We start from the raw sequence: 88,454 nt of genomic DNA on the forward strand, positions 1-88,454 counted from the left end.
CAATTCAATATGTCTATGAACGTATTCTTCTTTTTTATTCTCGCTATCATTTCCGATTGCGGGTGCAAAAGTAAAACTTCTTTTTAAACCTGCAAAACTTTTTGAAACTTTTTTTTGAAAAAATTTTCATTCCGTTTTAACCGGTATTTCAAATGAACTTCCCTTATTTTGCGGGTTGCAAAAGTAGAACCTCTTTTTAAATCTCGCAAGCTTTTTTTGAAATTTTTTTTCGATTTATTTCTAAACCGTTTTTCAAAAATCACTGCTCAATATTTTTAAGAACTTCCCTTATTTTGCGGGCTGCAAAGATAGTTGCTTTATTCTTTACAATCCAAATCTTTTTCAACTTTTTTTTCAAAAATCTTTTTGACTCGGTTTGTTTCAAAATGTCAGATGAACTAGTACTTTAATGCGGGTGCAAAAGTAGCACTCTTTTCTCCACTTCCAAACTTTTATGCTTCTTTTTTGCGAAGTTTTTTTAAGGTTTTTTGTAACTTACTGATAACCATTTTGTAACCCTGGGAAGTTTTTTTTCAATTTTTAAAGGACTACGAAGTGAATTGAGGTTTGGGCTGACTTTGTCATACTATATATAGATAAGAAGCGGTTTTAACCATACTATATACAAGTTGAGATTTCTATTTTACTATACTATACATATAAGGAGTAGCTTAAAATCTTTCCAATAAACCAAAAAGCCACTCTCCTAGCCCCGATTGCAGCGGAAATCCCGAAGCAACGCGAAGGAATTGCAGCGGAAAGCGGGAATTGCGCTTCCAAAAATGCCCAGACCTTTCGCTCCTAATCGAAACGAATGGCTTTCACCGGGGAAATTTTGGTGATTATATAGGACGGAATAATTAAAACCAACAGGCAAACCAGCACGGTTCCTAAATTTAAAGCCAGAATATGAAATATGTTTAAGGTAACAGGTGCTTCGGTTACGTAATAGTTTTCCGGATTCAACTTGATTATACCAAAATATTTCTGGACAAGCAACAGCCCGATGCCGATAAGATTACCCCAAAACAAACCTCGAAGGATCAAATACGAAGCATTGTACAAAAATATTTTCCGGATGGTCCAGTTGTTCGCACCGATGGCTTTGAGAATTCCGATCATCTGGGTGCGCTCCAGAATTAAAACCAGCAAAGCCACCACCATATTAATCGTAGCCACCACGATCATAATAATAAGGATAACCAGAATGTTAAAATCGAAAAGTTTGAGCCATTCGAAAATGTTGAAGTATTTTTCCTCAATGGTCACACTGTTATAGGTGGACGGGATTTCGGCGTAGACTTCTTCGCCTTTTTCTTTGATTTGGGTAAAATCATCGATAAACACTTCAAAAGCCCCCACTTCATCTTTACTCCATTTGTTAATGCGCTGAATATGACGAATGTCTCCTATTATATAGGTGGCATCAAATTCCTGAAACCCGGAATTGTAAATCCCTACGATTTGAAAATTGCGAAGGTTGGGCAGTTTCCCGTCATCCTTCATAAAATAAGTATTGAATTTATCGCCAACTTTTAACCGCAGGCGATTGGCTAAATATTCCGAGATGATAACTTCCGGATTCAGATTGTCTTTCAGGTTCGGAATGCGGCCCTGAATAATGTATTCCTGAATGTTGTCCCACTGGTAGTCTTTCCCTACGCCTTTAAATACGATGCCTTCAAAAGCGGTTTCGGTGCGGATGATTCCGGCTTTGCTGGCCACGGCCTGAATATGACTGATGCCGTCTACGTTTTTAAACTCGGGATAAAAGTCCTGTTGCAGGGAAATCGGTTCGACGCTTACCTCGGATTGGTTGTCATCGTAATTAGAAATAATAATATGCCCGTTGAAAGCCGAAACTTTTTGGCGTATTTTTTGCTGCAAACCAACACCGGTAGCGACTGAGGCAATCATCATAATCATCCCGATGGCAATAGCCACAATCGCGATTTTTATAATTGGTGCAGATATACTACTTTTATGGTGTTTTGTTGTAGTGAGCCGTTTCGCTATAAAATATTCTAATTTCAAAAGATGATGATTTCAAATTCGATGTTCAAAAATACAGTTTTATTCTTGGTTTTGGCGATTGTTTCGTGCGGAAATTCGATTAAGACGCAAGAGAAAAGGGAAAAGGAAGAAGAAAAAAGCAGTACTTCCGAAAACAAAACCCCGCAAAACAATCAGGACTCTTTTTTCAAAACAGGAGCCCAAAACTCTGATGCCTATTTACCTTTGCTGAAAAACAAGAAAGTCGGAATTGTTACCAATCAGACGGGAATTCTGTCGAACAGTGTTCATCTGGTTGATTTTTTACTGCTGAAACAAGTCGCTCTGAAGAAAATATATGCGCCGGAACACGGTTTTCGAGGTACAGCCGACGCCGGAGAACTGATCAAAGACGGAAAAGACACCAAAACCGGTCTACCCATTATTTCCTTATACGGCAACAACAAAAAACCGAAACCGGAACAATTAGCCGGAATTGATATTATGGTTTTTGATTTGCAAGATGTGGGCGCGCGCTTTTACACTTATATTTCTTCCTTGCATTATGTGATGGAAGCCTGTGCTGAAAACAACATTCCTTTGATTGTTTTAGACCGACCTAACCCGAATGGCGGTATCGTAGACGGTCCGATTCTGGAAAAAGAATTCACCAGTTTTGTGGGCATGCATCAAATTCCGGTATTGCACGGGATGACGATTGGCGAATATGCTAAAATGATAAATGGAGAAAAATGGTTAAAAAATGGCGTACAGTGCCAACTAACGGTGATTCCGTGTTTGAACTACAAACGTGAGATGCCTTATAGCTTACCGGTTAAACCGTCACCGAATTTACCGAATGACCAGGCTATTAATTTGTACGCGAGTTTGTGTTTGTTTGAAGGCACCAACGTAAGCATGGGCCGCGGAACAGAAAAACAATTCCAGATTTACGGTTCTCCTTTTTTACCAAAAAGCGATTTCAGCTTTACACCAGGACCGAATGCTGGAGCAAAAGATCCGACACATAACGGCAAACTGTGTTACGGGGAAGATTTGTCAAAAATTGAAAAAGTAAATCGACTGGAAATCAAATGGCTGATCAAAGCGTATCAGACGACTTCCGATAAGACGAAATTCTTCAACGATTTCTTTACGAAATTGGCAGGAACTAAAAAATTACAGCAACAGATTGAATCCGGTGTTTCCGAAAAGGAAATCCGAAAAAGCTGGGAGAAAGGTTTGGCAGATTTTAAAGCGATGCGAAAAGCTTACCTGATTTACAACTAACAAAGGTGTTCTGCAACAGAAGCCAAATACCTTTCCATAAAACGCATTGATTTCACAACATGTGGTTGGATACTTGAATTTTCGGCAGGAGTTATAATTTCACTTCAATCGCCGGATTCCGTTTCAGCAGTTCTTTTACAAAATCCTCTTTTTCTTTGGGGGAAATGACTACTTTTTGGTCGTTTACGTACACAATTTCAATCCTGTCGGTAAGGGAACCGGCCGGAGCACTCCATAAACTGTCGGTTTGTTGTACCGAATGAATCGTGGCGATGTCAATTTTCTTATTCACTAAAAAACCGGAACGAACTCTTAAGCGGCCCGCGGTAATGGTGTAATCGGTGGTGTAAAAAAGATAGCCCGAAAAAAGCACCGTACCCAAAATGATCCCTAAGCCTATCCAATCCTGTTCGCTTACAAACATGACCAAAGGCGCTATCATTCCCGATAAAATCAAAACCGGCAAGGCAATATCAATTTTTGACTTGTATACTTTTCTCATAAAGGCAATTTCTTTTTCATTTCTTCCACAATGTTGTACGCGGCCGGGCAAATCGCAACATTTTTTAAAGTGAGATTTGAAATCTGCTGGAACTTTTTACGGTCAGTATGCGGAAATTCCCGGCAGGCTTTCGGACGCACATCGTAGATAAAACATTTGTTGTCGTGGTCTAAAAACGTACACGGCACACTTTGCAACACATAATCGTTGTCTTCGTCGATGCTAAGGTACTGTTCGATGAACTGTTGCGGTTTCAAGCGAAGATGTTTGGCGATGCGTTCAATATCGGCCGAAGTGAAAAGCGGACCGGTCGTTTTACAGCAATTGGCGCATTCCAGACAGTCCGTACGTCTGAATTCGGCCTCGTGCAATTCCTGCATTGCATAGTCCAGATTCTTGGGCGGCTTCTTTTTCAGCTTATCGAAATATTTTTTGGTTTCGTTATGCTTATCTTTGGCTAGTTTTTGAATTTCCTGTAAAGTCGGTTTCAGCATGCTTTTGTAAATATCTGCAAAAATACCAACTTTACGCATTCGACTTCCCAACTTTAAGCTAAAAAAAATGAAAGACCTTTTCGGAAAAGCCATTTTAGATTATCAGACGAACAACTCTCCGGAAGACCTGATTACGGAAACTTCGATTTCGGAACCGGATGAAATGAGTGTGGCGTATTTGTTTCGCGATTTTAAAGCGATGCCTAAACTGGAGCAAAAAGCCTTACAACTGGCAAAAGGAAAAATTTTAGATGTGGGCTGCGGTGCCGGAAGTCATGCGTTGTATCTGCAGGAAAAAGGATTGGATGTTACCGCCATAGATATTTCAGAAAATGCCATTAAAGCTTGTAAATTGCGAGGAGTACAAAACTGTAAGGTTTCTAATGTTTTAGATCTGGATGTTTCGGAAAAATTCGAAACGATTTTACTTTTGATGAACGGCACCGGAATTTTCGGAACCTTAAAAGAAATTTCCAGACACCTTCAGAAGCTGAAAGCGCTGCTTGCCGAAAACGGACAAATCCTAATCGATTCCTCCGACCTGATTTATATGTACGACCAGGACGAAGACGGCGCTTATGAAGTGCCCGCAACGGGTTATTACGGCGAGCTAACCTTTACCGTTCACTACAAAGGGGAAACCGAAGACACTTTTCCGTGGCTATACCTTGACTACAACACCTTACAAAATGCGGCCCATGCCAACGGTTTAAGCTGCGAACTGGTTTTGGAAGACGAACATTTTGATTATCTGGCAAAACTCACCCTTTTATAAAAACAAAAAATCCCAAACTAATGCTTGGGATTTTTTTATTGTCTACAGTTAATTACTGCATGTATTTCATCATCATGCCTTGTAAGCCCATCGCCCACTCCTGAGTTGCAGTCATATTTTTCTCTGCCAAAACACCTGCTTTTTCAGTCATTTTTTTACCTACCGGTGTTTCATAGAATTTTAAGATGGCTTTTACATCGTCGTGTGTGTACTCGGTCATCATCACGTCGGCCATTTTATCGTATAAAGCCGGCAAGGTGGATTCGAACTCTACCAAAAAGGCGGCGTGTTTTTCCTGAGGAATCATTTTCAGGATTTGGTCTTTGGCCATTTTCATCTGACCGGCCGATCCTGTTAATTGAATCATTTTTAATACATCGGCTTTAAAGGCATCTTTGTTTTGTGCCATGCCCAAATTCGCTACCAATAGGAACGCGAACGCTAAAATCAGTTTTTTCATGGTTTTGGTTGTTGTTAATAATTATTAATTTCTTTTACGTTTAAAAGTAAACGGTATTGTATAAGTCGTTGCAACAGGCTTTCCGTTACGGGTTGCCGGTTGCCATTTTGGGGAAAGCTGTAAAACCCTAATCATTTCGAACGCTGAAGCACTTCCCAAATCTTTTACAATTCTAATATTTTTAAGGCTTCCTTCCTCGTTCACGGTAAAACTGCAGAGTAACTGCCCTTCTTTTTCGATTTTGGTTTTGTTCAGATTTTTCATAACAAATTCGTAAAAGGTATTCAAATCGCCACCCTGAAACTTAGCTTCGATTTTATCCCCGTCCAAATACACTTCATCTTCACCCATAATTTGCGCATGGCTAAAACTAACCGCAAACAGGAACAGTAAAAGAAAAAAAGCATTCTTCATTTTTAAGGAATATTCAGATATTTGTGCGTTTGTAAAGATATGCGCCATTTTGGATTATTCATAACATAATCGATAATTAATGGTGTCATTTCTTCTTTTTTGCTCCATTCCGGCTGTAAAAAAAGAATGGCTTTGCCGTTTACTTTGGCAGCCTGTTCCTCAGCGAAGATAAAATCGTGTTTATTGTAGATGATGACTTTTAACTCATGCGCCATATCGTAGGCTTGCTGCACCGGTAATTTTGTCTTTTTAGGCGACAGACAAAACCAGTCCCAATGCCCTGTTACGGGATAAGCCCCAGAGGTTTCGATATGAACTCTTAAATCCGCAGCTTTGAGTTTTCCGGTTAAGGCGGTCATGTCCCAGGTTAAGGGCTCGCCTCCGGTGACCACAACGGTTTCTGCGTATTTTTTGGCGTTGTTTACAATAACATCGGTACTGGTTGGGGGATGCAGTTCGGCGTTCCAGCTTTCTTTTACATCACACCAGTGACAGCCGACATCGCAACCGCCGATTCGGATAAAATAGGCCGCCGTTCCGGTATGGTATCCTTCGCCCTGTATGGTATAAAACTCCTCCATTAAAGGCAGCATTTCGCCTTTTTCCACCGCTATTTGTATTTCTTTTTGTAACATTTTTATTTTGAAATAGTCTGCAAAGGTACAAATTTGTACCGATTTAAAATCCTAAAACCCTCCAAAGAAAATGACGCTTTTCCCTTAGCCCCGATTGGACCGGCAGCTTGGCCGTGGTACTTGCGCTGGCCGCCAACTTGAGGGGAAAGCGGGAACAGGGTTGCCAAATACTCCCGAACCTTTCGCTCCAAAAAAAAACCGACAACTTTCGTTATCGGCTTTTTTATCTTGTATTTTTTATGCTTTTAAGGCTTTAAGGGTTTTGGTGGCGTATTCGTTTGCAGGATCAACGGTTAAGAGTTTCTGCAAATTTTCAACCGCTTTGGCTTTATCGCCTGAATTTGCATAGTGTGCACCTACAAACGTTAAGGCTTCCACCAGACCTTTTTTGTTAGCCGGTTTTGCTTTTTCGGCTTCGTCTTTAGCTTCCAGCACTTTTACATACTGTTCGTAGCTGCTTAATGCCGCCATTTTGGATTCCGGTGTGGCCATTTGCTCGTTTACACGGGCTTTGAACAAATACGCTTCCTGAGAGGTCGGCCATGCTTCGATAACTTTTGAAAAAGCTTCATCGGCTTTTACCAATTGTTCTTTGGGCGATGTTTTCTCGTTATAATCGAAATACAAAGCATATCCCAAATAAAAATAGTCGTATACGTAGTTTTTCGATTTAGGATTTTTTACCGCTACTTCAAATAACCTGGCTGCATTTTTATACAGTTTTTCCTTGAACATTTTGGTTCCGATCGGATTTAACTCGGTGGCAATTACCGGGTCTTTTTCCACAGCTTTGTTCAGTTCTACCACGCCTTCGTTGAAGATTTTCTCGTCGTAGGTGCCGTCTGCTTTTTTCGCTTCGGCCATTTTGGTTAACCCTAAATACAGGTAATCACGGGCGATGATTCGTTTTGGCTCTACTTTGGCAAAAAACTCTGTCAATGCTTTGGAACTTTCGGCAAAGTTTCCGTTTTCGTATGCCGCATAGCCCAAATAACGGTAAATACGAGGGTTTACGTTATCGAGTTTTTTCATTTCATTGGCCTCTTTTTCCAATGCTTTGTAATCTTTGGCAAGGATTAGGAAGTCTGCATGACGCATACGGGATTCTATGGAATAATCAGTCAGGCTCATGTATTTTTCATAATTCGCAAGCGCTTTCTGGATGTATTCATTGTACTTAGCCGGTTCACTGGTTGCCCAGAAATAATAAGTTTCAGCCAGCTCTCTGTACACCGGACCGAATGACGGGTTCAACTTCACGATTTCATCAAAGGATTTAATCGCCACATCAAAAGCTTTCGCGTTTTTGGTGATTTTCGCCATGTTCATTTTAGCCAACAACAGGGAATTATCCGCATCATAGGCATTGCGATAAGCACTGTATGCCTCGTTAACATTGTTGTTTCCGTATTGCGCATCTCCTAAAAGAAGATAAGCCTGAGCATTTTTATCGTCTATCAACAAGGCCTTATTGATGGTTTCAATAGCTTTTTTATAGTTTGGATTTTCCGATTTGATGTAGGCTTTGGCAATCAGCAATAACTCGTCCACATCTTTTTTCTTGATGCCGGAAGCTGCTTTATCAAAATTAGCCGACGCTCCTACCGCATTCTTAGCATCCAGATCCAACTGTCCTAAACCAATGTAATTTAACGTTCCTTTATCTTTGGCCGTCAATCCTTTTTGGAAAAACATTTTGGCTGAATCTGCTTCATTTTGCGCTAAATAAACATCGCCCAAATAGAAAAAGTTTTTACCGTTATCCGGATTAGACTGCACTAACCCTTTGAGTATTTTTTTGGCTTTATCAAATTGTTCTGCCGCAATCGCTTTTTTAGCTTGATCTAAATCCTGCGCAAACACAGATGTTGACAATCCAAGCAACAACAGACTTAAAACTTTTGCATTCTTCATTTCTAAATCTTTTATAGGTTAAATTATTTTTCGACTTTGTTACGAACGGCTATTTCTCTTGAAGGAAAGCGCTTTGGCACCAAACCCGACTTCAGAATTATTCGTTGTCCTTTGTCTCCTGCAATATAGGAAGCAAATCCCATGCCTAAACCAGCCGAACCCTGAAAATTTATTAAAAATATTTTACGGGTTACCGGATAACTTCCATCTGCAATATTAGTTTGATTCGGTTTAATATACTTGTTTTTTTCCTTAATTTTAACGTTTTCAACCCCTAAAACCTTCACTTTACCGATATAAGGCAGTAAATCGTCTGAAGGTTGCAACAGCCAGTTCACTCCAATTACTCCAATAGCTCCTTCATTTTCGGTTACGTATTTTACCACTTCTTTATTGGAATTCATGGAGAAAACTCCTTGCTTTGGCAATTGCGTTACATTGGCCATTTTCTTTAGATCCCGCAAGTTACTCGAATTTGGATTATCAAAAACCAAAGTTTTTATTTTCCCGGTCGTTTTCCCCTGCAAAACCGCCACGATATCCTGTAGTTTCAAAACAGAATCCTGTACACTTTTATTAGCGATGAACGTAATGGCATCTACCGCAAATTCCGTTCTTCTGGGATACACCTGCCTTTCTGTATTGTAAAACGCAACTTCGGCGGTATCCAAATCTCGGGCTAAAATGGCAATTCGGGCTTCATCCTTATTGATCATGTTCAGGATTTCGGTTTCCGATTTGCCGATCAGTTTTATTTTGGCTCTTTTGTATTCACTTTCAAAGACCATGGCCAGATCTTCCACTACCGGAAAAACGGTTTCATCTACTAGAATGGTTGTAGCGCCAGCAACCGACGTTTCCTTTATTAATTCCGGATTAGTACTTTCCGCTTTTTTACAAGCTGACAAACCTACCAATACCAAGAATGTAAAAATACTTTTTTTCACCTATTGATTATCTGTTTGATTCTGCGTTTAATAATCTTGAAAAACGAAAAGCCGCATACACTAACAACAATACGCCCAATATAACACGTCGGTTATACGGGATTTCCACCGGCATCGATTTCCATACAAACAAAGTTAGGGCTAAAAACACATATAATCCTAAAAAGACCAGCCCTAAAACAAACAGAAATCGCTGTTGTGGCGATTTCTGTTTAAAATTATCAAATAAATTCATCCTTAGTTGGCAACTTGAATAGTAATTGGCAAAGTAAACTGAGAACGAACGGAACGTCCGTTTTGTACGGCAGGTTTCCATTTTGGCATACTGCGCAACACTTTTTCTGCAATTTTACCTACTCCATAACCCGGATCTCTCAACACCTTAATATCTGTTAAGCTACCGTCTTTTTCCACAACGAAACCTAACATTACTCGGATTTGAGTAACTCCTTCATCAACTTCAGGAATTTGAGATTGCAATTTACTCCCGAAAGCTTGTCTGAATTTTGTCATCCCTCCTTCAGGATCTGCCAACACTTCAACAGCTACATAAACCTTGTTGTCTTCTACAACCTGATTTCCTTTATCGCCGTCTCCAGGAGGAGCTACTTGCACGATTTCTCCGTCTTTGTCCCCTTTTTTGGTTTCCTGACCAGGATCGGCATCTTTCAAATCTTCCACTGTTGGCGGATCTTCGTCACGTACCTTTTCCTTCTCCACTACTTTGGGTGGCGGGAATTTCACCTGATCGTTTACCGATTTCGGAGCTTCAGGTGGTGGAGGTGGCGGTAAATCCTCTTTTGGTGGAGGTGGCAATAATGCTGTTTCAATTACCTTGTCCTTCGCTTCTTCTTTATTAATAGCTAATTTTTCGTTGATAATATTCTTCACAACCGGTCCTCCAATCGCAAGACCAAATAAAATAGCACCAATTAATAAAGCACGAGTTGTTGTTTTAGGGTTCTCGGAACGCAATTGATAAGCACCATAAGCCTTGTTACGACCTTCAAAGACGATATCAATCCAATCTTGCTTAAATATGTTTAACTTTGACATAATTTTAGTTTTTTACGGTTTAAAAGACGATTACTTGGTATATAATCCTTCTTTTTCCAACATTGCGTTTTCATCCGGAGTAATATCCACAATCGCATAGATTTTCACATCCGCGATAGCCATCTCATCCAATACGTCTACCAGGTTTCGATAAGTAGATTTTTTGCTTGCTTTAATTAAAACAATCAAATCCTGCTTTTTAGGATCCTGCCCTGCATATTTGGATTTAACCACTTGTTTCTTATCTAAGATAACTTTACGGATTCCGTTTTTACCATAGCCAATCTTCTCAGGCCCCTCTATCGGTTCTGTAGGCAATCCGTAATACCAAACCATTTGGTTTTTTTCACCTAAAAGCAGCGTCATTGTTCTGTCTTCAGACACATCCAATTGTTGCTGTTGATCTTTAGGCTTATCTTCTTTATCCGGCATCGCCAAGTTCATAGACTGCGGCTTAGACAATGAAGTCGTTAACATGAAGAATGTAATCAAAAGGAATGCCAAATCCACCATTGCGGTCAAATCGACACCTGCATTTTGCTTTTTACTCCTTACATGGCCTTTCTTTTTGCCACCGCCGTCGCCGGTATTTAATTCTGCCATTTTACAGTTTCTTTTTAATTAAAAATCTTCACTTCTTAAACCAGTAACCAAGAAAAACTTGTTTACTTTTTGTTTCTGCAGAATATCGATTACTTTTTTAACAGTAGGATATTCTTCTTTCGCATCTCCTTTGATTGCGATTTTAAGTTCCGCGCCGTGGATATCTCTTGCCGCATAACGCGCTGCCAAAACCCACTCGGACAACTGATTGTCTAACGAATCATAAGGAATACCTGGCTGAAGTCCCGGCTTGTTACGCTCTTCTCCTTTCAAGGCGATTAACTGTTTTAAATTCCCGACAGGAACCCCAAAACCGTCAATCAGGGAAAAACGCTGCACCTCTTCTTCCGTGAACTGAATACTGTATTTTTCAGCAATTTTGCCAATTGCGTCTCTTCTCAAGTCCTGTCCGGTCATTCCGAAGAACACTTTTTTATCTCCAATGGTGATAGTGGCCAAATCAGTATCCGGAAGTTTTGTTTCGCGGGTGGAAGCCGGCATATCAACAGGAAGTGGCTCAGGTACTTTCGCAGTAGACGTCATTACGAAGAACGACAGTAACAGGAACGCTACGTCACACATAGCCGTCATGTCAATCTTCGTGCTCTTTTTTGACATTTTTACTTTTGCCATTTTCTTTTCTGTTTAAATTACCATTGATCTGAACATCAGCCTGTGCCGATATCCGTCATCAGTAATATATTAATAAATTAACTCTTAATCGGTGCTAATTAAGCCGCACGACCTTTCATTCTTCTGTAGGCCTGCGTGATAGCAAAACCAGCCTCGTCGATAGAATAAGTCAATTTATCAATTTTAGAAGTAAACACGTTGTACATGATAATTGATAATGTAGAAGTACCAATACCTGTAGCCGTGTTAATAAGCGCTTCAGAGATACCTGTTGCCAATGCAGCCTGGTCTGGAGCACCTGCAGCAGCTAATCCGGAGAACGCTTTAATCATACCTGATACTGTTCCCAATAACCCCATTAACGTACCAATGGATACCAATGTAGCAATGATAGTCATGTTTTTCTCCAACATCGGCATCTCTAAAGAAGTAGCTTCTTCAATTTCTTTCTGAATAGTTTCCGTAGCTTTTTCGCTGTCAAAACCTTCTTTTCTTACTTCCTGATATTTAGTTAATCCGGCTCTAACTACGTTAGCCACTGAACCTTGTTGTGTATCACATTCTGCGATAGCCTCATCAATTTTACCTTGTCCGATCAGAACCTGAACGTTTTTAACGAAAGCTTCCACATTACCTTTACCGGCAGCTTTAGAAATAACGAAGAATCTCTCAAAAGAGAAAACAACCGCCATTAAAAATAACCCCATCAAAGCCGGTACGATAAATCCCCCTTTATAAACCATCCCTAAATAGTTTCCTGGTAGCGGGTGACCATCCGGATCTCCGTTTTCGAAGTTTGAAGGGTGACCCATAACGAATTTCCACACAAGGAATCCGATAACTAAACAGATTACAATTGTTAAACCTGCAAAAAAGTTTGAACCTTTAGAGCTAGCTCCATTTTCAACAGTCTCGTTAGATACGTTTGTCATTTTTTAAAAATTTTTAGTTTTTCGATTTTATTTAACTTAACCCTACACTTTATATTATAGGTGTAAGAGTCGCAAATTTATGTTTTTAGAATTAATAAAAAAACAAAATGAGCTTTTTTTGAAGGCTTTTTTAAAATTATTTAACGCCGAAAAGACCTTTTGTTTTAACACATAACACTAATATTAACACAACTTTAAATTTATAACGCCGTAATGTTAAATTTATTCTTATGCACTCCTACTGTTTTTCATAATTATTTAAAAAAACCCGATTTCTAGTAAAGTTAATACTATTATATTTGTAAATAAAAGCATTCTTACAAGAAAAACAGTCCATATTATGAGTGATTCCAGCTTTTCTGAACATATTAAAAACGGCTATGTCTGCAGCGGCGATTATATTATTTTAGGCGGCTGCAAGCTAAACGGAGAAGCTGTTCCGGACACCCTGATAAAAATTCCGCTTAAAACCATCAACCGTCACGGACTGATTGCCGGAGCCACCGGAACCGGTAAAACCAAAACCATTCAGGTATTATCGGAGCAGTTGTCACAAAACGGTATTCCGGTGCTGATGATGGACATTAAAGGTGATTTTTCGGGAATTGCCGCCAAGGGAGAAGAAAAGCCATTCATAACCGAGCGTCATGCCAAAATCGGTATCCCATACGAAGCAAAGGCTTTTCCCGTAGAACTAATGACTTTATCCGAACAAAACGGTGTTCGGTTGCGGGCCACTGTTTCGGAATTCGGTCCGGTACTTTTTTCCAGAATTCTGGATTTGAACGATACTCAAAGTGGTGTGGTTGCCGTAATTTTCAAATATTGCGACGACCACAAAATTCCGTTGCTCGATTTAAAAGATTTCAAAAAAGTACTGCACTACGCCACCGCTGAAGGCAAAAACGAGTTTGAAGCCGAATACGGCAGAATTTCAACCGCTTCCACAGGTTCCATTTTACGTAAAATCATCGAACTGGAACAGCAGGGCGCCAATCTGTTCTTCGGAGAATTATCGTTCGACATTGACGATTTGATGCGCATCGACGAAAACGGCTACGGCTATGTAAACATCATCCGCCTGACGGACATACAGGACAAACCGAAATTATTCTCCACTTTCATGCTGAGTTTATTGGCGGAAGTCTATCAGAAAATGCCTGAAATAGGCGACAGCGGAAGACCCGAATTGGTTATTTTTATTGACGAAGCCCATTTAATTTTCGACGAAGCCAGCAAAACGCTTTTGGATCAGATTGAAACCATCATTAAGTTGATCCGTTCCAAAGGAATCGGTATTTATTTTATTACCCAAAACCCAACAGATATACCGGCCGGCGTTTTGGCGCAATTGGGTCTGAAAATACAGCATGCCTTAAGAGCCTTTACCGCCAAAGACCGTAAAGCCATTAAAATGACCGCGGAAAATTATCCGTTATCCGACTTTTACAAAACGGAAGACATGATTACCCAATTGGGAATCGGAGAGGCTTTCGTAACCGCCCTGAACGAAAAAGGAATTCCGACACCACTGGCGGCCTGCATGATGCGCTCCCCGATGAGTCGGATGGACATTCTGACCGATGCGGAAATCAACGCGATTAACAGCCATTCGAAGTTGGTTAAAAAGTACAATCAGGCAATCGACAACGAAAGTGCTTACGAAATTTTATCCCAAAAAATCGAAAAAGCCAGTCAGCAGGCACAACAACAAAAAGAAACGAAAACAGTAACAAAACGAAAAAAAACAGAACCCAGCACCGTCGAAGTGATTGGAAAATCGGTCACTAAAGTAGTGACCAGCGCTTCTTTTATCCGCGGTGTTTTCGGGATTCTAACCAAAATATTTCAAAAATAATGAAGGGTTTTTTAACTATAGGACTTCTGATCCTTTCCAATATTTTCATGACTTTAGCCTGGTACGGGCATTTAAAGTTCAAGGAACTGAAATGGTTTGAAAATGCCGGACTGATTACCATTGTTTTAATCAGTTGGGGACTGGCCTTGTTTGAATACTGCTTTCAGGTGCCGGCCAACAAAATTGGCTTTTCGGGCAATGGCGGACCTTTTTCACTAATGCAGTTAAAAGTAATTCAGGAAGTGATCACTTTGGTGATTTTTGTGATTTTTTCGATGCTGTTCTTTAAAAACGAAACCTTCCGGTGGAATCATGCCGTGGGCTTCTGTTTTTTGGTTTTAGCCGTCTATTTCATCTTTAAAAAATAAATTTATGAAGAAACGCTTTCCAGCATTCTTAGTACTGATTGCTACCGTTTTAGTAAACTGCACGGCCAAAATTGAAACAAAAAGCAGCGAAAGCTACAAAGAAGAAATCCTGAACGCGGAAAAGGACTTTGAAAAAACGGTGGCCGAAAAAGGCATCGCGGAAGGTTTTTATCAGTTTGCCGACAGCAACGCCGTAATCAAAAGAGAAAACGACACGTTAATTATCGGAAAAGAAAACATCAAACACTATTACAGCAATCCGAAATACCAAAAAGCTGCCGTAACCTGGTCTCCTGATTTCATAAACGTTTCCGAATCCGGAGACATGGCCTATACCTACGGAAAATACAACTGGACCGTTACCGATTCGCTGGGCCAGAAACGCACGTTCAAAGGGATTTTTCACACGGTTTGGAAAAGACAGGCTAACGGAAACTGGAAATACGTTTGGGACTAAAACCATTCATCATGAAAAAATACTTTATTCAGACGAGCCCTTTTGTGGTACCGACCACCGACGGCAAAGTAATTGAAGAACATCACGGACTGGCAACCACCCAAAACAAAGCCATTTCGATTGCCCACATGATTGCGCCGCCCGGCTGGAGCGAACCGTTTCAAACGCCGGAATTTGACGAATACACCTATATCATCAAAGGAAAAAAGCAATTCATCATCGATGGGGAAACCGTAATTTTAGAAGCCGGTCAATCGATAAAAATCGAGAAAAACGTTCGGGTACAGTATTCCAACCCTTTCGACGAGCCCTGCGAATACCTTGCGGTTTGCACCCCGGCTTTCAGTATGGATTTGGCACATCGCGAAGCATAAAAAAAGTAAATGCCTCCTTATTTTTTCAGCAAACTCAAAATATGCTGTTCGACCACTTCGGTATCCCAGATTTGTTCAATGTTTTCAATGGCCAGAATTTCTTCCATAATCCGGTTTTGCTTATCGCCTTCGGCCAAAGCTTCCGAATAAGGCTGATGGCTGAAAGTTACTCTGCTGTATAAGGGCACCCATTTATCCGGATGCTTGTCGGAAAACCATTTCTCAATTTTTTTCTGAAGAAGAAATTTGACATCGGCTGTTTTGGAGCTCATTTCCATAAAATTGCGGTAGGACAGCTCAGCGATGGCATCAGCATTGGGCTTTCTTGATTGTTGGTACTCCTGAAAAATCGTTTTCCAGTCGTCGCCGTATTGCTGCATCAACTGGTTTAAAATGGTGATGTCTTCAAACCCGGCATTCATCCCGTGACCGTAAAAAGGCACAATCGCGTGCGCCGCATCACCGATTAATGCCACTTTATCTTCGTAGGTCCAGGGGTAACACTTCATCGTTACGAGATAACTGGTCGGGTTTTTAAAGAAATCTTCCACCAAATCGGGGATGACTTCTTTGGTATCCGGGAAATGCTGGGCAAAAAAAGCCACCAGAGCTTCTTTATCTTTCAGCGTTTCAAAGGAATTTTCGCCTTCGTGCGGCATAAACAGCGTACAGGTAAAACTGCCGTCCGGATTGGCTAGCCCCATCAGCATAAATTCGCCTCTGGGCCATATGTGCAACGAATTTTTGTCAATTTTATGGGTTCCGTCCGGATTCGCCGGAATGTGTAATTCCTTGTAACCCACACGGATAAAGTCCTGCGAATAATTAAACATGCTCTGACGCTGCATGCGGTGACGCACTCTGGAGAACGCTCCGTCGGCACCAAAAACAATATCGTAATCCAACTCTTCCCATTCCCCGCGTTCGGTTTCGCCTTCATGTAGTGTGGCAGTGGCTAAAGTAACATCCCAGACTTTTTTATTGAAGAAAAATTCGACTCCGGCAGCTTCGGCCAAATCGACCATCTTTCTGTTTAACAGCCCCCGGGATAACGAGAAAATTGCCTCCCCGTCTTTCCCGTAATGCTGATATACCAAATCCTGACCTAACGAATGAATAGCGCGCTTGTCTACCGGAATTCCGATTTTTTTGATTTCGTCATCCAATCCGACATCTTCGAGCGCCCGCCACCCCCGATCTGACATTACCAGATTGATGGAACGTCCTGAGAAAACCACATTGCGGATATCCGGACTTCTGTCATACACATGAACCGTATGTCCGGCTTTTTTAAGATAAATTGCCAATAGCGTTCCAACCAGTCCGGATCCGACCACGGCTATTTTTTGGGGAGTTTGCATTACCGATTTTATTTATACAAATTTATATTTTTTAAAACAATAAGCTGCTCTTTTTGCATTTATTTCTCTGTAGGTATATTCCTAAAAAACAAAAAGTGCGCCCTGGAAAAGGCGCACTTTCAGACCAAATTTATACTAAACAACTAACTACTTTTTCTTGCTCTCATCTATAATCGCTCCGGTACCGGCCCCCACACCGGCTCCTGCCAAACCTCCGATAATGGCTCCTTCAGCTTTTTTATCACTGACCGCAGCTCCGGTTACCGCCCCGACACCAGCGCCGATTAATGCTCCTTTTGCGGCTCCGCTCATTTTTTTGCGTTGCGGCGTTGCGGTTGCCTGAGGCGTGGTATTGTTTACCACCACCACCTCTTTTTTAGTGCTTTCAGCCATTTTCACGGAATCGATGATACGTTGTTTTTCCATGGCCAGCTTCATGGAATCAATAACCGATTCTTTGCTGGTTAATTCTTTATTTTCCTGCTGCATATCTTTACACGATACCATTGCCAAAAATGCTGTTCCTACAATCAATAACGTTCTCATAATCTCTTGCTTTAAAATTACTTTACAAAGTAAGCACCGATATGCAAAAGTTCTGTTACAGTATTTTAAGAAATCGTTACAGTATTTCAATGTTCAAAAAAAAAAAAAAAAGAGCAAACCCTTCAGCTCGCTCTTTATAAGTATTATCGGTTGAATTTGATCTTCCCGCCTACCTTCAGTTTCTGGGATTTAGCAAAGACCCCGCACATGTGGAACAGCATTCTCGCACCCACATTGCCGTCCCAGTCGTCATCGCCCGGAGCCACTTCCACCAAGTCGAAACCTATGATTTCTTTGTCGGTTTCAGCTAAACGGCTTAACAGATACGCAGCCTGTTCAAAAGAGAACCCGCCCGGTACCGGTGTTCCGGTGTTCGGACAGTACCACGGATACATGCCGTCAATATCGAAAGAAATGCAGACTTTTTCCGGCAAGGAAGCAATGATTTTATCGCATTGCTGCTGCCAGGTCACGCCTTCAAATGTTTCCTGTTTTAAATCCATATCGGTATGTACCAAAACGCGGTCTTTTAAAGCCACATCTACTTCCTGCTCACAGAAATCGCGGATGCCTACTTGAACGATTTTGGAAATCTGGGGAATCTGCAACGCATTGTACATGATGGACGCATGCGAATACGTAAATCCTTCGTAGGCAATGCGCAAATCCATGTGAGCATCTAAATGCAAGATTCCGAAATTGTTGTATTTGGTAGCCAACGCCTGATAATAGCCCAGCGGCGTACTGTGATCGCCTCCTAAAAGCGCTACTTTTTTTCCTTGGTTCATCCAGTGAAGAATACGCTCCTTCACTTCTTCATTCATGTCCTTACACGCTTTGTTGATTTTATCCAAATCGGATTGCAGAGCCGGAAATGTTGAGACATCTTCACCCGCCTCCAAAGCCTCGATAATTGGTTGTGCCAATCCTTTGAATTTATGAGAATTCTTCGCCCAATGTGCCGGCGCTTCGTCCATGTAAATTCCTAATTTCCACAATTCCGGAAATTCCTGATGGTTTAAATCGACCTGAAAAGAAGCGTCCATGATGGCTTCCGGTCCTTCTGATGCTCCTGCCCCGTAACTTACGGTTACTTCCCAAGGCACCGGAACTACTATAATTTCACTTTGTTCTGCTGAAAAGGGTAATCCGAAAACGGTAGCATCGGCCAAACCGGGTTGTGACGGATCGAACGTATCGATTATTTGCTGTTTTGTCATGTTTTAAAAAAACTTTTATCAAGACCACAAAGATAATCTAATTTCATAAAAAAAGCCGAACACTTGATTCGGCTTTTCTGTACTATATGCTTCACCTTATTGCTTCACGAACTTGTTAGATACTTTTGCATTTACAAAATACAACGTATAAACACCACTGGCAAGTTTTGAAACATCAATAGAAGATTCATTGGTAATCAGAGCTCTTTGCATCACTTTTTGCCCTAACATATTGTAGATTTCAACTTCTTCATTTTCAAAACCGTCACCTTTAATTGTAAGGGTTGAGGAAGCCGGATTCGGATATACCAAAAAGGAATTCTTAACAAAATCCTCCGTTCCCAAATTGGTATTCACAATTAAATTGAAAGTACAGTTCACGGAAGTTCCGCTGGTTGCAGTCATGGTTACCGTATGAGTTCCCACACCTACAATCGCTCCAACCGCCGGTGATTGCGTTACTACCGCATCACAATTTTGGCTAATTGCATTGGTTATTGACGCAAAACTTGGCACGGTATAATTTCCGCTTCCATCTGCCGTAACCGTTTGATCCCCGGGACAATTAATACGTAACGCAACGGCCGGCATTGTATAACCGGCTGCCGCAAACTTCTGTGTCATTGTTTTGATGTCCTCACAAGGATAGTTCATGTCGATAGCCGCCTGACGCACTGCTATTGCTGCATTTTGCTGATTTGTAGCACTATTGGTCATGGATAATCCTTCTAAAAAAGCCTTATCGGTTTTGGTTCTTCCGATAACATCCCAGATTTTCATCAGTACGGTTGCCCAAATTTGACCGTCCGAATGCACCTGATTTACCAAACCTCCGGGATAAACCGCCGCATAATTGGTAGTTCTTCCTCCCCAACAAGTATTATGCCCGTCCCAACTAAACATGTAATGATAGGCCGCATCTGTAGACTGCCATTGGTTTAAAGCCCTGCTGTGTGATTGAGCCCAATAATCTCCGGAACCTTCACTCAAGCCGTTTACCTGAGACAACGAACCGCCTGTAAGCCAATCGTGCAATCCATGACCTAATTCATGCCAGATTACATCGCCGTCTTCGCCATCGTCTACACATCCTTCTCCAAACACTAAAGTACCGTTGGAATAATGCGAATTATCCGCGCCATTTTCTCCCGAGGGATCAAACCACAAAACATTAGCATGGGAATTATCGACATTTTGAACGCAAGGTATACCTAAGGTTTCATTGATATAACGCAAGCTGTTGTCAGTATGATAAAACACATTGGCAGCCTCAAATCCATCCTGGTTTCGGGTAAACGCAAAATCTGGCGAAGCTTGTGTAAACAACCCTTTATTGGGATTCTCCAGATTTTTAATTTCCACATAGGAACTTTTCAGTTTGTAGGTTCCTGCAGTATTTTCAACTTGGGGTAATGTCACGTTTACACGCTGTGCATTCAATTGAGCGGTATCGGCATCGTTTCCGTCTGCATACCCTGTTGTTCCGTAAGCCACATGCGCCGCAGACAACGGATCAGACAGAAATACCATTGCGGATCCGGTTTCAAAAGCCAAAGCTTCGGCCTTTTCTACCGGCATGAAATATTTTTGATTCTTTGTTCCTCCTTCTTCTTTGGAATGTGCATGCCCATCGTGAGAGTCGCTTCCGCAATAAATGGCAATATCCTTAACACTAAGCACTTGTCCATTAGCTGCATCGATGATAACTTCCCATGAACCCGATTTCTCTTCAAAACTGGTCACGGTTCTGTATACTAATTTCGGAGTCCCTAACTTATTGTAAACAAAGAGTTTATTCTCCTGAAAGGTAACCATACCGGAAACACCGATTTCCTTGTCTGAAATTGCAACGGCTTTTTCCTTTGAGATTTGCGGAACCGTATTAATCGTTCCCAAGTCTTTAACTACATTAAAATCCGTGTGCGTAATTTCACCGTTGGGGGAAAAATGCACGACAAGTTCCGAATCAAAAACCGGAACACCATTTACCATCTGCTGAAAACGCAAGGTCTCTCCCGATAAACTCTTGCGGGAAAAACGCAGGTTCAGATCTGCATCGGAATTGATTTTTAATTCCCTTGCATTGGATTTAATCCACGCTCTCGCCTGTGCTTCCTTTGTGGTGTTTTGGGCTGTCAGCATAGCAGTAAACCCAAAAAGAAAAGCAGCAACCGTAAGTAGTTGTTTTTTCATTTTTAGTTGGTTTTTTAGTTAAGTTGTTACAAATAAAACAAATAATTTGTAAATAGACTAAAAAATACCAACTATTCTTTCAAAATACCTTTTTTCAGAATCTGACCGAATTCATACATATCTTCAAACGAACAGTAAAAAGGAGCCGGCGCCAAACGGATGACATTTGGTTCGCGCCAATCGGTAATTACTCCGTTTTTCATCAAATAGTCGAATAACGCTCTTCCCTGTCCGTGCAGAAATACGGATAACTGACAGGCGCGTTCTTCTTTATTGGAAGGCGTGATGATTTCAAATTCTGTTCCGTCGATTTCCTTGTCGATTTCATGAAGGATAAATTCCAGATATGCCGTGATTAAATCGCGTTTTTTGATCAACTTATCCATTCCTACTTCGGCAAACATTTCCACAGAGGCTAAATAAGGCGCCAGAGAAATTACGGGAAGATTGCTTACCTGCCAGCCTTCTGCCCCGCGAACCGGATCAAATTTCGGTTCCATCAGAAAACGTCGTTCTTTGTTGTGCCCCCACCAGCCGGCAAAACGCGATAAATCGGTATCGTTGTGGTGTGCTTCATGCACAAAGATTCCCGATACATTTCCGGGACCTGAATTCATGTATTTATAACTGCACCAGGCAGCAAAATCCACGCCCCAGTCGTGAAGTTCTAATTTGATATTCCCCGCAGCATGCGCTAAATCGAATCCAACGTAGGCTCCGTATTTATGTCCAGCTTCGGTAATGGTTTTCATGTCAAAAACCTGTCCCGTATAGTAGTTTACGCCCCCCATCAACACTAAAGCTAATTCATCGCCCACTTCGTCAATCTTGGCCAGAATATCCTCCAGCCTGATATTGTGTTCGCCTTCGCGACGTTTTACTTCTACTATGGCATCTTTGGCTTCAAAACCGTGAAAATGCACCTGGCTCTGCAACATATATTGATCGCTTGGGAAAGCTTTTTCTTCACAAATGATTTTATACTTTTTCGCGCTTGGTCTGTAAAACGAAACCATCAGCAAATGTAAGTTCACTGTTAATGTGTTCATAACAGTCACTTCGCTCGGTTTGGCTCCAACGATTCCGCTTAAAGGACCAGCAAAACGTTCCTGATAATCCCACCAGGGCTTGTCGGCATAAAAATGACCTTCCACAGCAAGTGTTGCCCAATCGTTCATGATTTCATCTACATAGGCCTTGGTGCGTTTTGGCTGTAATCCCAATGAATTTCCCGTAAAATAAATTACCTGCTTCCCGTTAACTTGCGGAAAAATGAATTCATCCCGGTACTTTCTCAACTCATCACTGGCATCTAATTGCTGTGCAAATGCTCTTGTATTTTCAAATGTCATTTTTGGTGGTTTTTGGAGGTGCAAAAATAGCAAAAATTAAGAATAACAATTTGTTATTTTCCGAAGACGCTCATATTTATAACACACCTTGTTTCATTCGTTAGAAACAATACGAAAAAACAAGGACGCAAGAATTGTTGCACGTACTTTTAATAGTTCAATCTTTTAAATCATATTTTTATATTTGACATCTCAACAAAACAGACTATGAAATACACTTGTGAAATTGAAATCAACCAACCGGTTGACAAAGTAATCGAATTGTTTGACAACCCCGACAACCTTACCAAATGGATGGAAGGCCTGGAAAGTTTTGAACATGTAAGCGGCGAACCCGGTCAGCCCGGTGCCAAATCGCTGCTAAAATTCAAAATGGGAAAACGCAAAATGGAAATGACGGAAACCGTTACGGTAAGAAACCTTCCGGAAGAATTTAGCGGTTATTATGAAATGGACGGCGTGACCAATCATATTAAGAATAAATTCTCCGCCATTTCCAATTCCAAAACCCTGTACAAAACCGAGAATGAATTTGTCATCAAAAACAATCTCGTCATGAAAATCTTTGCTTTGCTGATGCCGGGCTTGTTTAAAAAACAATCGATGAAATATCTGGAAAGTTTTAAGAAATTTGCAGAAAGCCAGCCATAAAAAAAGCGTCCCGTTTAAGTGGACGCTTTTTTATTCTCTTAAATTAAACGGCTGCTTATAAAATCAGCATTGCATCTCCGTAAGAATAGAATTTATACCCTTCTTTGATAGCTTCATCGTATGCTTTTCGCATCAAATCATGTCCACAAAATGCGGATATCATCATCAGTAACGTGGATTTTGGCGTATGGAAATTCGTTACCATACAATCCGCTACACTGAAATCATACGGCGGGTAAATAAATTTATTGGTCCAGCCTGTAAACGGATTAAGTGTTTTAGACGACGATACGGAACTTTCCATCGCTCTCATGGTAGTAGTACCGATGGCGCAAACACGTTTTTTGTTCAGTTTCGCCTTATTTACCACATCACAGGCTTCCTGGGAAATAATCATCTCTTCGGAATCCATTTTGTGTTTGGACAAGTCTTCCACTTCCACCGGATTAAAAGTTCCCAATCCGACATGCAGCGTAACTTCCGCAAATTCCACGCCTTTAATTTCCAGGCGTTTCATCAAATGTTTTGAAAAGTGTAATCCTGCCGTTGGTGCCGCTACCGCTCCTTCTTCTTTGGCGTAAATCGTCTGGTAACGCTCCGCATCTTCAGGAGTTACCTCACGGTTGATGTATTTAGGGATTGGTGTTTCACCCAACTCTAATAATTTGGCACGAAATTCTTCATACGAACCGTCATACAGGAAACGCAACGTTCTTCCTCTTGAAGTTGTGTTGTCGATTACCTCGGCCACCAACGAATCGTCATCTCCGAAATACAATTTATTCCCGATACGGATTTTACGCGCCGGATCTACCAAAACATCCCACAAACGCTGTTCCGCATTTAATTCTCTTAACAGGAAAACCTCAATTCTGGCTCCGGTTTTTTCTTTGTTTCCGTACAAACGCGCCGGGAATACTTTGGTATTGTTCAACACCATTACATCGCCTTCATCGAAATAATCCAAAATATCTTTAAACAATTTGTGTTCAATGGTTTGTGTTTTGCGGTTGACTACCATTAAACGGGCTTCATCTCTGTTTTCTGCAGGGAATTCGGCTAACAATTCTGCCGGAAGGTTAAAATTGAAATTTGATAACTTCATTTTTTATCTTTTAAATTGAGCGCAAATATACTATCGCAAAAGAGGCGTTGTCAAGTGTTTTAGGATTTATTTAGTCAGAAAGTTAAAAAATCGGATGAATTGCCTTGTCAGTAGGCTCTTTCAGCCTTCATTCCGTTGCTGAAATCTGAAAACCATTGTTTTTTAAGTCGTTCCAAAAGTCGGGATAGGATTTGGAAACCACTTCCGCATCTTCTATCGCTACCGGCACTTTTAACGCTAAAGGTGCAAAAGCCATGGCCATGCGATGGTCTTGGTACGTTTTCACGGTTTTGTTTTCATGAATGCTGCGTGAAGGTTTCAGATGCAGTGATTCATCGGTAACCGCAACTTCTGCTCCCAGTTTGGTCAACTCGTTTTTCAGGGCTTCCAGACGATCGGTTTCTTTGATTTTCAAGGTGTGCAAGCCGGACAAATCACAGCCGATTCCTAGTCCAAAACACGTTACTGCAATAGTTTGGGCTATATCGGGACAATTGTTTAGTTGAAGGTTCACTGTTGACCGTTCGCAGATTTTTACCTTAGAAAGGGTAATGGTACTGTTTTCGTTAAAAAGGGTTTCCACGCCAAAATCCCGATAAATTTCAACCAAAACCGCATCGCCCTGTAAACTGTTTTTCTTGTAACTCGACAAAGTAATTTGAGTTCCAATTTCAGATAAAGCCACAATCGAATACCAGTACGAAGCTGAACTCCAATCGCTTTCCACCGTTATCTGCTGCTTTCGGACCGAGATTTTGGGATTGACTTTAATACGATTGCCTTCAAAAGAAGTTTCAACACCGATCGTTTCAAGTAACGCCAAGGTCATTTTTATATAGGGAACAGAGGTGATTTTACCTTCCAAAGTTACTTCCAGACCGTTTGCTAATTTCGGGGCAATCAGCAGCAAGGCTGAAATATACTGACTGCTTACATGGGCCGGCAACGAAACACAGCTTTGCGTTAACTTTTTTCCTTTGATTTTAATCGGCGGAAAACCTTCAGTTTCCTCATATGAAATATCAGCGCCTAATTGTTGTAACGCTTCCACCAGAATTTGTATCGGACGTTCTTTCATGCGCGAAGAACCTGTCAACAACACTTCTTTCCCTTCCTGAAGGGCAAAAAAAGCCGTCAGAAAACGCATGGCGGTTCCGGCGTGATGCACGTTAACAGCTCTTGGGTTTTCCAACGGCGCTTCCAAAGCTTTTTGCATTACTGCCGAATCTTCAGAGTTTGAAAGATTGGCAATCGTTATAGTTGAATACAAAGCACGCAAAAGCAACAATCGGTTCGTCTCTGATTTACTTCCCGTTATTCGGACTTCCGACGGTTGACTTTTGACTGTTGACTTTTGGAGATGCAAATGCAAACTATTTCAGTTTTTCGTTGTTGTGATGACGGTCGTGATCGCGTTTGGTTTTCAAGTCCATCTTCTTGTCGAAAGCGGCTTGCAGATCGACACCGGTCTGGTTGGCCAAACACAACACCACGAAAACCACATCGGCCAGTTCTTCGCCTAAATCTTTATTTTTATCGCTCTCCTTTTCGGATTGTTCTCCGTAACGGCGCGCAATGATTCGGGCTACTTCGCCTACTTCTTCGGTAAGCTGCGCCATGTTGGTCAGTTCGTTAAAATAGCGGACGCCGTGGTTTTTGATCCAGTTGTCTACTTCTAATTGCGCATTTTTTAAATTCATCACTCTTTATTTTTCGTATCAATAATAATCGTCACAGGGCCGTCATTCACAAGTGCTACTTTCATGTCTGCTCCAAATTCACCGATTTGTACTTTTTTACCCAGTTCGGTTTCCATTTGCTTTACAAAACTTTCATACATCGGAATGGCAATATCCGGTTTTGATGCTTTGATATAGGAAGGCCGATTGCCCTTTTTCGTGGAAGCGTGCAGGGTAAACTGACTCACCACAATCACCTCGCCGTCGACCTCTTTAACAGAAAGATTCATCACTCCGTTTTCATCGCCAAAAATGCGGAGGTTGGCAATTTTTGCCGCTAACCAATTGCGATCTTCCTGCGAGGAAGCGTCTTCAATGCCCACCAAAATCAGGAGGCCTTTTTTAATTTCGGCGACTTTTTTTCCTTCAATGGTTACAGATGCTTCGGAAACTCTTTGTATTACAGCTTTCAAGGATTGAATTAAAATTTAGGATTGTCTTGTTTCGTCACTGGCTTTGCGGTCTGCCGCGTAATCGTCGCCGCGGTAATTTTCATCGTCGCCTTCTAAAATCTGCAGGTAACTTTTGTAACGCGACCAGGCGATTTCATCTTTTTCCAACGCGGCTTTCACGGCACAATGCGGCTCTTCTTTGTGCAGGCAGTTGTTGAATTTACACTGGTCTTTCAAGGCGAAAAATTCCGGAAAATAATCGCCTATTTCCTGTTTTTCCATGTCGACAATCCCGAAACCGCGAATTCCCGGGGTATCGATAATTTTGGCGCCGAACGACAAATCGAACATTTCGGCAAAAGTAGTCGTATGCTGTCCTTGCTGATGTTGCTCGGAGATCTCTTTTGTTTTGAGATTCAGTGTCGGTTCCAAAGCATTGACTAAAGTCGATTTTCCTACACCGGAATGGCCTGAAAACATCGAAACTTTACCTTTCATCATAGCTTTCAGCTCCTCCAATCCTTTGTTTTGCTGGGCCGAAACCCGCAAACATTTATACCCGATTTGCGAATAAATGTATTGCAGATAAAGCTGTTCGTCTAAGGTCGCTTCGTCGTAGGTGTCGATCTTGTTGAAAATCAAAACCGCTTCTATTCCGTAGGCTTCGGCAGTGACTAAAAAACGGTCGATGAAGCTCGTAGTGGTTGGCGGATTGTTAATCGTCACCAAAAGAAATACAACATCAATATTGGTGGCGATAATATGGGTTTGTTTCGACAGGTTCACCGATTTTCGGACGATGTAATTTTTACGGTCGTGAATGTTGGTGATTACTCCGGTAGTCACATCGGCCGTATCCTCCAGTTCATAATCGACTATATCGCCAACGGCAATCGGATTGGTGCTTTTGATCCCTTTCATGCGGAATTTCCCCTTGATGCGGCATTCTAAAAAATTGCCTGCTTCGGTTTTTACGGTATACCAGCTTCCGGTTGATTTATAAACTGTTCCTGTCATGAGTGCAAAGATATAATTTCTGAACAAAGCATTATTTCTCCCGAATCACTTTTTCCTGATGGCTGATACTCTCCTGATGCACCGCTTTAAACAGTTTCAGAATGAATTCCTCGCTCAGTCCTTTCTGTTCGCCTTCCTCAATCATTTTTTCCAGAATCTGATGCCAACGGGTGCTTTGCAAAACGGCCACGTTCTTTTCCTTTTTAAGCAAGCCGATCTGTTCGGCCACTTTCATGCGCTTGGCCAGTATATTGATGATTTTGCTGTCTATTTCGTCAATTTGGGCGCGCAATCCGGCTAATTTCTGATTGTAATCATCGGCATCATCGGTGGCTTTGCGGATTTTTAAATCGATGAAAATCTGCTTTAAAGCGTCCGGGGTAACCTGTTGTGCGGCATCGCTCCAAGCCTTATCGGGATTGCAATGGGTTTCAATCATCAAACCATCGTAATTCAGGTCTAAAGCTTGCTGCGACACTTCTAAAATCATATCCCGTCTGCCCGATATATGCGACGGATCGCAAATAAGCGGCAGATCCGGAAAACGGCTTTGTAATTCGATGGCCAACTGCCATTCGGGAATGTTGCGGTATTTCGTTTTCTCGTAGGTTGAAAATCCTCTGTGAATGACACCCAGTTTTTTAATTCCGGCATTGTACAAGCGCTCCAAACCGCCTAACCACAAGGAAAGGTCTGGATTGACCGGGTTTTTCAACAGGACAATTTTATCGGTATTTTTTAAAGCATCGGCAATTTCCTGCACCGCAAACGGATTCACCGTAGTACGGGCACCAATCCATAAAACGTCAATGTCGTGTTCCAATGCTAATTTTACGTGTTGCGCATTGGCCACTTCCACGGCAAGCAACAGCCCTGTTTCTGCTTTGGCTTTTTGCAGCCACTTCAGCCCGATTTCCCCAACGCCTTCAAATCCGCCCGGACGGGTTCTCGGTTTCCAGATTCCTGCTCTGAAAATAGATACATCCGAATCTTTCAGTTCGCGGGCAACGGCCAAAACCTGCTCCTCGGTTTCCGCACTGCAGGGGCCGGCAATTACTAACGGATGGGACAACTGAAAAGCCTCCAGCCAGTTACGCATTGATTTATTGTTTTCCATACGGCTACAAAATTAGGCTTTGCGGAGGAATTTCAAGCAAAAAAATCCCGATAAATGATTCCGATTGGCTATTCCGGAGTAGATTTAAGATTTCAGCATATCCCAACCAAATTACTTCAGGATTTTGAAGAGTCGTGTTTCGTTGTGACAATTGTAAAAATTATTGGTTTTATTTAAACATTTCGGTTTCCGAAACATTCATTTATTTTGTTACTTTTGCTTCAAATCGCGAATTATGTCTATTGAAGTTCAGAATATTTCCAAAAATTACGGCCAGCAGAAAGCACTGGACAGCGTATCATTTTCAGTAAAAAAAGGGGAAATCGTTGATTTTTTAGGTCCGAACGGCGCCGGAAAATCGACTCTGATGAAAATTTTAACCACCTATCTTACTGCCGATGAAGGAACGGCTTCCGTAAACGGACACAATGTGGCCGATTCGCAAAAAGATGTGCAAAAATCAGTAGGTTATCTGCCGGAGCACAACCCTTTGTATCTGGATTTGTACGTTAAAGAATATCTGGCTTTTAATGCCGATGTGTACAAAGTTGCCAAATCCCGTATTGACGAAGTGGTTGCTCTTACCGGACTAACTCCGGAAAGTCATAAAAAAATCGGAGAACTTTCGAAAGGTTACCGTCAGCGTGTAGGCTTGGCTACGGCCTTGCTGCACAATCCGGAAGTCCTTATTTTAGACGAACCCACAACGGGTCTGGACCCGAATCAGTTGGTGGAAATCCGTGATTTGATTAAGAATATCGGAAAAGACAAAACGGTTTTCCTTTCCACACACATCATGCAGGAAGTGGAAGCGATTTGCGACCGCGTGATCATCATCAACAATGGTAAAATTGTTACGGACAAAAACCTGGAAAAATTAGTTACCGAAGTGGAAGAACAGGTAATCGAAGTGGAATTTGACCAACCAATTACCGAAGAAATCCTAGCCGAACTTCCTCAGATTCACAGCTATAAAAACATTCAGAACAACATCTGGGAGCTGACTTTTAAAACCGAAGAAGACATGCGTCCGAACGTTTTCGACTTCGCACAAAACAAAAGTTTACGCACACTTCAGCTTACTTTGAAAAGCAAAAACCTGGAACAGATTTTCCGCGAAAAAACCAAAAAATAACCGATTAAGGGTAAACAATGTGGCCGGTGTAATGCTGTGTTACGTTTACCGTTTCCGGATGGTTTAACAGAACTAAATTTCCGTTGCTGTAAATATCCCCTTCAACCTTCAGAAGCGGTTTTAAAATCATATCGTTAGAGCTTCGTTGGAACACCTGTATGTTATTGGCTTCCAGATTTCCGCCTTCAAAACGCGGGTCGCCACCGTAAAAATTCACCACTACATTTTCAGCATTTCCCCGAATTCGGAAAATCGTGGTATTGTTGTTTTCCACCACTAACTGCTGGCAGTTTACTTCCATTGTAAAAATGTTCGACGCGGTCTTTCCATAAAGTCCCTGCTGAAGGGTTAATTCCGGGAAATTCAACACTCCGTTTGAAGAAACATTAAATTGGGACGCGGAATAGATTTTTTTTAAATCCGGAACCGTTACCGTGGCTTTTACCGGTTGCACCGTTCCCAAACTACATTCCAAATTGTTTTTTACATATAGTATGTTATCCGAAACCCGGGCTTCCATTTCGTCCATGACATTTTCGCCGGCGGAAAGCGTCACCGAAATTTCCGTTCCTTGCTGAACCACCAACTCCACACCTTCACTAATGTTAATTTGTTCAAAAAAGGGAACTTCCTGAACAACTGTAATGCTATTTCCGGCTTCGCGATAACAGGCCGGCATGAGTTCCGAACTGCAAGAACACAGCAAAAACAAAGTGACAACCGCAAAAAATAATTTTCTCATCATCTTTATAATCTTAACCCGACACCAAATTCAATCGCTTCCGCTCTGGAAATATGCGTTTTCAGGCTCACACCTGCCGAAATATTTTTGGTTATATAGTATTTCGCTCCCAAGCGCTGATACACTTTTCCAAACTTATTGGACGGATCGTACACATAATAGCCCATTTGCGTATCTATCGCTAATTTATTGATAAAAAGTTCATGTCCGGCAAAAACACCGACTCTTCGGTAATCCGCATTCGGGTCGTGATGCAGTTCAAAATAGGCAATCGCTTCATATCGGATAAATTCCCGCAGATACTCCATCCAGAAAACATCGGCACCGAACTGCAAGGCACTTTTCTGATTGATACGCTTGTCTACATACAACGAGGCCACGTAAAACGGATACTGCCCGCTGTTGATCACATCACTTTCATTCACACCGGTCCGGAATACGGCATTGTAACGGAGCGGTTCCGTAAATTTCTCTTTTTCATGCGGAATATACGCAACAGAATCTTTGGTAACCAACTCGTAATTCAGCCCTATGTTAAACGCAATGGTGTTGGTACTGGTGTTCGGCGCGTGCAAATTAGCGTTGGAATGGTGCACGAAATTCATTCCCGCCTGCACACCAAGCCCTTTCCAGATGTTCGGCTTGTGATAATTGAGCATAAAATAAGTCGAAGGCATATAATGCATCCCGTAGGCCTGATTTCGGTAGTTCGTTTCCCGGTCGTACGGATTGGTATTATACGCAATCCCTTGACCGACACGCAATTGCAACCTTCTGTTTAAAAAATAAAAATTAAAATGACCGTACAAGCCGTACAGATTCCCCAACTCGGGATTTTTATTGTCCTGATACTGAAAAGAAAGTCCGTAATCCGGATAATTGTACCAGGCTTCCCATTTTTGGGAACCAAAGGTTTTGCGGTTGAAACTGATGATGCCTCCTTCCGGATGACCTTTAATCAAATGCAGGATATTGGTGTGATGCGGCAGAATACTCCCGTAGAAATAGCTGGCATCTATCGAATATTGTTTCAGGTTTTTTTCCTGAGCCAACAACGAAAGTGAAAAAAAGACAAAAACGTAGGGTAAAAATCGCATTGTGTTTTTTGAAAATCAGGCAAATATAAGAGAATATTCTTCCTCTGAAAACAAAAAAAACCGATTTGAAATTTCAAATCGGTTTGTACATACTGTATAATTTTGTTATCGCATCAACTCTGCATATGCTCTTTGGTCAAACTGACGGTTTTTCAACAGATAAGCGCGATGCAACTCATGGTACTCCAACACCATCACCGCCTTTACGCTTACCATAAAGTCTTTTTTCAAAACCGCATTGGCCGTTAAATTTTCAATCGTTGCCCCGTAATTTTTTACCGCGGCTTTCACAAACTTAAGTGCACTGCGTTCGTCACCGGACTCAAAAAAACAATCCGAAATCTCATAACAAATTGCCTGAGCCGTTTCTTTCTCATTTTCTTTTTCCTTTAACGCTTTTAGATAATATTTTACTGCCATTTTATAGTCCGCTTCCTGTTTGAACTTGCGGGCCGTTTCTATATTTATGATGTATTCGTTAGCCAACATGTTGGCAGTGGCAGCGAAGAAGAAAACCAGCAGGAGTAGTATTTTTTTCATAATCGTAGCTTTTGGGGTTGTACAATTGTTGAATCCTTATAAAGATAGAAATTATTTTGAACAAAACAACATCTTTTATATAAAAAATAAACAAAATAACAAATTAAACCACGTTTTGTTACAAAATTAAAAAACCTGCGAAGCGATTTGACGAATATTCTCCGATTTCCCCATCGAATAATAATGCAGTACCGGAATTCCGGCTTTCTGCAGTTCCTTACTTTGGGCGATACACCATTCGATCCCTATTTGCGAAACCGCTTCGTTGTCTTTAGCTTTCACAACTTCCATGATTAAATCGTCCGGCAAATCCACTTTGAAACGGTGCGGAATAAGGTTGAGTTGTTTTTTGGTCGAAATCGGTTTCAGCCCCGGAATGATGGGCACCGTAATTCCCGCCGCCCGGCATTTGTCTACGAACTCAAAGAATTTTTTATTGTCGAAAAACATTTGCGTGATGATGTAATCCGCGCCGTTTTTGATTTTCTGCTTTAAGAAATAAATGTCACTGTCCAGACTCGGTGCTTCCATGTGCTTTTCAGGATAACCCGCCACACCGATACAGAAATTGGTTTTGTTGGTGTTCTGCAAATCAGCATCCAGATAAATTCCGTTGTTCAGGTTGTTGATTTGCGTAACCAGTTCCGAAGCATAGGAATGTCCTTCTTTTTCGGGTTTGAAATAGATTTCGCTTTTTACGGCATCGCCTCGTAAAGCCACTACGTTGTCAATCCCGAGAAAATCCATGTCGATTAAAAAATTCTCGGTATCTTCTTTGGTAAAACCACCACAGAGAATATGCGGAATGGCATCTACCTGATATTTATTCTGAATCGCCGAACAAATCCCAACCGTTCCCGGACGTTTTTTTACGATTTTCTTTTCCAGCAAACCGTTGGGCAATTCTTTGAATTCATACTCCTCACGATGATAGGTCACATCAATAAAGGGCGGCTTAAATTCCATTAACGGTTCGATGTTATCAAAAATACATTGAATATTCTGTCCTTTTAACGGTGGCAAAATCTCAAACGAGAATAGCGATTTTCCGTTGGCTTTTTCTATATGTTGGGTTACTTTCATTTTAAATCTTGAGTTATAAGGAATAAGAGATAAGAGACAAGTCGTGTTCTACTACATTTTACATATGCCTTGTCCCTTGTCCCTTTTCCCTCTTTACTATTAATCTGCTATATTCGGATTCAGCCATTTCGCGGCGTATTCATAAGTACAGTTTCTTCTTTGGGCGTAATCGCGTACCTGATCTTCCTTTATTTTTCCGAGTCCGAAGTATTTACTTTCCGGATGTCCGAAATAGTAACCGGATACTGATGAAGCCGGCCACATCGCCATACTTTCGGTTAACGTTACGCCTATTTTTTCTTCTACATTTAACAAACTCCAGATAGTCGGTTTCTCCAAATGATCGGGACAAGCCGGATAGCCCGGAGCTGGGCGAATTCCTTTATATGCTTCTTTGATTAATTCTTCATTCGACAAATGTTCTTCCGAAGCATAACCCCAGATTTCCTTACGGATTTTCTCGTGTAAATATTCCGCAAAAGCTTCTGCAAAACGATCGCCCAGAGTCTTTACCATAATGGAACTGTAATCGTCGTTGGCTTCTTCAAATTCTTTGGCTTTTTCATCCACGCCGAAACCTGTTGTGACACAGAATGCGCCCATGTAATCGGTTTTTTGCGTTTCTTTCGGCGCAATAAAATCGGCTAAGGCAATATTCGGAGCACCAACCGTTTTTTGCGATTGCTGCCGAAGTGTTAAGAACGTTTCCAACACGTTCCCGTTTTCGTCGTACAATTCAATATCATCGTCGTTCACCTGATTCGCAGGAAAAATGCCGTAGATTCCTTTGGCTTCCAACCAGTTTTCCTCTAAAAGTTGTTTCAACATTCGTTGGGCGTCTTCAAACAAAATTGTTGCTTGTTCTCCTACTATATTATCGGTTAAAATCGCTGGATATTTTCCGAACAATTGCCAGGATTGAAAAAACGGTGTCCAATCGATATAAGGCACCAAATCTTCCAATTTTACTTCAATGGTTTTTGTCCCGATGAAGTTTGGTTTTTTAGACTGAAATGCTTCCCAATCCAACTGCAGTTTATTGGCTCTGGCTTTTTCAATGGTATGATAACTCTTTTCGCGCTGACGGTTCAAAAACGTTTCACGGAAGGCTTCGTATTCTGCACGAATTGTACTTGCGTATATTTTTTTGTCTTTATTCAGAAGATTTCCCGCTACCGTTACCGCTCTCGACGCATCATTTACATGAACTACGGTTGACTGATATTCCGGAGCAATTTTCACGGCGGTATGAGCTCGCGAAGTCGTTGCGCCACCAATCATGATTGGGATTTTGATGTCGCGTTTGTCCATTTCTTTGGCCAAATACACCATTTCGTCCAACGAAGGCGTAATCAATCCGCTTAAACCGATGATATCTACCTTTTCCGTCACAGCCGTTTCGATAATTTTCTCCGGTGGCACCATCACCCCTAAATCAATGATTTCAAAATTGTTACAGGCCAACACAACGGAGACAATATTTTTGCCAATATCGTGCACGTCGCCTTTTACCGTTGCCATCAGGACTTTTCCGGCGGAAGTAGTGGTTCCGTCTTTTTCCGCTTCTATATAAGGGAGCAGATAGGCCACCGCTTTTTTCATCACCCGTGCGGATTTGACTACCTGAGGCAGGAACATCTTACCGGTTCCGAACAAATCGCCCACCACGTTCATCCCGGCCATCAGATTGATTTCGATGACTTCGATGGGTCGTGTGACCAATTGGCGTGCTTCTTCCACATCTGCTTCGATAAACTCGTCGATGCCTTTCACCAAAGCGTGTGTGATTCGGTCCTGCAACGAACCGTTTCGCCACTCCTGCACGGCTTTTTCATGGGATTTTGCATCGCTTTTATAACTTTCGGCTAATTCCAGAAGGCGTTCGGTCGCATCGTCGCGTCGGTCTAATAAAACGTCTTCGACATATTCCAATAAAACAGGATCGATTTCGTCGTACACTTCCAGCATTTCCGGATTCACAATTCCCATCGTCATTCCGTGTTGGATCGCATGATACAGGAACGCGGAATGCATCGCTTCACGTACTTTATCATTCCCTCGGAACGAGAACGAAACATTACTCACCCCGCCAGAAATATTGGCATACGGCAGGTTTTCACGAATCCATTTGGTGGCTAAGAAGAAATCCAGCGCATTACGACGGTGTTCTTCCATACCGGTAGCAACTGGAAAAATATTCGGGTCGAAAATGATGTCTTCTGCCGGGAAATTAATTTCGTTGACTAAGATGTCGTACGAACGCTTACAGATTTCGATACGGCGATCGTAAGTATCTGCCTGACCGACCTCATCGAAAGCCATCACGATAACGGCAGCTCCGTAGCGTTTTACCAATTTTGCATGATGCAAAAAGGCTTCTTTTCCTTCTTTTAAACTGATGGAATTCACCACACATTTCCCCTGTGCGACTTTCAAACCTGCCTCGATGATTTCCCATTTGGAACTGTCGATCATTACAGGCACGCGGGAAATATCAGGTTCGGAAGCAATCAGGTTTAGGAATTTGGTCATCGCATAAACGCCGTCCAACATTCCTTCGTCCATGTTGATGTCGATGATTTGCGCACCACCTTCCACCTGGGCGCGGGCAATATCCAATGCTTCTTCGTATTTCTCTTCTTTGATTAAACGCAGGAATTTTCGCGAACCGGTTACATTGGTGCGCTCGCCTACGTTTACGAAATTGGTTTCGGGCGTTACGATTAACGGTTCTAATCCCGATAGTTTTAAATATTTGTTACAAGCTCCTTCACTCATTATGCTTCCTCCAGTACTCTTGGTTTGTAATGGGCAGCTACTTCTGCAATCAATTTGATGTGCTCTGGTGTGGTACCGCAACAGCCGCCTATGATGTTGATTAAATTATCGTCCAGATATTCTTTGATTAACGCCTGCATTTCTTCCGCCGTTTGGTCGTATTGACCGAATGCGTTAGGCAATCCCGCATTTGGGTGTGCCGAAATATTAAATGAAGTGTTATGCGCCAAACGTTTCAGATACGGTTTTAACTGATCGGCTCCTAAAGCGCAATTGAACCCGACGCTTAACAACGGAATGTGCGAAATTGAAATTAAGAATGCTTCCACGGTTTGCCCGGATAAGGTTCTGCCGGAAGCATCCGTAATGGTTCCTGACACCATAATTGGGATGTCGATGTTGCGCTCTTCTTTTACTTCTTCGATAGCAAAAAGGGCCGCTTTGGCGTTTAAGGTGTCAAAAATCGTTTCCACCAATAAAATATCGCAACCGCCTTCGATTAAGGCTTCCGCCTGCTCTTTGTAGGCGATGCGTAACTCGTCGAAAGTCACCGCACGAAATCCCGGGTCGTTGACGTCGGGACTCATGCTGGCGGTCCGGTTGGTTGGACCGATGGAACCGGCTACAAAGCGCGGCTTATCGGTGAATTCGTTTGCTACTTCTCGGGCGATTTTGGCAGATTGGTAGTTTAACTCGTAGACCAAATCTTCCATGTGGTAATCCGCCATGCCGATGGTGGTTCCGGAAAACGTGTTGGTTTCCGCGATGTCGGCGCCGGCTTCGAAATAGGCGCGGTGTACGGCTTTCACGGCTTCGGGTTGGGTTAACGACAACAAATCGTTGTTTCCTTTTAACGGATACGCAAAATCTTTGAAACGCTCACCCCGGAAATCTTCCTCTTCGAATTTGTAGCGTTGCAGCATCGTTCCCATCGCTCCGTCGAGGATGAGGATTCTTTCTTTTATCGCTTCGTGTAGTTTTGACATATTTTTAAAGCTTTCAGCCGACAGCCCTTAACTGTTAGCCATTACAAAAATTCAATTCGTTTCATTGTTAGCCCCGATAGCAGCGGCATCCTTTTTGGTGGCTGAGGCTCTCGAAGTCACCAAAAAGATACAGCGGATAGCGGGAATACGGATCGCAAAAAAGCCCAAGCCCTTCGCTCCCAATCCTAAAAAATATGTTATCCTGAAAATCAGAGAGATACCTGAAAAGCATCCTGTTATCTGTCCTGCTAAAGCGAGGTAGAATGTAGCACCTTCTACAAGCGTAGGGTTGCTAAGGCTTCGTCGGGTCTAGTCCCTCTGCCTTTCGTGATAACGTCAGTTTGTATAAGAACGCTGCAAAGCTAAGAATTAATTTTAAATTCGGAAATATTTTCTAAATATTGATTTTAAAACCAACTATTTTAGATTTTTATTCTGATGTTTTAACATTAAGCCGATTATTATTCCAAAGCCTGTTGTAGATCCCTGATAATATCCTGAACGGTTTCCAAACCTACCGAAACGCGTACCAAACCATCGGTGATGCTTACGGCTAAACGCTCTTCCTCGGTTAATTTACTGTGTGTGGTGGAAGCCGGATGCGTTACAATAGTTCGAGTATCTCCTAAATTAGCAGACAACGAACACAATTGAATTTTGTCTAAAAATTTACGCCCTGCTTCTATTCCTCCTTTGATTTCAAAAGCTACAATGTTTCCGCCTAATTTCATTTGTTTTTTAGCGATTTCATATTGCGGATGTGACTTTAAGAACGGGTATTTCACTTGTTTCACCTTCGGATGGCTTTCCAGAAACTTGGCTACTTTTACAGCATTTTCGCAATGTTTTTCCACGCGAACCGGCAAAGTTTCCAGACTTTTGGATAAAACCCAGGCGTTAAATGGCGACAAAGCCGGACCCGTGTTACGAGAAAACAGATAAATCTCACGTATTAAATCCGCTCTCCCTACGGTGATTCCTCCTAAAACGCGTCCTTGACCATCAATTAGTTTCGTAGCGGAATGTACAACCAAATCAGCACCGTATTGAATCGGATTTTGCAGGAAAGGCGTAGCGAAACAGTTGTCAATGATTAAAATCAGGTTGTGTTTTTTGGCGATTTGTCCTAACAATTTCAGGTCGATAATATCCACGGCGGGATTGGTAGGGGATTCGGCAAAAAGGATTTTCGTGTTCGGCTGAATGTAACTTTCAATAGTTTCCGGCTTGTTAATGTCGAAATAACTTGTGGTGATGTTCCACTTCGGAAAATACTTGGTAAACAAGGTATGGGTTGAACCAAAAACACTTCCTACGGAAACGATATGATCGCCTGATTCCAATAGTGCAGCAAAAGTGGAATACACCGCTGCCATTCCGGTCGCAAAAGCAAAACCATCCTCAGCACCTTCCATTTTGCAGATTTTCTCCACAAATTCGCTGGTGTTTGGATTGGTGAAACGGCTGTAAATGTTGCGCTCTTTTTCTTCCGTAAACGACGCTCGCATATCTTCCGCATCTTCAAAAACGAAACTGGAAGTTAAATACAAAGGCACGGAATGTTCCAAAAACTGGGTACGCTCGGTTTGGGTTCGGATGGCTTGGGTTTCGAAGCCGAATGTTGAATTGTTCATTTTTAAATTGTTTTGTTGTTTAGTTAGCTTATTTACTTTTTTCTGCCAGACGAAGAATGTCTCCAAATACACCACGTGCGGTTACAGCGGCTCCAGCACCTGCTCCTTGAATTACGATTGGGTGTTCGCCGTACGATTCGGTATAGATTTCGAAAATGGAATCGGAGCCTTTTAGTTGTCCCAACGAACTTTCCTGTGGTACGGAAACCAAACTCACTTCCAGATTCGCGCCGTTTTCCACGGATAAGTCACCGGACAAATCGCCTACATAGCGTAATACATGATTTTCATTTTGGTTATTTTTAGTGTTTTGATAAATCGGATTTAGCTCTTCCAATCGGTTTAGGAATTCTTCCACGCTTCCTTCTCTTAAATTTTCAGGAATCAGGTTTTGGATTTTGATTTCGGAGAATTCGTTGCTTAAATCCAGTTCTCGGGCAAGGATTAACAATTTACGACCAACGTCGTTGCCGTTTAAGTCTTCGCGCGGATCGGGTTCGGTAAACCCTTTTTCAATCGCTTCATTCAGAACATCGCTGAAGTTTTTATCGGTGGCGGAAAACGTATTGAACAAATAACTCAAAGTTCCTGAGAACACGCCGCGGATTCTGGTTATGTTTTCACCCGAATGATGCAGCAGGCGAATGGTGTCAATCAGCGGCAAACCGGCACCTACGTTGGTTTCGTACAAATAATTCTTCTGGTAGAAATGCAGATTTTCGCGCAGGTTTTTGTAGAAACTGTATTCTTTGGTATTGGCAATTTTGTTGGCAGAAACCAAGTCGAAACCGTTTTTAATCAGTTCCACATAATTGGAAACAAAATCCTTGCTGGCGGTAGTATCAATCGCAATTAAATTCCCTAAATGCTGTTCTTTAACTGCGGATAAAATAGTTTCGATAGAAGACTTTTGGATAGACGTTTGCAATTCCGATTCCCATTGCTTCGAAACCCCTTTTGCATTGAAAATAAACTGACGGGAATTGGCAATCGCTACAATATTCAACTCAATTCCCTTACGTTGAATGATGTTTTCACGACTTTCCAACAACTGATTGATTAAGGTTTTCCCAACCGTTCCGTGACCGAAGATTACGAGGTTAATTTTTTTGGTAATCCCGAAAATTTCGCTGTGGATAACGTTCAGGGCTTTTTTAAGTTGTACGCGTTCCACCACCAAACTCACATTCTTTCCGGTAACGGTGTTGTTGAAAAGAATCGGCACAATCTGGTTGCGGATTAACGCATCGTACGGTTTGTTGAAGGTGGCCAATTCCTGTCCGATGATGGATATTACGGATACGTTTTCCGTTAAATAGACACTGCTGACATCATTCGTATAAAAATCCAATTCGAATTCGGCTTCGATGGCGGCTTTTGCTTTTTGGGCATCTACGGCATTTACGATAAAACCAATACCTCTTTCGGAGGAACCTTGAGAAATAATGCTTACACTGATGTTGTTCTGAGCCAATACACGGAAGATTCTTGCATCGATGCCCGGTTTTCCTAACAAACCGCGACCTTCCAAATTAACTAAGGTTACATTTTCCAAAACGGAAAGTGACTTAATGCCTTTTCTGGAATTTTCAGCATTGATTAAAGTACCGTTATGGGTGTGGTTGAAGGTGTTTAAAATGCGAAGCGGGATTTTCTTTTCAATCAGCGGGATGATGGTTTTGGCGTGAAGAATGGTGGCACCGAAAGTGGCTATTTCGTTGGCTTCCTCAAAAGAAAGCTGGTCGATTTTTTTGGCGTCCGGAACCAAATCTGGGTTGGCGGTGAAGATGCCGTCTACGTGGGTGAAGCTTTGCAGTTCTTCGGCATCTAAATAATTGGCGAGAAGTGAAGCGGTGAAATTGCTGCCGTTGCGGCCTAAAGTGGTGGTTTCCCCGTCGGTGCTGGAAGCGATAAATCCGGTTACAATGTTTACGGTCGTTCCGTTGTTGGTGGCAAAATGGTTTTGAACGTTCTTTCGGGAAATTACATCGACCGGTTGTGCGTTCCCGAACTTCGCATCGGTTTTGATTAATTGTCTGGTGTCTGAAAAATTCGCGTTGATGCCTTTTTCTTTCAAGGCTTGCGTTACGACCTTTCCGGAAATCACTTCGCCTTGGGCTAACACATTGTCTTTGATTTTTTTGCTGTAATCGCCTAACAGCGCTACACCTTCGAAGAGTTTTTCCAGTAATTCGAATTCCGGATTCAAATCGGCGGCAGAGTTCCTTTGCTGGTACTTCTTGAAATTCTCGAGTTGCACCTGATAAACTTCGTTCTTCTTGGCTTTTTCCAGAATTTCTTCCAGTTCATCCGTGGCATTTCCTATCGCGGAAACCACTACGGCAAATTTTTCCTGCTGGTGGACCTTCTCTAAAATGATGTTGATGGCCTTGTCGAATCCGCCGTCATAGGCTAAGGATTTCCCTCCGAATTTTAAAATTTTCATGGTTGTTCAGTTTTTAGTTTAGTTTTATTTTTTGTGTGGTAAAGGTATTTTTCAGTATGGCGTTGAGTTGTTCGAACTCTATTAAAAAAGCGTCATGTCCATGTAGCGATTGGATTTCGTGATAGCTTACATTTGAATTCACACGTTTCAGGATTTCGTAAGTTTCACGATTCTCGTCGGCAGTAAAGAAATAATCCGAATCAACCGCTATCAGGTGGATGTTCGCGGTGGTTTGTTTGGCAAAGCCGATGAACTGACCGCAATTTGTGCTTTCTCCGATGGTTTTCAACAAATGGTTCATCAGTTTGTACGATTCCAACGCAAAACGACTTTCCAGCTTTTCCCCGTGATGCAGCAACCAGCTTTCAATCTGATACAATTCCTGATTTTCGTTTTTACTTCGGTTGAATTTCGCTTTAAACGATTGTGGCGTCCGATAGAGCAACATCGCATGCAATCGGGCATCGTGAACCGGTTTTTCAGAATTGTTGAGGATTTTGTCCTGCACCAAAACATTGGCAATTAACCAATCCGAAGCTTTCCAATCCGAAGCGACCGGAATCAGATTTTCAATATGATTTGGTTTTAAAAAGCCCATTTCCCAAGCAATTCCTCCGCCCAGACTTCCGCCGATTACCGCAAAAAGCCGGTGAATCCCTAGAAATTGCAAGCCTTCCCAAAAAAGCAGTGCAATATCTTTTGTGGTGAAATCTTTGTAATTCTGAATCAGGTTTTCGGCCTGACCGCCAAAACCGTTGCCTGGAATGTTGAACGCGATAATCGTGTAAAAATCCGTATCGATGGTTTTTTCTGTGCCGATTAAGGCATTCCACCAGCCGTTTTCTCCGGTTACCTGCGAATTTCCGGTTAAGGCATGGTTGACCAAAACCACCGGCGCTGTTCCGATTGGCTGACCAAATGCCTGAAAATACAACGGCAACCAGCGTTTGTAGCTTCCGTTTTGCAGGGTGAAATCGAAAATATCTATCTTTTGTAAGCTCATCTTTTTCTTTTTAAAACCACCTCCGGACTTTGTTGGCAGACTTACCGGAGGCGGTTAACAAACAAAACAACGTATCGTTACGCAGCGTCGTGCTGCTTGTATTCTTTTAAAAGGGTCAGTAAAACCGGAGTGGAATTGATAAGGTTATCGCGCAACGGACATCTTTCTTTCACCTCATCAATCCATTGTTTCAAAAGGGCTAAGGGTGCTTCGGAGGTGGGTTTTACAACGACTTCGATTTTTCGGAAACCGGCTCTCGAACGCGTGGGGATGCCTTCTGCTTTTTTGGTTTCCAGTTCGCCGGTGATTTCTACCTGAACGGATTGGAGTTCGATGCCTAATTCTTCGGCAACGAGTAAGCCCACTGCGTTGATGCTTCCCGCAAATCCGGCCAGCAGATAATCCGTCGGACTCGGCACTTTCCCGGAACCGATGGAAATTGTATCGTTAATTGTCAGGTTTGAACCGTTTGCGCTTACGGAAAAAGTCCCGTTGTTTTCTGAAATTCCGGTTACTGAAACTGTTTTACTGCTCATGGTTACTGATTTTATGGTTTAAATGAAAAGGAATTCGTTTTCTTCGGAATTGATTTGCAACAACAACAATTCTGAAGTATCGGTTACTTCCTCGATTACTTGGTCGGTTTGGTTTTCTATGGTAACGTTCTGCGCGTTTTCGATTAGCGCAACGATTTCCTGAATTCTTCTGATTTTATTTTTTAAAGCTGTCATAACTTAAATTTTTAAATGATTTGAAATGGATAAAAAAAAGTCCTTTCGGATGGGTTACCAAAAGGACTTTTACAGTTTGAACTATAACTTGAGATTAACTCTTCCGCTTTCGGTAACAGCAATGGGGAATGTGACGCATATACTTGCACCACATAAGCTTCATAAAAATTGATGTTGTCACCTGCGTTTTCATTTCGTTCTAATTTTTGTTCTAAATAATTTAAGTTTCCGGTTTGGGTTTTCTGATTCAAAAAAAAAGCCCCTGCGGTATGCAGAGGCCTTAGCTGTTTATTTTAAACTGAATTTAAAAATTAAGCAACAGCGTCCTCTGCGGATATTTTCCACATAAAATGACACATATAACGCTTAATTGAATTCATTTTTTCTTTCTGTTTGATGGTGCAAAATTGAAAACTAAATTTGAATTGACCAAATGTAAAAGGCAAAATTTAACATTTTTATTTTTTCAGGGCGCTCTTAATACTACGTATTAAATTTTACAAAAAAACCTGCTCATTGGAGCAGGTTTCAAAATTTTTAATTTGCAATTCCTTAATTTTTCATAAACTTGGAAGTGGCTTTTCCTTCATTTGTGACAACTTCAACAAAATACATTCCGGCGTTCAAATCTGCCACATTTACCTGGGCATCGGTCATCCCGTTTACAGTTGTATTTTTCACCACACGTCCGTTCAAATCTAAAACCTGAACCGTTTCGATTGCAGTATTTGATTTTGAAGAAAGGTTCAACACATTGTTGGCTGGATTAGGATACAGCGTGAAATTCTTTGCAAAAAAATCTTGCGTGCTTAGCGTTCTGTCTACCGAGAAAGTATCAATACCAATAATGTCAGAATTTGCACCTGCAGGCCCTCCGTTAGTAACAAAATATCTAAATGCAAATTTTACATCGGTTGGTGTAGGAACTCCGGAAACCGTGTATGTATATTGTGTCCAGACTTTAGGATAAATAAAACCTCCAGCCAAAGTAGGATTAATTGTTAATGCTACAGTTGTGAAACTTCCCACATCAGAAGCGCCTGTTGAAGGTACAACGGTCGATGCGGCAGTACTCATCCTTAACTCTAATCGATCCGGATAATCTGTTGTTCCGCTTGTTCCTTTTCTGGACCAAAAAGTTACAACATCACCATCAACAACATTAATAGACGGGGTAATAAGCCAATTACTGATAGTTCCAGATCCAGTTGTTGATGAAGTTCCTGTACTGGTATAATTCACTAAGGCTAAAGAGTTAAATCCTCCTGATTGCCCAGCAGAAGAGGTTCCACCAAATGGAGTAGTGCTTGTAGCCGAAGCATACGAAGCAATTGACCAAGTTGGAGCTCCTGCGTAAATCGGCGTACTTTGATTGGTTACTTGCCAACCTGCAGCAAGCATGTTTGCAGTAGTTCCGTCAAATCCGAAACTAAACAAGTTCTGACCGTTAGCAACGGTAAAAGCAAATCCTAAGCTAAAAAAAAGTAGTTTTCTAATCATATCATATTTTTTTAAGATTACTTGCAAATGTACAAATTATCCAACGACAACACGATTAAATCGATTAAACGCGATATTTTACCGCCCAACTTCCTGTTTCTGTTGAGAATCCTCTATTTCAAAAGTTGTTTTCACTAAAAAACAATAAGTATGGTTTTGAAAATTAAATTTCTTTCATACATTTGCACCTGAAAATCAAGAGGAAAAATTTGAACTGATTGCAACCTCAATAAAAAATGCTAAAGCAGTAAACACTACTCCTTTAGGCAATCCCTGCAATATTTTTTCCTCACTTAAATTTTAAAACAATTTAACTATGGCTTATTTATTTACGTCAGAATCAGTGAGCGAAGGACATCCGGACAAAGTAGCGGACCAGATTTCAGATGCATTAATCGATAACTTTTTGGCCTTCGACGCCGATTCCAAAGTAGCTTGTGAAACGTTGGTAACAACCGGTCAGGTAATTTTGGCAGGGGAAGTAAAATCCAAAACTTATCTTGACGTGCAGCAGATTGCGCGTGATGTGATCAAAAAAATCGGTTATACGAAAAGTGAATACATGTTCGAGGCCAACTCTTGCGGGGTTTTATCGGCTATTCACGAACAATCTCAGGATATCAACCAGGGAGTGGACCGCGCCAGCAAAGAAGAACAAGGTGCCGGCGACCAGGGAATGATGTTCGGTTACGCCACCAACGAAACCGCAGATTATATGCCGTTAGCTTTGGATTTGTCGCACAAATTATTGCAGGAATTAGCAGCTTTACGCAGAGAAAATTCGGCAATTACGTATTTGCGTCCCGATGCAAAATCTCAAGTAACGTTAGAATACGACGACAACAACAAACCCGTTCGCATCGATGCTATTGTAATTTCTACACAACACGATGATTTCGCAGCTGAAGCAGAAATGTTGGCTAAAATCAAGAAAGACATCATTGAGATTTTAATTCCGAGAATTATCGCGAAATACCCTCAGTATGCGCACTTGTTCAACGATAAAATCCAGTACCACATCAACCCGACCGGGAAATTCGTAATCGGAGGACCTCACGGTGATACAGGATTAACCGGAAGAAAAATTATCGTGGATACGTACGGTGGTAAAGGCGCTCACGGTGGTGGTGCGTTTTCAGGAAAAGACCCTTCTAAAGTAGACCGTTCAGCGGCTTATGCAACCCGTCACATCGCTAAAAACTTAGTGGCTGCCGGTATTGCCGATGAAATCTTAGTACAGGTTTCCTATGCGATTGGTGTGGCAAAACCGATGGGAATCTACATCAACACCTACGGTACTTCAAAAGTGAATTTAACCGACGGGGAAATCGCGAAGAAAGTAGAAGCTATTTTTGACATGCGTCCTTACTTCATCGAACAACGTCTGAAACTGAGAAACCCAATCTACAGCGAAACGGCCGCTTACGGACACATGGGACGAAAACCGGAAACCGTAACCAAAACTTTCAAATCGCCAAGCGGAGAAGAAAAAACGGTTACCGTAGAATTGTTTACCTGGGAAAAATTGGATTATGTAGACCAAGTGAAAGCCGCTTTCGGATTATAATTTTCACAGAACGCAATAAAAAAAGCCTGACTTTAACGAGTCAGGCTTTTGTTTTATAAGGCGTATTTTAAACTCAAAATCAGATAACGAGGTTGTACGATATAGCTCGAAAAACTGCTGGTGCCGCCCAACTGACTGAAACTGCTGTTGTTTAATGAGCCGGTGTTCAGTAAATTGGTTCCGGAGAGTTTCCATTCCCATTTACTGTCTTTTTTCTGGTACATTAACGCGGCCGTTAAGAAATCGTATTCGTTGTTTATCGTTTTAGCTTTGTTTCGGTTGTGATAAAACGTGTATTCCGAAGTAAACGAAAATGCATCCAAAAAGTAATACTCCAACGTTACCGAAGGCGCGTCCACATAATAAGTATCACTGCTAAAATCGTTGATCGTAAAATTATACGCCAGTTCGATGTTAGGAATCTTTTTATAATTGGTCGAAAACTTCACATTATAGTTTTGCGTAAACGATTCCGTGCTTTGGATTTCGGTTGGATTGTTATTCGGATCGGCATCTCCGTCCGGATATACACGAAGGTTGTTGAATTTGCTCCAGTTTAAACTGGCTCCTACCGAACCTTTGTAATACCGCAAAAACGAACGCCCGTAATTTCCGCTTCCGGATAACGTTTCATCGGCAAATGCTGTATCCATGTTTACCGAAGTGGTTTGCTGATTGATTCCGGTTAACAAAGCCTTGCTCTTAATTGCATCCACTTGTTTCGTATAGGTTAGATTGGCAAAAATATTCTCAAAATTGAACATGTTGTACTTAAAATAACGTAGGGAATGCACCTGAGAAAGCGAATTTTCAAGAAAACGATTTCCGCTGAACAAGCTGTTATAATTGGAAAACACATAGCCTTCCGCCAATTTGTTAATATCTGTAAAGTTGTTGGCCATCGTAAAATTATACGTTAGGGTTTCCGACTTTTTCAACTGCCACAATGCATAAAAATCGGGAAGGAAACGGTTGAAGGAATTTTTGTTGGAATCTCCTAACTGCTCATCCTTCGTCTGATAATTGTGCACGGTAAAACCGGGATTAAACGTAAATTTTCCGGTGATGAATTTGTAGTGTAACCCTAAAAACACATCGTTGAAAGCGTAATTCACCTCATTGTTATTTTCAGGAGCACTCAGATCATTTTGGGTTCCGTTGTCCAGAATCTGGAAGATGTGAGAATTGAAATTTTGGTACGAATACGTGTTTCCCAACGTTAGATTAAGATTGCTTTTAGGCGTCAGCATATAGTAATAATCAAATTTCCCGTCCATCTTGTTGGTTTTTACAAAACGGTTTTGATTCACATCGTTTCGGGTCTGACCATTATCATATCCGGACAACAGAAACGGCTGAAACGCAAGGTTTGCATTGTAAAACGGATCTTCATCCTGATACAAGTGCTGCATTTCAAAGGCAAACACATGCTTGTCATTCAGCGTATAGTAATAATTTAAGTTCTGATTGAACGAAAACGGATTTTGTTTCTTTTGCGAATACACGTCGTTAAAAACCGATACGGTTCCCAAACCATTGGTTACCTGAGCATTCGACAATAAAGTTGTCAACTCGTCCTGTTTGGAGAATTTCGCCAAAGCATCATAATCAAAATGTACTTTTTCGGACGGCACATAACTGGAACTCAACTTAAAAAGTCCTAAGCGACTCTCCTGTCTGGTAGTGCTCGATTCGTCGTTCACGGTGGTGGAACCGTCTTTATCGATACGGGTGGATTGCGAATTGGTCTGCAAATCGGTCTGACTGCCCATCAGAATTCCAAAACCGCTGATACTCCAGGCTTTCGACGGATTGTAACTGAAATTGGCCGCCCCGAATTTGGTATCGATTTCCTTCGCCTGATTGTTGCGCAAGCCTAAAATTCCCAAGTCGTTCGACACCACGTTGAAACTGGTTCCGGCGCGACGCATCATGTTTTTAAAACCTCCGGTGAATTTGAAGTAATCCTGCATCGTTAACGGCAATTCCCCAATATTATTAAGGTTTCCGATAACATTCAGACTGTACTTCGGATTGTAATAAAACAATTTCGGATTGACAATGTGCCGGTCTTCCTTATGCCCTACGCCGATTCCTGCGGTCATGTCGCCAAACCAGAAGTTTTTCTTGCCTTCTTTTAATTTGATGTTCAGCGCGACGTTTTCTTCGTTGTTTTCCAAACCTTTCAGATTGGTCACTTCGTTGTAGTTGCGCAACACCTGGATTTTATCCAAAGCATCGGCGGGAATATTTTTGGTAGCAAGTTTGGTATCACCGTCAAAGAAATCTTTGCCTTCCACCATAACTTTCTGAACGGTTTTGCCTTCCACCTGAATTTCGCCGTCTTTGTTTACTTCAACGCCAGGCAGTTTTTTCAATACATCTTCAAGTTTCCGCTCCGTACCATTTCGGAAAGAATCCGAGTTGTAAATAATGGTATCGCCACTGATGGAAACCGGCATTTCTTTTACAATTTCGATTTCGCTCAGCATTGTGCCTTCTTTGAGGACGATGTTTTTAACGATTGGCTCGGTTCCGGTTTTGATGGTCGTTTCGTACGGTTGAAATCCGACGTAGCTCACCTTAATATCGTATGCCGTATTCGGGTTCAGCAAAATCTGAAAACGACCTTTATCATTAGTGATGGAATAACCGTCCATCGCTTTGGTGGTTTGATTTACCGCCATGATGTTGGCCATTTCCAACGCTAACCCGGTGGTATCTTTGATGGTTCCTTCAAATTTTACGTTTTGGGAAAAAGCTGTTGCCGTAAAGAAAAACAACAGGGCAAAAAGTTTATTTGTCATTTTTAAAAGGTGCTGCAATTGTCAATCGGTTATCTGCTCATTCGGATTTGCATTCCGCCGCGTCCGCCCTGCGATTGGAATTGCTCGCGCATCTCTTCCAGTTTTTTAGTCACAATTTCGTCGTATTCTTTCTGTTTAACCTGTTTGCCGTTTTTAGGCGCCTTGATTTCCACTTTGTCTTTGGTATTCATCACCAATTTCGAACACATGACAACCGTTTTGCCGTCGTTTACTTCCAAAATCAGTCCCGGTAAACCCCAATAGCCTTCAGGTCCTTGGTTAATTGGCACTTCTGGAGTATACCAAGCCGTAATGGTGATTTCTTTCGGCATTTCGTAATCGTCCATGAAATTGGTTGATGGTTTCTTTTCTTCGCCTTCTTTTTTCTTTTTCTCGCGGTAATTGCGCATGTCGGAAGCGTCTACCGGTTTTACCGCCGTAGCTTTAAAACAGGTGTAATCGCCAATTTTTTTGGTTTCGTTTTCCAGTTTCCAGTTTAATTTCGGCAGGGAATCCGCCACTAAAAACTCTTTCCCCATAAACTCTTTGTCTACGGTAAAGGTTTTTTCTTTTACATTTTTATAGTAGGTTCCGCCGCCGCCCATCATCGAACTCATCATGCGGAAACCGCCTCTGTCCTGGCCCGGAGCATCCAGTTTTTCTTCTTCTTTGTAAATGGAAGCCGTTTTGTCAAAATTCAAAATGAAGGTTTTCTCAAACATTTTTTTCATACGCTCTTCGATCATTTTTCGCATTTCGGGCGTAATGTCTTTGTTGCCGTCCATTCGGGTTTTAAAATCGGCTGTGCTGGTTTTGGATTCATAAACCGCCATCCCTTGGAAATCCTGAGCAAAAGTTGTAAGCGAGGCAAACAAAGCAAACAATGATATCGACAATTTCTTCATAATGTTTAAATTAATTTGAGCATATAAGACGATTAAGCATGGTATTTGTTACATAAATTTCCTGATTAGACTTACAAAATTGTAAAAGGTTTATTTGTAAATTGCCGTCTATGAAATTTTTAACCACGTTGTTTTTTTTATTCGCTGTTTTTGACGGATTCGGCCAATCGAAATCTGTTAAAGTGCAGTTGCTTTCAACCAAAAAAATCACCGCTGATACTTATGTTGGCAAAGATACTTTTGGCAATCATTATACCATAAAAGATCAGGCGTTTCGCAAAGAAACCGCGACTTCCGAAGTCAACTATAAAAACATTGCGCTGGGCAACATTGAAAGTATCGATTTACAGAATCCGTTACAGATCGTGCTTTTCTACAAACGAATGAACGCCGTGGTTTTGCTGGACAACCAACTGAACGAAACCATAAAAATCAATTTTTCGGAAACCAATCCGGAGCTTTTTCCGGTATCTGTGAGGCTGTCTTCGCAGAATAAACTTTGGCTGTACGACCAGAATTCACAGAAACTGGGTTTGTACGATTATCTGAAAAACCATTTTCAGCCGATTACCGTGAATCTCGAATCTCCCATCACCCAATGCCGGTCGGATTACAATTACTTTTACTGGACAAACAGTCAAAACCAGTTACTGGCTTCCAACATTTACGGAAAAATCAATCTTCTTGGAACTTTGCCGGAATTTGACCAATTTGAACTGCTGACTTCTAACGAAATTCTGTTAAAAAAAGGCAACATTTTAAGTCTTTACGACTTGACAACGAAAACTTCGCAAATTGTTCCGTTACCCGAAAAAAGCATCCAAAGTTTTTGCTACAAAGAGCAAATTTTAGCTATTTTTACGGGCGACGAAATCAGGAATTATAAAATCATTTTACCATAATGCACATAGCAGTAGCAGGAAATATAGGAGCAGGAAAAACTACGTTAACACGACTTTTAGCCAAACATTTTAAATGGGAACCGCACTTTGAAGACGTGGTGGACAATCCTTATTTAGATGATTTTTACCATTCGATGGACCGTTGGTCGTTTAATTTGCAGATTTACTTTTTAAACAGCCGTTTCCGTCAGGTATTGCAGATTCGCGAAAGCGGCAAGAAAATCATTCAGGACCGCACCATTTACGAAGATGCGCATATTTTCGCGCCCAACTTGCACGCTATGGGACTGATGAGCAATCGCGATTTTGAAAATTATGCGTCGCTGTTTGAATTGATGGAAAATCTGGTGAGTGCTCCCGATTTAATGATTTACTTACGAAGTTCCATTCCGAATCTGGTAGGACAGATTCACAAACGCGGACGTGAATACGAAAACACTATTTCCATTGATTATTTAAGCCGACTGAACGAACGCTACGAAGCCTGGATTCAAACCTACAACAAGGGAAAACTGCTGATTATCGACGTAGACAACATCGACTTTGTCAACAAACCGGAAGATTTAGGGAATGTCATTAACCGTATCGACGCCGAGATTAACGGTTTATTTTAATCTATACTCCCGATTTTGCATCGGGATTTTTTATATCTTTAATTTATGACTACTTTCAAAAAACACCTGTGGTTTTGTTACCTTTTGACAATAAGTGTATTGTTCGGAAGTTGTCACGTCTATCAAAAAGTTCCCGTAACCCTTGAAGAAGCTTCGGTATCCGGCAATCGGGTAAAAATCATTACGGCCGACAACCGGAAACACTACTATAAAAGCATCGAAAAAACCGACAGTCTTTTTTACGGACTGGAAGAATCCGGTTTGGACCTCATCCGGAAACCGATTCAGAAAGCGGAAATCAAAAAAATTCAGGTCATCGACAAATCCAAATCAAGATTGGTATCCATTGCGGGAGTTACCGTTTCGGTCGGACTTCTTGTGGGTTTAATCAGCTCAGGAGTTACTACCGGAGCCGGACCGGTTGGCAGTTTTTAATATCCGTAAAGGCTTTTAACCTCAACACCTCTAATCGTTCCTTCAAAACGAATTTCTTTTTTTTCACCCGGTAACAAATCGAAATAGTTATCACTGAATTTCACCTTATCAGCTTTAAGAAAAACATTCTTGGCCAGCACATTAGCAGTGACTTCAACGGTCGTATCGTCAATTTGACTCACGATGATTTTTGGTGCTTTCAGTTGCAGCTCTTTCGGTTTTGCAAAATAATGCAAGGCTCGTTTCTCTACAAAATCCGGCAATAACAATTGCACATACAGCACCATTTGCTTCAGATTGAAATTTTCGAAATCTTTTTTAGCTATTGAAAAATAAACCTCTGAAGAATTAGCCTCAACCTCAACCGATCTGGTATTCTCCCATAAAATATCGCCGCCAAAAGTCATCAGCTGCAGGTTCAGTCGTCCTTTTTTGGAAGTAAACGCGTCATTCACCACATAAATCTTATACTGTTCTTCTTCCTCAGTAACGGAAACCAAAACCGCGTCAAAACTTCGTTTCACCTGATAATGCAAGGCTTTCCGGTTTCCGAAATAATCCACAGAACTCCACGAAGTAACCGGCCAGCAATCGTTGAGTTGCCAATACAGCGTTCCCATGCAATACGGTTTTGCCTGGCGGTGGGCTTCGATGGCCGTTTTCATACCTTCCGCCTGTAACAATTGCGACACGTAAACATAATAATCAAATGCGGCCGGAATTTTATAGTCGCGTTCCATATAGGTTTGAATCGTCTGATAACCGGTTGGGTGCTTCTGATGGCTTTTAACCGCTTCAGAATTAAGGTCTAAATCGTTTTGGTCGGCAAAAGCTTCAAAAGTTTCCCGATTCGGCATGCCCTGAAAACCGTACTCACTCATAAAACGGCCGACTTTCTTTTTGTAAACTTCAAACGGCTCCATGCCCCACCAAACGCCCCAGTAATGCGAATCGCCCTGCAACAGACTTTCTTTTCGGCCCCAGCCAATCGACGGGGAAGACGGCCAATAGATGTTCTTTTCCTTCGGAAGCAAACTGTCTAAAGTTTTCGGAATGACTTCGTGAAACAACTTCTTGTAATCGTTCCAGATTTTGGTGGAATCTGCAGCAGAATACTTGTATTGCTTTTGCCAGCCCCAGTTGTGCCAGCCTTCGTCGCTTTCGTTGTTGCCGCACCAAAGCGCCAGACTCGGGTGGTTTTGCAGACGATTTACATTGTCGATGACTTCCTGTTTTACATTCTGCAGAAACGCTTCGTCGCCCGGATACATGGCACAGGCAAACATAAAATCCTGCCACACCAATATGCCGTTTTTATCGCACTCTTCGTAAAAAACATCGTCTCCGTATACGCCGCCGCCCCAAACCCGCAACATGTTCATGTTCGCTTCCACGGCATTTTGAACGATGTTTTTATAAACCGAATCTGTTGCTCTGGGCAGAAAACTGTCCGGTGGAATTACATTGGCGCCTTTCATAAAAACCGGAACTCCGTTTAATCTGAAGTAAAAACTTTTCCCGGATTGGTCTTTTTCCTGAACCAGTTCGAGCGTCCGTAAACCGATGTTCAACTTTTTACTATCAATAATTGCATTGTTTTTTTCAACAGTAATCTGAAACGGATACAAATGCGCCTCCCCTAAGCCATTAGTCCACCAGCGTTTCGGATTTTGGATTTCATAGGGAACACTCAGCTGATTTACGCCTTTTTTCAAGAAAACATTTTTCGTTTTATTGTTGATTTTCAGTATGTATTTCCCGGATTTTTGGCAATCGACAGTAGTGATAAAAACTAATTCTGCTTTGTTATCGGTTAGGGTTTTCTGTTCAAATTTCACCTGTTGAATTATCGCTGCATTTTGAAAATGCAATTGCACTTGTTTCCAGATTCCTGCGGTCACAAAGCGCGGCCCCCAATCCCAACCGTACTGGTATTGGGCTTTTCGGGTGAATATTTTTTCATCGCCCGGTAAAGTATATGCAAGTTTTTTGGCTTCTTCTTTTCCCTTTTTTACCGCCGGTTCAAAAACGATATACAATGTATTATTCCCCTTTTTCAGCAGTTTTTTAACGTCGATTTTCCAGGTTCGGAACATGTTGTCTGCTTTCAGGATGGATTTTCCGTTGAGAAAAACTTCCGCATAAGTATCCAAGCCGTCAAATTGCAGTACAATAGTTTCATTTTTTAACTCTTCGGCTAAAACTGTAAAATTTGTTTCGTACTCCCAGGTTTCGTTTTCAATCCACTGCAACTGCTTTTCGTTGGTGCCAAAAAAGGGATTTTCGATACTTTTGTGTTGCAGCAAATCGGTATGAACGGTTCCTGGGACAGAAGCTTTCAGCCATTTCGCATAGCCACGCTTTCTGAAATGCCAGGTTTCTTTTCCCAAATCGCGTAGAACGTTCTGTCCCGACACCACAACAGAAAAGCCACAAACCAGTACAAAGCACAGCCACTTTTTCATCCGTTCAAATTAGCTTTTAACGCTTTTACTTCTTCCGGATTTGCGGTTTCACTGCCATCGGTAATCGCCGAGGAATGATAAAATCCTGCGCGGGTTTGTTCTTTAACCAGCCTGATGTTCGAGGAACGCAAACCGCCGCCCGGCATAATCGTGATGCGGTTATCGGCTTTGGCCACCAATTGTTTTAAAACGGTAATCCCTTCGACCACATTAGGCATGGTTCCGGAAGTTAAAACCGTCGAAAAACCACACTGAATGACTTTTTCCAGTGATAAAAAAACGTCCTGCACCTGATCAAAAGCTCTGTGAAACGTGCAGGGTAACGGTTTGGCCAATTCGACCAACTCAGTATTCTGCTGCAGATTAATGCTTTTGTCGTGATTCAGAATTCCAAATACAAAACCATTCACACCGATTGTTTTAAACTCTCGGATTTCAGCTTTCATCTGCTGAAACTCTTCCTCTGAATACTCAAAATTGCCACCGCGCGGACGAATCATCACGTACAAATCGACACGGATTTCCGGAAGCAGTTTTTTAATGGTTTTAAAATCCGGTGTGGTGCCGCCTTCTTTCAGGTTCGCACAAAATTCGATCCGGTCTGCACCGCCTTGTTGGGCAATCAGGGCTGATTCGGAATTAAAACAGGCTATCTCCAGTTTTTTCATACTTTCAGATAATAAGCGGCATCAATTAATTTATTTCCGGTTTCGTCGTATTTGGCATAGTTGAAGCCGCCCTGCACGCAATAGGCGCCGTGCTCCCCTTTTTTGTTTAAGGCGATAAACCCAACCTGAATATCTTTCAGATTTTTGTTTCGGATCTGAGTTAATTTCACGATGCGCATCACGGCTTCCTCGCAGGCTTTTTGCGGGGATTTTCCCTGACGCATCAGTTCCACTACCAAATGACAGCCGGCAATCCGGATGACTTCTTCCCCGTGTCCGGTTGCTGTTGCGGCTCCGATTTCGTTATCCACATACAACCCGGCTCCGATAATTGGGGAATCGCCTACCCGACCGTGCATTTTATAAGCCAACCCGCTGGTAGTACAGGCTCCGGACAAATTTCCGTGTTCGTCTAAAGCAATCATACCAATCGTATCGTGATTTTCGATGTTAGCTTTCGGATGGTAATCACTGGTTTTCAGCCATTCTTTCCATTCCTTTTCGGATGTTTCCACCAGCAGATTTTCTTTCTTATGTCCTTGTGACAAGGCAAACTGGAACGCTCCTTCTCCCACCAGCATCACGTGCGGCGTTTTTTCCATTACGGCTCTGGCGACCGAAATCGGGTGTTTGATGTGTTCCAGACACGCTACGGAACCGATGTTTGAGAATTCGTCCATGATGCAGGCATCCAAAGTTACACGTCCGTCGCGGTCGGGTCTTCCACCGTAGCCTACGCTGCGTTCTTTCGGATCGGCCTCGGTAATGCGGACTCCGGTTTCCACGGCATCTAATGCGCGGCCTTTTTTCTTTAAAACGTCCCAGGCGGCTTCGTTGGCCGGAATGCCGAAATTCCAGGTAGAGAGCACGATCGGTTTTTTTACTTTTCCGGAAATGGAAGATACTTCTTCTATTTCATCGGTTTTATCTTTAAAAGCATTCAACGCTACTGCTACAGAAGCAATGGCGGTGGTTTTTATAAAATTTCTGCGGTTTGCCATATTCAGATATTTTTATTCAATCACGATTTCGTCTACGAACAACCAACAACTAGAACCAGCTCCCGGTTTTCCGTCCGGTATTTTTCCGGCGTTGGGTGCCATTACTTTTACGAATTTCGCTTTTTGTTTTTTAAATTCGACCGTTACGACACCTTTCATTTCTACAATTTCTTCGGAAGAAACTTTCTGCATTAACTTGAAGTCTTTGCCGTCGTTGGAAATCAGAACTTCCACGTATTTGGGATAATAAATCCAGCTTCCTTCACTGCGTAACACATCGACCGTCACTTTGGAAAAGGTTTGTTTTTTTCCTAAATCGATGGTCGCCTCCAAGTCTTTGCCCCAGAAACCGATCCAATCCCGACCGTATTTTTCCATGTTGCCGCGCATGCCGTCCACTAACGTAAAACTTCCGCCTATCGCATAATTTTCATGAGGCGGATGTGTTAAAACAATTTTCTTCCCAGTCGATTTACTAATGAAAAAAGGCTGTTCGATAACCGCACTTTTCTGCTTTCCGTTTTCAAAATAGGCGGCTTTTACGGTTTGTGATTTTGTGATTGCAATCGGGGTTTTGTATGATTTTGAACGGGCATCAGGCAACGTTCCGTCGGTAGTGTAACGGATTCCGTTATTGGCGGATTTTAAACTGAAAAGCACACCATTTCCTTTATCAGAAGGACTTACCTTGGATGTGACTTCAAAGATGGAACGACTGTAATTAATTCCTTTTTTATCGTATACCGAAAAATGCTGAATCAGACGGTTTTGAAAATCTTGGTAATTCGAAGGTTCCGATGTACCCCAAACGACCTCGGCTAGAGCGGCCATTCTTGGCATGAGCATGTATTCCGCGTGTTGCGGTGTGTTGATATATTCGGTCCAAAGGTTGCCTTGGGCACCTAAAATGTATTTGGCTTCTTCTTCAGACAATTCTTTTGGAGTTGGTTCTAACGAATAGACTTTTTCCACGGTAGTGTAACCTCCAATGGCAACCGGTTCGTTTTTCGGATCGCCCTGATAATGGTCGAAATAACAATGCGAACCCGGCGTCATCACAACATAATGTTTTTGTTTGGCTGCTGCAATGCCGCCTTCCGTACCGCGCCAGCTCATTACGGCTGCGTTGGGTGCCAGTCCGCCTTCCAGAATTTCGTCCCAACCGATGATTCTTCGGCCTTTGGAATTCAGGAATTTTTCGATGCGTTTGATGAAATAGCTTTGCAGTTCGTGTTCGTCTTTCAGTCCTTCTTTTTTGATTAACGCCTGACAATGCGAACAATTTTTCCAACGGATTTTCGGGCTTTCGTCGCCGCCAATATGAATGATTTCGGAAGGAAACAACGCCATCACTTCGGTTAAAACATTTTCCAAAAACGTAAAAGTGCTTTCCTTCGGGCAGAAAACATCGTCCAAAACACCCCATTGCAAGGCCACTTCAAACGGACCGCCGGTACACGACAATTCGGGATAAGACGCCAAAGCGGCAACGGCATGACCCGGCATTTCAATTTCCGGTACTACGGTAATGTGACGCACTTTGGCGTAGGCTACAATTTCTTTGATATCTTCCTGAGTGTAAAAACCTCCGTAAGGTTTGTCGTCAAATTTTTGTTCCGTGTAATGACCAATCATGGAGCCTTTTCGAAAAGCGCCGACTTCGGTAAGCTTCGGGTATTTTTTGATTTCGATGCGCCAACCCTGATCGTCGGTTAAATGCCAGTGGAACGTATTCATTTTGTACATCGCCAGATAATCAATGTATTTTTTGATGAACTCCTTTGGAAAAAAATGGCGGCAAACATCGAGGTGCATCCCGCGCCAAGTGTATTTTGGCTCGTCTTTGATGGTAAGACAAGGCAGTACAAATTCGGAAGATTTTGAAAGCGGCAACAATTGCTGTAACGTCTGAAAAGCATAAAACAAGCCTAAATTGCTTTGGGCCAAAATCCGGATGTGTTGTACTTCGATATCCAGCTGATAAGAACCCGAAGCATTACTTTTAGGTTGTTCTACCTGAATCTGAATCGTATTTATCGGGCTTTTGGAATTATTTGTTGTGACCAATTCAAAACCGTAATTTGACTCCAAGAACTGATTGAACAATTGAATTTCGGAATCGCTTTCGGAGTTTCCAATCAGGATAATTGTCCCTTGGTTTAAAGTAAAAATTCCCGAATGCTGTTTAAGATCTTTTGGCTGCGGAATTAACGGCAACGTATTTTGTGCCCATCCGATGCAGGCCAGTACCAAAAAAAGAAAGGCAACTAGTTTTTTCATTAACGTTGTGTTGTTGTTCGGTTAAAAATACTAAAATAAAAAAGCTCCACAAATTGCGGAGCTTTTTATTATTTCGGAATACCGTTATTTATTTCTGAATTCGTCAATTTTGGCCTGAACTTCTGCTTCAGTTCCTTCGAATACTTTTTCTTCGGTTGTGGCTTTTCCGTTTATTTCAGAAGTGATTTTAACGGTTGCTTTCATCTTCCCGTTAATTTCTTCTTTTTGGATTAAAACTTGTTTTGAAACTTCTTTGCTCATCATTGCTTTTCCGCCAATGAATTTTCCGTTTGCATCATAATGTGCCATACACATTGCTCTTTCTTCTTCGGAACAACCCATCTCGTCACACATTTTCGCGCATTCCTCTTTGGTCATGGTGGCCATTTTAGTCATATCGCATTTCATATGGTGTCCGGCATGCATTTCGGGTTTAGCGCAACAGGCGGATTTTTCTCCGTGCGAACCGTGTCCGCTGCCTAAAATCGGAGCAATAACCAAGCCTACCAAACAGGTTAACTTAATCAAAATGTTCATGGATGGCCCTGAAGTATCTTTAAACGGATCACCCACAGTATCACCGGTTACGGCGGCCTTGTGTGCATCGGAACCTTTGTACGTCATTTCCCCATTAATCATGACACCGGCTTCGAACGATTTTTTAGCATTGTCCCAAGCCCCTCCGGCGTTGTTCTGGAAAATTGCCCAAAGCACTCCTGATACGCAAACTCCCGCCATATAACCGCCAAGTGCTTCTGCTCCCATTAAAGCACCAACGATAATTGGCGTAATAATAGTGATGGCGCCCGGCAACATCATTTCGCGTAATGCGGCCTGCGTGGAAATATCTACACATTTTCCGTACTCCGGTTTTCCGGTGCCTTCCATAATACCCGGAATTTCACGGAACTGACGACGTACTTCGTTTACCATGTCCATCGCGGCTTTTCCAACCGACTGCATCGCTAAAGCGGAGAAGATTACAGGAATCATGCCTCCAATGAATAAAGCAGCCAATACATCGGCTTTAAAAATATTGATACCGTCGATACCTGTAAAGGTCACATACGCCGCAAACAACGCAAGTGCTGTTAACGCTGCCGAAGCAATCGCAAACCCTTTACCAACGGCTGCGGTAGTATTTCCAACCGAGTCTAAAACGTCGGTTCTTTGACGTACTTCTTTCGGCAATTCGCTCATTTCGGCAACTCCTCCTGCGTTATCGGCAATTGGTCCGAAAGCGTCAATCGCTAACTGCATGGCTGTGGTAGCCATCATTGCGGAAGCGGCAATTGCCACACCATAGAACCCTGCCAATTCATATGAACCCCAAATCGCAACGGCAAAAAGGATTACGGAAGAGAAAGTCGATTTCATACCCGTAGCCAAACCTGCGATAATATTGGTAGCTGCTCCGGTTGAGGAATTCTGAACGATATTTAAAACCGGTTTTTTTCCTAAAGCGGTATAGTATTCCGTAAACGCGGAAATCAACCAACCTACCGCCAAACCTACTAAAGTGGCATAGAAAATGTGACGGCTCGGAATTGCTTTTACGCCATCGCCAAAGAATTTCATATTAATCGTTTCCGGCAACATCAGGTCGATTAAGAACCAACAAGCCACTACCGTTAACCCTAAAGCTATGTAGTTCCCTAAGTTTAAAGCACTTTGTACCTGAGCTTCTTTAGCATCATTATTGCTGATCTTTACAAAGAACGTTCCGATGATGGACGACAAAATTCCCGTTCCCGCAATGACTAACGGTAACAAAATCGGTCCCATCCCGTTGAATGCATCGGTAAATTGGGCTCCGCCTGCTTCCGTCATGTCTTTGATGATGTAGTTTCCTAATACCATCGAAGCTAAAACGGTCGCTACATACGAACCGAATAAATCGGCTCCCATACCGGCTACGTCGCCTACGTTATCTCCTACGTTATCGGCGATGGTTGCAGGGTTACGAGGGTCGTCTTCCGGTATTCCGGCTTCTACTTTCCCTACTAAGTCGGCTCCTACGTCGGCCGCTTTGGTGTAAATTCCGCCTCCTACACGCGCAAACAAGGCAATCGATTCAGCTCCTAAGGAGAACCCGGCCAAACACTCTAAAGCAATGGTCATTTCGTCGTAGAAATTCCCGGCTCCGGTAACAAACATATTGGTGAATAAAATAAAGAAGATGCTTAGTCCTAAAACTGCCAAACCGGCTACGCCAAGCCCCATAACCGTTCCTCCTGAAAAGGAAACTTTTAAAGCCTGCGGTAAACTGGTTTTAGCCGCTTGTGTGGTACGCACGTTCGCCTGAGTAGCGATGCGCATCCCGATGTTTCCTGCCAACGCCGAAAAGAACGCTCCGAAAACAAAGGCTACAACAATAATCCAATGCGAAGTTTCCACAAAACGGGAAACGGTAAACAGTGCAATTGAGGCAATCACTACAAAGATTCCTAAAATTCGATATTCGGCTTTTAAGAATGCCAGAGCTCCTTCCTGAATACTTTTAGAAATGCCTTGCATTTTCTCGTCACCTGCGTCCTGGCTTTTTACCCACATGGCTTTTATTCCCATGAACGCAAGACCTAATACGGCCAATAGTATCGGCACGTAAACAATCATTTTCTCCATAAATTTGGTTTTGGTATTGGTTAATTTTCGTAAATATAACGAAACCCATACAAATAAAAAAGCAACATTCTTTTAAGAACATTGCTTTTTTTATAAAATTTTAGGAGAATCTCTTATTTAATACTAAATAAGCCTTCCGGTTTGTTTTCTAACGCGTTGAAACGGTCTACACATTCTTTTAAGATTCTTTTTGCTTCGTTCAGATCGCCCCAGCCTTCAACATCTACTTTTTTGTTTTCCAAATCTTTGTACACCTGGAAGAAGTGCTCGATTTCTTTCACCAAGTGTGGGTTCATATCGCTTAAATCGTTTAATTTATTCCAGATTGGGTCGGAAACCGGCACACAGATGATCTTCTCATCCGGCCCTTTATCATCCGCCATGTGGAAAACTCCGATTGGCTTTACTTCAATTACACATCCCGGGAAAGTGGGTTTGGTTACCAATACCAATACATCAAGCGGATCTCCGTCCAATGCCAAAGTTTCAGGAATAAACCCATAATCCGCAGGGTACATCATAGAGGAGAACAACATTCTGTCGAAACGCATTCTTTTTAAATCGAAATCGTATTCGTATTTGTTTCGGCTTCCGCGCGGAATCTCAACCAATACATCAAAAGTGGTTACTTTATCAGCTGTCATTTTATTTACTTGTTTAATTTGAGGGTGCAAAAGTAGCACAAAACAAGCTGATTTACAAGAAACATCGAGGCTAAAAAAACAAATTCAGCATTAAATTGATACAATCTTAATATGGATTCTTGCGTCCTCGTTTCTGGAGGTAATAATGCCAGAGAAAAAATGTGGCTACGGAACGGTAAGGCTTCCATTTTTGGGCATATTCCGCCATCGCTTCTTTATCGTGAATATCAAAGAGTTCTTTAATCGTATTCACCACTGCGATATCGCCCAAAGGAATAATATCGGGAGATTGTAGGCAAAACATCAGATAGACATCGATAGTCCAGTGTCCGATGCCTTTAATTTTTATCAGTTCTTCCCGAACCGCTTCCGGATCTTTAAAAGCAAGACTTTCCACATCCAGCTGCTTATCTAATATAGCCTGAGAAAGCGCTTTCAAATAGGTTGTTTTCTGTCGGCTTACGCCACAGGCACGAAACGCTTCATCGGAAAAGCAAACGATGTTATCCGGCAGAAAATCCGGTATCGCGGCTTTGATTTTTAAAAAAGTGGCTTTGGCTGAATCTATCGATACCTGTTGTTCCAATATCAGCAGGCACAGGGTTTCAAATCCGGAAGGTCTAGTCACAAAAACAGGTTTCCCGAATTGCTCGACAATGTGTTTGAACTTTTCTTCCTTTTCCAGCAGAAAATCAACCGCTTTATTCATTAGAAGTAGAATCCGAAAGAAGCTTTCACCCCGAATTTGTTAGCATCCGGTAAATTCAGGTAACTGCCACGCCATGCAAAATCGATGCGTAATACCTTGAAAATATTCCCAACTCCCGCATGATATTCCCAATAACCGTCTTCCGGCGCTAAATAGGTTAAGCCTGAAGCGTTGATGGCTTTGTTTTCATCGGAAACTGTTCCGTATACAGCCTTTACCCCAATGATTTCACGCCAGTTCAGTTTGCGCAACAGCGGAACACGCGAGAACAGCCTTCCGTTAAAATGGTGTTCCAGATGCAGGGAAGCGTATTCATCGGCCACAAATTCGTAATAATTCATCAGGTTGTAGGTATTCTCAATCTGGAAATACGACTGGTTCCCTGGGATAACCCCCATCAGCCCCAGCGGCACTTTTCCGAAAATCTTACCGGTTTCAAAAGTTGGGAACAAACGCCCGAAACCGCCGATTAAAATCGGATGTCGGTAATACAACTGCACCTTCTGATAATCGAAATCGCTGTCCAAAACACCTTTCATTCCCTGGCTGTAGTTTACAAAAACTCTCGGGAAGTTATAATCCACCAACTGACGTTCCACTCCGTGACCGATAGTTTTGCGTTTCGGCGTGTAATCCACCATGAAATTCACTTCCGATTGTTTTACCTGACTTTGGATGTTTCCATCTTCGTCAAAATAATCCAGACTGAATTTATCCCAGGCCGATTTTAACGTACGGTAGGTGAATCCTGTTGAGAAAGTCAGGTTTTTGATCGGTTCCATCTCTGCCGAAAGCATCGACAAATTTATCGAGGTCAGCTTGTCGTTATTCCCGCTGGAAAACAAGGAGTTGGAAGCAAAACTTCTTCCCAACACATCGTTGGTCGTGGTTAAACTCACCCCTATTTGCTCGATATCGCGTCGGTTTCCGCCCGATAAAACAAAGCGATTCTTGTTGTTCAGCAATATTTTTCCGGAAATTCCGTATTTGAACTGGTGGTCGTCAAAACCATAAGCGGTATAGGCCTGAATACGCCATTTGTCGTTCGGCCCAAAATAGGTTCTTCCGCCCGCGCGCAGACGCAGTCCTTCTACGTTGTTATAGCCGAAGGTGGAGAAAATCGGCCCGTAATCCATCTTCCACTTCGGAATTTCAATGTAACCGCTGGCCAAAATGGTGGCAATGTTATAAATCCTTTTAAACTTCGGAATGGTGTTCAGGGTATCGAGTAAGCCGTAAATGCCTTTTTCGTTTTTGTTCAGGTTTTCGAAACGGTTTTCTTCCCAGAATTCATCGGATTTGCTGTACACTTCCGGATCGAAATTATCGACTTCCTGCTTGTAGAATTTATCGTCTTTAGGAATATTGAATTTGTGGTTGCGGTACAACGACGTACGCTTTCCGTAAACCCCTTTCGACTTTTCTTTTTTGGACAAACTAAAATCCGACATCATGTGGTCGCGTTTCAACAGGAAAACCGAATCGTTCAGCACCTCAAATTCCTGCTCGATGTAAATTTCCTTCACCCAGTTAATGTTGGCGCTTTTACTGGCTTCAAGATTGATTTTTTTAATAGCAAACGTGGTATCGTTTACCCAAAAATCACCTTTAAACGTTAATTCGTTCTTTCGTCTCGGATAATAGATAATGTTATAGCACCATTTGTTGTCGATGAACGCACTGTCTGCCAGCACATAATTGTATACATTGATTCCGGTTCGTGACAACGGACTCACGAAATCTTTATCGAAAAACTTCAGGTAATTGTTGTAGATGTCGTAGTCTGCATACAAATCCTTGATAAACGTGCTCACGCCGTCACCTTGTCCTAAACCGGAATTTTTACTGGCTGTCACGATTTCCTTTTTTCGGTTGTTGACATTATCCCCGTATACTTCGCTCAGGTTTTCATTGATGAAAATCGGAAGAAAGGCTTTACCGGTTACGCGTGACGTATCGATACGGTCCCAGATGAATTCCATGCCTTTAAAGATTTTATTCGACATGAAAGCGCTGTCGATGGAATTCAGGTCAAACTCAATCTTTTCATACTTGTCATATTGGTACTGATTGAACATGTTCAACCCGTTCTTTCGCTTGCGCTCCCAGATTTTGCGAAGGATATCCAGGGCCGGATTGTTCTTTTTAGAGGTTTTCCCGGTATAAATTTTTACTTCCTGAATCTGGTTGTCCGGAACGATTTTGATTTTTAAATCCAGAGAAACTGCTTGCGTTAAAGTGACCTCTACCGCTTTGTATCCCACAAAAGAAGCCATCAACACTTTGTATGTTTTGTCGGACTGCAGATAAAAACGACCGTTTTCATCCGATACAATCCCTTCCGTAGAACCTTTGAAATACACATTGGCATACCCCATCGGCTGGTTGTTTTCGTCGTACACCACACCACCTACTTTGGTTTGCGCCATTAGGGTTACACTAGAAAACAAAACAACTATTAGCAGGATAATTTTTCTCATATTTTTTCAAAAAAAAACTTCACCAGCAATATGCTGATGAAGTTCCAAATATAAAGTATTTTTTCTTACTTGTACAGTACTTTTTTAACCGCCTTTATCACGTCGTTTGCATTCGGCAACCACTCTTTCAGTAAGGTTGGGGAGTACGGTGCCGGTGTGTCTGCCGTGGTGATTCTTTGCACCGGCGCATCCAGATAATCGAAGGCTCTTTCCTGAACCATGTAGGTAATTTCAGAAGCCACCGAAGCAAACGGCCAGGCCTCTTCCAACACTACCAATCGGTTGGTTTTCTTAACCGAAGTTAAAATCGTTTCGTAATCCATCGGGCGAACGGTTCTCAGGTCGATGATTTCACACGAGATGCCTTCTTTTGCCAATTCATCAGCTGCTACATAGGCTTCTTTGATGATTTTTCCGAAAGATACGATGGTTACATCGGTTCCTTCTCTTTTGATATCGGCAACGCCTAGAGGGATTGTATATTCGCCTTCCGGCACTTCGCCTTTATCGCCGTACATTTGTTCCGATTCCATGAAGATTACCGGATCGTTGTCACGGATGGCCGATTTCAGCAACCCTTTAGCATCGTAAGGATTGGACGGCACCACCACTTTTAATCCCGGTGTATTGGCAAACCAGTTTTCGAAAGCCTGCGAGTGCGTGGCAGCCAACTGACCTGCAGAAGCTGTAGGCCCGCGGAACACCATCGGCATCGGGAACTGTCCGGCCGACATCTGACGCATTTTCGCCGCGTTGTTGATAATCTGGTCGATCCCCACTAACGAGAAGTTGAAGGTCATGAATTCTACAATCGGACGGCAGCCGTTCATCGCGGAACCTACTGCAATCCCTGCGAAACCAAGCTCTGCGATTGGCGTATCGATTACTCTTTTCGGTCCGAATTCGTCCAACATTCCTTTGGATGCTTTGTAGGCACCGTTGTATTCGGCTACTTCTTCCCCCATTAAATATACCGATTCGTCGCGACGCATTTCTTCGCTCATCGCCTCACAAACCGCTTCTCTAAACTGTATCGTTCTCATGTATTTTTCTTTATCCAAAAATTATTGAAAGGCAAAAATAAAAATTTTATATCAGTTACCGCACATATATTATAGTATAACACAAATTATTTAGATTTTCAGATTAATTTCGACAGCTTTCCGACACAAATCCTCACTGAAAACCCTCGCCATATTTAATAAAATTCAGGCAACCGTCATTTTTTGACCCTTATTTTATAAAACTTCGAACAAAAACCAGTGTTTGTTGTCAAAATCATATTTATTATGCATGCATAGTATATTATTGAAATTAATTCCTTAAATTCGTAGCCCGAAAAGATAATCAACATTATAACTTTATAACAATGAAAATATTAGTTTGCATCAGCCACGTGCCTGATACTACTTCAAAAATTAATTTCATTAACGGTGATACGGAATTCGATACTAATGGGGTTCAGTACGTTATCAACCCTAATGACGAATTCGGTTTAACCAGAGCCATTTGGTTCAAAGAACAGCAAGGCGCTAACGTAACGGTTGTAAACGTTGGAGGTGCTGATGCAGAAGCTACTTTAAGAAAAGCTTTAGCCATCGGTGCTGATGAAGCAATCCGTGTAAACGCAAACCCAACTGACGGTTTCTTCGTAGCCAAACAATTAGCCGAAGTAGTAAAGCAAGGCGCTTATGATTTAGTAATTGCCGGGAAAGAATCCTTAGACTACAACGGCGGAATGGTTCCGGGAATGTTAGCCGCTTTAACCGGTGCTGATTTCGTAAACTCTTGTATCGGACTGGACATCAACGGTTCCTCAGCGAAAGCGGTTAGAGAAATTGACGGCGGTAAAGAAACCATTTCCGCAAACTTACCATTGGTAATCGGTGGTCAGAAAGGTTTAGTGGAAGAAAAAGACTTACGCATCCCGAACATGAGAGGCATCATGACGGCAAGAACCAAGGCCTTACAGGTTTTAGAACCGGTTGGAGCTGACAACAACACCAAAGCGGTAAAATTCGAGAAACCGGCTCCGAAATCGGCAGTGAAATTGGTTAGCCCGGACAATTTGGACGAATTAATCAACTTATTACACAACGAAGCAAAGGTTATCTAATTACGAAATCTTGAAATCTTTCAATTTTTAAATCTAAAATTTATGTCAATTTTAATATACGCGGAATCCGCAGAAGGAAAATTTAAAAAAGTAGCTTTCGAGTTGGCGTCTTATGCTAAGAAAGTAGCTGAAAAAATGGGAACTACCGTTACTGCCGTTACTGTAAACGCAGGCGATGTTTCCGGATTGTCAAAATACGGTGTAGACAAAGTATTAAAAGTAACCAACGATAAATTAGGAGCTTTCAACGCTAAAGCTTACGCTGATGTAATCAAACAGGCTGCGCAGAAAGAAGGAACAAAAGTGGTTATCTTATCTTCCACTACCGATTCATTATATCTGGCTCCGCTTGTGGCCGTAGGTTTAAATGCAGGTTATGCTTCTAACGTAGTAGCCTTACCGGAAAGCACTGCTCCTTTCACTGTAAAAAGAAACGCTTTCTCTAACAAAGCTTTTAACATTACAGAGGTTACTACTGATGTAAAAGTATTGGGAATTGCCAAAAACTCATTCGGATTAATCGAATCCGCCTCCTCTTTAACAGAAGAAGATTTCACACCATCCTTAAACGATGCAGATTTCTCAGTAAAAGTAGAATCCGTGGAAAAAGTTACCGGAAAAGTAACCATTGCTGATGCGGAAATCGTAGTTTCAGCAGGTCGTGGATTGAAAGGACCGGAAAACTGGGGCATGATCGAAGAATTAGCCGCTGTTTTAGGCGCTGCAACAGCTTGTTCCAAACCAGTTTCCGATTTAGGCTGGAGATCACACAGCGAACACGTGGGACAAACCGGAAAACCGGTTGCCGCTAACCTTTACATCGCCGTTGGTATTTCCGGAGCGATTCAGCACATTGCGGGAATCAACTCTTCCAAAGTAAAAGTAGCCATCAACACCGATCCGGAAGCACCTTTCTTCAAAGTGGCCGATTACGGAGTTGTAGGAGATGCTTTTCAAGTGGTTCCGGCCTTAATTGAAAAATTAAAAGCTTTCAAAGCGGCACAACATTAATATTTTTTACTTAATTTGTGCCTGTAAAAAGGCTGTCTGAATTGGAGATAGTTCGTATCTTTGTTTAGACAGCCTTTGTTTATTAATACAACTATGAGCTTAGTAAAACTTACGATAAAAGGAATCTCGTACAGCCAAACACAAAACGGTGCTTACGCTTTGATTCTGAATGAAGTAGACGGAGAACGAAAATTACCTATCGTGATTGGCGCCTTTGAAGCCCAGTCTATTGCCATCGCTTTGGAAAAGGAAATCCGTCCGCCAAGACCGTTAACGCACGATTTGTTTAAAAATTTTGCCGACCGTTTTGATATCGTGGTAAAACAGGTAATCATTCACAAATTAGTGGACGGCGTATTTTTTTCAAGCATCATCTGCGAAAGAGACCGCATCGAAGAAATTATCGATGCGCGGACTTCGGATGCTATTGCTTTGGCGTTACGTTTCAACGCTCCGATTTTCACCTACAAGAATATTTTAGACAAAGCCGGAATTTATTTAAAAGTGAACCCGGAAGAAAGCAAAAATCCGGAAGAAAGTGACGATCCGCTTACCAGTCCGGAAACGTTTGGCTTGGTTGGCGAAGAATCCGTAACCGGAGAAACCTACACCCAATATACGTTAGCCGAATTATACGAATTACTGGAAGTGGCCGTTCAGAATGAAGATTATGAAAAAGCCGCCAAAATCCGGGATGAAATTTCAAAAAGAGAAAGTTAATTTGCACTATAAAACGACTAAGCTGTTTCCAAAAGAAGCAGCTTTTTATTTTGTCAATAACTTTAGGAATAAATCCAAACTGAACACCCGAATTTTAATTGCATAATTTCCTAACTTGCAACAAGAATTCACTACCTGTTTTTTTCAAAAATTACACATCATGAAGCAGTATCTCGATTTAGTAAAGCACGTTTTAGACAATGGCAATCAAAAAGGCGACCGCACCGGAACCGGAACCAAAAGCGTGTTCGGCTACCAGATGCGCTTCGATTTAAGCGAAGGTTTCCCGATGGTGACCACCAAAAAACTGCATTTAAAATCGATTATTTACGAACTGCTCTGGTTTTTGAAAGGCGACACCAATATCGGATACTTAAAAGAAAACGGCGTAAGAATCTGGGACGAATGGGCCGATGAAAACGGAGATTTAGGACCAGTTTACGGCCATCAATGGAGAAATTGGAACAGTGAAGAAATCGATCAGATAACCGAACTCATTGAAACACTGAAAAGAAACCCGAACAGCCGCCGTATGCTGGTTTCCGCCTGGAACCCTTCGGTGTTGCCGGATGACAAAAAATCGTTTGCCGAAAATGTAGCCAACGGAAAAGCAGCTTTGCCTCCATGTCATGCGTTCTTCCAGTTTTATGTAGCCGACGGGAAATTATCATGTCAGTTGTACCAGAGAAGTGCGGACATTTTCTTAGGCGTTCCGTTCAACATCGCTTCGTATGCTTTGTTTACGATGATGATTGCTCAGGTTTGCGATTTGCAGCCAGGCGAATTTATTCACACCTTCGGGGATGCGCACATTTACAACAACCATATCGAACAGCTGGAACTGCAATTGACCCGCGAGCCAAGACCGCTTCCGAAAATGATGCTGAATCCGGATGTAAAAAACATTTTCGACTTCAAATTTGAGGATTTTACGTTGGTGGATTATGACCCGCATCCGCACATTAAAGGACAGGTTGCCGTATAATCTTAACGTTTTTTCTTATCTTTAATTCCGCAAAAAAGTTTTTTATGGAAAACAGTCAACACGAATTATACGAATATGCCAGACGTCGTTTGCGTCAGAAAAAGCATTTATACTTCCATTTCGTTTTGTTTTTTGTAGGCAGTATTTTCATGATCACCGCCAACAAACTCCTGAATGTAAAACCGGAAACCGACTGGTACAAATGGGGCATTGCTGTTTGGGGCTTTGTTTTCGTTCTGCATTTTATCCGCGTGTTTATTACCGACAGCTTCATGAACAAAAAATGGGAACGCGCCCAGATTGACAAACTGATTTTAAAACAGGAACGCAAACTCGAACAAATCGAAAAAGACTTCAATCAGAAACACAATTCCACCAATTAATGTTAACCCTTATAGTTGCTGCGGCAGAAAACAATGCCATCGGAAAAAACAACGGTTTGTTATGGCATTTACCGGATGATTTTAAGCATTTCAAGCAAACCACTACCGGTCATTATATCATCATGGGACGTAAAACTTTCGAGAGTTTCCCAAAACCGCTTCCCAACAGAACCCATGTGATAATTACCCGACAGTCCGACTATAAAGTTCCTGAAAATTGTATTGTTGTGAGCTCTTTACAAAAAGCCCTGAAAAGCTGTCCCGAAAACGAAGAGGTTTTTATAATTGGCGGTGGTGAAATTTACAAACAAGCCATGCCACTGGCAGACAAAATTGAACTGACCCGTGTTCACACCACTTTAGATGCCGATACTTTTTTTCCGGAAATTGGTTCTGCAGACTGGCAACTCGTTAGTGAACAATTCCATCCGAAAGACGAAAAACACGCTTTCAGCTTTACCTTTCTTACCTATCGGCGTAAATAAAAACATCCCGATAACAAAATGCCACCGGGATGTCTTACTAACAAACTAAAAATGTATCAAACTAACGGACTATTCAAGGGAAAGTACCTGAAAACATAAAATAAATATCACTATTGCCAATAACATTCCAGAAATGAATATTATAACATTAGCATATTTCTGAGAATACATCTCAAAAAAGCCTTTAATACCAAATACCACAAAAGTACTAAAGACAAAAAAAACTAAAATTTCCAAAAACAAATTTAACCCAAAGAACGTTTGCGGCACCCCTGAATCAGCAGTTTCAATCATGACGCTGCTGTTGACACTTTCCACAAGAACCAATGAGATTACCAGTGCCAGTAATACCCATTTCAATTCCGATATTAAAAGTTTGTACAACATATTCAGCATGTTTGTAACCTGATGTAAAGTTGCGGATAAAAACAACTCAAAACAATCGCTAAATTCTTGTATTTTTTGCCTCACTAAATTTAGTGAGGGCATCTCCTAATAATCTCCGTAAAAGTCTAAGAACATCTCAGATAGAGAATTAAAATTACAAACAATTTTATGATTACGATTCTACCATCTTTATATTATCTTTGTACAAATAAAATTAATCGATGAACGGTAACATCACCCCTTATAAAGACTCCAATCTTGGCAAAAAAGAGCAGGTAACCCAAATGTTTGATACCATTTCCGGCAATTACGACGATTTGAACCGCGTGATTTCTTTTGGTATTGACGTGAAGTGGCGTAAAAATGTTTTAAAGCTTGTAGCCGACCAAAAACCCGCCACTATTTTAGATATTGCCACCGGAACCGGAGACCTGGCAATTCTGATGGCCTCCACAACGGCTGAAAAAATCGTGGGTCTTGACATTTCTGCCGGAATGCTGGAAGTCGGGAAAAAGAAAGTTGCCGCCAAAAACCTCAACCATAAAATTGAAATGGTTTTGGGCGATTCGGAAAACATTCCGTTTGAAGACCATTATTTCGATGCGATTACCGTGGGGTTCGGAGTGCGCAATTTCGAGAATCTGGAATTGGGCTTTTCCGAAATTCTCCGCGTGTTAAAGCCGGGCGGGCGTTTTGTCATTCTGGAGACTTCCGTTCCGACCAAATTCCCTTTTAAACAAGGTTATCATCTGTATACCAAATACATTCTTCCTTTAATCGGCAAACTCTTTTCCAAAGACAAAGTAGCCTATTCCTACCTGTCGGAATCGGCTTCTCATTTCCCTTACGGAGAAGCCTTAAACAATATTTTGCGAAAAGTTGGGTTTATAGATGTGAAACACCAGCCTCAAACCTTTGGAGTAGCAACTATTTATTCGGCTTCAAAACAATAGTATGAAAAAATTATTTGTTGTATTTGCTTTTTTACTGACTGTGAGCAGTTTTGCACAGAAAGGGTTGGGCATGTTCGGAAAAGATCCGATTATCAATCTTGAAAATTTTGACAAACAACGGGTGCATTGGGGTTATTATCTGGGTTTTAACTCGTATGACTTCAAGTTTGACTATCTAAATGTAGACAAAGACATCGAGGTTCAGACCACCACCGGATTTAACGTCGGACTAATCGGAAATCTCCGGATTATGGAGCATCTCGATCTGCGTTTTGAGCCCGGTTTGTATTATACCCAACGCAATCTGATTTATCCCAACATTGAAGACGAATTTGACCGTAGGCGCGAAGTGCGTTCCACGTATATTAATTTCCCGCTGTTGCTTAAATTTTCCTCCAAACGCATCGGTAACATTCGCCCGTATCTGATTGGCGGTTTTTCGCAATCACTTAATTTAGGAAGTAACTCCAAAGCGAAAGACGACAATTACAACGAACGTTGGCGGATGAAGAGAATGACCGGAAATTATGAAGCAGGCTTCGGGATAGACCTATATTTTGAATATTTTAAGTTTTCACCGTCCATTCGTGGGGTTTTCGGAATAGAAGACGAATTAATCCGCGATAATACGCCGGACAGTCCCTGGACCGGAAATGTAGCTTCCATGAAAACCCGTGGGATTTTCATTAATTTTGCCTTCCACTAAGAAAGCGCTTTCCCTTCTTCTCTTCGGAATTCACTTAAGATGATGGCAGTTGCCGTAGCTACGTTCAGACTTTCAGTTTGCTGCAAATCGCCAAAACGCGGAATGGCAATTCGTTGGGTACACAACTTTTCTATTGCCGGAGAAATCCCGTTGGCTTCATTGCCCATGACGATGATTCCTTGGGCGGGCAAATCAGACCGGTAAAGGTTTTTCCCATCCATAAACGTTCCGTAAACGGGCTGAATGGCTTTGCCGAGAAAATCCCGTAAGTCGGTATACACTACATTTACGCGGCTTATCGAGCCCATGGTTGCCTGCACTACTTTTGGATTGAAGATGTCGACCGTTTCGTTGGAACACACAACTTCTTTTATTCCAAACCAGTCACACAATCGCAAAATTGTTCCTAAATTTCCCGGATCGCGAACATCGTCTAACGCAATCATTAATCCATCAGTTGTAATTTCCCGTTCCTGAGGAATTTTAAAAAGAGCCAGACAATTGTTTGGTGTATTGAGTGCCGTAATTTTTTTCAATTCCTGTTCTGTAATGTAATCAATCTTATCTTTGGCAACATTTTTGAAGAGGGCTTCGGTAACATATAAATGGTGCAGTTCAAAATTGGAATTGAGCAATTCCTGTATTACCTTTATACCTTCGGCCAAAAACAGTCCGTGTTGTTTCCGGTATTTTTTTTGCTGCAAACTCGTTATTACCTTGATTTGATTTTTACTAAGCATAAAAAAACGTATTTTTGACCTACTTTTAGTATCAGATTTGAAAAATAATTCCTCAAAAATAGCACTATTATTTGTATTCGGTGCAATTTTCTATTCCTGTTCCGTTGTCAAAAGGGTTCCGGAAGGCAAACACCTTTTAACCAAAGCTAATATTGTGGTGAATGATGAAAAACAGCAGGAAGAAGCCTTGCAGAATCAGCTTTACCAGAAACCGAACAGTACGCTTGCTCTGGGTTTTCCGCTGCGTTTACACCTTTACAACATGGCCAAACCCAATGCTGATTCCTCCTATCAGGCCTGGCTGGCACGCAAACCGAAACGTCATGAAAACATGGCAAAATTTCTCTCCGAAAAACAGGTACAGCGGCTGGGAAAATCGTTCATCGTTTCCGGCTTCAGTAACTTTTTAAAAAAAAACGGAGAAGCACCGGTAATTATTGACGAACTGAAAACCAAAAAAACCAAAAACCGCTTTTTGGCCTATTATTTCAACAAAGGATATTTCAACACTAAAGTTGACTACAAAATTGATACGTTAAAAAACAAAAGAGGCATTGTGCATTACAATATTGTAACCGGTGAACCTTACATATTAGACACCATAACCTCTACTATAGAAACTCCGGAATTGGATTCCCTATACCAAAACATTAAGCATGCATCATTGCTTCAGTCCGGACAGCAGTATGATTCCAAAAATTTTGCCAGCGAAAGAAAACGCATATCATCACATTTCCGGAACAACGGTGCCTTCCGCTTTCAGGAAACCTACATCACTTACGATGTTGACACCTTAAACCGCAATCACAAAGCTAATGTGGATGTGATTATTGAAAACCAAACCGTAAAAACCGGTGATTCTTTGATTAAAACACCTTTCAAACTGTACACCATCAGTGAAGTAAACATCTTCACAGACAACACCTCCAGCCGAAACAAAGAAAAGGTAGCCGACAGCGTTACGTATAAAAATTTCAATTTATACAGTTCCGACAAGTTAAACTACCGCCCGAAAGCCATAACCGATGCGGTTTTCATCACCAAAGGCAGTAAATTCAGCGATACGCGACGCCTGTTAACCTCGAGAGCCATCAGCAACTTAAGGGTTTTTAATTATCCGTCGATTGAATATGTGGAAGACAAACGCGATTCTACGGGACATTCCCTGATTACCAATATTTATCTGATTCCACGGAAAAAGTTCAACTTCAACATCACGGCCGATTTTATGCATTCCAACATTCAGGACTTTGGTATCGCCGGAAGCATGGGACTTTCCATCCGTAATATTTTCAGAGGAGCGGAAGTTTTGGAAATATCCACGCGCGGGAACATTGGCGCTTCAAAAGATTTGGCCAACCCTAACGATGTGTTTTTCAACATATCCGAATACGGAGCCGATGTCAAACTAACATTACCCCGCATCCTTTTTCCGATTAATACCGAACGTATAATCCCGAAAATCATGTTCCCGAGCACCTTGGTAAGTTTTGGTATTTCCAGACAGAAAAACATCGGTTTGGACAAAGAAAATTTCACCGGAATGTTAAGTTACAATTGGTTGCCCAAGAAAAATAATTCGGCCCGTTTGGATTTGTTCAACGTGCAATATGTGCGCAACCTGAATCCTAATAATTATTTCAGTGTTTACGAATCCTCATACACTTCCTTAAACAATCTCGCACAAACCTATAACACCAATCCTTCGAATGTAGACAGCAATGGAAACCTAACCATTACGGAAGGCGGTGCAAACAATTTCATCAGCGAGGTTCTTAATGGTGACACTGCTTTAAGTGAAGGCGACTCCGAATACAAAACCATCAAAAGTATAGAAGAGCGCCGAAGCCGGTTAACAGAAAACAATCTTATTTTCGCTTCCAGCTTCACCTATACAAAATCGACCAAAACCGACATACTCGACAACAGCTTTTCCATCTTCAAAACCAAGTTGGAATCCGCCGGAAATGTCCTTTCATTAATCTCCAGACTTAAAAACGAGTCACTTGACGCAAACGGCAAACGAACGTTTTTTGATGTCGAATATTCACAATACGTTAAAACAGAACTCGACTTCATCAAACACTGGGATTTCGGACGAAGAAGTGTTTTGGCCCTGCGCAGTTTCTTCGGAATTGCCATCCCTTACGGAAATTCAGACAACATTCCGTTCTCGCGAAGTTACTTTGGCGGGGGGTCTAACGATAACCGCGCCTGGCAATCGTACGATTTAGGTCCGGGGCGAAGCGGTGGTACCAATGACTTTAACGAGGCTAACATGAAAATTGCCTTTAGCACCGAATACCGCTTCAACATCACCGGAAAATGGAACGCAGCCTTCTTTGCCGACGCCGGAAATATCTGGAACGTACTGGATAACGTGGAAGATGAAAAATTCACTTTTAACGGACTGCAGTCTTTAAAAGACATTGCGCTTGGAACGGGACTTGGGATACGATACGATTTCAACTTTTTTATTTTCAGAACCGATTTGGGATTCAAGACCTACAATCCGGCTTATGAAGAAAGCAGGCGCTGGTTCAAAGACACCCGATTCGACAAGGCGGTCATAAATATTGGTATTAATTATCCGTTCTAAGTTTAGAAATTATTATTTTTGTCAACAGTAATAAAAACACAACACAATGGCGCACAACATTAAACCGGGCGTTGCTACCGGAGATCAGGTTCAGGAAATTTTTAACTATGCTAAGGAAAAAGGCTTTGCTTTACCGGCAGTTAACGTAACAGGTTCCAGCACTATTAATGGTGTCCTGGAAACTGCTGCTAAGTTAAAAGCCCCTGTAATCATTCAGTTTTCCAATGGCGGTGCTTCGTTTAATGCCGGAAAAGGACTGTCTAACGACGGGCAGAAATCCGCAATTTTAGGAGCGGTTGCCGGAGCAAAACACATTCACACCTTAGCCGAAGCTTACGGAGCTACCGTAATTTTACATACCGATCATTGTGCCAAGAATTTATTGCCTTGGATAGACGGGCTTCTCGATGCCAGTGAAGAGCACTTCAAACAAACCGGAAAACCGTTATACAGTTCACACATGATCGATTTATCGGAAGAACCGATTGCGGAGAACATCGAAATCTCGAAAAAATACTTAGAGCGTATGAGTAAAATGGGCATGACGCTGGAAATCGAGTTGGGCATTACCGGCGGAGAAGAAGACGGTGTGGACAATTCGGATGTAGACAGCTCAAAACTATACACCCAACCGGAAGAAGTAGCGTATGCCTACGAAGAGTTGATGAAAATCAGCCCGCGTTTTACCATTGCAGCTGCTTTCGGAAACGTACACGGGGTTTACAAACCAGGAAATGTGAAACTTACCCCTAAAATTCTGAAAAACTCTCAGGAATTTGTGCAGCAGAAATTTGGTACCGGGCACAATCCGGTCGATTTCGTTTTCCATGGCGGATCCGGTTCCACTTTAGAGGAAATCCGCGAGGCCATTTCATACGGTGTGGTTAAAATGAATATCGATACCGATTTGCAATTCGCTTTCACCGAAGGAGTCCGCGATTACATCACCTCAAAAATCGATTACCTGAGAACACAAATCGGAAGTCCGGAAGGACCGGATGCACCAAACAAAAAACATTACGATCCGAGAAAATGGGTTCGCGAGGGTGAACTAACCTTCAACAAACGCTTAGAACAGGCTTTTGCCGATTTAAATAACGTTAACACTTTATAACAATTTAGAAGTTAAAATTCAGAATTATACTTTTCTAATTTCTAACTTCTAACTTCTAACTTCAAGAATTATGGCTTGGTTTAAAAGAACAGAAAAAGGAATTCAAACCGCTACGGAAGATAAAAAAGACGTTCCGAAAGGGCTGTGGTACAAATCGCCTACAGGAAAAATTGTGGATGCAGAGGAACTGGCCAGAAACCTTTGGGTAAGTCCGGAGGACGGTTTTCACGTTCGCATCGGCAGTAAAGAATATTTTGAAATTTTATTCGACAACAACGAGTTTACAGAATTAGACGCCAACATCACCTCGAAAGACACCTTAAAGTTTGTCGATACCAAAAAATACAGCGACCGCTTAAAAGAAGCGATGGAAAAGACAAAACTAAAAGATGCCGTACGCACTGCTGTCGGAAAATCCAAAGGAAAAGACTTAGTGGTTTGCTGTATGGATTTTGCTTTTATCGGAGGTTCGATGGGAGCGGTTGTTGGGGAAAAAATTGTCCGCGGAATTGATTACTCCATCAAACATAAAATTCCTTTCCTGATGATTTCCAAATCCGGAGGAGCCCGTATGATGGAAGCTGCCATGTCGTTAATGCAGTTAGCCAAAACCTCTGCCAAATTAGCGCAATTGGCGGAAGCAAAAATTCCTTACATCTCTTTATGTACAGACCCAACAACCGGAGGAACAACCGCTTCTTACGCCATGTTAGGTGATATCAATATCGCCGAACCGGGTGCTTTAATCGGATTTGCCGGACCGCGCGTGGTGAAAGATACTACCGGAAAAGATTTGCCGGAAGGCTTCCAGACTTCAGAGTTCTTACTGGAGCACGGTTTCTTGGATTTCATCACACCCCGTAAAGAGCTGAAAGATAAGATCAATTTATATTTGGATTTGATTTTAAATCAACCGATTCGATAAACAAAAAACCGAGCAATGCTCGGTTTTTTGTTTATCGAATTTATTTGACTTTCTCTTTTTCGCAATACTATCCGGATGGTTTTTCTTTCCGGTTCTGGAATATTTCCCGCGGCTCTTTTTAAAAGCTTTTCTGCTTTCACCTCAGCCAATTTTTCAATAAGAGGGCGCGAAGTAATTCCTTCATTCCTAACGGCTTTAACTGTCTCGAATTCCTTATCCAGAAAAGCAGCTGTTTTGTTTCTGAAGTAAATCAGCACAAATCCCAAAATCGAAAAAATTGTGATTGTTTTCATGTTGCAAATTACATTCCGCTTCGAATAGCTTCTACCGGATCCAGCTTAGATGCCGCAATCGCCGGGATAATCCCGGAAATCAAACCGATAAAAGCCGCAAGGGAAGTTCCCAGCATAATGTTGGAAAAGCCCAATACGAATTCAAAGTCGAGGGCTTTGGTTAAAATCATGGCGATAATCCAGACCAGCAACATTCCCACAATTCCTCCGATTACGGAAAGTATGATGGCTTCAAACAAAAACTGGAACAAGATAAAACGGTTTTTAGCTCCTAACGCTTTCTGAATGCCGATCAGGTTGGTCCGCTCTTTTACGGATACAAACATAATGTTGGCAATACCGAAACCTCCAACCAAAAGTGAAAAACCGCTGATTGCCCAGCCGATTCCGTTCATTTGCCCTACAATATTATCCACAACATCGGTAAATCCGGACAGTACATTGATGAAGAAATTATCCGGTTCACTGATTTTCATACCCCGAAAACTGCGGATTTTTTGCGCCAATTCCCCTTTAAATTCCTCCATATCAACGCCTTTTTGGGGTTTCAGCGTAATTACCGGAGTCAGGAAATCGGTATTGTCGCCATACAAACGTCGCACGAAATTGCAGGGAAAATAGGCACGGGTGTCGTTGCTTCCAAAAACCGTCTCGCCTTGTTTCTCTAACACGCCGATTACCTGTAAACGCTGTCCGTACAAACGCACTTCCTTTCCTATGGGGTTTAAACTTCCAAACAGTGTTTGCGCAACATCATAACCGATTACAATTACTGCGGCTCCTGCGTTGGATTCCGCTTCACTGAAAAAACGGCCATCTGCAATTTTCAGGGCTTCAATCTGTTCGGATTCATCTGTACAGGGAACTACATTGATACCGCTAGCCGTTTCTTTTTCGTATTTGATGTTTTCGTTTTTGGTAAAATACATATAGGCGATATTTTCCAGATTGTTCATGTTCCGTTTCAGGTAGAGGAACTCGTCGTATTTCACGTTGGGAAACTGCCCTATTTTCCATTGTGGGATATCGGTAGGACCAAAAGAAAATTTCATGAGATACACCGTATTTTTATCCAGACCGCTCAAATCGCTTTTGATTTTACGGTCCATGGAATCTACGGCGGCCAAAACGGCTATAATGGAAAAAATACCAATCGTAACACCCAACAGCGAAAGCAGTGTACGCAATTTGTTGTTACGCAAAGCATTAAGCGCAAATCCTAAACTTTCTTTCAGAAGTCTTACATATAATAAAGGGGCATTATGTTGGCTCATAAAATTATTTTTTTCAGGCTGTCGTACAGCTCTGCCAAATAAGTGTGAAAAATACGCAATATGTTACAGAAATTCAAGACAAATATTCCCTTAGCCCCGATTGCAGCGACATCCTTTTAAACGGTGGCTGAGGCTCTCGAAGCCATCGTTTAAAAGATACAGCGGAAAGCGGGAAAATGGCGGCCAAAAATACCCAAACCCTTCGCTCCAAAAAAACTCTAAAAACTATGTTATAATCATTTGATTGTTAAGCCTACAATACCTACTTTTGCACCTTTAAAAACAACAACACAATGAATACTACAAAAACAATTCAATCAGCTTTAATTTCGGTATTTGACAAAACGGGCTTAGAACCGATTGTAAAAAAATTACACGCGCACAACGTAACCATTTATTCCACAGGCGGAACGGAAGAGTTTATCAAGAGTTTCGGCATTCCGGTTGTGGCGGTGGAAGATGTAACTTCCTATCCTTCAATACTAGGCGGCCGTGTAAAAACCCTGCATCCGAAAATTTTCGGCGGAATCTTAAACCGTCAGGACCACGCAGGCGATGTGGCGCAGATGGAAGAATACCAAATCCCACAGATTGATTTAGTGATTGTAGATTTATACCCTTTTGAAAAAACAGTGGCCTCCGGAGCGAGCGAAGCGGATATCATCGAGAAGATTGATATCGGCGGTATTTCCTTAATCCGTGCGGCGGCTAAGAATTTTAAAGATACGGTGATTGTGCCGTCCGTGAACGAGTACAAGCTTTTCCTTGACATGATTACCAACGGAAACGGTGCTACGACTTTGGAAGAGCGAAAACTTTTGGCGACCAAAGCGTTTCATGTTTCGTCGCATTATGACGGGGCGATTTTCAATTATTTCAACACCGACGAAACGGTTTACAAAGCGAGCATTGCCGACGGACAAGTGTTGCGTTACGGAGAAAATCCTCACCAAAAAGGTTTCTTCTTCGGGGAATTTGACAAAATGTTCACCAAATTACACGGCAAAGAACTGTCTTACAATAATTTACTTGATGTGGATGCCGCGGTAAACTTAATCAATGAGTTTAAAGGCGCAAATCCGACGTTCGCCATTTTAAAACACAACAACGCTTGTGGTTTTGCCACGAGAAATACCGTAAAAGAAGCGTATCTGGATGCTTTGGCAGGGGATCCGACTTCGGCATTCGGCGGGGTTTTGATTTCCAATGCTAAAATTGATGAAGCGGCTGCGGAAGAAATCAACAAATTATTCTGCGAAGTGGTTATTGCGCCTGCGTATGACGAAAAAGCCATTGCCATTTTGGAAGAAAAGAAAAACCGCATCATCCTGATTCAAAACGAGGTGGCATTACCTACAAAACAGGTCCGCACTTGTCTTAACGGATTGTTAATTCAGGAAAAAGACAACATCACAGACAATAAAGAGCATTTAAAAGTCGTTACCACTACAGCTCCGACCGCACAGGAAGTGGAAGACTTGTTGTTTGCCTCAAAAATCTGTAAACACACCAAATCCAACACCATCGTTTTTGCGAAAAACGGACAATTGTTAGCTTCCGGAACCGGACAGACTTCGAGAGTAGACGCTTTGCGTCAGGCGGTTGAAAAAGCCACTTCTTTCGGATTTGACCTCAACGGAGCGGTGATGGCAAGCGACGCTTTCTTCCCGTTCCCGGATTGTGTGGAGTTAGCCAAAAATGCCGGAATCACTGCGGTTATTCAGCCCGGAGGTTCCATTAAAGACGAATTGAGTATCAACTATTGCAACGAAAATAAAGTTTCGATGGTATTTACGGGAATTCGTCATTTTAAACATTAATTTTATTACTTTTGTAAGCTAAATATTTATAAACGAATAAACCCCTTTGTAAGGTATGGGATTTTTTGATTTCATGACCGAGGACATCGCGATTGACCTTGGTACCGCAAATACGCTAATCATCCACAACGATAAAGTAGTTATTGACAGCCCTTCGATAGTGGCTCGCGACCGCATTACCGGAAAAATCATTGCTGTTGGGAAGGAAGCGAACATGATGCAGGGAAAAACCCATGAGAACATCAAAACAATCCGTCCTTTGAAAGACGGGGTTATCGCTGATTTCGACGCTTCGGAAAAAATGATCAACATGTTCATCAAAAGTATTCCGGCGCTGAAGAAAAAAATGTTTACGCCTGCCCTTCGCATGGTGGTATGTATTCCGTCGGGAATTACCGAAGTGGAAATGCGTGCGGTAAAAGAATCCTGTGAACGCGTAAACGGTAAAGAAGTATACTTAATTCACGAACCGATGGCTGCGGCTATCGGTATCGGGGTTGACATCATGCAGCCGAAAGGAAACATGATTGTCGATATCGGTGGAGGAACCACGGAAATTGCGGTAATCGCGTTAGGCGGTATCGTGTGTGACAAATCGGTTAAAATTGCCGGAGACGTGTTCACCAACGACATCATCTACTACATGAGAACCCAGCACAACCTTTTCGTTGGGGAAACCACAGCGGAGAAAATCAAAATCGCCATCGGAGCCGCTACCGAAGATTTGGACACGCCACCGGACGAAATGGAAGTACAGGGACGTGACTTGTTAACCGGGAAACCAAAACAGGTAAACGTTTCTTACCGCGAGATTGCCAAAGCTTTGGACAAATCGATTCAACGTATTGAGGATGCCGTTATGGAAACCTTATCGCAAACCCCGCCGGAATTAGCAGCGGATATCTACAACACGGGTATCTATCTTGCCGGAGGAGGTTCGATGCTCCGAGGATTGGACAAACGAATATCCCAAAAAACAGACCTTCCGGTTTATATTGCAGAAGATCCCCTGAGAGCAGTAGTACGAGGCACCGGAATGGCATTGAAGAACCTACAAAAATTCAGAAGTATTCTTATCAAATAAAGAAATAATACATGCAGCAAATAATTAATTTTATATTTAAAAACAGCATCCGATTGCTGTTTTTGCTGCTTTTAACCATATCGTTAACGCTGACGATCCAGTCGCATTCGTACCACAGAAGCCGTTTTTTAAGTTCTGCCAATGTGATTACCGGAAATGTTTATCAAAGGGTGAACAACGTAAAAGAGTATTTCAATTTACGAACCCAAAACGACAACCTGGCCAAAGAAAATGCCTACTTAAAGCAATTGCTGTACAACAAACCCGACACCGTAATTGCCTCAACCGAACTGATTCCGGCCGGTTACGAAGACATTAAGGTGATTCAGTCTAAAGTCATCAACAACTCGTTTAACGTACACGAGAATTACCTGACCATCAACAGCGGTTCCAAAGACGGCGTAAAACCGGACATGGGTGTTGTAAACAGCTTAGGGATTGTAGGGATTGTTGAAAATACTTCTAAAAATTTCGCCACGGTGCAGAGCATCCTGAATGTGAAATCACAAATCAATGCGAAGATTAAAAAATCCAACCATTTCGGCTCTTTAATCTGGAACGGTAAAAATGTGGGCTATGCGCAATTAATCGACGTACCACGTCTGGCAACGGTTCGCAAAGGCGATACGATTGTAACCGGCGGCCGTTCGGTCATTTTCCCGGAGAACATTCCCATCGGTAAAATCGACAGAATTTTCATTGACAAAGCCACCAACTATTACACCATTAACGTGCGCCTGTTTAACGACATGACCAATTTAGGCCACGTATATGTAATTGAAAACGTAAAACGAAAAGAAGTAATTCAACTAGAAGAACAAACAAAAACGGATGAATAGTACACTGCTTTTAAATAGCTTCCGGTTTGTCATTTTGCTGGCCCTTCAGGTGGTGATTTTTAACAACATCAACTTTTTGGGGTACATCAATCCGTTGCCGTATATTTTGTTTATCCTTTTATACCCGGTTAACGCCAACAGAGCCGGTTTACTTGTGGCGAGTTTCTTCCTTGGTCTGGTTATGGATATGTTCTGTAATTCGGGGGGCGTGCACACAACCGCCTGTTTGGTTCTGGCTTATTTCCGTCCGGCGATTTTCCGTTTCTCTTTCGGGATTAGTTACGAATATCAGACGGTTAAAATTGCCGATAAACTTTCTCCGGAGCGTTTTTCATTCCTGCTCATTGCCATCGTGATTCACCATTTTGTATTATTTCTGCTAGAAATTTTCCGATTTAATTTCTTTTGGGAAATATTATTACGAACTTTACTTGCCACCCTATTCACCCTACTACTAAGCATTATAACCATCTATCTGATTAAGCCAAGCAAGCGATGAGAAAAATTCTTTTACCCGGTTTGATAATTGCTTCGACAGTACTGATTATAGCACGGCTTTTTTATTTGCAGATTCTAGACGATTCCTACATTAAGAAGTCCGACAACAATGCTATTAAGATTGTGTACGACTATCCGGAACGTGGCTACATTTACGACCGGAACGGGGAATTGCTGGTGGCCAATCAGCCTTCCTACGATATCATGGTGATTCCAAGAGAGATTAAAAACCTCGACACCTTGGAATTTTGCTCGATTCTGAATATTACGAAAGACGAATTCCTTAAAAAAATTGAGAAAGCAAAAGTGTACAGCACTCGTCTTCCGTCCGTTTTTCTTCCACAGCTTAACAAAATCGAGTATGCCGCCTTTCAGGAGAAAATCCGAAAATACAATGGTTTTTACATTCAGAAACGTTCCCTTCGGGACTATCAGGTGGATGTGGGCGCCAATATATTCGGGTATATCACTCAGGTAAACGATGCTATCATCCAGAAAAATCCGTATTACAAAAGCGGGGATTTGATTGGGATGCAGGGAGTGGAACAAACCTATGAAGAAGTCCTGCGCGGCGTTAAAGGCGTAAAATACCGACAGCGCGACCGTTTTAACAAAGACATTGGTTCCTATAAAGACGGGAAGTACGACACCATTTCCGTTCAGGGCAGTGACATCACTTTAACCATAGACATAGAACTTCAGAAATACGGAGAAGCGTTAATGAAAAACAAACGCGGCGGTATTGTGGCCATCGAACCCAAAACCGGCGAAATTTTAGCTTTGGTAACAGCTCCTTCCTACGATCCGGCACTTTTGGTTGGTCGCGAACGCTCTAAAAACTATACTGCGCTCTACAACGATTCCATCGCTATGCCTTTGTTTGACAGAGGTTTGTTAGCCGAATACCCTCCGGGCTCTCCTTTTAAAATCCTGACGGCTTTGGTAGGATTACAGGAAGGTGTTATCGATGAAAAGACCCAGTTTCTCTGTCATGGCGGTTTTTCGTATGGCCGCGGTGCGTTTATGCGCTGTCACTGCGGAAGCGGGGTTCGCGATTTAAATATAGGGATTTACAAATCCTGCAATGCCTACTTCGGAAACGTTTTCAAACTAACCATCGACAAATATAACAAACCACGTTTTGGCGTAAATGCCTGGAGCAACCACGTACAGAGTTTTGGTTTGGGCAATTTCATGGGATATGATTTACCGCCCGGAAGAAAAGGCCACATCCCTACTTCCAAATACTACGACCGTTGGTATCCGAACGGAGGCTGGAAAAGCTCCACCATTATTTCCAACTCAATCGGGCAAGGAGAAATTCTGATGACCCCGATGCAGTTAGCCAACATGATGGCCACTATTGCCAACGAAGGGTATTATTACACGCCTCACGTTATCAAAAAGATTAAAGGACACCAGATTGACAAAAAATTTACCACCAAACACGTTACCACCATCGACAAGCAATATTTCAAACCTGTCATTAACGGTTTGTTTGATGTGTATAACCATGGTACAGCAGCCGGTTTGCGTGTGGAAGGCATCGAAATTTGCGGAAAAACAGGTACTGCAGAAAACTTTACCAAAATTAACGGAAAACGGGTTCAATTAACCGACCACTCGGTTTTCGTGGCCTTTGCACCCAGAGAGAACCCTAAAATCGCCATTGCGGTATTGGTGGAAAACGGCTACTGGGGATCGCGTTGGGCAGGACCGATTGCCAGTCTGATGATTGAAAAGTACGTTAAAAAAGATACCATCACCCGTAAAGATCTGGAGCGCAGAATGCTGGAAGGCAGCCTTCAGTTTGAATACGATAAAGTTACCAGCGGACAACCGTTTAGCATTAACCGATAAGCCGGTATGAAGAATCAGAGCGTTATTAACAATATCGATTGGTTAACCGTTATCATCTACACCCTATTGGTTATAATGGGGTGGATGAATATTTATTCCGCATCGTTACCGGCAGAAGAAACTTCCATTTTTGACATGAGTCAGACCTACGGGCGCCAGATGCTGTTCATTTTCCTGACGATTCCGCTTATTTTTGTCATCCTCTCGATGGATGCCAAAATTTTTGAAAAGTATTCCACCGTCTTTTATATTTTGGGCATTATCTCCTTACTCGGATTGTTTGCTTTCGGAAAAACGATCAAAGGACAAACCAACTGGTACCAATTTGGCGGTTTTGGTTTTCAGCCGTCTGAGTTTGTGAAAACAGCCACCGCGCTGCTGCTCGCAAAAGTGGTGAGTGACACACAGGTAAATCTGAAAAAATTCAGCCATCAGCTTTTTGCTTTGGGAGTTTTCTGCTTTCCGGTAATGCTGATTTTATTACAGCCCGACGCAGGTAGTGCCATGATTTTCCTCTCCCTGATTTTTGTCCTGTACCGGGAAGGACTGCCAAGTTGGTATTTATGGACCGGATTTATCGGAGCGGCATTGTTTATCTTAGCCCTTATTGTAAAGCCCGTTTTTCTGATTGGTTTTGCCGCTTTGGTGATGATTGTCCATTACATTTTCAACACCAGAATTACGAGAAATCCTATTATCTATGGGCTGATTTTCCTGCTGATAACCGGCATGGTTTTTTCGGTGGATTATGTGTATGAGGAAGTTTTAGAACCGCACCAGAAAGACCGTATCAATGTGTTAATTGGTGAAGATGTCGACATGAAAAAAGAAGGCTACAACCTTAACCAATCGTTGATTGCCATCGGTTCGGGCGGCTGGACCGGAAAAGGCTACTTGGAAGGCACCCAAACCAAAGGAGGTTTCGTTCCGGAGCAGCATACCGATTATATTTTCACCACCGTTGGTGAGGAATGGGGATTTGTCGGAGCAACTGTAGTGATTACCTTGTTCGTACTCCTGTTCCTGCGGCTTATTAAGATGGCCGAAAACCAGAAAACGAAATTCAGCCGGGTGTACGGTTATTGCGTGGTATCCTATCTGTTTACACACTTTTTTGTAAACATCGCCATGCTGATTAAGATGTTCCCGACTATTGGTGTGCCGTTACCGTTCTTTTCATACGGTGGCTCCAGTTTGTGGGCCTTTACCATCCTTTTGTTCATCTTTATTAAAATGGACGCCAACAAGGTGAATGAGTGGTAATTAAAAACTCCAGCCTTTGTAATCGTTTGCTTTTTCGAGTTTTGCTTCTATCGCGTCAGGTAATTTGAAAAAGAAATCGATGCCGGTCATTTTCTCAATGGTATCCACATCCACCACAAACTCGTACAACGGAGCATCGGAGTCTTTATGAGGTACCAAAAAGCCAATCATGCGTTGACCGTCTCTGGTCATCAGTACTTTGTAAAAATAATTGGGAACCGAAACTTTTTCACGGCCGATCGTTTTCAGATTTTCGCTCAAAACGCCTCCCGTAACCACGTAAAGCCCGTCATATTTTTTAGCCCAATAGCGTACTTTCTGTTCTAAGCGATTCCAAACACCGTCGTTGAAATCGTGGCGCTGCGGTGCAATATTTGAGGTGTAAAACGTTTCTTTGTACGATTCGTAGTTTTTTTTGCGATCGCCGGCCGGGCACAAATGGCCTTTGTCATACCCCGAATTCTTATAGTTCCGCCAATCTGCCGAATGGGTCTTTACTTTCGGATCTTCAATGAAAAACGGGCGCTCGAAATCGCGGTTCGAAAAATCTTCGGCGGACAACTCATATGCCACCCACTCCGACTGCTCGTGTTCTTCGGAATATGAAAACGCATAATGGTTCCTTTTCACCACGACTCCTGTGGTGGAAGTCGGATAAAAATCAAAGTTCGGCGCAATCGCTTGAACCGCTTCAACTTTTTGGGATTCCTTGTTTACCGAAACAACAGGTTCCGCCTCAGCCGTTGCCTTTTCACGACAGGAAACCAATAAAAGTGCAAAAAACAGAAAAGAGATAATTTTTTGATCCGTAAGAAATCGCTGCGAAAAAACCATCTTGGTACATTATTTGTTAATTTTGTAAAGGTATTAAAATCATATTGTTTACTGTAAACCTGAAATTATGAAAATCAAAATTTTAGCCCTTTCCCTGCTTTTCGGAATGCAAACCGGTTTTTCACAGGAAGTTGTCAAAGACTCCATAGCTAAAACTATCAGCAATGCGAGTACCGTAACAGAAAAAACAGAAGCGGAAAAAATAGCCGAGGAAAAAGTAAAAGCCGAAGCCGAAAGAATCGAAAAAGAGCGTTTAAAAGTTCTCAAAGAAGCAGAAAAACAACGCAAAGAAGCGGAACGCGCCAGAGAGAAAGCGGAAAAAGAACAAAAAAAAATGGAGAAAGAGCTTAAAGCAGCGAAAAAGCAACAGGAAAAATTAGCCAAAGCTCAAAAAAACGTTACCAAAGCTCAGAATCGTCTGGAAGACAACAAAAAGGATCTGAAAAACGAACAGGAGAAATTCGACAAGAAAATGCGTAAGGGCAAAATGACTCCGGAAGAAGAAATCAAAGCCCGCGAAAAACTGCTAAAACTGAGCAACAAACAAAAAGAATTACAGCTTGATTTAGAAAAAGCACAAATGAAACTGCACAAATTAGATTAATAAAAAAAGCCATTCTGTTATGAATGGCGACACTATCCCAAAAAGTGTGTAAGTTTAAAAATAACAGGGTTTGACTTTTTACTTAAAGTTGAACCCTTTTTTCAAATATAGTTAAGAACTGATTGAGGATTAATCCCCAATTTTGGATTGGCATTGACCATTTTTTGGTTGCTTCTCTTAAAGCCAAATATACTGATTTTAAAACGGCTTCATCCGTTGGGAACGACAATTTGTTTTTGGTGTATTTTCTAATTTTTCCATTGAGATTTTCGATTAAATTTGTGGTATAAATGATTTTTCTGATTTCAATCGGGAAGTCAAAGAAAACAGTAAGTTCCTCCCAGTTTTCCTGCCATGATTTGACGGCATAAGGGTATTTATGATTCCATTTATTGGTAAAATCCTCTAATGCACCCCGAGCAGCTTGTTTTGTTGGAGCATCATAAATTTGCTTCATGTCTTTAGAAAATTCCTTTTTGTCTTTCCAAACCACATAACGAGCCGAGTTTCTAATTTGATGCACCACACAGATTTGTGTTTGAGATTCGGAGAATACGTTTTTAATGGTTTGAGTGAATCCGTTTAAATTGTCGGTAGCTGTAATGAGGATATCTTCAACGCCACGAGCTTTCAAATCAGTCAATACACCTAACCAAAAACTGGCACTCTCGTTTTTACCTAACCACATTCCCAAAACTTCCTTTTTACCATCTCTGTTCAGGCCTACAGCTAAATAGATAGTCTTATTAATAACCTTGGAACTTTCCCGAACTTTAAACACAATCCC

Annotated in this window: 82 protein-coding genes and 1 riboswitch; of the genes, 30 read left to right on the top strand and 52 right to left on the bottom strand. The window is 41.9% G+C overall.

The window, feature by feature from the left end:
* Positions 1-801 precede the first annotated feature (801 nt).
* Positions 802-2,034: an ABC transporter permease gene (locus G498_RS0108225; protein WP_026980739.1), complete on the bottom strand. Its 1,233-nt coding sequence runs from the start codon at positions 2,032-2,034 to the stop codon at positions 802-804.
* 6 nt (positions 2,035-2,040) lie between these two features.
* Here G498_RS0108225 and G498_RS0108230 point away from each other — a divergent pair, with 6 nt between their 5' ends.
* Entirely contained in the window at positions 2,041-3,282 is a 1,242-nt protein-coding gene (locus G498_RS0108230) for an exo-beta-N-acetylmuramidase NamZ family protein (RefSeq protein ID WP_026980740.1), read from the top strand.
* Positions 3,283-3,373: 91 nt separating this feature from the next.
* On the opposite strand, the gene G498_RS0108235 is transcribed toward G498_RS0108230, so the two are convergent.
* Positions 3,374-3,784 carry a PH domain-containing protein gene (locus G498_RS0108235; protein ID WP_035744760.1) on the bottom strand — a complete coding sequence of 137 codons (411 nt, stop codon included), beginning with the start codon at positions 3,782-3,784 and terminating at the stop codon, positions 3,374-3,376.
* On the bottom strand, positions 3,781-4,278 hold the full coding sequence (locus tag G498_RS0108240) for a YkgJ family cysteine cluster protein (protein WP_161625338.1): 498 nt from the start codon (positions 4,276-4,278) through the stop codon (positions 3,781-3,783). The genes G498_RS0108235 and G498_RS0108240 overlap by 4 nt, the downstream gene beginning before the upstream one ends.
* 67 nt (positions 4,279-4,345) lie before the next feature.
* Between G498_RS0108240 and G498_RS0108245 the strand changes: the two genes are divergently transcribed.
* Entirely contained in the window at positions 4,346-5,053 is a 708-nt protein-coding gene (locus tag G498_RS0108245) for a class I SAM-dependent methyltransferase (RefSeq protein WP_026980743.1), read from the top strand.
* Positions 5,054-5,105: 52 nt separating this feature from the next.
* Here the strand turns inward: G498_RS0108245 and G498_RS0108250 are convergent, their stop codons facing one another.
* The 9 genes from G498_RS0108250 to G498_RS0108295 all read right to left on the bottom strand — a co-directional run bounded on the left by G498_RS0108250 (position 5,106) and on the right by G498_RS0108295 (position 12,647).
* Complete coding sequence (locus G498_RS0108250) at positions 5,106-5,513, bottom strand: DUF2059 domain-containing protein (protein ID WP_026980744.1); 408 nt, start codon at positions 5,511-5,513, stop codon at positions 5,106-5,108.
* Between the two features lie 24 nt (positions 5,514-5,537).
* Positions 5,538-5,927, bottom strand: coding sequence for an energy transducer TonB (locus G498_RS0108255; RefSeq protein WP_026980745.1), 390 nt, complete (start codon positions 5,925-5,927; stop codon positions 5,538-5,540).
* A gap of 2 nt (positions 5,928-5,929) precedes the next feature.
* Positions 5,930-6,562 carry a 7-carboxy-7-deazaguanine synthase QueE gene (locus G498_RS0108260; RefSeq protein ID WP_026980746.1) on the bottom strand — a complete coding sequence of 211 codons (633 nt, stop codon included), beginning with the start codon at positions 6,560-6,562 and terminating at the stop codon, positions 5,930-5,932.
* Positions 6,563-6,799: 237 nt separating this feature from the next.
* On the bottom strand, positions 6,800-8,476 hold the full coding sequence (locus tag G498_RS0108265; protein ID WP_026980747.1) for a tetratricopeptide repeat protein: 1,677 nt from the start codon (positions 8,474-8,476) through the stop codon (positions 6,800-6,802).
* A 23-nt stretch (positions 8,477-8,499) separates the two neighbouring features.
* Positions 8,500-9,423 carry a PstS family phosphate ABC transporter substrate-binding protein gene (locus G498_RS0108270; RefSeq protein WP_026980748.1) on the bottom strand — a complete coding sequence of 308 codons (924 nt, stop codon included), beginning with the start codon at positions 9,421-9,423 and terminating at the stop codon, positions 8,500-8,502.
* Between the two features lie 237 nt (positions 9,424-9,660).
* Entirely contained in the window at positions 9,661-10,479 is an 819-nt protein-coding gene (locus G498_RS0108280; RefSeq protein ID WP_026980750.1) for an energy transducer TonB, read from the bottom strand.
* A gap of 30 nt (positions 10,480-10,509) precedes the next feature.
* Positions 10,510-11,082, bottom strand: a complete 573-nt coding sequence (locus G498_RS0108285) for an ExbD/TolR family protein (protein ID WP_026980751.1) — start codon at positions 11,080-11,082, stop codon at positions 10,510-10,512.
* Between the two features lie 18 nt (positions 11,083-11,100).
* Positions 11,101-11,715: an ExbD/TolR family protein gene (locus G498_RS0108290; protein WP_026980752.1), complete on the bottom strand. Its 615-nt coding sequence runs from the start codon at positions 11,713-11,715 to the stop codon at positions 11,101-11,103.
* A 98-nt stretch (positions 11,716-11,813) separates the two neighbouring features.
* Positions 11,814-12,647, bottom strand: a complete 834-nt coding sequence (locus G498_RS0108295) for a MotA/TolQ/ExbB proton channel family protein (protein WP_026980753.1) — start codon at positions 12,645-12,647, stop codon at positions 11,814-11,816.
* A 340-nt stretch (positions 12,648-12,987) separates the two neighbouring features.
* Here G498_RS0108295 and G498_RS0108305 point away from each other — a divergent pair, with 340 nt between their 5' ends.
* Genes G498_RS0108305 through G498_RS0108320 form a run of 4 tightly spaced genes read left to right on the top strand, consistent with a single transcriptional unit; the run spans position 12,988 to position 15,704 of the window.
* Positions 12,988-14,505 carry a helicase HerA-like domain-containing protein gene (locus tag G498_RS0108305; RefSeq protein WP_026980754.1) on the top strand — a complete coding sequence of 506 codons (1,518 nt, stop codon included), beginning with the start codon at positions 12,988-12,990 and terminating at the stop codon, positions 14,503-14,505.
* The gene (locus G498_RS0108310) at positions 14,505-14,873 is read left to right on the top strand and encodes a DMT family protein (protein WP_026980755.1); all 369 of its coding nucleotides are present in this window, start codon (positions 14,505-14,507) and stop codon (positions 14,871-14,873) included. The genes G498_RS0108305 and G498_RS0108310 overlap by 1 nt, the downstream gene beginning before the upstream one ends.
* A 4-nt stretch (positions 14,874-14,877) precedes the next feature.
* Complete coding sequence (locus G498_RS0108315) at positions 14,878-15,330, top strand: YybH family protein (protein WP_026980756.1); 453 nt, start codon at positions 14,878-14,880, stop codon at positions 15,328-15,330.
* Between the two features lie 11 nt (positions 15,331-15,341).
* Positions 15,342-15,704 (top strand): cupin domain-containing protein, encoded by a 363-nt coding sequence (locus tag G498_RS0108320; RefSeq protein WP_026980757.1) that lies wholly within the window; start codon positions 15,342-15,344, stop codon positions 15,702-15,704.
* A 17-nt stretch (positions 15,705-15,721) separates the two neighbouring features.
* On the opposite strand, the gene G498_RS0108325 is transcribed toward G498_RS0108320, so the two are convergent.
* The 5 genes from G498_RS0108325 to kynU all read right to left on the bottom strand — a co-directional run bounded on the left by G498_RS0108325 (position 15,722) and on the right by kynU (position 22,376).
* Entirely contained in the window at positions 15,722-17,065 is a 1,344-nt protein-coding gene (locus G498_RS0108325) for an FAD-dependent oxidoreductase (RefSeq protein ID WP_026980758.1), read from the bottom strand.
* Between the two features lie 147 nt (positions 17,066-17,212).
* Complete coding sequence (locus tag G498_RS0108330) at positions 17,213-17,611, bottom strand: glycine zipper family protein (protein WP_026980759.1); 399 nt, start codon at positions 17,609-17,611, stop codon at positions 17,213-17,215.
* Between the two features lie 143 nt (positions 17,612-17,754).
* On the bottom strand, positions 17,755-18,831 hold the full coding sequence (locus tag G498_RS0108335; protein ID WP_026980760.1) for an agmatinase family protein: 1,077 nt from the start codon (positions 18,829-18,831) through the stop codon (positions 17,755-17,757).
* A gap of 96 nt (positions 18,832-18,927) precedes the next feature.
* On the bottom strand, positions 18,928-21,024 hold the full coding sequence (locus tag G498_RS15415; RefSeq protein ID WP_051269805.1) for a T9SS type A sorting domain-containing protein: 2,097 nt from the start codon (positions 21,022-21,024) through the stop codon (positions 18,928-18,930).
* Positions 21,025-21,095: 71 nt separating this feature from the next.
* Entirely contained in the window at positions 21,096-22,376 is a 1,281-nt protein-coding gene (gene kynU, locus G498_RS0108345) for a kynureninase (protein ID WP_026980761.1), read from the bottom strand.
* A gap of 207 nt (positions 22,377-22,583) precedes the next feature.
* On the opposite strand from kynU, the gene G498_RS0108350 reads away from it, so the two are divergent.
* Positions 22,584-23,027, top strand: a complete 444-nt coding sequence (locus G498_RS0108350) for an SRPBCC family protein (protein ID WP_026980762.1) — start codon at positions 22,584-22,586, stop codon at positions 23,025-23,027.
* Positions 23,028-23,082: 55 nt separating this feature from the next.
* Here the strand turns inward: G498_RS0108350 and queA are convergent, their stop codons facing one another.
* The 6 genes from queA to G498_RS0108380 form a co-directional block, all read right to left on the bottom strand.
* Complete coding sequence (queA, locus tag G498_RS0108355) at positions 23,083-24,132, bottom strand: tRNA preQ1(34) S-adenosylmethionine ribosyltransferase-isomerase QueA (protein ID WP_026980763.1); 1,050 nt, start codon at positions 24,130-24,132, stop codon at positions 23,083-23,085.
* Between the two features lie 127 nt (positions 24,133-24,259).
* Positions 24,260-25,504 (bottom strand): 3-phosphoshikimate 1-carboxyvinyltransferase, encoded by a 1,245-nt coding sequence (gene aroA, locus G498_RS0108360; RefSeq protein ID WP_026980764.1) that lies wholly within the window; start codon positions 25,502-25,504, stop codon positions 24,260-24,262.
* A 1-nt stretch (position 25,505) separates the two neighbouring features.
* Positions 25,506-25,832 carry a nucleotide pyrophosphohydrolase gene (locus G498_RS0108365; RefSeq protein ID WP_026980765.1) on the bottom strand — a complete coding sequence of 109 codons (327 nt, stop codon included), beginning with the start codon at positions 25,830-25,832 and terminating at the stop codon, positions 25,506-25,508.
* Complete coding sequence (dtd, locus tag G498_RS0108370; protein WP_026980766.1) at positions 25,832-26,284, bottom strand: D-aminoacyl-tRNA deacylase; 453 nt, start codon at positions 26,282-26,284, stop codon at positions 25,832-25,834. The genes G498_RS0108365 and dtd overlap by 1 nt, the downstream gene beginning before the upstream one ends.
* A 15-nt stretch (positions 26,285-26,299) precedes the next feature.
* Positions 26,300-27,280 carry a ribosome small subunit-dependent GTPase A gene (gene rsgA / locus G498_RS0108375; RefSeq protein WP_026980767.1) on the bottom strand — a complete coding sequence of 327 codons (981 nt, stop codon included), beginning with the start codon at positions 27,278-27,280 and terminating at the stop codon, positions 26,300-26,302.
* A 31-nt stretch (positions 27,281-27,311) separates the two neighbouring features.
* On the bottom strand, positions 27,312-28,397 hold the full coding sequence (locus G498_RS0108380; RefSeq protein ID WP_026980768.1) for a bifunctional 3-deoxy-7-phosphoheptulonate synthase/chorismate mutase type II: 1,086 nt from the start codon (positions 28,395-28,397) through the stop codon (positions 27,312-27,314).
* Positions 28,398-28,632: 235 nt separating this feature from the next.
* Between G498_RS0108380 and gldA the strand changes: the two genes are divergently transcribed.
* On the top strand, positions 28,633-29,532 hold the full coding sequence (gene gldA / locus G498_RS0108390) for a gliding motility-associated ABC transporter ATP-binding subunit GldA (RefSeq protein WP_026980769.1): 900 nt from the start codon (positions 28,633-28,635) through the stop codon (positions 29,530-29,532).
* Positions 29,533-29,536: 4 nt separating this feature from the next.
* Here the strand turns inward: gldA and G498_RS0108395 are convergent, their stop codons facing one another.
* The 12 genes from G498_RS0108395 to G498_RS15420 form a co-directional block, all read right to left on the bottom strand.
* Positions 29,537-30,277, bottom strand: coding sequence for a GIN domain-containing protein (locus G498_RS0108395; RefSeq protein WP_035744768.1), 741 nt, complete (start codon positions 30,275-30,277; stop codon positions 29,537-29,539).
* A 2-nt stretch (positions 30,278-30,279) separates the two neighbouring features.
* Positions 30,280-31,371 carry an acyloxyacyl hydrolase gene (locus G498_RS0108400; protein WP_026980771.1) on the bottom strand — a complete coding sequence of 364 codons (1,092 nt, stop codon included), beginning with the start codon at positions 31,369-31,371 and terminating at the stop codon, positions 30,280-30,282.
* 105 nt (positions 31,372-31,476) lie between these two features.
* Positions 31,477-31,911 carry a hypothetical protein gene (locus G498_RS0108405; protein ID WP_131387700.1) on the bottom strand — a complete coding sequence of 145 codons (435 nt, stop codon included), beginning with the start codon at positions 31,909-31,911 and terminating at the stop codon, positions 31,477-31,479.
* 126 nt (positions 31,912-32,037) lie between these two features.
* On the bottom strand, positions 32,038-32,994 hold the full coding sequence (metF, locus tag G498_RS0108415) for a methylenetetrahydrofolate reductase [NAD(P)H] (RefSeq protein WP_026980774.1): 957 nt from the start codon (positions 32,992-32,994) through the stop codon (positions 32,038-32,040).
* A 99-nt stretch (positions 32,995-33,093) separates the two neighbouring features.
* The gene (gene metH, locus G498_RS0108420) at positions 33,094-35,772 is read right to left on the bottom strand and encodes a methionine synthase (protein ID WP_026980775.1); all 2,679 of its coding nucleotides are present in this window, start codon (positions 35,770-35,772) and stop codon (positions 33,094-33,096) included.
* On the bottom strand, positions 35,772-36,758 hold the full coding sequence (locus G498_RS0108425; RefSeq protein ID WP_026980776.1) for a homocysteine S-methyltransferase family protein: 987 nt from the start codon (positions 36,756-36,758) through the stop codon (positions 35,772-35,774). The genes metH and G498_RS0108425 overlap by 1 nt, the downstream gene beginning before the upstream one ends.
* Before the next feature lie 233 nt (positions 36,759-36,991).
* Positions 36,992-37,095: riboswitch (SAM riboswitch) on the bottom strand.
* Between the two features lie 124 nt (positions 37,096-37,219).
* Positions 37,220-38,392 carry a trans-sulfuration enzyme family protein gene (locus tag G498_RS0108435; protein ID WP_026980778.1) on the bottom strand — a complete coding sequence of 391 codons (1,173 nt, stop codon included), beginning with the start codon at positions 38,390-38,392 and terminating at the stop codon, positions 37,220-37,222.
* Between the two features lie 28 nt (positions 38,393-38,420).
* Positions 38,421-40,838: a bifunctional aspartate kinase/homoserine dehydrogenase I gene (gene thrA / locus G498_RS0108440; RefSeq protein ID WP_026980779.1), complete on the bottom strand. Its 2,418-nt coding sequence runs from the start codon at positions 40,836-40,838 to the stop codon at positions 38,421-38,423.
* Between the two features lie 13 nt (positions 40,839-40,851).
* On the bottom strand, positions 40,852-41,841 hold the full coding sequence (locus G498_RS0108445) for an alpha/beta fold hydrolase (protein WP_026980780.1): 990 nt from the start codon (positions 41,839-41,841) through the stop codon (positions 40,852-40,854).
* 77 nt (positions 41,842-41,918) lie between these two features.
* Positions 41,919-42,377: an OsmC family protein gene (locus tag G498_RS14860; protein ID WP_035744773.1), complete on the bottom strand. Its 459-nt coding sequence runs from the start codon at positions 42,375-42,377 to the stop codon at positions 41,919-41,921.
* A gap of 18 nt (positions 42,378-42,395) precedes the next feature.
* Positions 42,396-42,572 carry a hypothetical protein gene (locus tag G498_RS15740; RefSeq protein ID WP_154656448.1) on the bottom strand — a complete coding sequence of 59 codons (177 nt, stop codon included), beginning with the start codon at positions 42,570-42,572 and terminating at the stop codon, positions 42,396-42,398.
* A 552-nt stretch (positions 42,573-43,124) separates the two neighbouring features.
* Complete coding sequence (locus G498_RS15420) at positions 43,125-44,072, bottom strand: T9SS-dependent choice-of-anchor J family protein (RefSeq protein WP_131387701.1); 948 nt, start codon at positions 44,070-44,072, stop codon at positions 43,125-43,127.
* 316 nt (positions 44,073-44,388) lie between these two features.
* Between G498_RS15420 and metK the strand changes: the two genes are divergently transcribed.
* Positions 44,389-45,639: a methionine adenosyltransferase gene (metK, locus tag G498_RS0108480; RefSeq protein WP_026980782.1), complete on the top strand. Its 1,251-nt coding sequence runs from the start codon at positions 44,389-44,391 to the stop codon at positions 45,637-45,639.
* Between the two features lie 53 nt (positions 45,640-45,692).
* Here metK and G498_RS0108485 read toward each other — a convergent pair whose 3' ends face one another.
* Together G498_RS0108485 and G498_RS0108490 are read right to left on the bottom strand one after the other, a co-directional pair.
* Entirely contained in the window at positions 45,693-48,446 is a 2,754-nt protein-coding gene (locus G498_RS0108485) for a carboxypeptidase regulatory-like domain-containing protein (RefSeq protein WP_026980783.1), read from the bottom strand.
* Positions 48,447-48,475: 29 nt separating this feature from the next.
* The gene (locus G498_RS0108490; RefSeq protein ID WP_026980784.1) at positions 48,476-49,351 is read right to left on the bottom strand and encodes a GLPGLI family protein; all 876 of its coding nucleotides are present in this window, start codon (positions 49,349-49,351) and stop codon (positions 48,476-48,478) included.
* Positions 49,352-49,461: 110 nt separating this feature from the next.
* On the opposite strand from G498_RS0108490, the gene G498_RS0108495 reads away from it, so the two are divergent.
* Genes G498_RS0108495 through G498_RS0108505 form a run of 3 tightly spaced genes read left to right on the top strand, consistent with a single transcriptional unit; the run spans position 49,462 to position 51,302 of the window.
* Positions 49,462-50,253 (top strand): hypothetical protein, encoded by a 792-nt coding sequence (locus G498_RS0108495; protein WP_026980785.1) that lies wholly within the window; start codon positions 49,462-49,464, stop codon positions 50,251-50,253.
* The gene (locus G498_RS0108500) at positions 50,253-50,867 is read left to right on the top strand and encodes a deoxynucleoside kinase (protein WP_026980786.1); all 615 of its coding nucleotides are present in this window, start codon (positions 50,253-50,255) and stop codon (positions 50,865-50,867) included. Before G498_RS0108495 ends, G498_RS0108500 begins: the two co-directional genes overlap by 1 nt.
* A gap of 45 nt (positions 50,868-50,912) precedes the next feature.
* Positions 50,913-51,302, top strand: coding sequence for a hypothetical protein (locus G498_RS0108505; protein WP_026980787.1), 390 nt, complete (start codon positions 50,913-50,915; stop codon positions 51,300-51,302).
* On the opposite strand, the gene G498_RS0108510 is transcribed toward G498_RS0108505, so the two are convergent.
* The 9 genes from G498_RS0108510 to G498_RS0108550 form a co-directional block, all read right to left on the bottom strand.
* Entirely contained in the window at positions 51,299-53,767 is a 2,469-nt protein-coding gene (locus tag G498_RS0108510; protein ID WP_026980788.1) for a beta-mannosidase, read from the bottom strand. The genes G498_RS0108505 and G498_RS0108510 overlap by 4 nt on opposite strands.
* Positions 53,764-54,435 (bottom strand): copper homeostasis protein CutC, encoded by a 672-nt coding sequence (locus G498_RS0108515; protein ID WP_026980789.1) that lies wholly within the window; start codon positions 54,433-54,435, stop codon positions 53,764-53,766. The genes G498_RS0108510 and G498_RS0108515 overlap by 4 nt, the downstream gene beginning before the upstream one ends.
* Entirely contained in the window at positions 54,432-55,436 is a 1,005-nt protein-coding gene (locus G498_RS0108520; protein ID WP_026980790.1) for an isoaspartyl peptidase/L-asparaginase family protein, read from the bottom strand. The genes G498_RS0108515 and G498_RS0108520 overlap by 4 nt, the downstream gene beginning before the upstream one ends.
* Positions 55,437-55,448: 12 nt before the next feature.
* Positions 55,449-57,716, bottom strand: a complete 2,268-nt coding sequence (locus G498_RS0108525; protein ID WP_026980791.1) for a glycoside hydrolase family 20 protein — start codon at positions 57,714-57,716, stop codon at positions 55,449-55,451.
* Positions 57,717-57,800: 84 nt separating this feature from the next.
* A complete protein-coding gene (locus G498_RS0108530) occupies positions 57,801-60,341 on the bottom strand; it encodes a sodium-translocating pyrophosphatase (RefSeq protein WP_026980792.1) in 2,541 nt (846 codons plus the stop codon).
* A gap of 113 nt (positions 60,342-60,454) precedes the next feature.
* Positions 60,455-60,985 carry an inorganic diphosphatase gene (locus G498_RS0108535; protein WP_026980793.1) on the bottom strand — a complete coding sequence of 177 codons (531 nt, stop codon included), beginning with the start codon at positions 60,983-60,985 and terminating at the stop codon, positions 60,455-60,457.
* Positions 60,986-61,091: 106 nt separating this feature from the next.
* Positions 61,092-61,694 (bottom strand): DNA-3-methyladenine glycosylase family protein, encoded by a 603-nt coding sequence (locus G498_RS0108540; RefSeq protein ID WP_026980794.1) that lies wholly within the window; start codon positions 61,692-61,694, stop codon positions 61,092-61,094.
* Positions 61,694-64,174: a DUF5686 family protein gene (locus G498_RS0108545; RefSeq protein WP_026980795.1), complete on the bottom strand. Its 2,481-nt coding sequence runs from the start codon at positions 64,172-64,174 to the stop codon at positions 61,694-61,696. Before G498_RS0108545 ends, G498_RS0108540 begins: the two co-directional genes overlap by 1 nt.
* 65 nt (positions 64,175-64,239) lie before the next feature.
* Positions 64,240-65,217, bottom strand: a complete 978-nt coding sequence (locus G498_RS0108550; protein WP_026980796.1) for a pyruvate dehydrogenase complex E1 component subunit beta — start codon at positions 65,215-65,217, stop codon at positions 64,240-64,242.
* 326 nt (positions 65,218-65,543) lie between these two features.
* Here G498_RS0108550 and G498_RS0108555 point away from each other — a divergent pair, with 326 nt between their 5' ends.
* The 6 genes from G498_RS0108555 (at position 65,544) to G498_RS0108580 (ending at position 69,874) form a co-directional block, all read left to right on the top strand.
* Positions 65,544-66,290 (top strand): electron transfer flavoprotein subunit beta/FixA family protein, encoded by a 747-nt coding sequence (locus tag G498_RS0108555; RefSeq protein ID WP_026980797.1) that lies wholly within the window; start codon positions 65,544-65,546, stop codon positions 66,288-66,290.
* A 42-nt stretch (positions 66,291-66,332) separates the two neighbouring features.
* Positions 66,333-67,301 (top strand): electron transfer flavoprotein subunit alpha/FixB family protein, encoded by a 969-nt coding sequence (locus tag G498_RS0108560; protein WP_026980798.1) that lies wholly within the window; start codon positions 66,333-66,335, stop codon positions 67,299-67,301.
* A 93-nt stretch (positions 67,302-67,394) separates the two neighbouring features.
* Positions 67,395-68,021, top strand: coding sequence for a bifunctional nuclease family protein (locus G498_RS0108565; RefSeq protein WP_026980799.1), 627 nt, complete (start codon positions 67,395-67,397; stop codon positions 68,019-68,021).
* A 160-nt stretch (positions 68,022-68,181) separates the two neighbouring features.
* Positions 68,182-69,006: a thymidylate synthase gene (locus tag G498_RS0108570; RefSeq protein WP_026980800.1), complete on the top strand. Its 825-nt coding sequence runs from the start codon at positions 68,182-68,184 to the stop codon at positions 69,004-69,006.
* 44 nt (positions 69,007-69,050) lie between these two features.
* On the top strand, positions 69,051-69,389 hold the full coding sequence (locus G498_RS0108575) for a 2TM domain-containing protein (RefSeq protein ID WP_026980801.1): 339 nt from the start codon (positions 69,051-69,053) through the stop codon (positions 69,387-69,389).
* Positions 69,389-69,874, top strand: coding sequence for a dihydrofolate reductase (locus G498_RS0108580; protein WP_026980802.1), 486 nt, complete (start codon positions 69,389-69,391; stop codon positions 69,872-69,874). The genes G498_RS0108575 and G498_RS0108580 overlap by 1 nt, the downstream gene beginning before the upstream one ends.
* A gap of 69 nt (positions 69,875-69,943) precedes the next feature.
* Here G498_RS0108580 and G498_RS16030 read toward each other — a convergent pair whose 3' ends face one another.
* On the bottom strand, positions 69,944-70,261 hold the full coding sequence (locus G498_RS16030; protein ID WP_456236210.1) for a hypothetical protein: 318 nt from the start codon (positions 70,259-70,261) through the stop codon (positions 69,944-69,946).
* Positions 70,262-70,482: 221 nt separating this feature from the next.
* On the opposite strand from G498_RS16030, the gene ubiE reads away from it, so the two are divergent.
* Complete coding sequence (ubiE, locus tag G498_RS0108590; protein WP_026980804.1) at positions 70,483-71,214, top strand: bifunctional demethylmenaquinone methyltransferase/2-methoxy-6-polyprenyl-1,4-benzoquinol methylase UbiE; 732 nt, start codon at positions 70,483-70,485, stop codon at positions 71,212-71,214.
* Position 71,215: 1 nt separating this feature from the next.
* Positions 71,216-71,920 carry a type IX secretion/gliding motility protein PorT/SprT gene (gene porT, locus G498_RS0108595; protein WP_026980805.1) on the top strand — a complete coding sequence of 235 codons (705 nt, stop codon included), beginning with the start codon at positions 71,216-71,218 and terminating at the stop codon, positions 71,918-71,920.
* Here the strand turns inward: porT and G498_RS0108600 are convergent.
* Complete coding sequence (locus tag G498_RS0108600) at positions 71,917-72,660, bottom strand: TrmH family RNA methyltransferase (RefSeq protein ID WP_026980806.1); 744 nt, start codon at positions 72,658-72,660, stop codon at positions 71,917-71,919. The genes porT and G498_RS0108600 overlap by 4 nt on opposite strands.
* Positions 72,661-72,697: 37 nt before the next feature.
* Between G498_RS0108600 and tamL the strand changes: the two genes are divergently transcribed.
* From tamL to accD, 3 genes are all read left to right on the top strand, one after another.
* Positions 72,698-75,259, top strand: a complete 2,562-nt coding sequence (tamL, locus tag G498_RS0108605; RefSeq protein ID WP_026980807.1) for a translocation and assembly module lipoprotein TamL — start codon at positions 72,698-72,700, stop codon at positions 75,257-75,259.
* A gap of 46 nt (positions 75,260-75,305) precedes the next feature.
* Positions 75,306-76,373, top strand: a complete 1,068-nt coding sequence (gene fbaA / locus G498_RS0108610; protein WP_026980808.1) for a class II fructose-bisphosphate aldolase — start codon at positions 75,306-75,308, stop codon at positions 76,371-76,373.
* A 70-nt stretch (positions 76,374-76,443) separates the two neighbouring features.
* Positions 76,444-77,298 carry an acetyl-CoA carboxylase, carboxyltransferase subunit beta gene (accD, locus tag G498_RS0108615; RefSeq protein WP_026980809.1) on the top strand — a complete coding sequence of 285 codons (855 nt, stop codon included), beginning with the start codon at positions 76,444-76,446 and terminating at the stop codon, positions 77,296-77,298.
* Here accD and G498_RS16035 read toward each other — a convergent pair.
* On the bottom strand, positions 77,283-77,564 hold the full coding sequence (locus G498_RS16035; RefSeq protein ID WP_154656449.1) for a hypothetical protein: 282 nt from the start codon (positions 77,562-77,564) through the stop codon (positions 77,283-77,285). The two genes, accD and G498_RS16035, sit on opposite strands and share 16 nt — an antisense overlap.
* Before the next feature lie 35 nt (positions 77,565-77,599).
* Positions 77,600-78,865, bottom strand: a complete 1,266-nt coding sequence (locus G498_RS0108625; RefSeq protein WP_026980811.1) for an ABC transporter permease — start codon at positions 78,863-78,865, stop codon at positions 77,600-77,602.
* A gap of 293 nt (positions 78,866-79,158) precedes the next feature.
* Here G498_RS0108625 and purH point away from each other — a divergent pair, with 293 nt between their 5' ends.
* From purH to rodA, 6 genes are read left to right on the top strand one after another with little or no spacing between them, the layout of a single operon-like run.
* On the top strand, positions 79,159-80,685 hold the full coding sequence (gene purH / locus G498_RS0108630; protein ID WP_026980812.1) for a bifunctional phosphoribosylaminoimidazolecarboxamide formyltransferase/IMP cyclohydrolase: 1,527 nt from the start codon (positions 79,159-79,161) through the stop codon (positions 80,683-80,685).
* A 55-nt stretch (positions 80,686-80,740) separates the two neighbouring features.
* Complete coding sequence (locus G498_RS0108635; RefSeq protein ID WP_026980813.1) at positions 80,741-81,769, top strand: rod shape-determining protein; 1,029 nt, start codon at positions 80,741-80,743, stop codon at positions 81,767-81,769.
* Positions 81,770-81,780: 11 nt separating this feature from the next.
* Positions 81,781-82,608 (top strand): rod shape-determining protein MreC, encoded by an 828-nt coding sequence (gene mreC / locus G498_RS0108640; RefSeq protein ID WP_026980814.1) that lies wholly within the window; start codon positions 81,781-81,783, stop codon positions 82,606-82,608.
* The gene (locus G498_RS0108645) at positions 82,601-83,107 is read left to right on the top strand and encodes a hypothetical protein (protein WP_026980815.1); all 507 of its coding nucleotides are present in this window, start codon (positions 82,601-82,603) and stop codon (positions 83,105-83,107) included. Before mreC ends, G498_RS0108645 begins: the two co-directional genes overlap by 8 nt.
* Entirely contained in the window at positions 83,104-84,966 is a 1,863-nt protein-coding gene (gene mrdA, locus G498_RS0108650; RefSeq protein WP_026980816.1) for a penicillin-binding protein 2, read from the top strand. The genes G498_RS0108645 and mrdA overlap by 4 nt, the downstream gene beginning before the upstream one ends.
* A gap of 6 nt (positions 84,967-84,972) precedes the next feature.
* Complete coding sequence (rodA, locus tag G498_RS0108655) at positions 84,973-86,229, top strand: rod shape-determining protein RodA (protein ID WP_026980817.1); 1,257 nt, start codon at positions 84,973-84,975, stop codon at positions 86,227-86,229.
* Here the strand turns inward: rodA and G498_RS0108660 are convergent, their stop codons facing one another.
* Entirely contained in the window at positions 86,230-87,063 is an 834-nt protein-coding gene (locus G498_RS0108660; protein ID WP_051269809.1) for a DNA/RNA non-specific endonuclease, read from the bottom strand.
* 67 nt (positions 87,064-87,130) lie between these two features.
* Here G498_RS0108660 and G498_RS14875 point away from each other — a divergent pair, with 67 nt between their 5' ends.
* A complete protein-coding gene (locus tag G498_RS14875; protein WP_051269811.1) occupies positions 87,131-87,667 on the top strand; it encodes a hypothetical protein in 537 nt (178 codons plus the stop codon).
* An 82-nt stretch (positions 87,668-87,749) separates the two neighbouring features.
* Here the strand turns inward: G498_RS14875 and G498_RS0108670 are convergent.
* Positions 87,750-88,454 (bottom strand): IS256 family transposase (locus tag G498_RS0108670; RefSeq protein ID WP_026980819.1); only part of this gene is annotated, 705 nt, incomplete at its 5' end.

This window comes from Flavobacterium suncheonense GH29-5 = DSM 17707, assembly GCF_000430025.1.
GTDB lineage: Bacteria > Bacteroidota > Bacteroidia > Flavobacteriales > Flavobacteriaceae > Flavobacterium > Flavobacterium suncheonense.

Coding starts and splice junctions, on each gene's coding strand:
- G498_RS0108575 (WP_026980801.1), top strand. CDS start 69,051: ATGGAAAACAGTCAACACGAATTATACGAATATGCCAGACGTCGTTTG.
- rsgA (WP_026980767.1), bottom strand. CDS start 27,280: ATGACAGGAACAGTTTATAAATCAACCGGAAGCTGGTATACCGTAAAA.
- G498_RS0108520 (WP_026980790.1), bottom strand. CDS start 55,436: ATGGCAAACCGCAGAAATTTTATAAAAACCACCGCCATTGCTTCTGTA.
- G498_RS0108285 (WP_026980751.1), bottom strand. CDS start 11,082: ATGGCAGAATTAAATACCGGCGACGGCGGTGGCAAAAAGAAAGGCCAT.
- G498_RS0108365 (WP_026980765.1), bottom strand. CDS start 25,832: ATGAATTTAAAAAATGCGCAATTAGAAGTAGACAACTGGATCAAAAAC.
- thrA (WP_026980779.1), bottom strand. CDS start 40,838: ATGAAAATTTTAAAATTCGGAGGGAAATCCTTAGCCTATGACGGCGGA.
- G498_RS0108250 (WP_026980744.1), bottom strand. CDS start 5,513: ATGAAAAAACTGATTTTAGCGTTCGCGTTCCTATTGGTAGCGAATTTG.
- G498_RS0108265 (WP_026980747.1), bottom strand. CDS start 8,476: ATGAAGAATGCAAAAGTTTTAAGTCTGTTGTTGCTTGGATTGTCAACA.
- G498_RS0108600 (WP_026980806.1), bottom strand. CDS start 72,660: ATGCTTAGTAAAAATCAAATCAAGGTAATAACGAGTTTGCAGCAAAAA.
- G498_RS0108495 (WP_026980785.1), top strand. CDS start 49,462: ATGAAATTTTTAACCACGTTGTTTTTTTTATTCGCTGTTTTTGACGGA.
- G498_RS0108540 (WP_026980794.1), bottom strand. CDS start 61,694: ATGAATAAAGCGGTTGATTTTCTGCTGGAAAAGGAAGAAAAGTTCAAA.
- G498_RS15420 (WP_131387701.1), bottom strand. CDS start 44,072: ATGATTAGAAAACTACTTTTTTTTAGCTTAGGATTTGCTTTTACCGTT.
- G498_RS0108305 (WP_026980754.1), top strand. CDS start 12,988: ATGAGTGATTCCAGCTTTTCTGAACATATTAAAAACGGCTATGTCTGC.
- G498_RS0108325 (WP_026980758.1), bottom strand. CDS start 17,065: ATGCAAACTCCCCAAAAAATAGCCGTGGTCGGATCCGGACTGGTTGGA.
- G498_RS0108405 (WP_131387700.1), bottom strand. CDS start 31,911: ATGAAAAAAATACTACTCCTGCTGGTTTTCTTCTTCGCTGCCACTGCC.
- G498_RS0108320 (WP_026980757.1), top strand. CDS start 15,342: ATGAAAAAATACTTTATTCAGACGAGCCCTTTTGTGGTACCGACCACC.
- G498_RS0108545 (WP_026980795.1), bottom strand. CDS start 64,174: ATGAGAAAAATTATCCTGCTAATAGTTGTTTTGTTTTCTAGTGTAACC.
- G498_RS0108295 (WP_026980753.1), bottom strand. CDS start 12,647: ATGACAAACGTATCTAACGAGACTGTTGAAAATGGAGCTAGCTCTAAA.
- G498_RS0108425 (WP_026980776.1), bottom strand. CDS start 36,758: ATGTCAAAACTACACGAAGCGATAAAAGAAAGAATCCTCATCCTCGAC.
- mrdA (WP_026980816.1), top strand. CDS start 83,104: ATGAGAAAAATTCTTTTACCCGGTTTGATAATTGCTTCGACAGTACTG.
- G498_RS0108445 (WP_026980780.1), bottom strand. CDS start 41,841: ATGAGCTTACAAAAGATAGATATTTTCGATTTCACCCTGCAAAACGGA.
- G498_RS0108500 (WP_026980786.1), top strand. CDS start 50,253: ATGCACATAGCAGTAGCAGGAAATATAGGAGCAGGAAAAACTACGTTA.
- G498_RS0108330 (WP_026980759.1), bottom strand. CDS start 17,611: ATGAGAACGTTATTGATTGTAGGAACAGCATTTTTGGCAATGGTATCG.
- G498_RS0108310 (WP_026980755.1), top strand. CDS start 14,505: ATGAAGGGTTTTTTAACTATAGGACTTCTGATCCTTTCCAATATTTTC.
- G498_RS14875 (WP_051269811.1), top strand. CDS start 87,131: ATGAAAATCAAAATTTTAGCCCTTTCCCTGCTTTTCGGAATGCAAACC.
- G498_RS0108240 (WP_161625338.1), bottom strand. CDS start 4,278: ATGCTGAAACCGACTTTACAGGAAATTCAAAAACTAGCCAAAGATAAG.
- metH (WP_026980775.1), bottom strand. CDS start 35,772: ATGAGTGAAGGAGCTTGTAACAAATATTTAAAACTATCGGGATTAGAA.
- G498_RS0108380 (WP_026980768.1), bottom strand. CDS start 28,397: ATGGAAAACAATAAATCAATGCGTAACTGGCTGGAGGCTTTTCAGTTG.
- G498_RS0108565 (WP_026980799.1), top strand. CDS start 67,395: ATGAGCTTAGTAAAACTTACGATAAAAGGAATCTCGTACAGCCAAACA.
- G498_RS0108315 (WP_026980756.1), top strand. CDS start 14,878: ATGAAGAAACGCTTTCCAGCATTCTTAGTACTGATTGCTACCGTTTTA.
- G498_RS0108505 (WP_026980787.1), top strand. CDS start 50,913: ATGACTACTTTCAAAAAACACCTGTGGTTTTGTTACCTTTTGACAATA.
- G498_RS0108280 (WP_026980750.1), bottom strand. CDS start 10,479: ATGTCAAAGTTAAACATATTTAAGCAAGATTGGATTGATATCGTCTTT.
- G498_RS0108635 (WP_026980813.1), top strand. CDS start 80,741: ATGGGATTTTTTGATTTCATGACCGAGGACATCGCGATTGACCTTGGT.
- fbaA (WP_026980808.1), top strand. CDS start 75,306: ATGGCGCACAACATTAAACCGGGCGTTGCTACCGGAGATCAGGTTCAG.
- G498_RS15415 (WP_051269805.1), bottom strand. CDS start 21,024: ATGAAAAAACAACTACTTACGGTTGCTGCTTTTCTTTTTGGGTTTACT.
- G498_RS0108580 (WP_026980802.1), top strand. CDS start 69,389: ATGTTAACCCTTATAGTTGCTGCGGCAGAAAACAATGCCATCGGAAAA.
- G498_RS0108550 (WP_026980796.1), bottom strand. CDS start 65,217: ATGAGAACGATACAGTTTAGAGAAGCGGTTTGTGAGGCGATGAGCGAA.
- metK (WP_026980782.1), top strand. CDS start 44,389: ATGGCTTATTTATTTACGTCAGAATCAGTGAGCGAAGGACATCCGGAC.
- G498_RS15740 (WP_154656448.1), bottom strand. CDS start 42,572: ATGACAGCTTTAAAAAATAAAATCAGAAGAATTCAGGAAATCGTTGCG.
- G498_RS14860 (WP_035744773.1), bottom strand. CDS start 42,377: ATGAGCAGTAAAACAGTTTCAGTAACCGGAATTTCAGAAAACAACGGG.
- ubiE (WP_026980804.1), top strand. CDS start 70,483: ATGAACGGTAACATCACCCCTTATAAAGACTCCAATCTTGGCAAAAAA.
- G498_RS0108395 (WP_035744768.1), bottom strand. CDS start 30,277: ATGATGAGAAAATTATTTTTTGCGGTTGTCACTTTGTTTTTGCTGTGT.
- G498_RS0108645 (WP_026980815.1), top strand. CDS start 82,601: ATGAATAGTACACTGCTTTTAAATAGCTTCCGGTTTGTCATTTTGCTG.
- metF (WP_026980774.1), bottom strand. CDS start 32,994: ATGAAAGTAACCCAACATATAGAAAAAGCCAACGGAAAATCGCTATTC.
- gldA (WP_026980769.1), top strand. CDS start 28,633: ATGTCTATTGAAGTTCAGAATATTTCCAAAAATTACGGCCAGCAGAAA.
- G498_RS0108245 (WP_026980743.1), top strand. CDS start 4,346: ATGAAAGACCTTTTCGGAAAAGCCATTTTAGATTATCAGACGAACAAC.
- accD (WP_026980809.1), top strand. CDS start 76,444: ATGGCTTGGTTTAAAAGAACAGAAAAAGGAATTCAAACCGCTACGGAA.
- G498_RS0108435 (WP_026980778.1), bottom strand. CDS start 38,392: ATGAACAATTCAACATTCGGCTTCGAAACCCAAGCCATCCGAACCCAA.
- G498_RS0108525 (WP_026980791.1), bottom strand. CDS start 57,716: ATGAAAAAACTAGTTGCCTTTCTTTTTTTGGTACTGGCCTGCATCGGA.
- rodA (WP_026980817.1), top strand. CDS start 84,973: ATGAAGAATCAGAGCGTTATTAACAATATCGATTGGTTAACCGTTATC.
- mreC (WP_026980814.1), top strand. CDS start 81,781: ATGCAGCAAATAATTAATTTTATATTTAAAAACAGCATCCGATTGCTG.
- G498_RS0108625 (WP_026980811.1), bottom strand. CDS start 78,865: ATGAGCCAACATAATGCCCCTTTATTATATGTAAGACTTCTGAAAGAA.
- G498_RS0108290 (WP_026980752.1), bottom strand. CDS start 11,715: ATGGCAAAAGTAAAAATGTCAAAAAAGAGCACGAAGATTGACATGACG.
- G498_RS0108485 (WP_026980783.1), bottom strand. CDS start 48,446: ATGACAAATAAACTTTTTGCCCTGTTGTTTTTCTTTACGGCAACAGCT.
- G498_RS0108230 (WP_026980740.1), top strand. CDS start 2,041: ATGATTTCAAATTCGATGTTCAAAAATACAGTTTTATTCTTGGTTTTG.
- G498_RS0108350 (WP_026980762.1), top strand. CDS start 22,584: ATGAAATACACTTGTGAAATTGAAATCAACCAACCGGTTGACAAAGTA.
- queA (WP_026980763.1), bottom strand. CDS start 24,132: ATGAAGTTATCAAATTTCAATTTTAACCTTCCGGCAGAATTGTTAGCC.
- G498_RS0108660 (WP_051269809.1), bottom strand. CDS start 87,063: ATGGTTTTTTCGCAGCGATTTCTTACGGATCAAAAAATTATCTCTTTT.
- G498_RS0108515 (WP_026980789.1), bottom strand. CDS start 54,435: ATGAAAAAACTGGAGATAGCCTGTTTTAATTCCGAATCAGCCCTGATT.
- G498_RS0108560 (WP_026980798.1), top strand. CDS start 66,333: ATGTCAATTTTAATATACGCGGAATCCGCAGAAGGAAAATTTAAAAAA.
- G498_RS0108555 (WP_026980797.1), top strand. CDS start 65,544: ATGAAAATATTAGTTTGCATCAGCCACGTGCCTGATACTACTTCAAAA.
- G498_RS0108490 (WP_026980784.1), bottom strand. CDS start 49,351: ATGAAGAAATTGTCGATATCATTGTTTGCTTTGTTTGCCTCGCTTACA.
- kynU (WP_026980761.1), bottom strand. CDS start 22,376: ATGACATTTGAAAATACAAGAGCATTTGCACAGCAATTAGATGCCAGT.
- purH (WP_026980812.1), top strand. CDS start 79,159: ATGAATACTACAAAAACAATTCAATCAGCTTTAATTTCGGTATTTGAC.
- G498_RS0108530 (WP_026980792.1), bottom strand. CDS start 60,341: ATGGAGAAAATGATTGTTTACGTGCCGATACTATTGGCCGTATTAGGT.
- G498_RS0108335 (WP_026980760.1), bottom strand. CDS start 18,831: ATGACAAAACAGCAAATAATCGATACGTTCGATCCGTCACAACCCGGT.
- G498_RS0108535 (WP_026980793.1), bottom strand. CDS start 60,985: ATGACAGCTGATAAAGTAACCACTTTTGATGTATTGGTTGAGATTCCG.
- G498_RS0108570 (WP_026980800.1), top strand. CDS start 68,182: ATGAAGCAGTATCTCGATTTAGTAAAGCACGTTTTAGACAATGGCAAT.
- G498_RS0108260 (WP_026980746.1), bottom strand. CDS start 6,562: ATGTTACAAAAAGAAATACAAATAGCGGTGGAAAAAGGCGAAATGCTG.
- G498_RS0108400 (WP_026980771.1), bottom strand. CDS start 31,371: ATGCGATTTTTACCCTACGTTTTTGTCTTTTTTTCACTTTCGTTGTTG.
- G498_RS0108510 (WP_026980788.1), bottom strand. CDS start 53,767: ATGAAAAAGTGGCTGTGCTTTGTACTGGTTTGTGGCTTTTCTGTTGTG.
- porT (WP_026980805.1), top strand. CDS start 71,216: ATGAAAAAATTATTTGTTGTATTTGCTTTTTTACTGACTGTGAGCAGT.
- G498_RS0108235 (WP_035744760.1), bottom strand. CDS start 3,784: ATGAGAAAAGTATACAAGTCAAAAATTGATATTGCCTTGCCGGTTTTG.
- G498_RS0108255 (WP_026980745.1), bottom strand. CDS start 5,927: ATGAAGAATGCTTTTTTTCTTTTACTGTTCCTGTTTGCGGTTAGTTTT.
- G498_RS16030 (WP_456236210.1), bottom strand. CDS start 70,261: ATGTTGTACAAACTTTTAATATCGGAATTGAAATGGGTATTACTGGCA.